General features: G+C 37.2%; 100 protein-coding genes (1 of these 100 running past the window's edge). 49 read left to right on the top strand and 51 right to left on the bottom strand.

The annotated features are described in order from the left end of the window. The 3 genes in view from WAE64_RS06260 to WAE64_RS06250 are tightly spaced (at most 39 nt apart) and all read left to right on the top strand, a layout consistent with a single transcriptional unit that may run on beyond the window. Positions 1 to 287, top strand: the 3' portion of a protein-coding gene (locus WAE64_RS06260; protein ID WP_340235390.1) for a MarR family winged helix-turn-helix transcriptional regulator. The gene continues 163 nt to the left of window position 1, outside the view; the window shows 287 of its 450 coding nt (coding positions 164-450); the start codon falls outside the window, past its left edge; it ends in the stop codon at positions 285 to 287. Between the two features lie 39 nt (positions 288 to 326). Continuing rightward, a complete protein-coding gene (locus WAE64_RS06255) occupies positions 327 to 818 on the top strand; it encodes a GNAT family N-acetyltransferase (protein WP_340235389.1) in 492 nt (163 codons plus the stop codon). A gap of 4 nt (positions 819 to 822) precedes the next feature. Beyond that, positions 823 to 1,371, top strand: a complete 549-nt coding sequence (locus WAE64_RS06250; RefSeq protein ID WP_340235388.1) for a pyridoxamine 5'-phosphate oxidase family protein — start codon at positions 823 to 825, stop codon at positions 1,369 to 1,371. A gap of 349 nt (positions 1,372 to 1,720) precedes the next feature. Here WAE64_RS06250 and WAE64_RS06245 read toward each other — a convergent pair whose 3' ends face one another. From WAE64_RS06245 to WAE64_RS06235, 3 genes are all read right to left on the bottom strand, one after another. Continuing rightward, entirely contained in the window at positions 1,721 to 2,488 is a 768-nt protein-coding gene (locus tag WAE64_RS06245; RefSeq protein WP_340235387.1) for a hypothetical protein, read from the bottom strand. Between the two features lie 12 nt (positions 2,489 to 2,500). After that, on the bottom strand, positions 2,501 to 3,466 hold the full coding sequence (locus tag WAE64_RS06240; protein WP_340235386.1) for a S41 family peptidase: 966 nt from the start codon (positions 3,464 to 3,466) through the stop codon (positions 2,501 to 2,503). Positions 3,467 to 3,591: 125 nt separating this feature from the next. Next, positions 3,592 to 4,500, bottom strand: coding sequence for an NAD(P)/FAD-dependent oxidoreductase (locus WAE64_RS06235; protein ID WP_340235385.1), 909 nt, complete (start codon positions 4,498 to 4,500; stop codon positions 3,592 to 3,594). 168 nt (positions 4,501 to 4,668) lie between these two features. Between WAE64_RS06235 and WAE64_RS06230 the strand changes: the two genes are divergently transcribed. Next, a complete protein-coding gene (locus WAE64_RS06230; RefSeq protein WP_340235384.1) occupies positions 4,669 to 5,112 on the top strand; it encodes a hypothetical protein in 444 nt (147 codons plus the stop codon). A 566-nt stretch (positions 5,113 to 5,678) separates the two neighbouring features. Here WAE64_RS06230 and WAE64_RS06225 read toward each other — a convergent pair. Beyond that, positions 5,679 to 9,164, bottom strand: a complete 3,486-nt coding sequence (locus WAE64_RS06225; protein ID WP_340235383.1) for an amidohydrolase family protein — start codon at positions 9,162 to 9,164, stop codon at positions 5,679 to 5,681. 214 nt (positions 9,165 to 9,378) lie between these two features. On the opposite strand from WAE64_RS06225, the gene WAE64_RS06220 reads away from it, so the two are divergent. Beyond that, the gene (locus WAE64_RS06220; protein WP_340235382.1) at positions 9,379 to 10,617 is read left to right on the top strand and encodes a hypothetical protein; all 1,239 of its coding nucleotides are present in this window, start codon (positions 9,379 to 9,381) and stop codon (positions 10,615 to 10,617) included. Positions 10,618 to 10,830: 213 nt separating this feature from the next. Here WAE64_RS06220 and WAE64_RS06215 read toward each other — a convergent pair whose 3' ends face one another. From WAE64_RS06215 to WAE64_RS06205, 3 genes are all read right to left on the bottom strand, one after another. Continuing rightward, complete coding sequence (locus WAE64_RS06215) at positions 10,831 to 11,481, bottom strand: hypothetical protein (RefSeq protein ID WP_340235381.1); 651 nt, start codon at positions 11,479 to 11,481, stop codon at positions 10,831 to 10,833. Continuing rightward, positions 11,481 to 11,759 (bottom strand): hypothetical protein, encoded by a 279-nt coding sequence (locus WAE64_RS06210; protein WP_340235380.1) that lies wholly within the window; start codon positions 11,757 to 11,759, stop codon positions 11,481 to 11,483. Before WAE64_RS06210 ends, WAE64_RS06215 begins: the two co-directional genes overlap by 1 nt. Before the next feature lie 258 nt (positions 11,760 to 12,017). After that, positions 12,018 to 12,860 (bottom strand): hypothetical protein, encoded by an 843-nt coding sequence (locus WAE64_RS06205; protein ID WP_340235379.1) that lies wholly within the window; start codon positions 12,858 to 12,860, stop codon positions 12,018 to 12,020. An 87-nt stretch (positions 12,861 to 12,947) separates the two neighbouring features. Here WAE64_RS06205 and WAE64_RS06200 point away from each other — a divergent pair, with 87 nt between their 5' ends. After that, positions 12,948 to 13,526: a uracil-DNA glycosylase family protein gene (locus tag WAE64_RS06200; RefSeq protein ID WP_340235378.1), complete on the top strand. Its 579-nt coding sequence runs from the start codon at positions 12,948 to 12,950 to the stop codon at positions 13,524 to 13,526. 109 nt (positions 13,527 to 13,635) lie between these two features. Here WAE64_RS06200 and WAE64_RS06195 read toward each other — a convergent pair whose 3' ends face one another. Together WAE64_RS06195 and WAE64_RS06190 are read right to left on the bottom strand one after the other, a co-directional pair. Beyond that, entirely contained in the window at positions 13,636 to 14,283 is a 648-nt protein-coding gene (locus WAE64_RS06195; RefSeq protein ID WP_340235377.1) for a response regulator, read from the bottom strand. A 65-nt stretch (positions 14,284 to 14,348) separates the two neighbouring features. After that, entirely contained in the window at positions 14,349 to 17,519 is a 3,171-nt protein-coding gene (locus WAE64_RS06190) for a ligand-binding sensor domain-containing protein (protein WP_340235376.1), read from the bottom strand. 179 nt (positions 17,520 to 17,698) lie between these two features. Between WAE64_RS06190 and WAE64_RS06185 the strand changes: the two genes are divergently transcribed. The 3 genes from WAE64_RS06185 (at position 17,699) to WAE64_RS06175 (ending at position 22,427) form a co-directional block, all read left to right on the top strand. Then, complete coding sequence (locus WAE64_RS06185; protein WP_340235375.1) at positions 17,699 to 18,031, top strand: LytR/AlgR family response regulator transcription factor; 333 nt, start codon at positions 17,699 to 17,701, stop codon at positions 18,029 to 18,031. Positions 18,032 to 18,083: 52 nt separating this feature from the next. After that, positions 18,084 to 20,588: an immunoglobulin domain-containing protein gene (locus tag WAE64_RS06180; RefSeq protein ID WP_340235374.1), complete on the top strand. Its 2,505-nt coding sequence runs from the start codon at positions 18,084 to 18,086 to the stop codon at positions 20,586 to 20,588. 639 nt (positions 20,589 to 21,227) lie between these two features. Continuing rightward, the gene (locus tag WAE64_RS06175) at positions 21,228 to 22,427 is read left to right on the top strand and encodes an FAD-dependent monooxygenase (protein WP_340235373.1); all 1,200 of its coding nucleotides are present in this window, start codon (positions 21,228 to 21,230) and stop codon (positions 22,425 to 22,427) included. Positions 22,428 to 22,682: 255 nt separating this feature from the next. Here WAE64_RS06175 and WAE64_RS06170 read toward each other — a convergent pair whose 3' ends face one another. Then, the gene (locus WAE64_RS06170; RefSeq protein ID WP_340235372.1) at positions 22,683 to 24,203 is read right to left on the bottom strand and encodes a SusD/RagB family nutrient-binding outer membrane lipoprotein; all 1,521 of its coding nucleotides are present in this window, start codon (positions 24,201 to 24,203) and stop codon (positions 22,683 to 22,685) included. 11 nt (positions 24,204 to 24,214) lie between these two features. Continuing rightward, positions 24,215 to 27,373: a SusC/RagA family TonB-linked outer membrane protein gene (locus WAE64_RS06165; RefSeq protein WP_340235371.1), complete on the bottom strand. Its 3,159-nt coding sequence runs from the start codon at positions 27,371 to 27,373 to the stop codon at positions 24,215 to 24,217. Positions 27,374 to 27,532: 159 nt separating this feature from the next. Between WAE64_RS06165 and WAE64_RS06160 the strand changes: the two genes are divergently transcribed. Both WAE64_RS06160 and WAE64_RS06155 read left to right on the top strand, forming a co-directional pair. Beyond that, a complete protein-coding gene (locus WAE64_RS06160; RefSeq protein WP_340235370.1) occupies positions 27,533 to 28,411 on the top strand; it encodes a helix-turn-helix domain-containing protein in 879 nt (292 codons plus the stop codon). Between the two features lies 1 nt (position 28,412). Continuing rightward, entirely contained in the window at positions 28,413 to 29,939 is a 1,527-nt protein-coding gene (locus tag WAE64_RS06155; RefSeq protein WP_340235369.1) for a gluconokinase, read from the top strand. A gap of 336 nt (positions 29,940 to 30,275) precedes the next feature. Here WAE64_RS06155 and WAE64_RS06150 read toward each other — a convergent pair whose 3' ends face one another. Together WAE64_RS06150 and WAE64_RS06145 are read right to left on the bottom strand one after the other, a co-directional pair. Continuing rightward, positions 30,276 to 30,590 carry a nuclear transport factor 2 family protein gene (locus tag WAE64_RS06150; RefSeq protein WP_340235368.1) on the bottom strand — a complete coding sequence of 105 codons (315 nt, stop codon included), beginning with the start codon at positions 30,588 to 30,590 and terminating at the stop codon, positions 30,276 to 30,278. 22 nt (positions 30,591 to 30,612) lie between these two features. Continuing rightward, positions 30,613 to 31,407, bottom strand: a complete 795-nt coding sequence (locus tag WAE64_RS06145) for an SDR family oxidoreductase (protein WP_340235367.1) — start codon at positions 31,405 to 31,407, stop codon at positions 30,613 to 30,615. A gap of 123 nt (positions 31,408 to 31,530) precedes the next feature. On the opposite strand from WAE64_RS06145, the gene WAE64_RS06140 reads away from it, so the two are divergent. Together WAE64_RS06140 and WAE64_RS06135 are read left to right on the top strand one after the other, a co-directional pair. Continuing rightward, positions 31,531 to 31,917, top strand: a complete 387-nt coding sequence (locus WAE64_RS06140; RefSeq protein ID WP_340235366.1) for a winged helix-turn-helix transcriptional regulator — start codon at positions 31,531 to 31,533, stop codon at positions 31,915 to 31,917. A gap of 186 nt (positions 31,918 to 32,103) precedes the next feature. Continuing rightward, entirely contained in the window at positions 32,104 to 32,484 is a 381-nt protein-coding gene (locus WAE64_RS06135) for a hypothetical protein (protein WP_340235365.1), read from the top strand. A gap of 247 nt (positions 32,485 to 32,731) precedes the next feature. Here the strand turns inward: WAE64_RS06135 and WAE64_RS06130 are convergent, their stop codons facing one another. The 6 genes from WAE64_RS06130 to WAE64_RS06105 all read right to left on the bottom strand — a co-directional run bounded on the left by WAE64_RS06130 (position 32,732) and on the right by WAE64_RS06105 (position 40,648). After that, positions 32,732 to 33,130 (bottom strand): hypothetical protein, encoded by a 399-nt coding sequence (locus WAE64_RS06130; RefSeq protein WP_340235364.1) that lies wholly within the window; start codon positions 33,128 to 33,130, stop codon positions 32,732 to 32,734. A gap of 168 nt (positions 33,131 to 33,298) precedes the next feature. After that, complete coding sequence (locus WAE64_RS06125) at positions 33,299 to 34,804, bottom strand: DUF4394 domain-containing protein (RefSeq protein WP_340235363.1); 1,506 nt, start codon at positions 34,802 to 34,804, stop codon at positions 33,299 to 33,301. A gap of 217 nt (positions 34,805 to 35,021) precedes the next feature. Then, on the bottom strand, positions 35,022 to 38,534 hold the full coding sequence (locus tag WAE64_RS06120) for an ABC transporter permease/M1 family aminopeptidase (RefSeq protein WP_340235362.1): 3,513 nt from the start codon (positions 38,532 to 38,534) through the stop codon (positions 35,022 to 35,024). Next, positions 38,531 to 39,415 carry an ABC transporter ATP-binding protein gene (locus tag WAE64_RS06115; RefSeq protein WP_340235361.1) on the bottom strand — a complete coding sequence of 295 codons (885 nt, stop codon included), beginning with the start codon at positions 39,413 to 39,415 and terminating at the stop codon, positions 38,531 to 38,533. Before WAE64_RS06115 ends, WAE64_RS06120 begins: the two co-directional genes overlap by 4 nt. A gap of 142 nt (positions 39,416 to 39,557) precedes the next feature. Next, positions 39,558 to 40,073, bottom strand: a complete 516-nt coding sequence (locus tag WAE64_RS06110) for a hypothetical protein (protein ID WP_340235360.1) — start codon at positions 40,071 to 40,073, stop codon at positions 39,558 to 39,560. A gap of 155 nt (positions 40,074 to 40,228) precedes the next feature. Then, the gene (locus WAE64_RS06105; protein WP_340235359.1) at positions 40,229 to 40,648 is read right to left on the bottom strand and encodes a hypothetical protein; all 420 of its coding nucleotides are present in this window, start codon (positions 40,646 to 40,648) and stop codon (positions 40,229 to 40,231) included. A 204-nt stretch (positions 40,649 to 40,852) separates the two neighbouring features. Between WAE64_RS06105 and WAE64_RS06100 the strand changes: the two genes are divergently transcribed. Together WAE64_RS06100 and WAE64_RS06095 are read left to right on the top strand one after the other, a co-directional pair. Continuing rightward, positions 40,853 to 41,278 carry a lipocalin family protein gene (locus WAE64_RS06100; RefSeq protein WP_340235358.1) on the top strand — a complete coding sequence of 142 codons (426 nt, stop codon included), beginning with the start codon at positions 40,853 to 40,855 and terminating at the stop codon, positions 41,276 to 41,278. Positions 41,279 to 41,312: 34 nt separating this feature from the next. After that, the gene (locus WAE64_RS06095; RefSeq protein ID WP_340235357.1) at positions 41,313 to 41,759 is read left to right on the top strand and encodes a hypothetical protein; all 447 of its coding nucleotides are present in this window, start codon (positions 41,313 to 41,315) and stop codon (positions 41,757 to 41,759) included. 56 nt (positions 41,760 to 41,815) lie between these two features. On the opposite strand, the gene WAE64_RS06090 is transcribed toward WAE64_RS06095, so the two are convergent. Both WAE64_RS06090 and WAE64_RS06085 read right to left on the bottom strand, forming a co-directional pair. Further along, on the bottom strand, positions 41,816 to 42,598 hold the full coding sequence (locus tag WAE64_RS06090) for a phytanoyl-CoA dioxygenase family protein (RefSeq protein WP_340235356.1): 783 nt from the start codon (positions 42,596 to 42,598) through the stop codon (positions 41,816 to 41,818). Between the two features lie 233 nt (positions 42,599 to 42,831). Beyond that, the gene (locus tag WAE64_RS06085) at positions 42,832 to 43,560 is read right to left on the bottom strand and encodes a DUF72 domain-containing protein (protein WP_340235355.1); all 729 of its coding nucleotides are present in this window, start codon (positions 43,558 to 43,560) and stop codon (positions 42,832 to 42,834) included. Between the two features lie 271 nt (positions 43,561 to 43,831). Here WAE64_RS06085 and WAE64_RS06080 point away from each other — a divergent pair, with 271 nt between their 5' ends. Next, positions 43,832 to 44,335 carry a hypothetical protein gene (locus WAE64_RS06080; protein WP_340235354.1) on the top strand — a complete coding sequence of 168 codons (504 nt, stop codon included), beginning with the start codon at positions 43,832 to 43,834 and terminating at the stop codon, positions 44,333 to 44,335. 254 nt (positions 44,336 to 44,589) lie between these two features. On the opposite strand, the gene WAE64_RS06075 is transcribed toward WAE64_RS06080, so the two are convergent. The 6 genes from WAE64_RS06075 to WAE64_RS06050 are packed head-to-tail and all read right to left on the bottom strand — an operon-like array spanning position 44,590 to position 49,783. Beyond that, a complete protein-coding gene (locus WAE64_RS06075; RefSeq protein WP_340235353.1) occupies positions 44,590 to 46,635 on the bottom strand; it encodes a PAS domain-containing sensor histidine kinase in 2,046 nt (681 codons plus the stop codon). Between the two features lie 7 nt (positions 46,636 to 46,642). After that, entirely contained in the window at positions 46,643 to 47,665 is a 1,023-nt protein-coding gene (locus WAE64_RS06070) for an ATP-binding protein (protein ID WP_340235352.1), read from the bottom strand. Further along, positions 47,658 to 48,071, bottom strand: a complete 414-nt coding sequence (locus WAE64_RS06065) for an anti-sigma regulatory factor (RefSeq protein WP_340235350.1) — start codon at positions 48,069 to 48,071, stop codon at positions 47,658 to 47,660. The genes WAE64_RS06070 and WAE64_RS06065 overlap by 8 nt, the downstream gene beginning before the upstream one ends. Then, positions 48,052 to 48,453: an STAS domain-containing protein gene (locus WAE64_RS06060; protein WP_340235348.1), complete on the bottom strand. Its 402-nt coding sequence runs from the start codon at positions 48,451 to 48,453 to the stop codon at positions 48,052 to 48,054. The genes WAE64_RS06065 and WAE64_RS06060 overlap by 20 nt, the downstream gene beginning before the upstream one ends. 30 nt (positions 48,454 to 48,483) lie before the next feature. Then, the gene (locus WAE64_RS06055; RefSeq protein WP_340235347.1) at positions 48,484 to 49,347 is read right to left on the bottom strand and encodes an STAS domain-containing protein; all 864 of its coding nucleotides are present in this window, start codon (positions 49,345 to 49,347) and stop codon (positions 48,484 to 48,486) included. Positions 49,348 to 49,366: 19 nt separating this feature from the next. Further along, positions 49,367 to 49,783, bottom strand: a complete 417-nt coding sequence (locus WAE64_RS06050; protein ID WP_340235346.1) for a response regulator — start codon at positions 49,781 to 49,783, stop codon at positions 49,367 to 49,369. A gap of 209 nt (positions 49,784 to 49,992) precedes the next feature. Here WAE64_RS06050 and WAE64_RS06045 point away from each other — a divergent pair, with 209 nt between their 5' ends. Beyond that, positions 49,993 to 51,156, top strand: coding sequence for an acyltransferase family protein (locus WAE64_RS06045; protein ID WP_340235345.1), 1,164 nt, complete (start codon positions 49,993 to 49,995; stop codon positions 51,154 to 51,156). On the opposite strand, the gene WAE64_RS06040 is transcribed toward WAE64_RS06045, so the two are convergent. The 5 genes from WAE64_RS06040 to WAE64_RS06020 form a co-directional block, all read right to left on the bottom strand. After that, positions 51,146 to 52,378, bottom strand: a complete 1,233-nt coding sequence (locus WAE64_RS06040; RefSeq protein ID WP_340235344.1) for an RNA polymerase sigma factor — start codon at positions 52,376 to 52,378, stop codon at positions 51,146 to 51,148. The genes WAE64_RS06045 and WAE64_RS06040 overlap by 11 nt on opposite strands. Positions 52,379 to 52,424: 46 nt before the next feature. Then, the gene (locus tag WAE64_RS06035) at positions 52,425 to 52,778 is read right to left on the bottom strand and encodes a YciI family protein (protein WP_340235343.1); all 354 of its coding nucleotides are present in this window, start codon (positions 52,776 to 52,778) and stop codon (positions 52,425 to 52,427) included. Between the two features lie 11 nt (positions 52,779 to 52,789). Continuing rightward, positions 52,790 to 53,251: a carboxymuconolactone decarboxylase family protein gene (locus WAE64_RS06030; RefSeq protein ID WP_340235342.1), complete on the bottom strand. Its 462-nt coding sequence runs from the start codon at positions 53,249 to 53,251 to the stop codon at positions 52,790 to 52,792. A gap of 122 nt (positions 53,252 to 53,373) precedes the next feature. Beyond that, positions 53,374 to 53,802: a darcynin family protein gene (locus WAE64_RS06025; RefSeq protein ID WP_340235341.1), complete on the bottom strand. Its 429-nt coding sequence runs from the start codon at positions 53,800 to 53,802 to the stop codon at positions 53,374 to 53,376. A 212-nt stretch (positions 53,803 to 54,014) separates the two neighbouring features. Then, the gene (locus WAE64_RS06020; RefSeq protein WP_340235340.1) at positions 54,015 to 55,133 is read right to left on the bottom strand and encodes a lipase family protein; all 1,119 of its coding nucleotides are present in this window, start codon (positions 55,131 to 55,133) and stop codon (positions 54,015 to 54,017) included. A gap of 111 nt (positions 55,134 to 55,244) precedes the next feature. On the opposite strand from WAE64_RS06020, the gene WAE64_RS06015 reads away from it, so the two are divergent. Next, complete coding sequence (locus tag WAE64_RS06015) at positions 55,245 to 56,156, top strand: alpha/beta fold hydrolase (RefSeq protein WP_340235339.1); 912 nt, start codon at positions 55,245 to 55,247, stop codon at positions 56,154 to 56,156. 169 nt (positions 56,157 to 56,325) lie between these two features. On the opposite strand, the gene WAE64_RS06010 is transcribed toward WAE64_RS06015, so the two are convergent. The 5 genes from WAE64_RS06010 to WAE64_RS05990 form a co-directional block, all read right to left on the bottom strand. Next, a complete protein-coding gene (locus WAE64_RS06010; RefSeq protein WP_340235338.1) occupies positions 56,326 to 56,640 on the bottom strand; it encodes a LytR/AlgR family response regulator transcription factor in 315 nt (104 codons plus the stop codon). 187 nt (positions 56,641 to 56,827) lie between these two features. Next, positions 56,828 to 56,989: a hypothetical protein gene (locus WAE64_RS06005; protein ID WP_340235337.1), complete on the bottom strand. Its 162-nt coding sequence runs from the start codon at positions 56,987 to 56,989 to the stop codon at positions 56,828 to 56,830. A gap of 330 nt (positions 56,990 to 57,319) precedes the next feature. Beyond that, a complete protein-coding gene (locus WAE64_RS06000) occupies positions 57,320 to 57,685 on the bottom strand; it encodes a T9SS type A sorting domain-containing protein (RefSeq protein WP_340235336.1) in 366 nt (121 codons plus the stop codon). A 285-nt stretch (positions 57,686 to 57,970) separates the two neighbouring features. Next, the gene (locus WAE64_RS05995) at positions 57,971 to 59,155 is read right to left on the bottom strand and encodes an acyltransferase family protein (RefSeq protein ID WP_340235335.1); all 1,185 of its coding nucleotides are present in this window, start codon (positions 59,153 to 59,155) and stop codon (positions 57,971 to 57,973) included. A gap of 290 nt (positions 59,156 to 59,445) precedes the next feature. After that, positions 59,446 to 60,510 carry an alkaline phosphatase gene (locus WAE64_RS05990; protein WP_340235334.1) on the bottom strand — a complete coding sequence of 355 codons (1,065 nt, stop codon included), beginning with the start codon at positions 60,508 to 60,510 and terminating at the stop codon, positions 59,446 to 59,448. A 532-nt stretch (positions 60,511 to 61,042) separates the two neighbouring features. Between WAE64_RS05990 and WAE64_RS05985 the strand changes: the two genes are divergently transcribed. Genes WAE64_RS05985 through WAE64_RS05975 form a run of 3 tightly spaced genes read left to right on the top strand, consistent with a single transcriptional unit; the run spans position 61,043 to position 64,362 of the window. Beyond that, on the top strand, positions 61,043 to 61,483 hold the full coding sequence (locus WAE64_RS05985) for a response regulator (RefSeq protein WP_340235333.1): 441 nt from the start codon (positions 61,043 to 61,045) through the stop codon (positions 61,481 to 61,483). 36 nt (positions 61,484 to 61,519) lie between these two features. Then, on the top strand, positions 61,520 to 62,101 hold the full coding sequence (locus tag WAE64_RS05980) for a biliverdin-producing heme oxygenase (protein ID WP_340235332.1): 582 nt from the start codon (positions 61,520 to 61,522) through the stop codon (positions 62,099 to 62,101). A gap of 2 nt (positions 62,102 to 62,103) precedes the next feature. Further along, the gene (locus tag WAE64_RS05975) at positions 62,104 to 64,362 is read left to right on the top strand and encodes an ATP-binding protein (RefSeq protein WP_340235331.1); all 2,259 of its coding nucleotides are present in this window, start codon (positions 62,104 to 62,106) and stop codon (positions 64,360 to 64,362) included. Between the two features lie 59 nt (positions 64,363 to 64,421). On the opposite strand, the gene WAE64_RS05970 is transcribed toward WAE64_RS05975, so the two are convergent. Both WAE64_RS05970 and WAE64_RS05965 read right to left on the bottom strand, forming a co-directional pair. Beyond that, positions 64,422 to 66,884: a TonB-dependent receptor gene (locus tag WAE64_RS05970; protein ID WP_340235330.1), complete on the bottom strand. Its 2,463-nt coding sequence runs from the start codon at positions 66,882 to 66,884 to the stop codon at positions 64,422 to 64,424. Between the two features lie 41 nt (positions 66,885 to 66,925). Further along, on the bottom strand, positions 66,926 to 67,780 hold the full coding sequence (locus WAE64_RS05965; protein ID WP_340235329.1) for an SMP-30/gluconolactonase/LRE family protein: 855 nt from the start codon (positions 67,778 to 67,780) through the stop codon (positions 66,926 to 66,928). 311 nt (positions 67,781 to 68,091) lie between these two features. On the opposite strand from WAE64_RS05965, the gene WAE64_RS05960 reads away from it, so the two are divergent. The 3 genes from WAE64_RS05960 to WAE64_RS05950 all read left to right on the top strand — a co-directional run bounded on the left by WAE64_RS05960 (position 68,092) and on the right by WAE64_RS05950 (position 72,109). Continuing rightward, complete coding sequence (locus WAE64_RS05960; RefSeq protein ID WP_340235328.1) at positions 68,092 to 70,545, top strand: right-handed parallel beta-helix repeat-containing protein; 2,454 nt, start codon at positions 68,092 to 68,094, stop codon at positions 70,543 to 70,545. Positions 70,546 to 70,718: 173 nt separating this feature from the next. Then, the gene (locus WAE64_RS05955) at positions 70,719 to 71,297 is read left to right on the top strand and encodes a hypothetical protein (RefSeq protein ID WP_340235327.1); all 579 of its coding nucleotides are present in this window, start codon (positions 70,719 to 70,721) and stop codon (positions 71,295 to 71,297) included. A gap of 107 nt (positions 71,298 to 71,404) precedes the next feature. Beyond that, positions 71,405 to 72,109, top strand: coding sequence for a hypothetical protein (locus WAE64_RS05950; protein WP_340235326.1), 705 nt, complete (start codon positions 71,405 to 71,407; stop codon positions 72,107 to 72,109). Positions 72,110 to 72,117: 8 nt separating this feature from the next. On the opposite strand, the gene WAE64_RS05945 is transcribed toward WAE64_RS05950, so the two are convergent. The 12 genes from WAE64_RS05945 to WAE64_RS05890 form a co-directional block, all read right to left on the bottom strand. Then, positions 72,118 to 73,779: a L,D-transpeptidase family protein gene (locus tag WAE64_RS05945; protein ID WP_340235325.1), complete on the bottom strand. Its 1,662-nt coding sequence runs from the start codon at positions 73,777 to 73,779 to the stop codon at positions 72,118 to 72,120. Next, positions 73,766 to 74,464 carry a murein L,D-transpeptidase catalytic domain family protein gene (locus WAE64_RS05940; protein ID WP_340235324.1) on the bottom strand — a complete coding sequence of 233 codons (699 nt, stop codon included), beginning with the start codon at positions 74,462 to 74,464 and terminating at the stop codon, positions 73,766 to 73,768. The genes WAE64_RS05945 and WAE64_RS05940 overlap by 14 nt, the downstream gene beginning before the upstream one ends. 380 nt (positions 74,465 to 74,844) lie before the next feature. Further along, on the bottom strand, positions 74,845 to 75,486 hold the full coding sequence (locus WAE64_RS05935; RefSeq protein WP_340235323.1) for a hypothetical protein: 642 nt from the start codon (positions 75,484 to 75,486) through the stop codon (positions 74,845 to 74,847). A gap of 118 nt (positions 75,487 to 75,604) precedes the next feature. Further along, positions 75,605 to 77,047 (bottom strand): RagB/SusD family nutrient uptake outer membrane protein, encoded by a 1,443-nt coding sequence (locus tag WAE64_RS05930; protein WP_340235322.1) that lies wholly within the window; start codon positions 77,045 to 77,047, stop codon positions 75,605 to 75,607. A gap of 20 nt (positions 77,048 to 77,067) precedes the next feature. Next, a complete protein-coding gene (locus WAE64_RS05925) occupies positions 77,068 to 80,223 on the bottom strand; it encodes a SusC/RagA family TonB-linked outer membrane protein (protein ID WP_340235321.1) in 3,156 nt (1,051 codons plus the stop codon). Between the two features lie 236 nt (positions 80,224 to 80,459). Continuing rightward, entirely contained in the window at positions 80,460 to 80,750 is a 291-nt protein-coding gene (locus tag WAE64_RS05920) for a YciI family protein (protein WP_340235320.1), read from the bottom strand. Positions 80,751 to 80,781: 31 nt separating this feature from the next. Then, the gene (locus WAE64_RS05915; protein WP_340235319.1) at positions 80,782 to 81,435 is read right to left on the bottom strand and encodes a carbohydrate-binding protein; all 654 of its coding nucleotides are present in this window, start codon (positions 81,433 to 81,435) and stop codon (positions 80,782 to 80,784) included. Between the two features lie 197 nt (positions 81,436 to 81,632). Then, positions 81,633 to 83,060, bottom strand: a complete 1,428-nt coding sequence (locus tag WAE64_RS05910; protein WP_340235318.1) for a serine hydrolase domain-containing protein — start codon at positions 83,058 to 83,060, stop codon at positions 81,633 to 81,635. A gap of 221 nt (positions 83,061 to 83,281) precedes the next feature. Beyond that, entirely contained in the window at positions 83,282 to 83,992 is a 711-nt protein-coding gene (locus tag WAE64_RS05905) for a DUF4097 family beta strand repeat-containing protein (protein WP_340235317.1), read from the bottom strand. A gap of 22 nt (positions 83,993 to 84,014) precedes the next feature. Continuing rightward, complete coding sequence (locus tag WAE64_RS05900; RefSeq protein ID WP_340235316.1) at positions 84,015 to 84,791, bottom strand: DUF4097 family beta strand repeat-containing protein; 777 nt, start codon at positions 84,789 to 84,791, stop codon at positions 84,015 to 84,017. 105 nt (positions 84,792 to 84,896) lie between these two features. Further along, entirely contained in the window at positions 84,897 to 85,646 is a 750-nt protein-coding gene (locus WAE64_RS05895; RefSeq protein WP_340235315.1) for a HEAT repeat domain-containing protein, read from the bottom strand. Beyond that, positions 85,630 to 86,148 carry an RNA polymerase sigma factor gene (locus WAE64_RS05890; RefSeq protein WP_340235314.1) on the bottom strand — a complete coding sequence of 173 codons (519 nt, stop codon included), beginning with the start codon at positions 86,146 to 86,148 and terminating at the stop codon, positions 85,630 to 85,632. Before WAE64_RS05890 ends, WAE64_RS05895 begins: the two co-directional genes overlap by 17 nt. Before the next feature lie 193 nt (positions 86,149 to 86,341). Here WAE64_RS05890 and WAE64_RS05885 point away from each other — a divergent pair, with 193 nt between their 5' ends. The 25 genes from WAE64_RS05885 (at position 86,342) to WAE64_RS05765 (ending at position 115,155) form a co-directional block, all read left to right on the top strand. After that, on the top strand, positions 86,342 to 86,857 hold the full coding sequence (locus WAE64_RS05885; protein WP_340235313.1) for a hypothetical protein: 516 nt from the start codon (positions 86,342 to 86,344) through the stop codon (positions 86,855 to 86,857). Between the two features lie 3 nt (positions 86,858 to 86,860). After that, complete coding sequence (locus WAE64_RS05880) at positions 86,861 to 87,073, top strand: helix-turn-helix domain-containing protein (RefSeq protein WP_340235312.1); 213 nt, start codon at positions 86,861 to 86,863, stop codon at positions 87,071 to 87,073. Between the two features lie 13 nt (positions 87,074 to 87,086). Then, positions 87,087 to 87,638, top strand: a complete 552-nt coding sequence (locus tag WAE64_RS05875) for a 3'-5' exonuclease (RefSeq protein WP_340235311.1) — start codon at positions 87,087 to 87,089, stop codon at positions 87,636 to 87,638. Between the two features lie 61 nt (positions 87,639 to 87,699). After that, positions 87,700 to 89,046, top strand: a complete 1,347-nt coding sequence (locus WAE64_RS05870) for a sigma-54-dependent transcriptional regulator (protein ID WP_340235310.1) — start codon at positions 87,700 to 87,702, stop codon at positions 89,044 to 89,046. Positions 89,047 to 89,402: 356 nt separating this feature from the next. Then, a complete protein-coding gene (kdpF, locus tag WAE64_RS05865; RefSeq protein ID WP_340235714.1) occupies positions 89,403 to 89,480 on the top strand; it encodes a K(+)-transporting ATPase subunit F in 78 nt (25 codons plus the stop codon). 80 nt (positions 89,481 to 89,560) lie between these two features. Next, complete coding sequence (gene kdpA / locus WAE64_RS05860; RefSeq protein WP_340235309.1) at positions 89,561 to 91,261, top strand: potassium-transporting ATPase subunit KdpA; 1,701 nt, start codon at positions 89,561 to 89,563, stop codon at positions 91,259 to 91,261. Between the two features lie 11 nt (positions 91,262 to 91,272). Continuing rightward, positions 91,273 to 93,315: a potassium-transporting ATPase subunit KdpB gene (kdpB, locus tag WAE64_RS05855; RefSeq protein ID WP_340235308.1), complete on the top strand. Its 2,043-nt coding sequence runs from the start codon at positions 91,273 to 91,275 to the stop codon at positions 93,313 to 93,315. An 11-nt stretch (positions 93,316 to 93,326) separates the two neighbouring features. Further along, positions 93,327 to 93,887 carry a K(+)-transporting ATPase subunit C gene (locus WAE64_RS05850; RefSeq protein WP_340235307.1) on the top strand — a complete coding sequence of 187 codons (561 nt, stop codon included), beginning with the start codon at positions 93,327 to 93,329 and terminating at the stop codon, positions 93,885 to 93,887. A 5-nt stretch (positions 93,888 to 93,892) separates the two neighbouring features. Further along, positions 93,893 to 94,969, top strand: a complete 1,077-nt coding sequence (locus WAE64_RS05845) for a porin (protein ID WP_340235306.1) — start codon at positions 93,893 to 93,895, stop codon at positions 94,967 to 94,969. Further along, positions 94,969 to 96,093 carry a sensor protein KdpD gene (locus WAE64_RS05840; protein WP_340235305.1) on the top strand — a complete coding sequence of 375 codons (1,125 nt, stop codon included), beginning with the start codon at positions 94,969 to 94,971 and terminating at the stop codon, positions 96,091 to 96,093. The genes WAE64_RS05845 and WAE64_RS05840 overlap by 1 nt, the downstream gene beginning before the upstream one ends. Positions 96,094 to 96,104: 11 nt before the next feature. After that, a complete protein-coding gene (locus WAE64_RS05835; RefSeq protein ID WP_340235304.1) occupies positions 96,105 to 97,862 on the top strand; it encodes an ATP-binding protein in 1,758 nt (585 codons plus the stop codon). Positions 97,863 to 98,301: 439 nt separating this feature from the next. Continuing rightward, on the top strand, positions 98,302 to 99,813 hold the full coding sequence (locus WAE64_RS05830) for a nucleoside hydrolase-like domain-containing protein (RefSeq protein ID WP_340235303.1): 1,512 nt from the start codon (positions 98,302 to 98,304) through the stop codon (positions 99,811 to 99,813). Positions 99,814 to 100,073: 260 nt separating this feature from the next. After that, positions 100,074 to 100,826 carry a LytR/AlgR family response regulator transcription factor gene (locus tag WAE64_RS05825; protein ID WP_340235302.1) on the top strand — a complete coding sequence of 251 codons (753 nt, stop codon included), beginning with the start codon at positions 100,074 to 100,076 and terminating at the stop codon, positions 100,824 to 100,826. A gap of 166 nt (positions 100,827 to 100,992) precedes the next feature. After that, positions 100,993 to 102,390, top strand: coding sequence for an OmpA family protein (locus WAE64_RS05820; protein WP_340235301.1), 1,398 nt, complete (start codon positions 100,993 to 100,995; stop codon positions 102,388 to 102,390). A 12-nt stretch (positions 102,391 to 102,402) separates the two neighbouring features. After that, positions 102,403 to 103,131, top strand: a complete 729-nt coding sequence (locus tag WAE64_RS05815) for a hypothetical protein (protein ID WP_340235300.1) — start codon at positions 102,403 to 102,405, stop codon at positions 103,129 to 103,131. Positions 103,132 to 103,138: 7 nt separating this feature from the next. Next, a complete protein-coding gene (locus WAE64_RS05810) occupies positions 103,139 to 104,584 on the top strand; it encodes a hypothetical protein (protein ID WP_340235299.1) in 1,446 nt (481 codons plus the stop codon). A gap of 2 nt (positions 104,585 to 104,586) precedes the next feature. Further along, the gene (locus tag WAE64_RS05805; protein ID WP_340235298.1) at positions 104,587 to 105,282 is read left to right on the top strand and encodes a hypothetical protein; all 696 of its coding nucleotides are present in this window, start codon (positions 104,587 to 104,589) and stop codon (positions 105,280 to 105,282) included. Between the two features lie 65 nt (positions 105,283 to 105,347). Beyond that, positions 105,348 to 106,040 carry a hypothetical protein gene (locus WAE64_RS05800; RefSeq protein ID WP_340235297.1) on the top strand — a complete coding sequence of 231 codons (693 nt, stop codon included), beginning with the start codon at positions 105,348 to 105,350 and terminating at the stop codon, positions 106,038 to 106,040. Positions 106,041 to 106,119: 79 nt separating this feature from the next. After that, positions 106,120 to 108,036, top strand: a complete 1,917-nt coding sequence (locus tag WAE64_RS05795) for a sensor histidine kinase (RefSeq protein ID WP_340235296.1) — start codon at positions 106,120 to 106,122, stop codon at positions 108,034 to 108,036. A gap of 36 nt (positions 108,037 to 108,072) precedes the next feature. Further along, complete coding sequence (locus WAE64_RS05790; protein WP_340235295.1) at positions 108,073 to 109,866, top strand: sensor histidine kinase; 1,794 nt, start codon at positions 108,073 to 108,075, stop codon at positions 109,864 to 109,866. 345 nt (positions 109,867 to 110,211) lie between these two features. Beyond that, on the top strand, positions 110,212 to 111,294 hold the full coding sequence (locus tag WAE64_RS05785) for a tyrosine-type recombinase/integrase (protein ID WP_340235294.1): 1,083 nt from the start codon (positions 110,212 to 110,214) through the stop codon (positions 111,292 to 111,294). 16 nt (positions 111,295 to 111,310) lie between these two features. Continuing rightward, on the top strand, positions 111,311 to 112,381 hold the full coding sequence (locus WAE64_RS05780) for a hypothetical protein (protein WP_340235293.1): 1,071 nt from the start codon (positions 111,311 to 111,313) through the stop codon (positions 112,379 to 112,381). Between the two features lie 101 nt (positions 112,382 to 112,482). Further along, entirely contained in the window at positions 112,483 to 112,788 is a 306-nt protein-coding gene (locus tag WAE64_RS05775) for a DNA-binding protein (protein ID WP_340235292.1), read from the top strand. A gap of 24 nt (positions 112,789 to 112,812) precedes the next feature. Further along, the gene (locus tag WAE64_RS05770) at positions 112,813 to 113,730 is read left to right on the top strand and encodes a phage/plasmid replication domain-containing protein (RefSeq protein ID WP_340235291.1); all 918 of its coding nucleotides are present in this window, start codon (positions 112,813 to 112,815) and stop codon (positions 113,728 to 113,730) included. Between the two features lie 276 nt (positions 113,731 to 114,006). Continuing rightward, positions 114,007 to 115,155, top strand: coding sequence for a cysteine desulfurase family protein (locus WAE64_RS05765; protein ID WP_340235290.1), 1,149 nt, complete (start codon positions 114,007 to 114,009; stop codon positions 115,153 to 115,155). Positions 115,156 to 115,343: the final 188 nt, after the last annotated feature.

The following is a 115,343-nucleotide window of genomic DNA, read 5'->3' as shown; positions in this document are numbered from 1 at the left end:
TGAAAGGCGTATATCCCGAAGCGCACCCACGTGCTGAAATCAGAAAACGAATGATTGACAAATCAGACGTAACCCGATTAATAGACCGCCTTGAAAACCGAGGATTAGTAAGAAGAATAAGTGCCGAAAAAGATAAGCGCCATTCGTTGACTGTTATTACCAACGAAGGGATTGAACTATTAGAAAGACTAAATGTAAAATTCCCGCAGGCACATGATGAAATACTAGAAAAATTTACTAAACCTCAGGTATTGAGTTTGATACATCTACTTAAAAAATTTGTTTAAGACTATCGGAAAAATGAAGCATGTATTGAATAATAAACAATGAACAACATGATTGTAAGAGCTGCAAAAGTAGAAGAGATACATACGCTTCTGGCATTTGAACGAGGTATTGTTGAAGCCGAACGCCCATTTGATGTAACGCTGAAAGAAGGAGAAATTCACTATTATGATTTAATTGCTTTAATTGAATCACCTATTGCAGAGGTAGTAGTTGCCGAAATAGACGGACAACTGGTGGGCTCAGGCTATGCTTTGATTAAAGAGTCGAAACCGTATCAGAAACATACGCACTATGCTTATCTGGGTTTTATGTATTTAAAACCTGAGTTTAGAGGAAAAGGAATAAACAAGGCTATTTTAGAAACACTGCAACAATGGGCTGCTAACAGAGGGATCAGAGAAATTCGGCTTGAAGTATATGACGAAAACATAATAGCTAAGAAGGCTTATGAAAAAGCGGGTTTTAAACCTAATCTGTTAGAAATGAGAATGGAAATAAGCTCCGAAGAAGAGACAAAACCGCAAGAATGAAGTAATGGAAGATTATTCGAAAAAAGTAAGGCGTAAAGACCGCCAAGAGACTGATGAAGCTTTTTTAATAGAAATGCTAGAAAAATCGCCCGCATGCTCTGTTGCCATAGAAAAAAAGGGCTTCCCGATGATGCACGTGGCTTTTTTTGTGTATGATGAAGCTAACAAGGAAATTATCTTTCATTTTTCAAAGCACGGCTATGCCGGGCAGCTGATTACTGATGGCAAAAAAGCCTGTGTGTCGGTTTACAAATATGGTAAACTTTATACGGCGGCCAAAGCAGTAGATTTTGGTTGCGAATACCAAAGCGTAATTATTTATGGCAAAATACGAATAGTAAGCCATGAAGCCGAGCACATGGCTGCAATGGAAATGTTTTTTAATAAGTTCTTCTCGCATATCCCCGAAAATACTTTCGAGGCCATGACCGCCGCTCAGGCCAAACCAATTTATGTAGCTAAAATTAAAATTGATGATTGGTTTGGTAAAGAGCACTTAGTGCCAGATGGTGCGCTTGATGCTTTCTACTATCCGGCTTCGCCTGTAATTTAAAAAGGTAAAGGCGCAAAAAATGCGCCTTTACGAAAACAAACTTTTAAAACAAAACTACGAGAATTATTTGTATAAGGTTTATATCGATTGAAAAAGATAGCCTAAGCCGTACGGGCGCAAAATATATGTAACAGCTGTGTATGTAGCAGGTAAATGCTAAAGCAATACTATCTTGAAATAGTATTACCCTGTTAAATATAAAATCAGGCTAATAAAAAGAGTATATTTTCAGATAAACAATCTCTTTTTGTAAATATAAAAAAGATAAAGCGGTTTAGTGAATTTAGGAGCGTTTTTTCTTTAAAAAAATTATTAGATGGTCTTATTAGCTTGCTAGAGTAGCATTGCTTTAAGGCATAATCGTATTTTCAGCGTTTATCAAAGCCTTAATCAGGCTTTTTTCATCTAGTATTGTTATTGTCTCTATTGCTTTAATTAGGCTATCGTTTTCTTTCAATGATTTGAAATCACTCCTTGCCAAAAGGCTTTTATTCTCTTTTTTCAGAATATTGATAATAGACTTTTTAGTAAGTTTGATTTCTTTCATGCTATTGCTGCGAAAAACCAGATAATAGCTTGCTTTATCAATAATTTCGCCATCATAAAACTGGCTACCCTCAAAGCCGCTTGCGATATTTCTATTATCTGCTGAAAGAGGAATCACATCACGAATATAACGTTTCAATAGTTTTACTCGGCCATTATAAAGTTGCTCATAGAAGCGCCCGTTGTGTGTTATAAAATTATGCCCACGAATAGTGAAATTAACTTTTTGTAGAATAGTTGTCTTTTCGCTTAGCTTCACCATAAGCTCGTCGGTTGTCAGGTTTACAAGCAGTGGCGCTCTTATGCTGCGGGTATTACTATCAATAGAGAAAGTACCCATCTGAAAGTTGTCAATAAAAAACGGGCTTCCCAGAAAAGTAAATAATCTTGGACTTTCGTTTCTGTTTGAACTTCCCGTTATCTTTTTACCCTCAACAGTTGTTACTTTCTTGCCGTCTATGCGTTCTACAGTAGGCAATTGTGCACGGGAGCGCAAGATGTAATTCAGGTTTTGAGCGGAGCTGCCTGCATGAATCAGAATTACGAAAAATAGAGTAATGTATTTTTTCATAATGTGCGAGGGTTATTGTTTTAACCAATCTATTGCCTGGCTAATGTATTGTTGCTGACTTACAATATTAACATCGGGCTCTACTTTTTTGCCATAAGCTTTCTGGGTTCTATCAGCCATTGTTGATACTGTTAGGTATAAGGTGGCGTTATCTGATAAAACAAAGCTTCGATTGGCTGTTGACACACCACACGTAGGTCTACCAAATAACTTTGCATCAGGCCGATTTTTAAATGCTATCGCAACGGCCTCACCCGAGCTAGCCGTTGCGCCATCAACGAGTACTGCTACTTTAGGATTATTTTTTTTCAGAATATAAGGATTTTCAATCTGAAAACCACCAGTAACGCCATTGATATAGCCCCAAGGTTGAATCTTCTCGTCAGCATCAATAAAATGTCCGGCTACTCCGTCACCTAATATTGGCCCGATGCCACAAAGCATAGGCCACATATTACCTCCGAAGTTGCCTCTTAAATCGACAATCCAGCCTTTTATGGCATCATTATCTGAATTTTTAATAGAAGTCTGAATAGCTTGTACATAAGCAAGTGCCTCTGTAGCATTGCCCGAAAAAGCACCTACTTTTACATAACCAATGCTATTATCTAACTCGGGCATATTGGGCAATTCATCAAGGCAGGCGGTAGCTCCTGCAGTTCGGCCTACTATATAGGTGTTTTTGCTGGTCATATAAAAGCTATGTGAATCATTTAGTAGGTCAATGGCCATCTGAATTGCCCCTATAGTTTTATCATCGTTGATATTCTGGGCGCCTTTGGCATAATCTAATACATTTTTTTTGAAAAAACTCCAGTTAATACTTCTGCGATTAATAGAATTCGTCTGCATAATGTAAAGCATTTCGTTCAGGTAGTTTTGCACTTCAGTATTGAGTGTTGGCTCAGCATCTTTCTGGCAAGAAGGGCTGAAAATAGCAATATAGATAAGGAAGAAGATACTTAATAGTCGTTTCATGCAAAAGGTCGTTTAAATTGTAGTTGGAAAAATTTCCGTTGGTGTTTTTAGACCTAATGCATGAAAAAACTATATGGTTGTATGGGCAGGAATAATATTTTAAGAATATACGTTATATACGTATTTTAGAACGATTCGCTTATCAGTTCATGGTTTACCATTGCGCCTGTAATTGAGCCGGTTGCCACCGCCATAGCTACCGAGCGCATAGGGCTTGAGTTATCGCCACAGGCAAAAATACCAGCTACATTGGTTTTCTGAAATCCATCCACTTTTATCAATCCTTGGTCTGTCAGTTCGCAACCAAGGCTCTCCGGAATAGCCGAGTGCTGCACAAATGCAGGTCTTGCATATAGCGCACCAAGTGGCTGGTCTGACCCATCGGTAAAGACTATTTTCTCAATTCGTCCATTGGTGTGTACTATAGTATCAATGGCCTTTTCTGCTAAGTTTATGCCGTGATTTTTCAGTTTATCGTGCTGCTCTTGTGTAAGTGTTGATTTTCCGTTTGTGAAAACTGTAAGGTCTTTTGTCCAATTGTTAATTAACTGGGCGTAGTGCGCTGCGGCTTCACCATTGGCTAGTATCCCTGTTTTTTGCCCTCGTACTTCATACCCGTGGCAGTAGGGGCAATGGATTACCGATATTCCCCAACATTCGGCAAAACCAGTAATTGCAGGCATGGTATCTTTTATACCTGTGGCAAATATTAGTTTTTTAGCATAAAAAGTATCTCCGGCTTGTGTGTCAACAATAAAAACATTTTCTGTTTTAGCTGCATGTATTGCTAAACCCTTATGTATTTGTACTGTATCATACTGAGCTAGTTGCGCTAAGGCGATATTGGCAATTTCGGCTGGTTTTTGCCCATCTTGTGTAAGAAAATTGTGCGAGTGAGGCGTTTGTCTGTTACATGGTTGGCCACTATCAATTATTAGCACTTTTCTTAATGCACGGCCTAAACTCATGGCGGCTGAAAGCCCGGCATAACTACCACCTATTATGATAACTTCAAAATTCTGACTAGTTGACATTTGATTATAATTTTTAGTAAAACCATGCAAAGATAAGAATAAAATATAAAATGCAACATTGTTGCATTTTATATTTTATTCTATAAATCTGAGAAATAGGGTGAATTAACCGAAGGCTGGCACACTTATTTTGAGAGAAAAACTAATACTATATAAACCATGAAAACTATGTACAGATTAATCATTTTTCTAGTCTTACTATTACCGGCTACAAGCTTTGGGCAACGTGTAGCCAATTTTGCTTATAAAACATTTAATGCCGAAGATTTTGAAGCTTATGGCTTTTGGGTAACGGGCAATGAGGTAGGCGACATTAATTATTCATATAAAACACCCGAAGGAGATATAAAAACTATGAAACTGCAATATGAGGGCACAGAGATGCTCAGTGGAGAAAAAGCATTTAAAGTGCTTTTTCCGAATAACCTTCGTTTGTATATAGTGCCTCGTATAAACAATACCTTGAAAGTTGCCAGCCTTGATGGCACATACTCTAAGGTTTTCAGGTGGTTGTATGAAGGGCCCGTAGAGGGTAGAGGTACATTTTGTGAAGTATGTGCCGGAAACGCACAGGAAGCTACAAAACTGCTAAGAACTTATTATTTAAAGTAGAATTATAGCATATTGCTAAATAGATTTTGATAGGTATTAATAGCCCCAATGGCCTATTATTGCCCATTTCCTGCCATTTAACAACCCACGTCCACCACCTAAGCATTTTAGTTGAGTGGGTTTGGGTTTTCTTGCAATTTTGTGCCGTTGAAAGAAAATATAAGCATAAAAATTACCATGAAAACTTTTATAAATACACCTGTAAAGAGATTTTTTAGTCTCCCTATTGCTTGTCTGCTATTTGTCCTGGCGGTGATAGATTTAAGGAAACTATTGAAAAACAAGTAAACTTACTGGCTTAGCTATTACTTATTATCCAAAACAACGAATGCTGTAGTTTAATTATTAATAGATATTTTGTATATTCAGAAATATTTGAAAATATTGATTGTTTTAATCAAAATGAAATAGTTTGATTGTTTTTCGTTGAAAATTACTGTATTTATTGGATAAAATATATTTTCAAAATATTCTGAATTTGCAATAATGTAGTAAACTTAAAAAGCCTTTCTTCGCAAGAAGAAAGGCTTTTTAAAAAACACCCCTTTAGGGGCCGGGGGCAACTGTTAATCTTGCAACCCAGTAGTATTAGCAGGTTTTTCGAATGTCCACTCAGTTCTGATGAGTTTTTTCTGATTCGGATAAACCTCATCTAGTGTATTCGCATCATACACACGGCCATTTTTAATAACCATTTTAAGCGTATTTGAATTACGAATATTTTCTAGCGGATTTTTATCCATAATCAACAAGTCGGCTAGTTTACCTTTTTCGATACTGCCTAAGTCCTGATCTAAACCTAAAGATTTTGCACCTAGAATAGTGGCAATTTTCAAGGCATCATGGTTTTTCATGCCGCCGCTTTGCATCGACCATAATTCCCAGTGATAACCTAGTCCCTGGAACTCACCATGACTACCGATACCAGCCAATGAACCACTTTCAACCATCGATTTCATCGATTTAGCATGTTTCTGGAACACGTGTTCTTCTGGCAAGAACCAAGTGCTTACTCTGCGGGTTTTTTCGGCTAGTTCGTCGTAAGGCATAAAGTTCTGCATCTTTTTGTCGTGGTACGGGTTCTCAGTTTCGAAATAATAGATTTCGGCAAATGGCCCACCATACGATACCAGAAGGGTAGGTGTAACAGCCATTTGAGAGAAAGAAATAGTTTTTACCACATCGTTATACAAGGGATACACCGGAATTGCGTGCTCATGACCCGGATAACCGTCTAACATGTTGGTCATGTTTAGTTTATAATTCAAACCACCTTCGGTAGTAGGCATTAATTGCTGGTCTTTAGCTGCCTTAATAATCCACTGGCGGCTCTGGCGGTTACCAGTCAGGTACATTTTAATGTACTTTGAGTTATAATACTTGCTGTATTGTTTCAGGGCATTGATAGCACCCGTTGAATCTTTGATGTTATAAGACCAGAAACCAACCCCCGGGCCTGTTGAGTAAATTCTCGGCCCTGCAATCTTGCCAGATTCCACCATGTCGCCATAGGTAAATACGTCGGTAGTAGCTGTTTGAGGGTCACGGGTGGTAGTTACACCATATGCAAGGTTAGCAGCATAAATCCAAACCTGATTCTTCTGGATTCCCCATTGCGGCCACATGTGGGCGTGGGTATCTACAAAACCCGGCATAATGGTTTTACCCTTGGCGTCAATCACCTTGGCTTTGCCCGTGTTTTTGAGCGTTCCGCTTTTGCCTATTTCTTTTATACGGTTGTTTTCAATCAAAATATCGCCGTTTTCTATTACCTCGTTGCCTTTCATCGTAATCAGGCGTGCGCCTCTTAACAATATTGCGCCACTTGGCATATCACGACTATAGTAAATCTTGATTTCGTTTTCCTGTGGTTTGTACTTAGGCTCTTCTTTTTTCGCTGTTGGTTTTTTGTCAGTTTTTACGCTATCGGTTTTGATTTTAATAGTGTCCGATTTTGCTTTATTCAACGAATCAGCCTTACGTTTTTCTTCTGCTTTTTTGGCAACTTTTACGCTATCATCAAAAGTTTTGGCTCTTTCTAAATCATATACAATATGGTAACGTCCAAGTGACCAATGTACTTTTTTAGAATCTTTCGACCACGACGGAAACTCTCCACCCAACTCGGTTAATTTCTTAGCCGGAAACTGTGCCGAACCAGGGTCAGAAACTGAGATGTTTACGGTTTTACCCGTTTTAGGTACATCAAGTGTATAAATCTCGTTGTTAATCTGCGCCAAAGCCTGCTCACCATCTGGTGCCATTATCAATTGCGACGCCGCCGTAGGCTTTTGTACTTCCATTGCCTGTGCCGCTTTTTCGGATAGCATACAGTTGTGGCCAAAGTGTTCGCCATCTATGCTCATGCCGTAGGTGGTGATACCCGTTACTTTTACGTGTGTTTTCTCGTCGGTTCCGTCCCACTTAAGCGATAAAAGCGTGCCGTCAGAGCCGCTTAGATAGATGCGGTCGGTAACGCTGCTTACAAAGTGAGGCGTAGAGCGGTCACGGGCTTTGTCGATAACCGTGATAGCTCCGCCATTGGCGTCTATCCAACAAAGGTCATCTTCCGAACTATTGGCCATTGGCCCGATAGATGATTTAAAAGCTTGCAGACGACTACGAACAAACACGATGCGGTCGTTTTTAGGGCTCCACACAGGTTGGGCATATAAAGCAGGGCTTTGCGTAAGCTTTTGTATGTTAGGCGTGCCTTCGGCATTTACTTTATACAGATTACCACCTTCGGGTGTCCAGGTTGTAAATACCAGATTCTTGCCATCGTTCGACCACGCAGGTTGTGCTTCGGTGAAATCGTTGGTAGTAATCAAACGAGGTGTACCGTTCGGATAATCGGCTATGTATAGGCGATTCAGCGCCGTGAAAGCTAGTTTTTTGCCATCTGGCGAGGCCACAGCATCACGAATCTGGTTGATAAGCGCATGGCTTGTATCTGAAATCGGATATTTGAACGATAATTGAGGGCCTAATTCCAATTCTAAATCTACATTGAACGGAATTTCGGCAGGTTTATCGCCGTTGATATTGATTTTGTAAATCTTACCGCCATACGAGGCTATCACTGCCTGATTATCTGGTGTAAAGGTCATACCCGGCAACACACCCATAGTAGCGATAGACTCCTGATCGTCGCGTTGGATAGGGTAGGCCAGCCATTTTTCGTCACCATTTTCCAGATTACGTAGTACTAAGCCCGTTTTGTCTTCGTAACGAGAGCCATATACTAACCATTTACCATCGCCTGAAAGCGTAGGCGTAAAGGCTGAGCCATATCTTGAGGTAATAGTGGTACGTTTGGCATTATCGCGGTCGTAGATACCAATCTGGTATTGTGGTAGCATGGCGTTGTAGTTCCAGGCACCATAACGTTGCGAGAAGTAAATATAGCGACCATCGTGACCCACAGCGGCATCAATGGTTTTCAGGTTTGCGGGTTGGTCAATCAATTGTACGCCTCCGCCACCATCGTGGTGCACCATCCATAGTTGCACGTTCATGCGGCCTTTTGAGTACACAATGTATTTGCCATCGGGTGTCCAATCGGCTGAGGTAAAGTTCTGGTCACGGTCTTTGGTTACCTGTATGGTATCTTTCTTTTCGAAATCTATGTACCAAACGTTGTCGGAACCTGTGCGGTCGGAGATAAACAATAGCTTTTTACCATCGGGGCTAAAGCGTGGGTGCGTATCAAACGCCAGACCTTTGGTAACATTGGTAGCCTTGCCACCACCAAATGGAATGGTGAACAAATCGCCCATCATATCAAACACAATTGTTTTGGCATCGGGACTAACATCGACCGACAACCATGTGCCCTCGGTAGTATTGGTTTTGAATTGACGGGTAGCTTTGAGCGGTAAATCTTTGTAACGTATATACTTGGTAGTGTCTTTGGTTTGTTTTGTGGTATCTTGTAGTGCATGTAAGAGGCGGGAGTATATCCGGCCTTTAGATGCAAATACTCCAGCCACCACGCAGCACCCGATACAAATACTCATCAGCGCCGCCTTAAGGGTAAAAGTAGATTTCATTTAATATGATGTTTTTTGGAAGTGTTTTTTGGTAAAAATAGGGATTTTTTGATAGATTAGAGTGTAAGTAAGAATAAAAGTTAAAATGTACGATTCATTTAACTTTATAACTGAATTGCATCCATAATGCAAAATTTCTCATTTTATATATACGTTAAAGATTAATACAAGTAATCGAGTATATTTATATGTTATTTAGAAAAAGAATTTATTTATGAATGGAGATTTATCAAAAAGTAATAAGGTGAAGTTAATTATTTTAACAGAGGATGAAGACTTGACTCTAATTCAGACATTAATAGAATCTTCAGAAATCCCTATAAATGAATTAGAGATTTATTCGTATAAAGGTTGTTCAGATATTAAAACAGCTAATATACTTGCAGATTTCATACTTAAGAATAATCCTTCTGTTAAAATTGTTATTCATAGAGATAGGGACTATCATGATGAAAAAGAAATTGAGTCCATAATAAATAAATATAGGAATATTACTTATTTTTTTCTTACAGAAGGTACAGATATAGAGACGTCATTTATTAATTCAAGGCATATTAACTTTTTGTATCCTGAAATAAGTATTGAGAATGCAGAAAATCTTATTCATTTTTCAATCGAAGATTCATTTATAAAGTCAAGAGAAAAATATCTAAATACATTATCTAATAAGTCTTTAGAAAAAAGAGAAGGACATAAGGCTGCAGAAAACTTGGCTATTGTCGAAAAAAATCTTAAAGAAAATCCTAATAGATACATTCATGGAAAAACTGTTTTAAGTAATCTTAAAACAAAAATTCAAAAAGAGATTCAACAAAATCCTAACCTTTATAGACCTTCTCCGTTTATTTCACCACCAATTTTCAATTTAATAAAAAATGAAGTTTGGGATAACAAGAGATTGAACAATAATAATCAAATTGAACCAATTGAAGAGGGTATTTTAGATATTGTTATATCAGCTGAAAAAGATTTTAAAAATGCTACAACTATTATAAATTCTATAAATCGAAGCATAGAAACTGTAGGAGCTAATTTTAGACTTGGGACTAAAAAAATTAATGCACTTAATTCGAATAAAATAACTCTTAATCCAAGTAAGACTAAATTAATTGTTGATGGAATAGCATCAGATTTATTTGTGTTCACAAATTCGATAAAAAAAGATAGTTCTTTATTAAATGATAATTTGAGTTACATCATATTGTATTACAGTAAATTAATTATAATTGCTAAACGAAATGGCGAGCATCAGGTTTATTTAAACGATTTACAAATTTTAAGAGATTCTATGATCGAAGCTAATAGTGGACTAAGTCAAATGTTAGAAGGATTAAAAACTGTTAGAGCCCTCACAACAAATTTTATTAAAGCTCAAAAAGACTCGATAAACGCTCTAGAATATTTAATTAATACTCTTTCTTCTTTTATTACTTTAATCGATCATATTGATTAAAAGTTTATTGTTGAGTATATGCAACTCCTCCTCTCCCAAATAAAAAACTGCAAAGCATGCGAACGTATTTGTTAAAAGAAGTGATAGTGTTGTAAATAAAATTAAGATAAATAGATTTTCTCTCGCGAGTTTATTTGAATTACAGAAGTAATGATTGTAAAATCGTAACCATGTTTGAAAAAATAGGCTATTTTTGTCAAGAAATGCAATATTTTAAATCTTAGTTCTTTCAGTTTTAGTTAGACCAAGTTGTAGAATTTCATTACATACTTCTCTATATTCAGCATAAAAGTCAATTTTATTAAAAGGTATATTGATAACGTCTGTTACTGAAGTTGTAAAATCTAATTCAGCAATAATTTCAGGAAATTCAGCAGCAATATTTTTTGTAATTAGAGCTACTAATTCACACAATAAGAGAATCTCATCGTGAGAGTTTGGTATGTTAAACTCCATTTGGGCAGCTGGTTGATTAAATATTGAATTTTTATCCTTTAATCTAAGATTATGAGCTAAGACTGTATTTCTGTAATCTTTTAAATGTTTCCACTTATTAATTCTTTTAATTACCGGTTTTATTTGAGTTCTAAACTTATGTATTCTTTCTTTAAGGATTTCACAATTGTTTGGAGTAAACTCATTATTATATTCATCTAAAAAAGAACAAACTAGTATTAAAATATATTCAAATAGATACGAGTTAGTAAGAACAAAATGAGGTGATTTATTAAAATGCCCGGTTCCCCAAACTTGAAAACCAAGATTTACATGTAATTCAGAGTTCTTATCAACTACACTAAATATGCCAAATATTTTTGTGAGTATATGCACCAAATTTTGGTAAGAAGTTAAGATACTTTTCATTAGTTGTTTACCTTAATATCTTCAAGTGCAGCTGTTATTTCAGATAATCTCTCATTGATATTCCCCGAAAAAGAATTATTAGAGTATCCTAGAGCAATACCAATTGCTTCTAAGCCATTTGGACTTGAAGAATTTACTACAAATCCCGCACTTAAAATTTGATTTCTTTGTATTTGAATTGCTAAAGATAACCTTTCAAAATCTGTTAACTTTGGATAATTAAGCTTCAAATCTTTTTCTATTGTACTCAAGCTTTTGTATTCGTCGAAAGTGGTCATTAAGTTTTAAATCGTTTTAGTGAATAAATTTGTCTAAGGTAACTTTATATGTATTAGCATATAAAATTAGTGTTTGCCTTGGTGCCAAGTAATAAATTCAAATAGAAGTTTATATTTTTCCATACATCACCTTTTCTCCCAAATAAAAAACAGCAAAGCCTGCAAACCGCATTTGGTAGGAGGGGTGAATCCAGTAGTAGCCGACATTAAACAAAGTAAGATAGCGATTGTCAAACTAAGTCAGCAGCATACAAACGTTTATTGACAAGAATATAGGTAATTGCCAGTTGTTGAATAAGAAACATAGCGACTCGATATCTTTGAAATTATTTTAGTAGGGTATTGATTTGAATTATATTCTATTGTACGCTCAACTTTATCTACTGGTGGTCCTGAACCTAAATATCTGTTATAACTTAAAACATTGTTTTGGCTCAAATAATCAAACATACCATCAAAAATAAATGTACTGGTGTATAATCTGAATGCTATATACTCTTTTGTGTAAAGGGTTTTCATGTTGTCATATTTTAGCCCCTCATAATCGACAACTGTAGTATTTCCAGCTAAAACTCTATATGCCTTCGAAACGTTATTGCCGACATATTCAAAACGAGTTTCACTGGTATGTTCCTGACTTTTTCGCAATAATGAAACAATGTTATCGCCTGAATAGGAGGGAGAAAAAGTAAGCCCATTAGAAGGATTTTTTTTCATTTCAATTATCTGACCAGTAGCGTTAAAATCAATAACTACGGGAAAGAAATCCTGGAAAATGTCCGGACAACCAGGTTGGTAGGTAATAACTAACTGATTTGGCTTAGGGTAAGTAAAAAACCACTTTATACCACAATTGTATCCGTAATTTATTAATTCGCTAAGTTTGTTATTTTCGTTGTATTTGTACACTATGGAATCGGCTGGAGAATCTTCAGCAGTAGCTTTTGTGAGTTTACAAACAGGAGTTTTTTCATTAATTTCATTTTTTTTGCAAGAAATAAAAGTAATGATTAGGATAAAAATAATGATATATTTCATTTGTATTTTCTTTCCTGCAATCCGAAAGGTAAGGTTTTGTAATCCGGTATCTTTTGTAGTCACAATATTTATAGCTAATTTTATATAATCACCAAAGGTATTTGATTCCGATTAAATAAAAATACATTGTAGTAATTTTTTGTAATCTCCATGCAAACCCTCCTCTCCCAAATAAAAAACTGCAAAGCATGCGAACAACATTTGGTAGGAGGGGTGAATCCGGTGGTAGCGGCTAGTGTGCAGAGTAAAATTGTGATTGTCGGGCAGGCACCGGGTAGAATTGTGCATAATACAGGTATCGCTTGGAACGATAAGAGTGGCGATAACCTGCGGGCTTGGTTGGGAGTAGATAAGGCTACTTTTTATAATACCGAGCTCATAGCTGTAATACCTATGGGCTTTTGTTATCCCGGCACAGGCAAAACCGGAGATTTACCACCACGTCCCGAATGTGCTCCTTTGTGGCATCAGCAACTACTCAGCCAGATGCCCAATGTTGAATTAATGCTTTTGGTAGGGCAATATGCCCAAAACTATTATCTGGGCGCATCTGCCAGAAACACCCTCACCGAAACCGTAAGGCATTATCAGGATTACCTACCCCGATACTTCCCTTTGCCGCACCCCTCACCAAGAAACAACATCTGGCAAGCAAAAAATGAATGGTTTAGCCGAGAGGTATTGCCGGAGTTGAAGCTTGTTATTCAAGATGTTTTAGGTAAGAAATAGGCAGTCAAATTAAGATAAAGGGAAAGCCTATTCAAGTCTAGATTCATTGCTGGGGATAGAGAAAAGAAAAATAGCCTGTATTTTTTCAGATTGATACAGTATAAGGAAATTAATCTATTTTTATCAATCCTTTATTGATTGCAATAGATACTGCCCCACCCACTGATTCAACTTTGAGTTTTGTATAGATATTAGAGATATGAGTATTTACGGTGGCATACGAAATAAAACAAGCCTCGGCTATCATTTTATAACTGTACCCCATTGCTAAGTATTTTAAAATTTCAAGCTCTCTTTTGGTCAATTCAAAATCTGATTTACTGAAAATTCTGTCTTGTATTTTTACAAGCGATAAAACTTTTTTTGCAATTACCGGACTCATCGGAGCTCCACCTTCCATTACTTCACGCATGCCATCTAATAATTTATTCGGGGCTGTTTGTTTGAGTATATAACCGTCTGCTCCTGCACAAATGGCACTAAATACCTTATCGTTGTCTTCAAAAACAGTTTGCATGATGATTTTAAGCGTAGGATATTTTGTTCTTATTAGCGTCACGCCTTCAATTCCATTTACAAAAGGCATATCAATATCCATCAGCACTAAATCGGGCTGGCTAAGGTCTATTTTATCTAAAACCTGTCGGCAATCTTCAAACTCACCCACACATTCCATGTCATCAATCATTGAGATTAATGTTCGTAAGCTATCTCTACGATTTTTATTATCATCAAAAATTACTATTCTGTATTTCATAAAACAAAAGTAAAGTAATTAGCTCGTTTCAGGAATCATTGATTCTAATGATTTTTTACTCCTATTTACGATACATTTACACTAAACCGGACACTTGTACCTGTTTGTGGTTGTGAAATAATTTCGATAGTACCATCAGATTCTCTCGACCGTGAGTGCATATTTGCTATGCCATTTCCACCCATTTTTGACTCCAGATTATTTTTGTCTTCAATGCCTTTCCCGTTGTCAATTACTAAAAGTGATAATTTTTTGTCTGTCATAAACAACTTTATGCTCAAATTGGAACATTCAGAATGTTTCAACGAATTGTTTACAGCTTCTTTAAAAATCAGGTATAAGTTTTTTCTCTGTAACATCGTGATACGAACTTTGTCATTATTCAAATTATTTTCAAAATTCAGTTTTATTTCGGTCGCTTCTGTTACCGACGAAGCATAAGCTCTCATTCTGTTTATCATATTTTCAAACGAATCATTGGCCGGGTTTATACTCCAAACAATATCGTTCATCGTTGCCATCATATCTATGGTGCTATCTGATATTTTATCAATAATTTCTGCTTGTTTTTGGGGTAGACTTGTGAAAGACCTTGCTAGTGCCGTGCTATAAATACTTAAGCTACTGAGAGTAGAACCGATTTCATCATGTAAATCCTGGGCAATACGATTACGGAGTTTTTCCATTTCAACCGCTTTTGAAACCCTGTATTGAAGAAACACATAAAGTAAATATATAGAAAGAATAAAAAGAATGGCTTTGAACCACCATGTTTGCCACCACGCTGGTTGTATTACTAACTCCATCTGTGCCGGATTGCTCCATACGCCATCGCCGTTGTGCCCTGATACCATAAATGTATAGGTTCCAGGGTCAATATTCGTAAAGGTAGCTTCTTTCTTTTTGCTATTATCTACCCAATCGTTGTATAAACCTACCAACTTATACCTATAATAATTAGAAGCAGGATTTTTTAGGTCTAACAAAGCAAAATTGAAACTTACCATACTTTGATAATGATGTAAAGTGATTTTTTTGGTGTACTCTATTGCTTTGGTGATAATTGGTTCTTTTTGTGCATCCTGATTATCTATATCAATTTCCTGGTTCAAAACTTTAAGACCATTGATGACAATTTTTGCAGGATTTGATAATTTATAAAAATCTTCCGGGTTGAAATAGACACTAAATCCAACCCCGCCAAGATACATTTCTCCTGTTTTTGATTGACTAAATTGGTATCGGTTGAATTCATTTGCTTCCAAACCATGCGATTTATCGAAGTTTCGACACTTCAATGTAGTTGTATTAAAAAGACAAAGTCCGTTGTTGGTGCTCAGCCATAAATTATTATGTTTGTCGCTTTGAATAGAATAGATTACATTGTTTGGCAAGCCATTTTTAATGGTATAAGTATTAATGTTGCCTGTTGATTTATCGAGACGGTTAAGCCCTCCGCCCTCTGTACCTATCCAGATATACTTTTGAGGTTGATTTGAGTCTATTCTAATACTCAGTAATTTATTCAATGATAGAGATTTGTTTTTTTTTCCATCTGCAGTATATACTTTCCATTGCCCTGTTTCGGGCGAAAGTGCAAATAAGCCAATGGTGGTTGCCAGCCACATGGTACCATCCTGGTCTTCGGCCCAATCGCTAATCAACCTTTCGCTATAAAGCAATTTTTGGGTTGTTGGAAGGACGAACTCTCTACTTTTGCCTGTATTTTTCTCAAATAAATATAATTTTACTAAATCTTCATTAGTGAATACGGCGGTCCAGATTCTACCTTCTCTGTCTGAAAAAATAGGTTGAAACCCTTCAAATCTATTAACTACCGAAGGTATTTTCTTTTCTTTCAATATTGTGTATTCGCCAAGTGCATTCATTTTAATGACTACTACCCTTTTTTTGGTCAAGTCTACCAAACCAAACCAATAATTACCATCACCATCTACTGCAAAAAATTCATCAAAGTCAGCATTCTTAAATCCTCTCTGGAAAAGGTCAGAACGGTCGAGTTTATTTATCCAATCTGAAATAATACCGGGGTCGTAAAAGGCATTTATCCCATTTTTTGAAATTCGTAGCGGCCATCCGTAAGAAATTTTATTTTGTGGATAAATGTTAATTTTCTTAAAAAAAATATTTGTAGGTGATATTTTAAAAAGCCCCCAGCCATTAGATCCCAACCAAATGTTTCCTTGTTTATCTACTTTATTATTCAACATGATTGTTTGGTCATTTGAGTCAATGGCTACTGGTTGTATTAATTCAAATGAGTGAGTTTTGTAATCAATTCTGAGGTAAAATTTATTTTTATAGCTTGTCCAGATATTCCCTTCCTGGTCGGCAAATATTAAGTCTGAAAAAGTATAAGGTTTGGGCAGTTCTAACCATGATAAAAATTTATTTGCAGTGCTATCGTATTGAAATATGCTGTTAGCTACAACCAAACACATTTGTTTTGTGTATGGATTTTCCCACATTTTTTTTCTTAAAGAATTACTCTTTATTAAAGTATTATCGAATGAGATTTGCTCCAAACCCTTAGCTGAATAGCGAAAAATTTGTTCTTTGTCATTTATCCACACCGAGCCATTAGCCTGACAAATTAAAGTTTTATTGAAAAAAAAGTTTTGACTTATCTGATTAATTCCTGGATATACTGCTTCAATATTTCTAATGCGAAATGCTTTTTCAGTTTTATTTGTTTCAATTATCCTCAAATCTCCTCCAATTCTTACCATAATTCGTCCGTTACCTGCATCTTGTATGGATGAGACATCATGCAAGCCCGTACCTTTTATATTCAGGTCATTCAGGGTAATATGAGTAAAAGTTTCTGTGCCTGGGTCGAAGTAATCTAAGCCGTTTGTAAAAGTCCCTACCCAAATTTTGTTTTTATCATCAACAAGTAAAGACGTAATATAATTATCAGAAATAGACTTGGGGTCGGTTGGCAAATGCCGGTATACTTTAAATGAATTGCCATCAAAACGGTTCAGTCCTTCTTTAGTCGAAATCCAGACATACCCCCATTTATCTATTGCCACATCGTTAATCAGCCCTTGCGAAAGCCCTTCGGCTGCCGACCAATGTTGCATGGCAATTTTCCTGATTTCGTTAGAGGATAGATGCAAATCTTTTTGCCGGGCCATAAGATGTACAGTACCAATCAAAATCAAAAAAGAAGCAATCGTAATTCTTGAAGAAAGAAAAATAAATGGTTTCATTAATTACAATGATAATTTATGTTGATCAAAACTCATTGAAATCAAAAATCTTTTACACCAATATTAATCATAAATCATTGAAATCAATGATTTTTTACAACACTATTAATCAAAAATCATTAGAATCAACGATTGTTGACAGTATGGCTTAAGGATAATTTTGTGATAAAAAAAGATTAATGGAAACTAACGAACTCATTCATCTTGGCAGTAGAAAAAATATTGCACCCGATAGTATTTTGATGATGAAATCAGATGTCAATTATACTACTATTTATCTTGTTGATGGTAGCCAGATTTTGTCTTCTACCACAATGGGTATTTTAGAAAAACGCTTGAAGGAATTCAAATTTTTTCGCCCAAATCGCTCTTTTATTATCAATCTTCAATTTGTAGCAGATTTTGAAAATAAAGTGCAAACAGGTGCTTTTTCAAGGATTTTATTAAAAAACAATGAATCTGTGCCTCTTTCTCGTCGGAGAACTACTGCTTTTCTAAAAATCATGGAGTAATATTTCAGGTATTTTCTAAATCAAAACGCTAAACTCACAATCCGATATTCCAATGAAAACAGCATTTACAAAAAATACGCTCAGCATCATTGCAATTTTATGCCTTATGCTCGGCTCTGAAATGAGTTATGCCCAATGGACAACTAATGTTTTTAGTAATGTATGGAATACCAATTTTGGTACTTTAAAGGTAACCAGTTCGGGCGGTAGTGTAGCTGGCAATAATAATTATGCAGGTGCATTATATTATGGAGCAGATCTTAATGACAATATTGATATTGCTGCCACTAATGGATGGATATCTCAAACTATTAATAATACCAGTGCAGGTAATCGCTTCAAAGCCACAGCAGGCCAACCCATTACTATTTCTTTCGAATTTGATTTCCGCAATGATATCTATAATACATGGGTAATGGATAGACCAGTCAATATCAACGGAGGCGGTTCTTACCAAAATCCATTACCAGGCGGAATAGGGAAAAGTGAGCAAACTAATACTTACGATTCCAATATTGGTATTCCATTTGTTGAAAAGGTATTAAATGAGAATTTATACAGATATCAGGGTACTTTTACTTTCTCTGGTGCCCGGTCGCAGGCATGGATAGTATTTCAATTTATAACTTTCAGAGGTGAAGTTCAAGAACGAGTAACGATGGTGTTACCATTCATCGTCGATGGAGTGAAAGTACCCAGTGTACCATTGCTTACGAACACTTCAGGGCAACCGCGCATCATTACTCAACCCTCGCTACCCATTACGGTACTTCATGCCCCTCCGGGTGACCAAAGTTATAGCAAATTTGAAGTAAACCGAACATCCTGCCAATCGGTAGAAACTAATATTACAACTGGTTTGTCTGAGTCGGGTTATGGTGCAGTAAAATTGGGTACCAAAGGGAGTGTAGGCTTTATAGCTGAAGTTGATGTGGAAGCGTTTGTTCAGTTTTCGGTTTCGAACGAAGTGGGTAGTTCAAATGTGAAAATACAAGAAAAGCAAACTTGTATATCCTCCACAACTGGTTTTGGGACAACCCCAGGCTCACGTGAAGATATATTTGTGTGTGAAGGGCTTGATTATTATTATGGAATCTATGATATGCTGTTCATTAACTCTTCCAATTACAGCACTTATGAAAAAAAAGGATTTATAATGGTTCCCGTTGATGGCTCCCAAAGGCTCAATTTCATTACACGGAGTGGTATATTAAATGAAATCAATGCCCTTGCATTAGATACCCTTAATACTGCCCTCAGTTTAAAACAACGTGTAGTGGCAAAGAATCAATTGAATATCTGGAAACAACTTATAGCCCTCAATACTGCCAATATTGCCAATGCAACAACACCAACAAATCCTAACTACGGCTTAATATCTTTATCAGGTGGAGGAGTTGCATTTGAAAACTCAACCAGTATTAATACTACTCTAACAAGTACAATAAAAGTAGATAATTATATTGAGGAGGCCGTTGGAATAGACGCCGTTGTGAATATTGGTGGCTCGGGTATATCGGCTGGCTTAAATTTTAGCTCCAACAGAAGTTATGGAGCAACCAATAGTGCAACCAATAGTAGTACCCAAACCATGAGTGTGCACTTAGAAGATAACGATGTGGGAGATTTATTAAAAATAAATATTTACCAAGACCCCATGTTTGGCACACCTGTTTTTAAGCTTCAAAATGATAGCCGCACAAGTTGTCCGTACGAAGGTGGTTATCAGAGAGACCAGCCATCTTTGAAAATTGTTGGTTCAGCTCAAAATACCATAACGATTCCGGATATTACGCTTGGCTCGCCTGCCAATTTTCAAATAAAAGTTTGTAATAATAACATCACTGAAGCACGAACTTATAATATGCAATTTGTTTCGCAATCAAATTCAAGCGATTTGTTAATCACGGCTGCCGGAAGCACGGGTTCGCAGTTTGGCTCTTTCACTGTTCCAGCCAATTCTTGCATCGTTCAAAATTATGATGTAAATATTTCTCGCAGATACCCAACCAGTAATGTAAACTTTTCAAATCTTGAATTTCAATTATTTTCTTCTTGTGAACCAATCATAAAGTCAAGTATTTTTGCCAATGTCAGCTTTTCAGCACCACCATCTCCCTCAAATGTTGCTGCAAGCACAAATACAGCTTGTGCAGGTACGCCCGTAACCTTAACCGCAAGCTGTGCTGTTACTACAACGCCAACCTGGTATACACAAGCCGTAGGTGGTTTTCCAATAGCAGTAGGCTCGAGTGTTACGGTAAATCCAAGCGTTAATACAACTTATTATGTAGGTTGTGAAACTGCTAATTACGTAAGAGATAGGGTCGCCACAAAATTAGTTTTGGTTGGCACTCCCTCAACGGTTTTGAATTTAACGACAAATTATACAACAGGAAGTACGTTACAAATTGCAAGCAATACAATTACGGCGACCAATAAAGTCATTTCGCCAGCGTATGCAGTTTATAAAGCAGGGAAATCCATTACATTTAGCCCGGGTTTTGAGGCAAAAAGCGGCAGTTTGTTTGTTGCAGAAATTGGCGGGTGTAATTGAAGCTTTCTGTATATGTATTTTAACTTAATACGAATAGATAAGTTTCGACTAAGCCAGTAACCCAAATGGACAGTAATGACTATTGGAGGTAGCCTAGTGGTTGGTATTACAAACTATACCATTTCATAGGGAGGAAGTGTGCAAGTGGTTGTAAAAACAAAAAGAGGAGCATTAACATTTTTTTCTTATACTAGACTTAAATTCATACTCTCTGATATTTGTAGTGGCGCAAGAATTAAAACAATTTCATTGGGAGTGTAAACTGAACTGTGTCAAGGATTTTTACACTCCCATACCTGCTAAGTTTATTTTCTAAATCAATTCCGATATTTACACTAAGCATTAGCTATTGAATTCGCTCAACAAAGATTGTAATACTTTCATATTATGAGGTATAGAACTATAGGTGTTAGCTTCCCAATTTCTAAGAGTCCATTCATCAACTCCAAGCCATTGACTGAACTTATTTCTACTCAACCCTTTAGTATACCGATAGGCTATAATCTTACCGCAGTAAAATATTACAGAAAAATCGGGCCGAATTTCTGTAAAAATAGTTATAGATACTAAGTGTTTGTCAACTCGTTTAAATTGTTGAATGGTACTAGCTATTGATGGCGATTATTTTTCTTTTCATTGATGACAAAATCTAAGAACGTACTTATCTCAGGAGCCAGTATTGCAGGCCCTACATTGGCATTCTGGTTGGTTAAATATGGGTATCAGGTTACTATTGTCGAACGAGCACCATCGCTTCGTTTGGGTGGGCAGAATATCGATATTAGTGGGCCTGCCGAAGAAGTGATTAATAAAATGAGGATCAAGACCGCTGTCAGGGATTCAAATACGGGGGAGATTGGTTTGCAGTTTATCGGTCAGGATGATCAACCAAAAGCTTCTTTCCCGAAAGAGGCGGCCCTCACAGGAACCCGCGAACTGGAGATTATTCGGGGCGACTTGGTCAGCATTTTGTATGATAGCACAAAGAAAGACGTTACCTATCAGTTCGACGATTCTATAATGTCAATACAGCAACAACCTGATCAGGTGAAGGTAACCTTTTCTAGCGGTAAAATAGAAACATTTCAGCTCGTTATTGCAGCTGATGGTATTCGCTCCAGCACCCGTGAATTGGTATTTGGCAAAGAGCCTGTATTTAAATATTTAGGGCTTTATATAGCTTACATGACTATTCCGCGTCACAAAAATGATACGCAATGGTGGCGCTGGTATATTGCTGTTGACAAACGGGTTTTAATGCTTCGCCCAGACAATCATGGAACTATGCGTGCTTCTGTGGCATTTCTGGAAGCCGACAAAGGCTACGAAAAGTTATCAGCAGATAAGCAGAAAGATTTGCTCAAAAAGAAATTGGTTGGAGCGGGATGGGAAGCCGAGCGAATAAGCAATGCCTTGGATAAATCGGATGATGTTTACCTAGATAAAATTGGTCAGATCAAAGCACCCAGATGGTCTATCGGACGAGTGGCGATGGTTGGCGATGCCGCGTATTGTCCTTCACCCTTATCTGGTAAGGGGGCGTCTCTGGCTATAGTGGGAGCTTATGTATTGGCAGGAGAATTAGCCAGACATGAAAACCATGAAGATGCCTTTGTTGCTTATGAACAATGTCTGCGTCCATATGTAGAAAAAGTACAGAATCTGCCGCCAGGGGTACCCTGGATTGTGTATCCAAAGACAAGATTTGGCGTGGCATTGCTGAACACATTTGCGGGTATTTTTGCCAGTAAGCCGGTTCAAAAGCTGGTTAATCTTTTTAGTTCTAAATCTAAAGATAAAACTAAAGAAGAAGGTTTTATACTTCCGGATTTTAATTAGGAAGTGTTTAGTATTATTTCTTTCGTTTAAAAATGTGTTGTTTTGGCCGTAATTGAAAGGGGTAGTAGATGGCATCTTAAATAATCATAAATCCGTAAAAACATTAAAATCCTCTATGATTAGAGATTCAATTGTTAGGTAAAAAACGTAAATTGAACTGTATTTAAAGCGAAATTAACATCTTTGCTAACTTTACTTTAACACAGTTCAATTTACAGTTTTATTAAAACTTACTTTCGTCTACAGCGTATTAATTTATTTATCCCACCATACTTTAGAGTCCAGATCGTCGTTTCCTTGTCTGCTTATGGCTTCTTTTACATTAGTAGAATTAACAGAAATCTCAGAATTCGGATAAGTTAATCTTCTGATAAACTCTCCTTTTATGCTTTTTCCAGGGAAAGGATTGGGCGTTAATTTAGGAAAACCGCTTCTTCTGAAATTAGCAAATGCTTCTGGTCCATTTAAAAAAGAGGCAACCCAATACTGCGTATTAATTTGCTCCAAAGCATTGGCTGGTACAAAAGGATTATCTTTTAGATAAGTATCTATGGCTTCTGGCGCAACAGCAGAATTAGCATCATAAGAAACCAATTGTTCCATGTGGGCTCTAACACCATTTTTATAAAAATCTTCTATCGAACCAGTTATCCAGCCTCGTTGTGCTGCTTCGGCCAGTAGTAGTTGGGTTTGCGCATAAGTAATAAAATACATTGGGCTTGCTACTTTGGTCATACGGGTTCTATCAACCTGGCTATACTCATAAAAACTCGCCAGCCCTGCTGCTGCCGCAGGCGCTTTAACGGTATTGTTATCATAACCCAAAGGCATACCTATCTGAATTGCAGGGTCTGTAGAGGCTCTGGAAGCTACATGGTCAGAACCTGAACCAGCCCCGACATACCTTACAGCTATTGACTTTAATCGTGGGTCATTGGTTTTCTTAAGATAATCTACAAAAGGTGCGGCTAAGAAGAAGTTGGCAGCTTCGGTAGAATTAAGCATCTGACCAACACCATTCACATAATTGGCATCGTGTTTAATAAAACAATTATCAGCATTTGACGTGAACACGCCTCCCTGAACGGCCTTTTGTACTGTTTCTTTTGCCAGTGCCTCATTCACTTTGCTTAATCTCATACCCACACGCAGCAACAAAGAATAACCAAATTTTTTCCATTTAGTAATATCTCCACCATACAAAACATCTGCTGTTTCACGGGTTTTAGCCGCATCAAGTGCTGCTGACGCCTCAGTTAGCTCTTTAATTATATCTGTATAAATGGCTTGTTGCGTATCATATTTTGGTAGCACTATCTGGTCTGTAAAACCTTTACCGGCTTGTTCGTAAGGTACATCACCATAAGTATCAGACAAGATAACAAAAGCATAAGCCTTCCAGATACGAGCCATGTTGTACAAATTACTTCTTGCAGGAACATCTTTTACTGTTCTTAGTACATCAGTTGTATACAATACTACTGTTCTGTAATACCGTTGCCATGTTTGTTGGGTTGCATCTCTGTTGTCCTGATTAAAGTTGGCTCCGGCAACTACTCCGGAATTAGGTGTTACCATTTGTTGTACAATCCCCATTTCATACTGCACAATCCCTGCTGGGAAGGAGGCATTAATCAAAGCATTATTGAATGTAAAAACCGGGTTAATGGCTGTGGCTGCTGTTTTGTTTATATTAAGCTCATCGAAACCTTTGTCACAAGAAGAGGCCAATACAATAAAAGCGCTTATCAATAAATAACTATATATTTTTTTCATGTTTGATAGCATTAAAATTTAACATTTAAATTGAACCCTACACTGCGGGTTGTTGGAAGACCCGTAGACTCTAGCCCAACTAGGTTATCAGAAGAGTAGCCAAACGACTCGGGATCAATATTAGGTACCCATTTCTTAAGCATCAATACGTTATTAGCTACGAAGCTTAGTTTTACGCCTTTTATTGGCGAATTCTGAGGTAAAAATTTAGATAAATCGTATCCGGCCGTAATCTGGCGAAGTTTCCAGTAACCCCCGTTATAAATAACCGGCTCAACCAAAGCAGATGTTCTTACGATTTCCCAATAAGGTTGTATATTGGCTTTTACTGTATTTGGTTCTCCTTTTTCGTTGACACCCTCACCTACAATTCCGTCTCTGCCTTCCAGTGTAATTTTATGCAAGCCCTCTCTGATAAGGTTGAAATTAGTACCGGATAACATCTTATTACCCAATTTGAAATCAATCAAAAACGAAAGACTGGCTCCTTTGTAATTAAATGAATTAGTGATACCACCTACCCACTTTGGCAGTGCACTTCCAAATGAAATAAGGTCTGGTGTACGAATAGGAAGGCCCCCTGTGCCGAATATTTTTCTGCCTTGTTCGTCTCTCTTATAACCAAAGCCATATATCTGAGCCATTTCTTGCCCAACTATTTGTCTTAATTCGCCATTGAATACGTGTGTACCTACTGTAATTCTTTCACCTGGCTTATCGGTTAGTAAACTTAGAACTTTAGTGATATTATAAGAACCATTAAAGGTTACATCCCATTGAAAACTTCTTGTGCGTACAGGCACTAAATTAAGTAAGAACTCAACGCCTTTATTTTCACTTTTACCACTATTAATTAATGTATTGATAAAACCGGAGGCATCTGAAATCTGAGCAGACACAATTTGATCATTGGTTACTTTTCTGTAAGCGGCAAAATCAAGACCTACCCGATTTTTAAATAATTTTAGCTCTAGCCCAATTTCAGCTTCGGCCGTTTGCATCGGTCTTAAGCTCGCATTTGGTACAGTAGTACCCTGTGAGCCACCCACAGGCTGAGATGCTCCCGAAGGATTTGGGAACAAGTTAGCGTTTATGCCATAAAACAGGTTATTCGAATAAGGAGCCACATCTGTATCACTACCCACTTCAGCATAGGCCATTCGCAACTTTCCAAAATTCAGCCAGTTAGGTGATGATTTGAATGCCTGAGAGAATACAAAACTACCAGATACTGATGGATATAAAATGCTTCTGTTTTCGGGAGAAAGTGTCGAAAACCAGTCATTTCTGGCAGTAACATTTAAGAAGAGGAAGTCTTTATAAGATAACTCGCCCGAGCCATAGATTGAGTTAACAGCTCTCTCAGTTAAACCATAAAGTGGGTCTTTTACCCGCCCATTCATAACAGTATATAATCCTCTTACTACAAAATCCTGAACCAATACACTGTTCAAATCAGAACGACGATACATTTGATTACCACCGGCGTTTATATCAACACCAAAGTTGCCAAACTTTTTACTTGCCGAAATCAACACATCGGCATTTGTTTCCCTGAATCTTCTCGATTCCTGAGTAAATGTACCATTAACAAACCCGGCAGGCGCAGGGCTTAATGAAGCATGGCCTGTTGGGAAGTTATTGAATTCCTGGTCACGAGACCAAAAATCTTGTCCAATACGTCCTTGTATAAATAACCAAGGTAAAATGTTGTATTTTGCTGAAATATTTCCAAAAATCCTGTCACGACGAATGTTTTGAAACTGTTCGGCCAATACCCAATAAGGATTGGTGCGATTCTTGAATCTTGAATAAACAAACTCGTTTCCGTCGGCATCGTATTTCTTTTGGTCTAACAAATCTAAAGGCATAGAGTTGGCCATATTATAAAGCGCTGTCGGAATAGAGTTATCCTGATTGGCTATATTCGGAGGGTTTTTGTTGAATTCATTTGAATAATTGATATTTCCCGAAAAGCTAAGTTTTTTAGTTAAATCATAAGCAAAACCAAGATTAACTGTTTTACGGCTGAATGTATTATTTGGTACAATACCTTTACTATCCATATTGGCAAACGAAAGATTAAAACCTCCTTTGTCACCACCTGCTGATAAACTGATTGTATTGGTGAAATTCGAGCCATTTCTGAAGAATTTCCTGATTCTGTTATATACAGGTTCATAAGGAACCGTAACACCATCAAACAATACCTGTGTCATGCCAGGCTGAAATTTCTCACCAAAAGACCATTGCCCGGAAGTAGGATTAGGCGTAGTAGGTCGAACCCCATTTTCTCCCTGGCCATATTCATATTGATAATCCGTAAAGTCAAGCGGTGTTTCGTTAGTGTAGTTTGAGTTGAAACTTACGCCTATACCTCTGCCACTTCCTTTGGTTTTAGTAGTAATCATAATTACGCCATCTTTCGCACGCGAGCCATATAAAGCTGCTGCTGTAGCGCCTTTAAGCACAGTCATACTTTCAATATCATCAGGATTCACACTTGACAGACCATCACCGCCATCAGAAGTATTTCCTCCACCTCTTACGCCAATAGAGTTATCAGAAGCAGCATTTCCGGGGTTTGTACCAAAGTTAGTATTATCAATAGGCACACCATTGATAACAATCAGTGGGTTGTTTTGTCCTGAAAAAGAAGATTGACCTCTTATCCTGATTTTTGAGGTACCATTGGGGCCAGTACCCAAACCAGAGATATTTACCCCGGCTATTTTGCCCTGCAAGGTATTCATAAAATTAGGAGAGCGATTTTCTGTAATGGCATCTGCAGTAATCGTTGAAGTGGCATATCCTAGTTTTTTGGCATCTTTTTTAATACCTAAAGCTGTTACTACAACCTCTTCAAGGTCGGTAGCATCTTCGGCCAACGAAACATTTACGATACTTTGATTACCCGCATTTATTTCCTGGTTTGTATAACCAATGAAGCTAAAAACCAAAGTCGCACCTGATGGGGCATTGACACTATAGCTACCGTTTGCATCAGTGGTAGTACCGGTAGTTGTGCCTTTTACTTGTACTGATACTCCCGGAAGAGAAGTGCCATCTTTGGAGGAAGTTACTTTGCCGGAAATTCTCTGAGCATAGCTAGTTGCTGTGAACAGCACAGAGAAGATTAGAAACATCAATAAGCGTAGTTGTTTTTTCATACAATGAGTAATGGGTTAATACTGATGCAAATTTTTAGAAATATTTCAAGAAAATCTTTCATTAAACTACAGCGGTGATTTTTATAATAATTTCTTGAAAAGTTTGTGATATTTTTACAGCTAATAATTCTTACTTATTTCTGAAGAAAACATCTTCTAATGAATCAATTTTCCTTTTATAAAGGTAAATCACCCGAATTACAGGCTTTCCCGCACATTATGGAGTTCTTTTGCAAGAAAATCCAGCATGTGCAGCCAGATTCTTTTGTTCTGAAAGAAAGTTTGTGTTTAAGATTTTATTTTGTTCTGGATGGTAAATTCGAATGGCAGATTGATAATCATATAGCTACGCTTTATCCTAATGACGCAATATTGGTATTTCCAAAACAATTATTTGGTAGTCCGAAAGGAGTTTGGGATGTAGGTATGGTTGTTTCAATAGTGCTTAATATTCATTTGTTTTCAGAAGACGGAGAGTTAGTGTTAGGTGAGTGGAGTAATATTCCTGTTTCAGAACAGCGGCTGATTGGTAAAATGTTTTCCTTAAATAAGAAACCTATCATGCAAAACTTCAAACTAATTGGTGAAGTACTGCAAAAAATAGAAAGTGAGCTTACTACGGGAGAATTAGGGAGTAAAACACGTATTAATCACTTATTAGATGAATTGCTGATTATCACTGCCAGACAAATGAGCCGGCAAGATAACCAACGCCGGGATTTTCCCCAGACTTTCCAGAAATTAGATCAAATTTTGCGTGAGAATCTTGCTCACCCCTGGACTGTCGAAGAAATGGCAGTAATTATGGGTTTAGGTACAACAGCTTTTACCGAGAAAGTAAAATCATATTCAGGTTTTTCACCACTCAATTATCTCATCAATTTAAGAATTTCAGAAGCAATCCGGCTTTTGAAAGGTTCTGATACTAACCTGACTGACATTGCCTTAGATACCGGATTTTATTCGTCACAACATTTTTCAACCACCTTTAAAAAATTAACAGGCTATACCCCTGGACATTTTAGAAAAAACCTATGAGATGGAAGCTATTATAACTATTGATATTGGCACTACAGCAGTAAAAATTATTGCCTTTGATTTAAAGGGAGTAGAAATTACCCGCCGCAAGGGTACTTATCCTATTTTTCACTCTCAGCCCGACTACAGCGAGCAAGACCCTGAACAGGTATTTATCACAGTACTTTTTGTGTTAAAAGGCCTGTTGAATGACCCTGCCTTTTTTAAGAAACATAAAGTTATTGCTATTGTTTTCAGTTCTTCTATGCATAGCGTATTGCCCATAGATAAAAATGGTGTACCGCTGGGAAATGCTATCATCTGGGCTGATAACCGAGCCAGTAAAGAAGCAGAAGAGCTAAAAAAATCTTCTTTCGGGGCTGAGATTTATAAAGCAACGGGTACGCCGATACATCCTATGTCTCCATTAGCAAAAATTACCTGGATCAAGAACCATGAACCAGAGCGTTTTGCTAAAACAAGCAAATTTATTTCACTCAAGGAGTATATTTTATGCCAGTTTACAGGCGAATATGTAATAGACTATAGTCTGGCTTCTGCTACCGGGCTCTTTAATATACATACCCTAACCTGGGAGGCAAAATCTTTAGATTTTGCAGGTATTAACAGCAATTATCTTTCAACACCTATGTCGGTGCTGACCTCGGAGCTAAAAATTCGTCCGGAATTAGCAAAGTCTTTAAGACTTGCCGACAAAACAAAGCTAATTATAGGTAGTAGTGATGGCTGCTCGGCTACGCTTAGTTCGGGTGTTGTCGGGCAAGGACAAGCCATCATTTCAATTACATCTAGTGGGGCGGTTCGGGTAGCAGGCGAAAAAGTATTGCAGGATGAGAAACAACGTTTTTTTAATTATATACTGGATAAGGGCCATTATATATCAGGAGGGCCAACAAATAATGGAGGAGTGGCAATGGAATGGTTTGCACGCCAGTTTGGAAACTTTAACAATGGTCTTGATTTTGAAGATGCTCTTAAAGATTTATTCAAAGATGCCGCTCAGGTTCAGGCTGGTGCAAATGGCTTGCTTTTTTTACCATATATACTCGGAGAAAGAGCGCCAATCTGGAATGCCAATGCCAGAGGTATGTATTTTGGAATAAATATTACACATGAACCACAGCATTTTGTAAGGGCCACAATAGAGGGAATCATATTTGAGATATATAGCATTGGTAAACTATTACAGCAATATAGAAACATTGACAACCTATATGTAAACGGAACTTTTGCAACAGTTCCGCTCTGGTCACAGATAATTTCAGATATTTTTGGTAAAGCAGTCAATGTTAATGACAATAAAAATAGTGCAAATGCCGGTGCAGCACTTCTGGCTTTGACAGAAATAGGCGTTTTCAAAAATTTGAAAGAAGCCGCAAAAAGCGTTCATTCTTCGAAAGTCTATCAACCGAATCTTAACAACCATCAGAAGTATCAGAAATTTTATAAGATTTTCGAACAGCTAAGTTATAAACTGGAAGCAGAGTTTGATTTAATAGCTCAATTACAGCAAAATCAAGTCGTTTGATTATAAAACTTCAATGCACAGTATCTTTGAGTATTTTAGTTATTTACCTCTTAATACTAAATCAGTTTTTTTAAGCGGCAGCCAATTCGGTGCTTCTGACCTGGCTTTAAAAAAGACACTATTTTCGGCGGGAGTGTAACTTCTGGTTCTGTTAAACCCGACATTTATCATTGTTGTTTGGTGTCATGGCATTTATATGAATTATTCAGGAAATGATTGATTGGGGAAAAGGTCATAAGGAAATTGTTGTAAAGGGAAAACCGTGAACTTTAAAAGGCTGAAGTGTATACTTCAGCCCTGTTCTTGCAAATACCTCGTAGTAGGGGCTATATTGGTTTACACGATTTTCAGCGATTGAATTAATCCATCTTTGAATTCATAATGATAAGTCATTATAATCGGACTTCCAGGAAACGTTCCTGAAACTTCGGTTTTCAATGTATGTTCAGTTTCTGAATATTCTAAGGGTTTCATTACTGCCTGATATTTTTTATTGGCCTTATCTATCCAATTTTGTATTTCTTTTCTTCCCTTGTGTGTTTTTCCTTCGTCAAATACTATGGCTGTTTCGGTAAAACAATTGGCATAAGCTGTGCTGTCGAAATTGTTTTGTGTTTTTATTAATTCGGTAACTACTTCTGGTAAGTTCATTGTCTTTTAATTTTTAAGATTATTAAATAGTCGGGATTGTCCCACCGTCGATTACGAATTCTGTTCCTGTTAAATAAGTAGCTCTTGGCGATACTAAAAAGCCTACCAATTCAGCAACTTCTTCGGGTTCGGCAGGTCTGCCAAAAGGGATTCCTCCAAGTGCATTCATCACACTTTGTTGAGCTTCTTCAATAGAAATATTTGAATTCTGGGCAATTCTTGCCAAAAAATGTTTGACATTTTCTGTCCTAATCCATCCCGGAGAAACAGTTAGCACACGAACACCTTTTGGCGTAACTTCATTTGCTAAACTTTTACTATAATTTATCAATCCTGCTTTTGCAGCTGCATAAGGCAAAGTAGCATCAAATAGAGGTAGTTTGCCTTGAATAGAAGCAATGTGAATGATTACACCACTTCTATTTTCAATCATTTGTGGCAAAAAACCTCTATCCAGCCGAACAGGAGCAAGTAAATTAGCTTGTAGAGTTGATTCCCAGTCTTCATCAGTTAATACCTTAAACCCACCAGCGGGTGTTTCTGAAGAACCCAAGTTATTTACAAGAATGTCTAGCCTCCCATAAGTAGATAGTATTTCGCTTATTACTTTTTGTGTTCCTGCTGCTTTACTTAAATCGGAAGCGATGAAATGCAACTTGTTGTTTTCTTTTTCGGGTGTATTTCTGGCAGTAATTATAACAGTTGCTCCTGCTTTTACCAGCCGTTCTGCAATAGCTTTTCCTGCACCTTTTGTGCCACCTGTTACCAAGGCAATTTTGCCCGATAACTCATTGTTGAAATTAAAATCTTGTTCCATTGATTATTTTTTTATGCAAATTTCAGCTATACATTCACATGAAACAATTACGGAAATACGATTCATATAGGGATAAATTTTTCCCCTATTGCATATTTTGGAACATAAGTTTAAGTTTGTCTTATGTATGAAAGAAAGATTTTACCAAACCTCAATTGCGGCCTTGATTTAATTGGCGAAGTACTCTATGGCAAATGGAAAATCCGTTTGTTATGGTTTATCAATGAAGGCTATAAACGCCCCAGCGAACTGCAACGCAAAATACCCGATGCTACCAGGCGTGTTTTAAATATTCAGTTGAAAGAATTGGAAGAGCATGAATTGGTTACAAGAAAAATTTACCCTGTCGTTCCTCCGAAAGTAGAATACAGTCTTACTGAATTTGGCAAAACGTTAATTCCTGTGATTGCCACTTTAGGGCAATGGGCCGATGAAAATGAAGAACATTTACGGACAGTCATTTTAGAGCGTTTAAAGCAAGAAACTAGACAGGATATTGTAAGTGTATAGTCGCTATGATTAGCATGGATGCTGATTAAAATACTATTTTGACGTAGGATAGGCTATAATTTGGCAGACCAAAAACGAGTGGTTTAGTGGAGAGTTGTTGCTAGAATTGAAAAATTTAGTGCAGGGTATAATAAGTATTACTTAAAAACGCTTTATAAGTATACGAACACTTATGCTACTGACTATATGAAAAGAATTTACCTGTTGCTTGCTGTGGTTCTTTATTCTACAATTTTAGCTTCCGCACAACAACAAAATATAAGATTCAAAAAAAATGCCATCACCCTGAATGCTCCAGCTTTTACCCGCCTTTATAGTTTGAATTATGAGAGAGTACTATGGCAAAGAAAATGGGTAGCTATAGCGAACATTGGTGTGTATCATCTTCCGATAGATAAAAAATTAAATGCGGCTTTTATTGGGGTAGATTTTCTGAGAGGAAAAAATACACATTATTTAAACTTGGGTATGAGTTTAATGTTTGATAGTGCGGTAAATTTTGAAGGTTCTCCAGAAAACCCAAGAGTTTTAGGTTTAGATTTTATTCCAAAAATAGGTTATCGTTAACAGCGAAAACCTAAAGGCATATTTTTTAGGGGTATATTAATGCCATTTTTGATTGAGATTATGCCAAGAGAGCCAATTGACCAATATGAGAGAAATCACTTTATCTTCGTAGCTCCTTCTGTTGATTTAGTTTCATTTAGTATTGGTTATTCGTTTTGAGTACTTCAACCAGCAATAACATCTGGCAGGTTAAAGAAGTATTGTTGTGTTTGAAAAGTGTAGTGCAGGTACTAATAAATAACTAGCTTTAATGATTCCGCCTCCTCCGCACAACCACCCAAAGCAAAAAGGCCGCTAGTAAAGTCATAGGCGTGAAAACGAATCTTTCGAAAGCTGTTTCGGCCATTAAATTACCAATGGTATTGAACACAAAAAGCACCAGAAACATCCATAAGATAAGGTTCAATAGTCGCTCAGGAATGGTGTGTTTGATGTAATGGGCTCTTAATAGAAGAATAACCACAAAAAATACATTGATTATAATTGAGGTAATTTCAAAGGCGTACATTTCTTTAGCACTATTGAGTTTGCCTGCCCATACAACGGTATATGGTATTATTTGCGTAATGACCGATACATGGAAAAGAATAACGAGTGTAAAGATGCCCAACAGGGTTTTTAGTGCCAGAGGCTTGCTTAATTGCATAAATATAGGCTATTATAACGCTCTGCAATTTAGGTTTTATGGCTGAATTATCAGAGACGAATATGTTATTTATTGTTTAATTGATGTTGGTCGGTTATTTTATAAAGATAGCCTTGAAGAACTTCTCCAAGGCTATCATAATAAATATGAAGACAATTAATCAATTTATTAGAATCCTAAACCAACAGTAAAGGCTCTTGCCGTATTTGGCAAGTCCATTGCTTTTGTGGCTGCACCAGATGTAAGATTAATGCTATAAAGCCCCGATTTGTCGCCTACTTTCAATATTGCCCAGGCCATTCCGCTTCGGCTCCCAATATCAAAACCATTGGCCGCTTCGGTGTTTACGCCTAGGTTTCCGACTTCAACCTGTGTTCCGGCATTAGGCGGATCTTGTTTGTTTAGCTTATCGGTCATGCTATCAATATTATATAACACAGTGGTAGTAGCACCAGCATAGTTGTTAGTGTATGCCGAAGCCGTTACGCTCGGAGTGCCGGGGTTAAGGGCACCATCAACGGCAGCAATAGCACCCGTTTCTGGGTGTAAGCGCAGGTTCTGGCCTGTATTGCTTACACATCTGATTCTATCTACGGTCGGATTAAAATCAAAACCAAAACTTGTTCCTGACAAAAGTGTGGCGAACGGTACTGTGCCTACTGCCGCTGCGGCACCCGAAGACGTGTTTAAAACATATAAGCGGCTTGTACTACCCAAGGCATAAAGCTGCCCTGTTGCCGGACGCATATCGATTCCGAGAATGGTTTCGCCACTTTGCAAACCCGTAATAGCTTTGCTGATTGGCGCAGTGGTTTTTGTGATATTAAAAATCAAAAGATTGTTCATCTCGTCAATTGCATAACCCACAGGAGCCGTTGGAATAGCCAAACCATTGATATTCCCCGAAGGTAAATTACCCAGTTTGGTAAGCATACCTGTTGTTAAGTTAACCTGATGTAATTCCCATTTGCCACCAACCATTACTGCTGCCAGGGCCATATCACCTTCAGGTCCAATATCAAAACCTCCGGCCATAGTTATATCTACGCCCAGCGCGCCTATTTCTACCAATTTACCATCGTTTGGTGGGTCTTGTTTGTATAATTTATCCGATTTTGGATCAATATCATATAGTATAGTAGTAGTAGCACCTGCAAAATTGTTAGTATATGCTACTGCTTCAATACCTGGGCTTGTACCGCCGTTAATAGTGCCATCGGTAGCAGCTACTGCTCCGGTTTCCGGATGCAGGCGCAAGTTTTGTCCGCTGCTTGTTACCAATCTGATTCTATCAACCGTCGGGTTGAAATCAAGAGCTACGGCTGTTCCGTTGATAGCAGGGCTAAGGGCTGCAGCACCTATCAAGCGGGCAGCGCCACTTTCCTGATTAATTACATAAAGCCGGCTTTGTGAACTTACGCCATATAATTCGCCAGTGGCAGGGCGAAAATCAATTGCCGTAAGCATATCATTGGCTTGTAAACCTGTAATGTTGATTGTGCTCGTTGCGGTTTCGGCTTTCATGGCATTAATTTTCACTAATTGTTTGCCATCAACCAATGCAAAGAAATTAATATCTGGTTTTACGATGTCGATAGTTTCGCTATCGTCTTTACAAGATGAAACAATTAGGCCTAAAAGAAGCGCCAGTGTGGAGAATCTGATAATTTTCATAAATGTGTGCTTATTGTAAATACTATGTTTTGTTGGTACTTACGGAAAAAAATCAGCTTTGGTTTTAATTTAGTTTTAATTAGTTTTTAATTCCGAGCTATATTTTTGTAGACTTCTAAAGGTTGTGGGTCGTTTTTACCTAAAAACTCAAAAAAGCCTTTAGAAAAGTCTCCAAAGGCTTAAAAAAACTGTTTCATTTTATTTTAAAGTAGAAGGCTTACTTTAGCTTATAAGTCGTCCCATCAGCGGCTTTCATCATTTTCTCATTAGGGTCGAGTGTCAGGCTAATGAGCTTCTCTGAATGTTTGACTTTGATGCTTGCCTTGTTATGATTTACAGGGAAACTTACGATTTCTTCCCGACCATCTTGCCAATAAAAACCTACTTCGATATTACCATTGAAGTCAACAGGCGTTTGCTTTCCTTTGCCATCTTCCTGATATTTATTCACAATTGCATCAAAACTGGTTTCATATTGATTACCAACTCGGTTACTGCGGATATACTGGGCAGTAGGTTGATAAATAATTATTTTTTTGAATAAATCATCAATACTTGCATGCACACTGGCGTCGGTAATAGCATACAATTCATTCAAAAAATCATTTGTGATAGGGAGCGTATCGCTACCTGCATATTTCTGATAAAGGTTTCTTAGTGCCGTATTGACCTTTTCTTCCCCAATCATTTCAGTTAACTGATACATACTTACCAAGCCTTTATAATACATCAGGTGTATGTTTCCGTCTCTGGTTTTGTATAGTGCTTGTTCGTCGCTAAACCCTCTGTCGCTGAGATACATATTGCGGTTCATTCGCACGTGGTTTAGCATTTGTTCACGCCCATACATTTGCTTAAGAAGCATCAGTTCGGTATATACAGCAAATGTTTCGCTGAGCATTCCTGCCCCCTCCCTTGGGTCGGCAAAAAACTGATTTGTTCCCCACCACTCATGTGCTAGTTCGTGACCCGCCAATTCGTTAATCACATCTTTTTGTTTCTCTTCTCTTACATTTGCATGAAAAACCATGTTTTCAGACATAAAAATAGTAGCCGGATACGCCGTAGCTGCAAAACCTTTTGTAAAGCCCGAAATCTCGGCAAATCGAATAGTTTTGAAGGGATATTTGCCAAAATTACTTTCACAATAATCAAGTGTGTTTTTGGCATTGGCTATCAGCCGACCAACGTTTTCGGCGTGTGTGGGATGGTAATAAACTTCTATACTTATGCCACGATGCTCCACTTTCTGAACTGCGTATCGGGCAGATGATATTCCGAATCTGAACCGAAGAGGTACATCGCTTTTATACTTAAAATAGTTACGATTGTTCGCTTGCCATTGTTTTACAAGTTCACCAACACCAATAGCAACCTGATTGGCAGAAGTAGAAACCTGCATAGCTAAACTAAGCAATTCTGCCTTTGGTTTTATTGGTGCTTCAAGTGTAACTAATGGCGTAGCATTGCCCAAATTACGGTTTTTACGCTCTGTTTCGTCCGATATTTCATTGTCTGATTGATACCCCAATTGCGGATAATATCTGCTGATACGCATAAAAGCCCCATTTTCAACAATGGAATTAAACGATTGGTGTTTGCTGAAAGGATTCCAGCTATAGCTAAAGTCAAAAGACGCACTTATGCTATCCTGAGCTTGTAAAGGCTTAGCCAAGTTAACCCAATAATGCCCGTATACTGTATCTACTGTAATAGAATGTTGCGTAGCTACTTTCAGGTTCTTTAATGAAATATCGGTATCGCTATATAACAAAAGTTTGCTGATGGGTTGGGCTGTTTTATTTTTTAGTATATAAGTAGCCGATACCTCATAGGCATTTTTCTCAGGAAACAGATCAATATTTGTTCGCACGGCTGTGATAACAGGTTGTGGCAAATCCTGAAACTGACGGTATTTTTTTTCATAAGCTGCCTGCCATTGCAATGCAGCTTCATCATTTTTTATAAAAAGATGATTATTGATGTAAAAACCAGAAATTATTGCACCTGCTACTAATACAAGTAGGCTTAGTAGGATTTTTGGTTTTAGTAGTTTTTTGTTCTTCTGTTGAAATTGCAGTGTCATAATCATGATGATAAGCACTACGCAAATGCCAAATAATATTCGCCAACCAAAGGGATAAATGTAAGCACTAAAGCCGCTCATATCGCTGTACTCGGTACTAAAAGCACTGCCTATGCGCAACAAAGGGTGCCTGATATGAAAGGCGCTACCAATGCTTGTTGTAGTAAGTAATACAAAAAGTGTAGCAGCAACCAAACCCACATATCGGTTTCGTATAAGCGTCTGAATGGCTATAATAATACCTGAACTTAGCAATAATGGCATACCAATAAAGTAACTCATACTTATATACGTTAGCCATTTGATATGCGGATATTGATATGCTATCTGAAAAAATATGCCTGCCAAACAGACTCCGCCCAATAGCAATATAATAATAATGCCCATTGAAAACCATCGGGCAAAAAACTGTGCAGCTAGGCTTACGGGTGTAGTGTTTTCTATCAGATGGAAGTTTGATGCCTGGCTACGCCAGAGTAATTCATTACTATAAAATATAATAACCAAGCTGCAAAAAACAGGGAAGGTCTCTAAAATGGTATTCACCATCATGGCAGTGGTTACATATTTTTCAGGGATACGGATACCTTGTTTTACTTCGCCATACATTTCCATCGAAACAAGAAATATGATGCCCGCAAGAATCAGTACAAAAGGGATACTTTTTACGACAAAAGTTAGGTCGATTTTTATCAGACTAATAAGCGATTTCAATTGATGACTGATACTGAAGGGCTGAGGGGTTACGACTTCATAGCTTGTATTCAGTGCATAACTCTGCTTTTTCTCCTTTACTTTTCTGCTTTTACCATCCATTGTGAATCTGAAAATGCGATAGGAAACTATAAGTAGAACAAGAGAAAAAGTAGCATAAAATATTCTGTTGAATAGCATATTACCCGTGAGGATAGTTACTTGTGTGTTACGTTGTATAGCCGACCATTGTAGGGTTTGATGCAAAAAGCTTGATAGCCCGAAAGGGTCGAAGCATGCCGCCATTTGCATACTTTCTTCGGTAGGAGGTAAGCCACCTGCTATAAGCGGCGAACCTGAAAAAATAAGCGAAACCTGATAGCCTATGAAAACAAACAAGCCCGAAATATATACCAATAGTTTGTTTTTACTCAATAAACCAATGCTACATACCACAGCAGTGCAAAAAAAACTATTGGGAACAATCAGTAAAAAGAAAGGCTGAAAGTAATACCAGGCATGGAAAGGTCCAAATTCGCTTGCATCGAAGCGAGACATGGTTTGCCCTACCATAAAGCCTATTACAAGCAAGCCCAGAGCCAGAACCGTAATGCCGAAAACAATCAGAAAACGGCTCAGGAAAAAGTTGATTTTTTTTAGAGGCGTAGCGTATAAAACCGCCGAAAAATGATGCTCCTGCTCACGAAACAATATTTGCGCAGCCAGAATTGTTGTCAGAAAAATACAGAAAAGTGATAAATAGCCTAAAATATAAGTAATAGCAAACGGTGAGTTTCGATAAACGTTGTCGGTAGAAAAAGCCGAGAATGTTGAACCTCCCACAAAACCCATACCCAGAAAAGCTATTAGAACCAGATAAATCCAGAATTTACGAAAGAAAAACAATAGCTCAAAAGCCAGAAGATGTTTAAACTGTGTTGTGGTTTTCATGCTACTTGTTTTTGTTGATTCATAATATAGAAATAGTAATCTTCAAGTGTAGGGGCAAGTACCTCAAAATGGCTGTCGGGTCTTTCTTCGGCATATACATGAATACTCAGCTTGCCTTCTACCAACGTTGTGGAAATAATGTTGAAGTGTTGCTCATATTCTGTCTTTGCTTTTTTATCAATAGTCTTTTTCCAGACTGTACCTGCCAGCGAGCTCACAAAATGAGAAGGTTTACCTTGCGCTATTACTTTGCCCTTATGCATAACAGCCATATTAGGGCATAGATTTTTTACATCTTCTACCAGATGTGTCGATAGAATGATAACAATGTCTTCACCAATTTCACTCAGCAGATTATTGAAACGGTTACGTTCTTCTGGGTCGAGTCCGGCCGTAGGTTCGTCAACAATAATCAGCTGTGGATTACCCAATAGCGCCTGTGCAATGCCAAATCTTTGGCGCATACCCCCCGAAAACGTGTAAACATCTTTGTTGCGTTGCTGATACAGATTTACTTTATCGAGCAAGGCCAAGACCTGTTCTTTTCGGGCTGAAGAATCTAACAAGCCCTTAAGTGTTGCCAGATGATTGAGTAAACTATAGGCCGATATTTTAGGATATACGCCAAAGTCCTGCGGCAGAAAACCCAATTGTTTTTTTACAAAATCGTTGTCAGCAACAATATCAACCTCATTTAATAGAATACTACCACTATCGGGCCTTTGTAAACCTGCAATGGTTTTCATTAAAGATGATTTTCCTGCGCCATTTGGGCCTAATAAACCAAACATACCATTGCTTATATCAAGGTTTACTTTTTCAATGGCTTTCACGCCATTACTGTAGGTTTTGCTGATGTTTTTGAGAGATAGCTTGTTCATAATTTTATATATAATTTTTAGACAATACAATTCCAGGCTTCTTTCCGGAAGCTATTTTTATAAGACCTATTTTCAGATTCGTTTTAGTGCATATTGTGGTGCTGATTATAGCGATTTTTGAGTAATAGTTTTTAGGACAGGCTTATATAAACAAATCTTGCTCATGCTGGAGTTTTAGCCCTTGTTGAAAAATTGCTGCTATGAAATACGCAAACACTCCCAGAAGTATATGCAATGCCACCAATGCTTCGGCGGCACCTTCTACTTCTGAAATGATACTTGCTATCAATAAGGCCAATAACGGCAAAGTAAAATTGCTTATATAAAACTGCTTGAGATGTCGGAGTCCTTTTTGGGTAAATAATTTGGCTTGGCTGAAAGTCAAAAACACATTACTTAATAAGTAAAAGAAAAGCGCATACAAGCCAAAGACCATCAACATGGTGTTGATGTAGCCCATATTGTTGTAACCCAATAAAAATGGCGTATCTGTAAAAGGATAACTTATTTCGAAACGAGAGCCGTTTTCGACTAAACGGAATGCTTGTGTATTGATACTAGAAGAAATAAAAGCATAAACAAAAACAAGCATGTAAGAGATAGCCAACGTTCTTGTCAGATAAAATAAGACTTTTGAAACAATACGGACAGATTTCATTGTACAATGATTAAGTAAATATCATTGCAAATATATAATTAATTAATGTAAAACAATAATTAATTAATAAAATTTGGTATTGAGTAACAGCAATACCAAATTTTGAGGATTGTTAGATAAATAGTGCAAGCTCTAATAAAGCAACTCTAAATGGCTTATTTCTTTTCCTGAACACTGTCAAGTGTAACCCTTATTTTCCTATTAGGCATTTCGGCTATTACTACTGTAAAAGTGGCTTTATTATCTTTCGCTTCAAGTGTTATAGTTGTGTGCATAGTAGAGCCAGATTCGTCTTCAAAATCTGCCTTAATTATACTTTTTCCTTCTTTAAAAGGGGTGGTCCAATTGCAAGTACTTGAAGTAATAGTTCCCTCCATAGTGTTGCCATTGCCAGGTGTAATCAATACTTGTTTTTGAGTAATTTCAATGACACTGTTTTCGTCAACTGTGCGCTGAACAACTTCGGTGCTATCTAGGTATTCAGTCTTTGATGATTTCAGCGATAAATCAAGGTTGCATTGGGCAAAACCCGAAAAACCGGCGAACAATAGAGGAAGTAAAAAGAGATTTTTCATAATTTGTAATTGTTAAGTTTAAAATGTACAAATATAAATGCTTGTATGTAATAAAAGGTAGCTTGTATTACAAGAGGCTGTATTAATTTATAAGCGGAAACATCTTGATAAATAATTGAGCATTAAAAGATTAGATAGATAAATCAGAAATTTGTTACAACGTTTTGACTCAAAAAAGTATCATAGTAGAAAACCCAACTGTATATGAAAAAAAACATCGTCATTCTCCTCCTTCTGGCTTCCTTCGGACTTATTTCTGGTTGTGCAAAAAAATATGACCCCGAAAACCCGATTGTAGGTTTATGGGTTTTAGATACGCAAGAATCGGTTGCAAATCAGAATATAGTTACTTTTCATCGCGCCACTAAGTTTGATAAAGACAAACCCGGGTATCAGATTATAGCAGATGGTAGCCTTGTTTCTCATCAAAACTCAAGCGATTGCGGTACGCCGCCTATTGCTTACGAAAAAGCACAGGGTGATTGGGCCAGAAACAATAATGCTTTTACCATAAATGGCAACTTCTGGGGAGGTACTTATACTATTCAATACGAAATAAACCAGCTTAATGCCAATAAGCTGCAATTGAAACAAGTATCGAGTAAGTACAATTACAGCATTGAATTGTAAATGGTGTTACTTACAATCTAAAAACTGATAGATTATGGAAAAAGCCCTGTTTCTGTTGTTAATGATAGCGTTTGTAAGTGCCTGCAATAAGGGTGATGAACCAGACTTAAGTAAAATGTTTTTATACGAAAACAGGGCTTTTTCCTTACATTTTCCTACACAAGACTGGAAATTGGTGCCTTTGCAAGGCACAGATAGCTATGTTGGTTATTACGGAAAAGATAATGAAAAAATCTATTTTGATTATGGCTTTTATAATGGTATTATCGATAAAAATGCCAACCCTAAACCAATGTATTACGAAGAAACGAGCATAAATGGAAACAAGGCTATAATAACCAAACAACAAGAAAGCACAGGCGTTTTGCTGAGGGTTATTATCTACAATAAGGATAAGATAAATTCAACGGCATTGTCGATACTAAATCCGACTGATGAGAAGGAAATCATCAGAATATTCAGAACACATAAGTTTAAATAAGCATAAAAGTGTCATAGTTAAGTTATTTATAGCTTAACCATGACACTAAAATTTTATTAGGTATTCAGTCCTAAGCGAATAGCTTCTTCAAGGGGTGTATAATCTTTATCTGTATTTTCAATTACCAAATTATTGCGAAGTAAAAGCGGCGGTTGCGCTAAAAAGCGAGGCTCAGTACCATGATGCGGCTGTGCAGCATGCGCTATAAAAGGATGGCACAAATAAACCGTTCCTGCTTTGCCTGTGGCAAGGGCTTGTTCTCTTACAGGCATTTCGGGTAATTTCATAGCCAGTTCCATAAACGAAAGCCCTTCTTCGCCTTCTGCTTGTAGCACTTTCGCTACATCGAGATGCGAACCTACACGAATACGAGTAGGTGCATCTTTTTCGCTTACATCAGAAAACAAAAACAGCATCAACAATGCCCGGCCTTTTGAGTGTACATTTACCCGCCATTCGAAATAATTGTTTGGGTCAGCACCTGGAAAACCAGCATCAACATGCCAGCCACCATCGCCGGGGTCTTCATCAGACGGAAAACGTACCGGAAACGTCCCCATACTCATGCAGGGTATCCAGTTGTTTTGGCCTACCAACTGGTTAAAAGCTGCATGAAGTACTTGTGTATTGGCCGCTTTTACAAAAGGCTCTTGTGTGTACATACCCAGGCGTATTACAGGTTTTGTCCATGTAGTGCTGTCTGCTGGGTCGCAGCCAGTATCTGCCCATAATATTGCCCGGGCTTCTTGTGCTATTTCTGCCGAAAAAGCATTATCAATTCTTATAAATCCTTGCTGAATGAATTGTTGTATCTGGTTTATATCTAATATTTCTTGCATGACAATCGAAGAGTTAAGATGAATAATCTGATTTTGTCTCTTTCATTTTCTTACGCAAATGCATACACAAACGCTACATAAAACTTTGTTTTACGTCAATAAAAATAAAGTATCTGATAGAAAGTAGAGACAATAAAAAGCCTTACCTTACGAAAAAGGTAGACTATGCCTGAAAGACATACGAAGAAATATTAGATCATTGGTGCCATTCTCATGATGCTAAATTAAGCAAATTAATGCGACTCTGCCAATAGTTTTTTCAGATACATGGCATTTGTTATGGCTGCAGTACCCCATGTATTGTTAAAAAATACATAGCTGTTTTTGTTGCTTGCCTTTATTTTTTCAGCCAAAGCATGTAATTCGGCTTCGCTGTATTCTGATTTAAAAAGTACAGGCTTGCCGTGAAGCCTATAATAAAGCGAGTGATTATGATTAACGATTACATCGTCGGGAATATCTTTCGGAATACTAGCACCACAGAAAATAATACCATGCTCTCTCAGAATCTCATATACTGTATCGTTCCACCATGTTTTATGCCTGAACTCCACCACATTCAGAAAACGTGGATTAAGCCCATTAAGCACATTGTTGATATTGATTTTATCGCAAAGAAAAGACGGGGGAAACTGAAATAAGAATCCCGCAAGTTTCTCTTTTAAACTATGGCTGATATGTTTACAGAATTCGCTTATTTCCTGACGAACATTTTTCAATTGATTGATATGTGTGATGGTTTGCGGAATCTTAATAAAAAACAGAAAATGTGCCGGGGTTTGTGCATACCAGTTACTTAAGGTTTTAGAAGTGGGTTTACGATAGAAAGTAGAATTGATTTCTATCGAATTGAAGTGCTCTGCATAAAAAGGAAGATAATCTTTTGACGATAGATTATCGGGATAAAAAAAGCCTTTCCAATCTTTATTGGAAAAACCCGAACAGCCAATAAAATGATTCATGTAATTGTCTCCTATAGAAAAACTTGTGTGTATTTAATAAAATAGCTTTAAAAATATAAGCCAGTTAATAAAGAAACGTGATTAAAACCAGAGAATTGTTAAATGCATAATAATTTACTCAGTCTAAATAAAAATTGAGGATTCTTTGCCACGCCGAATAACAAGATAGCCCTCAGAACATAATTTGAGTGCTGGCATAGAATTTTTCGCAGATTAAATATGAGAAAATCAATTTTCTCTCATTATCTAATAACCTCAAAAAATTAATACTATGGCAACGCAAGAAAACAAGCCGAGGCAAGACGAAAAAAATACGTCAACTCAACAGCAAGGAAATAGAAACACGAGCCAACAAGGCCAGCAATCAAGTTCAGACAAAGGCCAGCAAGGACAACAAAACTGGAATCAGGGCCAATCTGGTAGCCAACAACAAGGCGATAGAAACAGCACTCAACAAGGTCAGCAATCGAATATGAATAAAGGCCAGCAAGGACAAGAAAACTGGAACCAAGGGCAACAAGGCCAGCAATCAGGAAGCCAACAAGCCGGTAACAGAAATATGGGGCAACAAGGCCAACAAAGCAATTCGAATACAGGCCAACAAGGTCAGTCAGATAACTGGAGCTCAAGCCAAGAAGGCAGAGACCGTGACCGTGACAGAAATGACGAAGGTATGAACAGAAATGCAGATGCTGATTATTCAGAAACGAGAGAAATAGACGAAGATAATGAAGGCAGACGCCGTGAACGTGATAGAGACCCAAATAGCTTATAATACAGGTCTGTAAATTTGCAATAAAAGCCGTTAGGCTTTAGTATACATAAAAGGTGATGAAACACAAATCAAGAGGGTCATTAATGCTCTAAACTACTATTGTGTTTCACCACCTTTGTATTTTTAGGGCTTTTGAAGCATAGCTTTGCTTATCAAATCGTGTTCTGAAAGCTATGCAATAGTATAAAATCAGGCACAGTTTGAGAATAGCTGTGGCTTGACAGTATTTCAGATTTTAAGTGATACCAAACTACTTAGAGTGAAGCAGGTAAATATACATGGAAAACCGCTCCTTGGCCAGGCTCGCTGGTTGCTGTAAGATGCCCGTTGTGATTTTCAACAATTTTTTTGCATAAAGCCAGACCTATTCCTGTACCGGCATAAGAATGTTTATCGTTGAGTCGCTGGAAAATCGTAAATATCTGGCGTGAAAACTGCTGCTCAAAACCAATACCATTATCCTGAAAATCTATCAGATAATAACTTTTGTTAGCGTTTAGCTCTATTATATTATTTACCTCCTCTGTGTTTAGTTTCCTACAAGTTATGTTAATAACAGGTCTCTCTTTTGAGAATTTAAGCGAATTACTTAATAGATTGAAAAATAGTTGGGTAAGTTGAAGATAAATGCCTGGTATTTTAGGCAATATATCGCTGTTGATAACAGCATCTTTTTCTTCAATCAATAATTCGAAATCAACTTTTACTGTGTTTAATATTTCGTTCAAATCAACCTCAACAAACTGTTCTTCTGACCTTGCTAATCGTGAATAATCTAATACGTCTCGTATGAGATTCGACATCCTGTTCGACGACTTGATAATTCTATTGAAGTAGTCTCTTTGTTTTTCGTTTAATACAAGAGACTCATTCAATAACTTCGAAAAAGTAGTGATTTTGCGTAGTGGTTCCTGTAAATCGTGGCTTGCTATATAGGCAAACTGCTCAAGTTCATTGTTGCGCAGTAGTAATTCTTCATTGATTGCTTTCAGTTTCAACTCATGTTGTAGCTGGTCGGTAATATCTCGGCCAAGTACTACAGCACCGTGAGTTGTTTCGGTATCGTCAGATAAGGGAATATAAAACACTTCGTAGAAACGCTGTGAAATAGGCGATTGATGCACTGGCTTGTGGCTAGGTGTTCCGTTTAGTGCATCTTTTAGTGATTTATAAGTGCCGTTTTCTTTAATAACAGGAAAAACATCTGTTATATCTTTACCTAAAACTTCTTCTCTTTTTTTGCCGCTTAATACTTCGTAAGAATGGTTGAAGGTGATAATCCTGAACTCCTGGTCTATCGTCAGAATATAGTCAACCGACGAGTCGAGTACGGTTTCTATAAAATCGTTTTGTCTTGAAAGACGTGTGTTTTTGATTTCAAGCTCTTGTTGATGTGCTATCAGTTCTTCCTGAATCAGTTTAAGTGCTTGGTTATCACGAAGTGTTTCTTCAACTACTTTCTGGGCATGAATATCTACAAAGAAACCAATCCAGTTAGTTACTAGGTCATTGTCGTTCTTGATAGGCATTATCGAAATCAGGTGCCATATCAGGTTTTCTTTTTGCTTCAACCTACCTTGTGCCTTAAATATTGTCTTATTCTGAATTGCCCGTTCCCAATCTCCATAAAAACCTCTATAGTCAGGCTGGTTCAGCAGAGAAAACCATGTAATATTGTTTGGTATTAAACCCTGTGATTCAATAAACTCTTTAAGCCATTTATTGGCATAAGTTATTTTACCGTCGTTGTTAATAACAAACATCATCAGCGGCAGGTTATCGCTTACCATCCGATAGCGGTTTTCGCTTTCACCAAGTTTATCAATAAGCTCAAGTAGTTGTATATTCTTTTTTCGTATTTCATCATAGGCCGAAATAGATGGCTCGTTTTTGAAATACTCTTTAAACGATTCAATTTTAGCTTTTGAAATAATACCCCCAAACTGAATACGGAATTTGAGGATAGTTTCATGAAAATAATTATTATAGGAAGTCTGAATATCACCTAATAGGCGGCGTGCATAAGAATAAGGCTCTGTATTAATGGCTTTCAGATCTACCTTATCATAAATTGTGGCAACAATTTCTTTCTGATTTAATCGAAGAATGTTAATGCTCAATACTATGAAAGATTTATCACCGTAACTGATGGCGAGCCGAGCCACTTCAGATACGGCTGTTGCAAAGGTGGTCTGAGAAGCAACCGAAAGCCCGCATAGTTCTGCTAGCCTCATTGTTCTTTTATGAACAATGATGAGGTCCATTTCGTTGTCTAAATTTATTCTTATAATTTCTTCCATCTATTAGCTAATTTACTCTCCCCATCAATAGCGTCATATCATCGTTTCTTCGGGCATTATCTTTAAATATAGCGGCAGCAATAATAGGAGAGGCGTATTTGAGTATTCCGGGATACTGATGTAAATCCCAATGATTACGGATACCATCAGAAAACATAACTATGTGCTGGTAATCGGTATCTGATAACACATGTGAATTTAGGAAAGAAGGGATATTGAGACCAATAATGCCATTATGTGACATTATTTTTTTGCTGGTTAAGCCCTCGTAGAAACGAGTTGTAATATTACCTACACCGCAAACTTTCCACTCTTTTTTGGTGTGATTATAGCTAGCTATGGTTCCTACCAGACCTCTGGTTTTTTTTACTTTCTGGTGCATAAAACGCAGAATATCTGTGGGGTCAGTTTCTTGGCATTCATTAAAAGCCTCAATTGCTTTTTGAACAGCTTCGTGCGCATTGGGGCCATGCCCTAAACCATCTCCCAGAAAAATCTGCGTTTCATTATTAATTTTCCGTATTTGATAACCGTCTCCGCAAACATTTTCGCCAGGCATACATACCTGAAGTGTGTCAACATGAATATCTTTTCTAGGTAAAACTATTTTTTTTTGTGCTTCGTCCATCAATATTTTTGCATAGGCAACTGTTCCCCATTTGGCTATCGAATAAATCTGAAAGAAATTACTCAGTCGCTCAATAGCACCCAAACCATGCCCTAGTGTATTTGATGAAGAAACACCGTCTTTCATCATTTTACCAATATTATTATTACCAGGGCCGTTATCTATACAATAAATCTCAAAAGCCTTAGAATTGTTTTCGGTATCGCTTAATTTAAAAAATATTTCTCCACTTCCGGCATGTTTAATTAGGTTTGATAGCAGTTCTGATACTACAATATCCAGCTCTCCGGCTCGCATTGACGAAAAAGCTGTTTTAGCAATTAAGTTATGTATTTCTCTTTTAATGAAAGAGAGGTAGCTTCGGTCCTCAATCTTGTGGCCGAAAAAAAAGTTATTATCCATTCTTCCATTTAATTATACTGATGGTTGTTCCCTCATTGATTACAGACTGAATATCAAACTCACTTACCAGCCTTTTGGCACCGGGTAGGCCAAGGCCTAAACTTTTACCTGTGGTAAATCCGTCTTTCATGGCCTGATTAATATCATGTATTCCTGGGCCTTTGTCCACAAAAATCAGTCTGACTCCGTTTTCTCTTCCTTTGGTCACGATTTCAATATTAACAGTACCGCCACCACCGTATTTAAGCATATTACGTACAAGCTCGCTAGCGGCTGTTATAAGCTTGGTCTGGTTTACTAGGCCCATACCAATCTTGGTAGCCCATTCTTTTATGCGATTACGTAAAAAAATAGTATCTTGTTCTCTTTGTACATTTATGGTATCTTTACTCAAGGTCACTATCATCGTCGTCTGTCTCTTCTTGATTGTCGAATCCTATTTTAGAACGCAATAATTCCATTCCTCTTTCGACATTCAGTGCGCAATGTATTCCTTTCAGAGGTAAGCCCAATTCTACCAGCGTAATAGCTACTGCAGGTTGCATACCTACTACTACGGTTTCGGCATCCATTATTTTCGACATGGTAGAGATATTTCCTAAAATGCGCCCCATAAACGAGTCGATGATAGAAACTGCAGATATATCTATCAAAACTCCTCTTGAGTTATATTTTTTTACCATGTTTACTAAGTCTGACTCTAGCGTTTCGGCTAGCTGGTCATATAAATCAACTTGAATTGTGACTAACAGAAAGTCACCCATTTTAAGAATAGGTATTCTATCCATACTGATTTACCAATACTTATTTTGTATATGTTATTGAAAAATTTTAGGGGTAACTTTTTTTCTTACTTCTAGCTCTATCATACTAAACGCCAATTTTAAAGCACTGGCCAAAGTAGCTTTTGTAACGATTTCAGACAGGTCGATGCCTAAATGTACAACCGTCTGAGCTATTTCAGGGCGAATTCCACTAATGATACACTCAGCTCCCATCAGGCGGGTAGCACTTACGGTTTTAATTAAGTGTTGCGCAACCAGTGTGTCGATGGCAGGCACACCCGAAATATCAAGAATAGCAATAGAGCTTCCGGTTTCTACAATCTCTTGCAAAAGGTTTTCCATCACAATCTGTGTGCGTGAGCTATCTAAGGTGCCAATGATCGGCAAGGCCAGAATACCATCCCAGATTTTAATTACAGGCGTTGAAATTTCGGTGATTTCATCAGTTTGGCGCAGAATTACATCTTCACGGCCTTTAATAAAGGTCTCGAATGTAATCATACTGAAGTTATCAAAAAGACTGTTGATTCGCATACTCTCGGTATATAATACCGTAGCATCGCTAATTTCTTCTGATAATGTTTTTAAAATAGCCGCTTTTAAACTGAAAATATAGACTCCTGTCTCACGTGGAGAAAAGCCTCTTCTGGCTCTGGCAATAGCAATACCTGATAATATCTCTTCGATTTTCTCAAAATCTCTTGACTGAAAATTGTCAAAATTATCATCACTAATGCTGGCAGCAAACAAATTGATGAGCTCTTCTGACTGTATCCGTTGGTCATCGTTGGTGATTAAATCTTCACGTAAACCTTCGTTGTCAAGTTGGTTCTGAAACCATTGCTCAAGTATGTATTTTTTCTTTGCTTTAATAATTTTTACGGCTTCGTTTTTCATAATTATAACGACCTTATTTTTAGTGCTTATGATAAGCAGGTTGTAAATGTGTTTGAAAAAAAACTTTTAATAGCCCAGAGAGTTCTTTAATCCCTGAGGGTTTAGTGATAAAAGCCGCAGCACCCAACTTCTGGGTGGCTTCTTTATCTTTAGGGTGTGAGGAAGTAGAATATATAACGACAGGAATGTGTTGTAGACGTGAAATTTTCTTTATTTCGGTTAAAAACTGTATGCCATTAATGCGTGGCATATTCAAATCAAGAAAAATATAGTCAGGTAAAAGGGTGTCGGTTTTTAAAAGTTCTTGCAATGCTTCGCTGGTATTATTATAAGTTTTACATTGCATATTCAGACCAGATTCTTCTAATGCTAACGTGAAGATTTCCTGGTCGTCCTGGTCATCATCTATCAATAAACAACGTAAAGCTGCGGACATAAAGAGAAAGTTTGGAAACAAATATAACATTTGTTTTGGCAATAAAATATTTAAGCGATGATTAGTACTTAAATTTTGACTAAAAACCTGAAAATATGGGGCAAGTATTAAACTTAAGCTATTTTTAATAGCTTTTTGCGCCTTATTTTTTGTAAATTGTAGCAAAAAATAGCTTTCCTTATACTCACCTTTTTACACTCCAGAATTGTATGACAGTAACGAACGGAGCACAGAGCCTCCACCGTGCTGGCAAGCTTTTAGGGCTTGACCATCTGCGTGCTTTTGCCATTTTTTATGTTTTCCTTTTTCATTACAGTGCATTGTTTCCCAGCCCCGAATGGCTCTATACTATCGGTAAATTTGGCTGGACAGGCGTTGACCTTTTCTTTGTATTGAGTGGGTATCTGATTTCAGTGCAACTCTTTGCCCAGATTGACCGACAGGAGCCTATCTCGTTCCAAGAGTTTTTTCTGAAACGCTTTTTCAGAATTATTCCGGCCTATGTACTTGTAGTAGCTTTGTACTTTTTGTTTCCGTATCTGCGAGAGCGAGAATCCCCCGCGCCACTCTGGAAATACCTGAGTTTTACTCAAAATCTAGGGCTTGACCTCCGAACACAAGGTACATTCTCTCACGCATGGTCGCTTTGTATCGAAGAACAGTTTTATTTGTTTCTGCCGCTTATACTCATCACACTGGTGTATTTTAAAGCAATAAAAAAAGGACTCATTTTATTGCTATTGTTGTTTGTAGCCGGGTTTGGTGCAAGACTTTACGCATGGCATACTTTTGTAGAACCACTTTTAAACAGCGACGGTTTGTGGATAACCTGGTATAAATGGATTTACTACCCAACTTATAGCCGACTAGATGGCCTATTGGTTGGGGTTTGGATAGCTGCTATTTTTCAGTTCAGACCAAGACTAAGACAGTGGATACAGCAATATGGCAATTACTGGCTATTGACAGGTATTGCGGTACTTGTAGTTGCCTATTTCGTGGCCGAAAAACAAGTTTCGTTTGGGGCTTCTATTTTTGGTTTTCCATTGATAAGTCTGGGGTATGGCTTGGTAGTGATGGCCGCCATAAGCCCTACATGTTTTCTGTATCGGGTTAAGTCAAGTATTACAGCTCAGATTGCGGCTTTGTCATACGCCATTTATCTGACCCATAAGATTGTAGTTCATGTTTCGCAGGAGCAATTAGTAAAGCTCAACATTGCCGAAGATAGCTCGCTGATGTTTGTATTGTGTGTGTTTACATCAATACTAGCGGCATTGATAGTGAACAAACTGGTTGAGAAACCATTTTTGAAACTAAGAGATAAAATTCTGAAACCAACAAAGCACGAAGTATTAGTGCCTAAGCCATGATTTTATCAAGCGTTCGTTTAATAATTGCTTTATCAGCTTCTGAAAGGGCGAGTTTCAAAGCTGTTTGTAGATGTTGAATCGCCTTAGTGTTATCAATATCTGTATAAAGATTCCCAAGTAGCGAGTAATAGAAGTGGTTATCGGTTAAGGCTAGTTTTTCGGCTTCTACGATAGCCTCTTCTTTGCCATTCGCTTTGGCTAGGGCATAAGTTCGGTTTAAGGCAGCAATGGGGGAGTATTCTAACTGTAACAGTTTATTATACAATTGTAAGATGCTTTCCCATTTCTGATTCGTATCTTCTTTTTGTGTATGCCAGTAAGCAATGCCTGCTTCTAAATGATATTTTGATAGATACCTGCTTCGGGAAGCCTGCTCCAAAAAGTATTCGCCTTTGCCGATTAATTCCTGATTCCAGAGATTGGTGTCTTGGTCTTCGTACAAAATAATTTCCCCTTTCTCGTTCATTCTTGCTTCGAACCTTGAGGCATGAAAACACATCAGCGAAAGTAAGGCGTTTACATCAGCTTTGTTGGTGCTGGCGTTTTCAACAAGAAAATACGCAAGGCGCATGGCTTCGGCACATAAATCTTTGCGGAGAACCGTATTTTGCGAAGTAGAATAATAACCCTCGCTGAATAACAGATAAAGGGTTGTGAGTACAGTATCTAGGCGGGCATCTATTTCGGCAGGGGTGGGTTGTTCAATCTTTATTTTTTCGGCTTTTAGTTTTTCTTTAGCCCGGTTAAGGCGTTTATAGATAACTTCTTTATTGGTCAGAAACGCATCGGCTATCTCCTGAATACCAAAACCGCAAAGCAGGTTTAAAGCCAGTGCAATTTGTGATTCGGTAGAAATAGACGGATTACAAACCGTGAAAATCATAGCCAACTGGCTATCGTTGATATGCTTGGTCGATAAATCAATATTGATTTCCTCAACTTCCGATGTTCCGTATTTGAGTTCGACAGCCAACTTCTCTGTAAAAATACTATTGTGTTTTAAATGGTTTTTGGTTTTGTTTTTGGCTACTGTATAAAGCCAGCCAGTAGGATTATCGGGCACACCTTTCTGGCTCCATAATTCGGTGGCTGACAAGAAAGTGTCGCTCACAATATCTTCGGCGGTTTCAATATGTTCTATGCCAAACAAATAGCAAAGCACCGATACTATTTTTCTATACTCGGTTCTGAATAAGTGTGGAATTAACTCTTGCTCTTTCATAATAGGTATAAGTGCCTTTACCAATCTATAAAGGCACTTTTGTATTTTAGCTATTGCTCATTATTCTGCGTACTTCTACATTGGCATTCCAAGGCGCTACCAATGCCGGGCAGCCTTTGGCTATTGCTACGGCTTCGTCAAAATCGGCGGCTCTTACAATAATAAACCCGCCAATTGTTTCTTTTATTTCGGCATAAGGGCCATTGATAACCACATTGTTGGGTTTTACTACTTTGCCTTCAGGGTGCAATCTGTTTCCTGAACTCACGAGCTTATTTTGGGCAGCAATTCCACCGAGCCAATCTTGCCAGGGCTTAATAGATGCTTGCATATCGGCAGGCGAAGGCTGATTTTCTTTTGTTTCAGACTCTCGTCTGAATATTAATAAGAATTCTTCCATTTGCTTAGCTATTATTTGTATTGACCAACCTGATAAGTGCCAACTGCCGCACCGAATGCAATATTAACACGATTATAACTATTAATTGCTATTACGCCTATGGTTAAATCCATCAACTCGGTTTCTGAAAACTGTGCAATTGCTTGTTGGTAAATTTCATCTGGTACCAAGCTACTTTTAATGCTGGTTAATGTCTCGGCCCATGCCAGTGCAGCACGTTCTTTGTCGGTGTAGAATGGGGCTTCTCTCCAGGCATCAAGCACAAGTAAGCGTTGTATGTTTTCGCCGATGGCCAGTAAATCTTTCGAGTGCATATCAAGGCAAAAGGCACAGCCATTGATTTGAGATACACGATAGTAAACCAGATGTAATAATTTTTTTTCGAGTTCTGATTTTGAGAGATATTTACCAAAGCCATATAAAGCACTCATGGCTTGTTGGCCTTTCTCCTGAATGTTGATTCTTGGTTCCATTGTTCTTTAAGTTTTATGTTTTAAAGACTAATGACAACCCAATTTTCAGATTTGGACAAATAGAACGAGAAACTTTTTAAATTTTCTTTTGTTGCCAGATATGAGTACCACAAAACAGAATTTTACTCCTTTTTCTGCTTGAATTGCTCATTAAAATCTTTAAACAGGTTCTCTTGCCCTACAATTATATCAATAACTTCAAAATAAGGTACAGCATAGATTTTGGTATCTCGTAGTAATTCTATCAACATTTTGTATTGATTCAGGTCGTGGGTGGTAATAATCATGAAATCGGATACTTTGGCATGAAAATATTCGCTATCAAAAAGTCTGACTTCAACCGATTTGCCGACTTTCTGAAATACAGGCATTAATTGAGCCTCAAAAAACTGGCTTCTTTGGTCTCTTGTAAGTGATAGCCATTGGGGTGTAGCATTCATTAATACAAGAATGGTATAGGGTTTTGGGGTTTCCATAGTATTTAAACGAGATTGTGCCTTGCCTACAGTAAGCAGCAAAACGGTGAGAAATGTGAAGAGGATTTTTGCCATTATGTATGATGTTTATTAGGGCACAAAGTTGAGTATAGGTATAGCCGATTGCATTAACATAGGTTAAGAAATGACGACATCAAGAGAGAAAAACCGAAATACTTTAAGGAAAAGAGAAGAAAATGTAAGATAATAGCGGTAGACTTAATTAAAAATGGAGCCAGTATTCTGCTGCTACTAGCCCCACTAAATATAGATAACAAGTATAAAATTTATAGCTTTAGTTTATCTACCAGATATAAGTATTGTTTGGGTAAATGGTGTTGCCAGATATTGGGGTTTTCGGGGGCATTGCTATATAGCTTAAAATATTCATCGTCGGGTACCAATACAATTGTATTGCCTGTTCTTACATAATAGTTACTCTCATAATATTGAGGCGTTACGAAGTCAGGAATTTGTTTCCGTACAGCCATCGAAACCATTTTGCCTAGATACCTCTGATAGTTTTTCTGTGCTTTAAGGCTTGGTTTACTCATTTGCTTGTATATATGTTTCAAAGCCAGATTTTTCGGAAACTTCTGTTTCTTTATCATAGCCTTAGCGCCATAAAAAGGGTTAACAGCCGTAAAGTCGTTAACGGTCTGGACACTAAATGGCACATCAGGCACCCAATCGGCCGCGTTTACTACATTATACGCCCAACCGCCTTGGGTCATGTTTTCGTAGTCATAGGCATAAAACAAATTGCCGGGTTTAGGGCCTGCGCTGCAATACGTTTTAAACCGTATATCGGCTGGTAGTTTGTTTTCCGCTTTCAGGTTTTCAAGATAAGAGTTAAGCAAAAAAGTAATACCTCCGCCTTGGCTATGCCCTGTCAGAATAAAGTCTTTAATGCCGGTTTTATAACAAGAGTCAATCTTTGGTTTAATAGTTTTAGACAAATAAGCCATTGCCACAAACCAACCCACATGCACGGCTGCTTTGGGGTTATTAGAAAGCGTATAGTTAAACTTAAAATTTTTATCGAGTTGTAGCTCACCTTTTGCCGGAATCATGGCTGCATACAGGTTGGCTAAAAAACTGGCTTCGGTTTGAATACTGCCTTGTACTGATATAACTGCTACGGGTTTGGTCTTATTTATCCATAAGTCCCAGATGTTGTCGAAAGCTACTACCGGAGAGCGATACACAAAGCGATGGTCTTGTGGGTCGGGTACATCGCTAGGGTTGGTCCATTTACTTAGAGCAATGTGTACTTTCTGATTAATTTTAAGGGTTTCAATGTATTCGGCTTTATCGAAGCCAGGCTTGAGTATTTGCCCAAAAGCGTTTGCAGAAATAATAAAAACAAGTAGAAAAATCGATAAGATATTTTTTTTCGATGGCATGATTATGTTATTTTAAGGTGCAAGGCTATTAATGACTTAAATATACTTACAAATTGAGCTAATATTTAGTATATTGGTACTGATATATTCACATTATTTGTTCAACCTACAATGAAAAAGACTATTAACTTATTAGCAAGCCTGCTATTATTAGTATTTGGTGCAAATGCCCAAGAGAAACTGGTAAAAGTAAATGGGAAAAACTTCGCTGTTTATACCAAAGGACTAGAAAGCCGAAAAGCCAATTCACCAGTACTTGTTTTTGAAAATGGCATGGGTGAAAGCCTAGGTAGCTGGGATACCGTACTAGACCAACTAGCAAACACTGCACCTGTTTTTGCTTATGATAGGGTAGGGCTTGGGAAATCGGATAAGGCTTATGAGATGCATACCCCTGAACAAACTGCCGAAAACCTGAAAAATATACTTACTACACTGAATATCCCACCTCCTTATGTACTGGTAGGGCATTCGTTGGGCGGGGTTTATATAAGAGGCTTTGCTGGCTTGTATCCTGATGATGTTGCAGGCTTGGTATTTGTTGACCCGGCGGATTTTACAGAAACCAAAGACGATTGGAACCAGATTTTCAGAGAAATTGGTGTGCCCGAAAAACGAATAGATGAAATGATGTATCAACGTTTGTATCAATCTAAACCAGCTACTGCCAGAGATTCTCTTCGGTTTGCGTTCTGGAGCGAAGCAAAGGTGTTGGGTGATTTAAGACGAACAGATTTTGCAGAGCTCAAAGCCTTGCCTATGCCTAAAGTATCTACTTACTTTTTTGTCGGAGGCAAATTTGAAGTGCCTCTTGAAAGGCGAAGCAAAGAGTACGACCACGAAAGGTTTTTTCATGTAAAAAACGATAAAAATATGGAGCGTTGGCGAGCACTGATTCATGCTTCAGGCAAAAGTGGTGCGCTTATTTATCTGACAAATAGCGGGCATTATATTCAGCGAGACGATCCTAATGCTGTAATTGCCAATATTAGGTTGCTAGTAGAGAGCCTCAATACAAAATAAACAAGAGGTGCCTGATGCCAGACACCTCCGATTAGATACACTCACGCCCGAAAAATTTAGTGATTAGATGATTGTGTAGGAAGAGAGGAGTCCATAAAATACTTATGAACTCCTTATGTACTTCCATTCTTTCTACCACGAAAGGTCTCTTATGATTTATAAAATCAGGTTAAATTCGCTTTAGAAATTGTTTGGCTCTTCTTCTTGATAAATTAATAAGCTCGTTGTTGCCCATCTCAATGATATGTAGGTCTTTCTGAAAACCAACCATATAGTTGAGATTAATAATCACAGAGCGGTTGGGTCTGAAAAACGGCTGGTTAAATAAGCGTCTTTCAAATATACCCAATGTGCGTGAAGAAAGCACCTTGCTACCGTCTTCGAGTAAAATATGTGTGTAATTAATATCTGCCTTCAGCATCAGTATATCACTCGAACGCAAGGTGAGATTTTTGTCAATAGTGATAAATAAGTCGTTTTTCATTTCGTGGTATAATTGGCTATGTGATGATGATACAAAACTATACGCTGAAGCGAAGCGACTGTTAGCCCATTTTCGACATTCTTTATCTCATTTTGAACTTTAGCGACTTTTTTAAGTAGATTTTAAAGGAAATGGCTTATTTAATTAAGTTTTATGGCGCTTTGCTTGTGGCAGCAATTGTCTACGTCTACCGTAATTGCATACCTAAGCTACTGTAATGAAGTCTTTCGGCAGTGAAAGCACCAATAGCTTTGTAGCTTACCGTCGTTATCTGGTTGTCTTGGCTACACGAAAATGCCAGTACAGAAATTAGCATAGTTACGAGTAACAGGCGGAATTTAATTCTCATCGTTTTCATTGTTTTAAGTATTTAATTGGTTTTTGATGAGAAGCCGTAGCCAACTTTTAAAATGCTAAAAAAGCCCGAAAAAAAATAATGTTTTTTAGAAGATACCGTAAATCGGTGAATGGTTGGAGCGGGGCGGAAAATTTCTGAGAGCCTTGTAAAAAGAAAAATATAGGCTATTTTGTGACTTTTGAGTAGATTTTTAGTCTAAATATATTTTTTGATAAATAGGGTAACGAACTGCATAAAGCTTAAAGAGATTAATAAACAAAAAAGGCAAAGGTAAAAATACCCTTGCCCTTACTCTTGCGCACAATCCTATCTACTAATTCCTTATTTTATTATTGCACTGCGAGTTATTTCACTTTGGATAGTGAAATCGTGCGAAAGTTTCTCGTCTCCTGATACAACAGATAATGTGTAGGCGCCATCTTCTAGGTGTGAAAGATTCAATACCAATGGTTTGCTGGTTTCGCTAAGGTCTTGGTAGAAAACATCACCTTTCGAGTTGTAAATCTGAACACTTGCAGTACTTTTAGCTACCTTGTCAAAAAGTACTTTCAAACGTAAATTGCTAATATCCTGAACTGTAATTTTCGGGTCTGTTTTTTCGGTAGAATTTACCGGAGTTTTATCAAATGCAAAACTGAAAGTTGCTAATGATAAAATAAGTGCTAAAGCTAAGAATGACTTTTTCATTTTGTTGATAATTTAGATTTTATAAAGATAATTTTCTTTGGTGAATCAAAGGTATATAGTATTTTTTTAAGAATACTCGAGAGTAGATTAAAACCCTGACCTTATATGATGAAAACCGAGAATGAATTGATTTTGTTCCAAAAGCTTGGGAAAAACTTGATTATTTCTCTTTTATCGTGATTATCGACCGAAATTATAAATTTATCGACAAAATACAGGAACTTGTCAAGAAGATAGAATGCTAGTGATAAACTAATATTTTGAAAAAATATGAATTTGTATTATTTAAAGATATTGCTTGATTATTTTGTTTCTTCTCAATAAAATACTTGTTGCCCAACTCAGGCTTAACGAAGAGATAAACGCCAACAAGAATTTCTCAAAAGCTGATATATCGTAGGGCTGCAGTAAGAACTGAATCCAGGTAAGAAAAACATAATGTATGAGATAGATAAGGTAGGCGTTTGCCACAAGTGAGTTCCACCATTCAGATGATTCTCGTACTAATTTACGGAATGCTGTTATAAAAGCAATGCTACTTAAAGTGCATGAAGCCGTATAAATGCTAAAGTAAATCAGCCATCCGCTCAAGAGCCCTAATTGATTAGTTTTTACCATATTGGCCAGTATTTCTTTTTGCTCAACAAGGCTTAATAGGGTATAAACCGATAGCGCAAGCAATACCCAAAGCCACCAGTTTTTTACAATACCTGATGTTGGAGAGAGTAATTGCTGATTGAAGTCGGTAGTACCAATCAGAATGCCTATTATGAAATAGCCAAAATAGAGTGCTACCCTGCTAAGCTGGAAATCAAAAGGCCCGATGCCCGTCCAGGTTCCCGGGCCTACAGCACTCGCTAAGGGTACATACAAAACCCAGGTGATAAACCATAAAAGAATAAAAAATAAGATTGGTTTGTGCTGAAGCGAATCAATAAAATTATTGGCTTTTTGGCTGATGTTTTTGATAAATGGATTTAGTAAGGCAAAAAGTAAATTAAAAACAAACAACACCCATATAAACCAAGGCGGGCCAACGGGCCATTTTTCAACTACAAAGAAATCCTGGATGTAGGCTGTAATATCAGTATTGCCTTTAGCAACATAATAAGACGGAAAATAGGCTATCAGCATAAATAATGTGCCTAAAATAATAAAAGGCAAAAACAAGCGATAGAATCGATCTTTTATGAATACAAATACTCCTTTTTTATCAATACTTTTAGATAGAAACAAGCCTCCAATAAGAAACATTAAGGCCATAAAAAACACATCGTTGAAATTCTCGAAAATATCGAGTCCTACCCATCTTTTATTATCTACAATGGCATGTGTTGACCTGATATAAGCCTCTTTATCAAACTTAGCGAAGGTAGTATAGGCCAAACTGGCATGGTGCGCCACTACTAATACAGTAAGTGCCGAGCGCAGATAATCAACCCATAGGTTTCGGTTGAGGGGTTTTTCCATGTAATGCTTTATTGATATAATTTTCTCCTAATAATCAATGACAAATTTTTAAGGCTTAAGTTGCATCCCTGATAAATTAAGTATTGTGTATTGAGAGCAAATTACATGATAAGAGCCGCTATTAAGCAGCTCTTATAAAACAGAATTACATTATTTTGTTTTGTGTTTTTTGCAAAAAGGCGATTTGATAGATATAAAAAGAGACCATCTCAAAATAAGCGTAGACCCAATACTAATTGATCTTGCAAAATGTGAGATGGCCTTTTAAGTTAAGGTTTCAATAATCAAGCTTAGAAACCAAATGCTTTTTTCATTTTATGAAAAATATCATTGTTGAAGTAGATACCTGAAAACTGTTCTGCACCTTTGCCATAGGCATAAACTGGAATCATAACACCAGTATGGCTTTTGGTAGTAAATTTCCCTTCTACTTGTCCGTCTTTCAGGCCATTGATAGAGAAACCACCTGTTTCATGGTCGGCAGTAATAATTACAAGTGTATTGCCATCTTTATCGGCAAAATCAAATGCTTCGCCAATGGCCTTATCAAAATCAAGCATTTCGTTTACGATATACTGTGTATCATTTGCATGGCCACCCCAGTCAATCTGAGAACCTTCAACCATCAGAAAGAAACCTTTTTTGTTTTGTTTCAATATATTCAAGGCTGTTTTAGTAGAAATAAGCAATTGGTCGCCTCTACCTTCTGACATTTTTGGCTGCTCTACATCAGCAAGAAAACCAGCTAATTTACCGCTTTTGATTTTCTCTACTTCTTCAATCGACTGGGCAATCTGATAGTTTTTAGCTTTCAAATCATCAATCAGGTTTCTGCCGTCTTTACGTTCAGTAAAGTGTTTGCGGCCACCGCCTATAAAAACATCTACATCTGTATTAAGAAAATCGGCAGCAATTTCTTCTACCATGCCTCTTGATGGTTGGTGGGCAATAAACGAACCAGGTGTTGCATGAGTAATTGAGCACGTAGCAACTAGGCCGGTTGCAAGCCCTTTTTGCTCGGCAATTTCCAGAATAGTAGGTATGCTTTTTTTGTCTTTGTCTACACCAATAGCACCATTAAAGGTTTTTTCTCCGGCCGAAAACGCTGTTGCACCAGCTGCCGAATCGGTAATAAAACTATCAGAAGCCTGGTTTTTATGAAAACCTATAAACTGGCTTCTTTCGATATTAAGTGTTGATTTACTGCTGGCGATTCCGGCATAAACCTGAGATGCACCCATACCATCACCAATTAATAGAATAATGTTTTTGGGTTGTGCGTTTTTTTTCTGTGCAAAACAAACTATAGAGGTAACGAATAAAAGAGAAATAATTAACTGAACTGATTTTTTCATTGATTAGCTTTTTAGATGATGATTCAGATACGGAGCCCCGGGTAATTCGCCTAAACAAGCCGAAAATACACGCCGTATCTCATACAGAGATTAATTCAAGCAGCAAAGCACGGAAAACTAAAGCTAAAATGAGGATAAATAGCTATTATGTTTTTATTAAGAAATGGCCTACTAAATGCCAGACGCAAAAGAGCAAATGGGATGAAAAGCACATTAGCAAGTCATATAATGAAACCATTGGAAAGTAAAATACTTTCATTTTTTGCTTTTCGGAGTTTATCTGTCGGCTTCTCTCAGATATTTTCTATATATAGTGGCATTTGGTATTAAAATTTCAGTATAATCTCGCTATTTTTCTACTTGATATAAGAAAAAATTATGTTTTTTCTTAATTTTTCAAGACCTTTGACTAACCACACAATTTAAAATAAAGTAGGGTATTATCCTTTTCTTTAGCAAACATTCAGATAAGACATTATAATATTTCGCCCATTAAAGAGTTTTTAGTTATAGTGTCTAGCGTTGTAAAAACATGAAAATTAAAAAATATAATATTTTCTACACTGATGATGATTTGGATGATAAAGAAATCTTCAAAGAAATCATTAACGAACTCCATCCTGATTTTTCAATTGAGTTTCAAAGTGACGGTGTAGAGTTGCTGAATCGTTTGAATGAAATAGATTCTAAACCCGATATATTGTTTCTTGACCTGAATATGCCTTATTCAGATGGTTTTCAGGTTTTAGTACAAATCAGGCAACAGGCAGATAAGAAAAACTTACCTGTTGTGATTCTTTCAACCTCTAACGATACCGATGCTATTTCAAAAGCAAGAGAGTCTGGAGCAACCTTGTATATATGCAAACCCAACTCTTATGCAAAACTTAAAAATATACTTGCCGAATTATTGAGTCATAACTGGTCGAATGGGTTAGATTCTCAGCATTTCGAAGATTTTGTTTATTGTTAAGCAATGTCTTTTAGCTCAAAAAGTAAAATATAATGTATGAACTCAATAGTGAATATTCTTACTCAACTACGAACTCACACCAGCACGCTTCATTCAGAGTTAGAACAAACGCCCTTATCTCTGGCACTCCTAGATGCAGATGTATCTTCACATAATTATGTAGCTTATCTGCAAAAAATGCGAGGAATTATAGATTTTTATGAGGGTACTGTTTTCCCGGTTTTAAAAAACACCTTAACTGATTTATCGGAAAGGGAAAAACTGGCTGCTATTGACAAAGATTTAGAATATATGTCAGCCGAAAGTAATAATTTACCTGTTTTTGCTAATCCGGTAGCAATCAATCCAACAATTGCTTATGCTTTTGGTTGTATGTATGTTATAGAAGGTTCAACCTTAGGAGGCAAAGTTATTCTGAAACATATTTCTAAAATGCTCGGTATTTTGCCTGACGAAGGAGGTACTTATTTTGCAAGCTACGGCGAACAAACAGGGCATTATTGGAAAACATTTCTGAATAATTTGCAGGAGTATTCGGCCAATAATAATTGCGATGCAGAAATCATAACAGGCGCAAAAGATACTTTTACCGCTATAAAGCACTATTTTGAGCAGTAAGAATGAAACTGAAAGATATAGTAAACAGAGAAATTGTAAACCTCACCAATTGTGAGCAAGAGCCTATTCATGTTCCGGGAAGTATTCAACCGCATGGATTTTTAGTTGCTATAGATAAGGATTTTGTAATAAGGTATACCAGTGCCAATATTAATAATTATACTTCTCTGGAAGTAGAAGAAGTATTACAGAACCCGATTGAATTATTGATAGGAAATGACCAGCTGGCTGAATTTAAGTACTATATCAATCATTTACAAGAAAAACTAACAAGCCCGCATATTGTTAATATTGACAATACACAGTTTCAGTGTGTGATTCATAAAAGTAACGATTTACTTATTTGTGAGTTTGAGCCTGTTTCTGAACAAATTCCAAGAGTATCAACGGTATACGACCAGGCCATTAATTTTGCAAAATACATGGGTCAGGCCATGACACTGCAACAGTTGTGTGATAATGTAGCTACAGAAATTAGAGCACTAACAGGCTACGACCGTGTAATGGTATATCGTTTTGATAAAGAGTATAACGGAGAAATATTTGCCGAAAGTAAAAGCGATGACCACGAGCCTTTTCTTGGCTTGCATTATCCGCATACTGATATTCCGATACAAGCAAGGCAACTTTATATCAAAAATCTTTTAAGGTTGATTGTTGATATTAACTATACGCCTGTACCGATTTTTACTAAAGAGCATGCAACAAATGAGAGCCTTGACCTTAGCCACTCTACTTTAAGAAGTGTTTCTCCGATTCATGTCGAATATCTGAAAAACATGGGCGTAGGCGCTACGCTTACAATCTCGCTTATTCATGAGGGTAAACTTTGGGGCTTAATAGCTTGCCACCATTATTCATATAAATATCTTGACCATTATACCCGTATTGCTGCTCAATTGCAGGGGCATTTTCTTACCTCACAAATACAAGTAAGAGAAATGGCCGAAGAATATATAGTGGCCGCAACAATCAATAAGTCTTTGGAAACACTGCTGAATCAGACTTTCTTGCCTGACAGGGTTTCTTTAAATGATTTAGTACATCAGCCGCAAATATTAGAGATATGCCATGCAGCAGGGGTAGCTGTTATTTTAAACGAGGTAGTTTATAAAGCAGGTAAAACTCCTGAAGATGATAGTATTCTTAAGATTGCGACCTGGGCCAAAGAAAGAGCATCGAAGGGTGTTTATAGTACTTCTAGCTTACCTAAACATTTTCCGGAAGCCGAAGAGTGGTGTAGTACGGCATCGGGTATTTTGTATTATCAGTTAGGCGTTGTTCATAACGAAACCATTATTTGGTTCAGACCTGAAAGCCTTCAAACAATTAACTGGAGCGGAGACCCCGAAAAAGCTATTGTAAAAGATATAAATGGTTTATCGCCTCGGAAATCTTTTGAAAAATACCAGCAGATAGTGAAATGTCAATCGTATGATTGGACGAAAACTGAACTAACGGCAGCATCAACATTCTCTTATTCGCTACAGAAATTTATTACTTTAATATTACTTACCGAAGAAGAGACTCGTCAAAGAGAGTTAACTAAGCAATTGAAGGAATCGAACCTTGAACTGGAAAATATCAGTTGGATAAGTACGCATGACCTTAAAGAACCTTTGAGAAAAATTCAGTTGTTTTCTTCAAGGTTACTCGACTTAGAGAAGAATATATCGCCCGATGTAAGCATTACTTTACAAAAGATGAATGCTTCGGCTAATAGAATGCAAAAGCTTATTTCGGATATAACCAATTATTCGAAAATCAGGCATTCTGAAAACTCTTTTGAGTCAATAGATTTACAGAAACTGATTGATAAAATAACGCAGGAACTAAACGACGAAATAGAAGAAAAAAACGCTGAAGTTACTACCAAAGGTTTATCATCGCTAGAAGGTATCCCGGTTATTGTACATCAACTTTTTAGCAATCTGATAGGCAACTCGCTTAAATTCAGTAAAGCCGATGTGCCGGCTCGCATACATATTGCACAAGAAGCAGAACCACATCGTTCGCCAGAGCCGCATGATACCAAGTTATATACTAAAATAACTATTATTGATAATGGCATAGGCTTCGAAAACGAATTCAACGAAAAGATATTTAAGATATTTACCCGCTTACACGCCTCTGATAAATACCCGGGCACTGGTATAGGGCTAGCCCTAAGCAAGAAAATTATGCAACTGCACAACGGCTACATTTTTGCCGAAGGTAAGAAAAACGAAGGTGCTGTTTTTAGTTTGTATTTTCCGGCGTGATATAAAAGAGCCACACTTCAAAAGCGTGGCTCAAAAACTATTCTTCTTATAAGTTTCTATCAAAAATCTCCATCAACAGGCTCTTTGTTTTTCTTCTTGGCCTGATGCAAACGATAGTTAAATGTTAAGTTTACTTGTCTTAAGCGACCTTGCCCACGGCCTTCGGTAAAGAAGTTTGGCCCTTCGGTAATAGAGCGGTAAATTCTTGAATTGAAAACATCACTTACATTAAGGGTAAGTGTTGCGTTGTTTTTCAGAATATCTCTGCTCACTGCCAAATCCATTACGGCAATGGCCTTACGGCGCCCTTGTGGGGTTTGTTGTGGTGCTTCATAATTGCCCCTAACCTGAAAATCGGTATTTTTCCAGAGTGTAAAGCGTGAGGTTAAGCGTGTAAACCAGCTATAAGTATCACTTTTCAGGCTTGCATCAAAGTTAGAACCATTGATAATAGCACGGAAAAAGTTAAAACTGGCATCTAATTTCCACCATTTATAAGGCGATAAAGCCGTAGTAAGTTCATAACCAAACGAGTTTTCGGTTGCCAGATTTTCTGGGCGGGTGAAAGAGTTACCGTCTGTGTCTACTGTTCTGATACGAACAATTTTACCATCTGTGAATCGATAATACAAACTAGAGCTGATAGAGCCGTTTTCAAAATATTTGATATGACCAGCCTCATATACATCAGTAAATTCGGGGTTCAAATCAGGGTTTCCACTCCAGAAGTTACGGCTATCGCTGAACGTTGAAAAAGGGCTCAAATCATTATAAGTCGGGCGGCGGATACGACGGCTATAGCTGATTTGAATTGAGTTCTGTTTTGGCAATTCATACGTTATATGTGCACTTGGAAACAAGTTGTTATACTTACGAGGGTTCACATCGTTAGTTTTTCTAAGCGTAGTGCTTACGTCAGTCCACTCGGCACGTACACCTAGCTGATATGAAAATTTACTTACTTTATTGCCTAAAATCCCATAGGCTGCATGAATATTTTCTTCGTATAAGAAATCATTAGTAAAGCCTGCAATCGGAAACCATACTCCGTCCTCACCTCTTTGTGTCAACGAGAAATCGTTGGTCATGTCTCTTGAGCTACTTCTGGCACCTAGTTCAAACTTGCCATCTTTACCAAATGGTTGGGTGTAATCTACTTGAAACAACAATTGCTTTTCGGTTTCGTAGTTTACAGAGCGTTGTAGCTGAGGCGGAATATCAGAAGCACTACCATCAGGTCGGAAAGTTGCCTGATTGTAATACTGGTCTGAATCTTCCCAGTTGTCCAGATAACGTACGTCAGCCGAAAGTTCATGGCCTTTTCTTTCAAACTTACGTTTGTATGTAATGGCGTACTCTGAGTTTGGCTCGGTCTCGGTTTCGTCTTGCGTACGGTTAGTGATACCTGTCGGGTTGTTCAGATTATTCAGAAAATCTCGGTATCTGATGTCCGAAAAACGTTTCCCTTTACTGATTCTCCATAAGTAAGAGCCTGTTAATACATTATTTTCGTTAAAAAAATAATCTATCCCTGCTCTTGCGCTATTATTCTGCCCTTTTAAGCTACTGGTTGAGTTTTGTTGTGTAATAATGGTAGAATCGCCTTTATAGACCTCCTGATACTGAGAGTTTCTGCCCGGAGTATTACGATACGAAGCTGTATAATTTACAAAGAAATTAAGGTTTTTACGACGATAGTTAACATTGGCAGCCAAACCAAGGTTAGTTGGGTAGCCTGTGATTACATCAAACGAACCATTAAAGCCTTCTTTACGCTCTTTTTTGAGAATGATGTTGATAACACCGCTCATTCCCTCAGCCTCATAGCGTGCCGATGGATTGGTGATAATTTCGATGCGCTCAATACTGCTTCCTTGCAATTGTTGTAGACCGCTACCGCCTTTGATACTCACAAGCCCAGAGGGTTTGCCATCAACTAAAATCCTCACGTTACTGCTACCTCTTAGGCTCACGTTTCCATCAATATCAACCGATACTGATGGCACATTGGTAAGAATATCAACGGCCGTACCGCCAGCATTAGCCAGGTCTTTGCCTACATTAAACACCCGTTTGTCGAGGCTCATTTCCATTGAGCTTTTTTCGGCTCTCACTTCTACCTCTTCCAATATCTTGCTTGATGCAGCCACTTTTAAGGTGCCTAAATCATAGGGAGCGGTATCTGGCGTTAGCGAGAATGTAAGGCTTTTAGTAGTTTTATAGCCAATAGATTCTAGCAAGGCATAATAGGTGCCGGCAGGAGCATCAATCAAAAAATCTCCGGTTTCGTTTGTTATGTTACCTATAACAAACGAGCTATCGGGTAATTTAAACAGTTTAACACTCGCAAAAGCTAGCGGAGCGCTTGACTGGGCATCTATTATTTTGCCTTTAAGTTTTAATTTTCCGGTATTCTGAGCAACTGCAATGTTGGTAAATACTAAACTAATACTTAAATAAATAATAAATGATAGAACGCTATTTGTTGAAAATAGAGAGGTACTTTTTGTAAAAATTTTCATTTCAAAGGTTAAAATAGAGTATAGGCTGAATATGGGATGGATTAGTTTACTTTATAAGCTACTACTTTGTTTCTCAAAAAAGTAGGCACAATCAATAGTTTTTTGCTTGAAACATACTCAAAATCGGCAGTATTCATCGGTTTATCGATAGTGTCTAGCAATAAGCTAGGTTTGCCTTGAGGGCTTACATGCCATATTCTCCCTCTCCATTCGCTTGTAAAATATCCTTTTTTACCGTCTGACTCAATACCGTCAATACCGCTTTTCTCGTTACCCATTCCTTCTGCAAATTTGCTAAGGTCTTTTGTTTTGGTATCGTAGGCATACAAAATACCTTCGCCGTTGCCAATGAGTAATTTGCCGTTTTCGTAGAATAAACCATTAGGGTTTTTAAGTGGGCTACCTTCAAGTATTTTTTCTAATTTGCCATCTTGCAATTTCCAGACACTATTGGCACGCATATCTGTTACGTACAATGTTTTGTTTTTGTCGTCAATAGTTATGTCATTCAACATTTTGGCATCAGGTACATTATATTTATTTACTACTCTGCCCGTAGCTAAATCAATTTCAACTATTGCAAAGAAACCTGCAGCATAAAGCTTGTTACCAATAATACCCATACCTTTTATGGCATTAAGGCCATTTACAAAGATTCTTTGTTGAATCTTGCCATCTAAGCTTATTTTGGCTATAAAACTTTCCTGATTTTCGGGTACAGATTTGCCATTGATACACGACACATACAACACGTTGTTTTTAGTATCAAACAATACAGACTCTGGCGTGGTAAGAGTGGTGTCAGTTTCCCATACTTGGGTTAATGTAGGCGTTTGAGCCATTGCTGTAATGCTTAGCGCACAACAAAGGCAGAAAGAGGTGAATAAAGTTTTCATAAATAGACAGAGGTTAAATAGACGTTTGAAATTGAGCTGATAAGAACTTGAATATTACGAATTTTTTAGCTGCCAGACAAACAACCTATTAATAAAATAGACTTCCTATTCTTTTAAATCGACCAATCTATCAAGCAGCCCGAAAAGAGAGGCTTATAAACCAAGTAAGTTTTAATTAGATTATTTGAGGGCATCGATAAGCGATAAAGAAACTGATTTTAAACAGTTTGTGCGTTAATTCAAAACTCGCCGATTAGTTTTCATTAAATAAAACAATACCTTTACACATCTATTCTATTGACTTAAGCGCTATGAAAAAACACCTATTCAGTACCTTTACAATTGGCAGTGCTTTTTTTCTGTACACTTTTACAGGTACTGCACAAACTATCTATGTTTCGCTTGTTGGCAACGATAAATATGCTGGAACAAAGCAGAACCCTGTAAAAACCTTTGCAAAAGCGCAAGAATTAGCCCGTAAAACGCCTTCAAGTCAATCGGTAGAAGTGATTTTTGCTGATGGTATTTATTACCTGCCTGAAACGATAAAGTTTACCACCGCCGATAGTAAAACAGCAGGCGCCAAAATTACTTATAAAGCCGAACACGAAGGCAAAGCCGTTATAAGTGGTGGGAGCCTTTTGAAATTAAACTGGCAACCTTGGCAAAGGGGTATTTACAAAGCACGGGTGCCCATACAAGTAGAGATAGATCAACTCTATATAAATGGGAAACGCCAACGGATGGCAAGGTTTCCTAATGCTATTGCTGGTAAGAATGTTTTCGATACCTGGGAGCTTAGTCATAATACAGTGCCTGACACGGCAAGTAATCCTTTAACTCAACAAAGAATTGCGACTTGGAAAGACCCAAAGGGCGGGTACATTCATGCTATGCACAATGCACTATGGGGCGATATGCATTGGCTGATTACAGGCAAAAATACTGATGGTAGTTTGCAATATGAAGGTGGCTGGCAGAATAACCGCCCATCGGCTATGCATCCGCTTTACCAAATGGTAGAGAATATTTTTGAAGAACTGGATACAGCGGGAGAATGGTTTTACAACGCAGACGAGCAAACTATTTATTATATGCCTGCACCCAACATTAACCTTAAAACTGCAAAGGTCGAAATAGTAAGGTTGAGGCACTTAATAGAGCTAAACGGCTCAAAACAAGCGCCAGTTCAGCACGTGAATCTGAGCGGATTTGTGTTTAGGCATACCACTCGCACATTTATGGATAACAAAGAGCCACTATTACGCTCTGACTGGACGGTATATCGGGGTGGGGCCGTTGTATATAATGGCGCAGAAGATTGCAGCATAAGTGATTGTGAATTTGACCAAGTAGGCGGAAATACCATCTTTGTGAATAACTATAATCGGAGAATAAGCATTCGGGGCTGTTATATCCATCATAGTGGAGCAAACGGAATCGCTTTTGTTGGTGATCCTGCTACGGTTCGGAATCCTTTATTCAGATATGGCAATCAGGATTTTAAAGGGCTTGATAGAACTCGAGGTCCGAAAGGCGATAATTTTCCGGAGGATTGTCTGGTAGAAGATTGCCTGATTACCATGACAGGACGTGATGAAAAACAAACGGCGCCTGTTCATATTTCAATGTCGCATAAAATCAGGGTTAATCATTGCTCTATTTATGATGTTCCAAGGGCAGGTATAAATATCAATGAAGGAACCTTCGGTGGGCATATCATCGAAAATAACGATGTATTTAACACTGTGCTTGAAACCGGCGATCATGGTAGCTTTAATTCATGGGGGCGTGACCGCTTCTGGACTCCAGAAATCAACGAGACAGTGCCCGAAGTAGCCAAAGACTCAACTATGCCTTTCTGGGATATGTTAGGGCCTAATATTCTGCGCAACAACCGCTGGCGTTGTGACCACGGGTGGGACATTGACCTTGACGACGGCTCAACACAATATAGAATCTATGATAATCTGTTGCTGAGAGGGGGGCTGAAAATGCGTGAGGGATACGATAGAATTGCTACTAACAATATTATTATCAATAATAGTTTACATCCGCATGTGTGGTATCAGAATAGTGGCGATGTATTCAAAAATAATATTGTATTTATGGCTTATCGCCCAGCTTTGATGAACAAATCTATTGCAGAAGATGGAAAGTGGGGTAAAGAATTAGACTATAATTTCTTCGTTTCTGACAGTGAAAACCGGAGCCGATATGCTATCAACGGTTCTGATATGCATTCGCTTAATGGCAACCCACTATTTGTTGATGCTCCAAAAGGAGATTTCAGCGTAGAACCCCATTCTCTGGTATTGAAGTTAGGATTTAAGAATTTCTCACTGACAAACTTTGGTGTTACTAAGGCAGCTTTAAAAGCTATTGCCAAAACTCCCGAGATTCCGGACATAAATATTCAAGACGAGTTTATCAGCCAAAAAGTAGGAAGCACTTACCAATGGCTGGGTGCTACCTTAAAAGAACCTAAAGGAGAAGAGTTGTCTGCCTATGGCGTGGGGTATGATGAAATTGGGGTGGCTTTAACCAATATTAGCAATAATCAACTAGCATTAAAAATTGGGTTTTTGAATGGTGATTTGATTCAAACTGTCGGTGAGCAGAAAATTAGTAATATTCAACACCTGAAAGAGTATCTTGCTAAGAATGTATCTACAAGAGCACATACTTTTTTTATAATACGTAATCAGGCTAAGGTTAAAATCAATGTTAATCAAGCATTACCCTTAGTTTCTATTAAGGAATAGTTTTTCTGATTTTTACTGTTGTAACAATTGCTAAATAAGTGCGAACCAGATTTTGCAATGCATTGTGTTGTTTTAGTACATTCCACAATCTGAGTATGTTCTTTCTCAATATTCTGTATTTACACTTTATGGCATGGTATTTTTAACTTATGCTACATAAAACATGACACACAATGAAAGAACAAGATACTAGCTTTTATAACCAAGGTGGTGAGAAAGCAACTGAAACAAACAAATCACAACCAGAGAAAACATGGGATGGCCCAATGTTAGAACCAGAACGTACAGCCGAGAAAGAACAAGAGGTAATAAATGAGCGTTTGGCTGATATAGATGATAGAGGAGAAGGCTCAGATAGCCCGCCATTAAGAAGCGAACTGAACCCGCCAACTGCGCCGGATATTGTTCCGGATCAATCACCTGATGAAGTCAATTATCCGGGTAAGAAAGAACATCCTCAGGTTGAGCAACCTAAATATTATGGTTCATCGATAAGCTCTTCATCATCAATTGGTAACGAAGATGATAGAGAAGAGAAGGGTGAAGAAGCACAAGAGATTCAGCAAAAGGAAGAGGAAGAGCGCCAAGAAAAAATAAAAGAGAAAGAAGCTGATTTGAGAGAAGCACGCGAAGGCCGTGAAGAAAGTATCCGAAAATCGGAGGAGGGAAATGTTACTGATAACAGAGGATACAACGAAATCCGTGAAAATTCTCCTGTCGGTAGCGATAGAGACAAAGAATTTCTGAATTAGATAAATAGTGTGAATTTAGATATGGAAGGAGTGGTTAAGCCCTGCGATTGAATTTTCAATTTCAGGGCTTTTCTGTTTTTAGTTGTATATTTGAGCAAAATCTTCATATGCAAAAACTTCTATTTTTACTTTCAGGCTTTATAATTACGAGTTGCAGCGTGATACGGCCAACTCCTAAAACAGCTTTGGTCGATGGCTTATATCTACAAAAAATAGATAATCTAGCCAGAAAAGTATATGTTGATATAGAAGAAGATGTTTTGCGTATTCATTCTACAAAGTTGTCGAGCGGTAAGCTAAATATTGATACTTTAAGAATAATAGATTTGTATCCCGAACAAATAAAGGATAAAAGTATGGAGAAGAGTTTTTTCTCTAAACATAGCTTCGACGTTGACTTCCTGACAATCCCGTTGAAATATCGTTTTGCCCGCCATGATGTGCCTCCACAGTTGAATACAACTTTAAATGGTGCCGTTTATGTGGGTTATAGAATAGACAAATATGTAGTAAGCTACAAGCCCGACTTCCTTAATCGCTCGGTGCGTAGCCTTACACATTATGGGTTTTCATGGGGTATATTCAATGGTTTGGGTAGTACCGATATGAACTCTACAAATACTTTCAATCGTGTTAGTCAAGAATACGATGGAGTGGTATGGAACAAAGGGATTGCCGGAATTCTGGCTATTAATAATTTTACTTTGGGTATATCTGTGGGGATAGATAACCTTTTGGATAAAAACAAAAAGGTTTGGATTTATGAGTCCAAACCTTGGTTAGGTATAGCTTTTGGTCTTAATCTGAATTAGCCTTTGCGCTACTGCCCGAATATCTCAGCCGAAAGTTTAGCATCAAGTCCATACAAATCATTTCTGAAGTTTATTTCACCTTTGCTGTCAACCCAAGCTGTAAAATACACAATATAAACAGCTAGGGGAGGGCTTATTTTTATGAATTTTTCATTATCGGTTTTTAACAATTCATCTACTTTGTCGGGTGTCCATTCTGCATTATTTCTGAGCAGGTAAAGTGCTAACTTTTTAGGGTCTGATAAACGAATACAGCCGTGACTAAAAGCCCTTTTTGAATCGGCAAAATGCCCTTTAGATGGGGTATCGTGCAGATAAATATTAAAACTATTAGGAAACAAAAACTTCATTTTGCCTAGCGAATTGTTTCTACCCGGCCTTTGTCTGATTGTATAAGGTACATTTTTACTATAAGCACCCCAATCTACACTTGATGGGTCGATAACTTTATTGCCCGATAATACTTCCATATTATTACGACTCAGATACCCCGTTCCACGTTTAAGTTGCGGTAATATCTCGTTACGTATAATACTTGGTGGTATGTTCCAGTATGGGTTCAGCACTAGCTGCGAGAGGTTACCTTTAAATATGGTTGTTTGTGAGGCTGTTTTACCCACCACTACATTCATAGCCCATACCTGCTTGCCGTTTTCAAAAACGTGTAATATGTATTCAGGAACGTTAATCAGCAAATGGTCTTTTTCCAGTTCTTCCGGTACCCATCTTAGGCGTTCCATATTCAACATAATCTGTTTTATACGGTATTCAACCGGCTGATTCATCTCTTTTAGCGTTGCTACATCAATGCTGCCATTATCTTTTAAGCCCATACGTCGCTGAAAACGCATTACAGCGCTTTTTAATGAGTCAGTAAAGGTCATGCTTGTATCTCGCAGCTTGAAATCGCCTGTTAAAAACAGGTTTTGCTTGGCTAATAAAATACTTGAATCTCTATCGCCAACAGCCAACTGTTTCTTAGCCGTAATAATTTTTGGCCAGCCTCCCTTTTTTTCAATATTTCTATAAATCCTAAGTTTATCTTTCAGGCGTATATAGTACTGATTTACGGGCTCTCGTACCTTTTCACCTTTATCCAGAGATACGAGTGAATCTAGTAATGATTGATAATTTTTCTTTTTACGAGGAATAAACCACTCTAAATCGAGCGGATTTTTAGTAATGCCGCCATAAGCCTTTATAGCATAATTAAAGAAAGTAGTAGTGAGTAAAAGTTCTAGGCGTTGAACCTCAACATTCCTTTTCATAAAGTCCTTCTCATCGTTTTCGGCGCTGGCGAGCAGGTTATCCATCTCAACATTTCTCAGGCTGCTGTCAGCAAAGTCATATTCGTAGTTTTTTAGCTGACTATAAAAATTTTGTGCTGCATGGTTCATGCCGTTTTTATTAAACCAGGCCGATTGATAAGCCCGCCGTGCATAAAACTCTTTCACTTCTTGTTTCACTGTATCTTCGGCACTAAAACTTCCGAAAAAATTATTGACAAGTGTACTATCTAGCATTATGTCAGTAAAATTCTCAGACGAATAAATACTCGAGTCAGGCAGGGTACTTCTACGTGATTTTTTCTTTTTATTGCAGCCGATTATACATACGGCTAGCGTTAAAATAATGCAGGCAACAGCGACAAACTTTTTACTTTTTAGCATAAGCTATGTGTGGATTTTCTCTATGTATATATAATAAACTGCCATCGGCAATTACAGGTACAACTTGCGGTATCAGTTCGTTTGGTAAAGCAGGACAACCAAAGCTGCGGCCTAATCTACCAAATTTTTTTATAAACTCGGTGCTTACATAATTTGCCCCATGAATAATAATTTCACGGCGGCGGGCATTATCATTAATGCCTTTTTGCAAACCTGCCAGTAACAAAGCCATGCCATGTTTAGGGCTTTGGATTATCTGGCCAACAGTGTAAAAACCCAGACTACTCTGATGCGATTCCATGGTGTTTGAAAAATAATTGGCCATGTTATCACCCGATTTCTGCCCATGCGCCACTAACGACGAGAACAAAAGTTTTTTCTGAAGTATATCTATCACAAAAAACCTTTCTTGGGTTGATGGTAAATTGAAATCAACTATTGTAAGAATCGATTTCTTGGGCTGATATTTTTCGTAGCCTTCCATCGATTTCCGGAAGGTTTCAAAATTTACTACACCACTCAGTTGGCAATCGTTATAGAGTGTCTGCACGGCACTATTCATAGAAACTATATTCTTGCCTGCGATGTTTTCGTGATTTGCTTTTTTTGAAATAATTGTACTTGTTGAGGGTAGTGCAAAGCTTAGGGCAATCAGGAAATAAATCTGCTGAAAGAAATTGAACATAATGTAATAATTAGGTTAATAATTAATTAATCCAGATTCTTTAACGCCTTGTTCGGTACAAACATTTTATCAAAAGTAATTTATTTGCTTTGGGTAATGTGTTAGTTTTGATAAAACCAGAAAAGTGTAATGAACCTAATGAGCATTATTGAACGGAGTAAGAAAAACAGCCACATTTTTAAAACAGTTCCACGCTCTATAGTGCTTTCTAAAACCAAATCTATATACGAATATAGTCTTTTTTGCCATTTTTCCTTTCTATTTCCTTGTCATTTTAGCTAATAAATGACTTTAGAGGGCAATTAACATGGATAAAACAAAATTGCCTCTATAACGCACGTATACAGGCAATTTTCTATTAAAAATATCTGAATCAAATATTACAAACCATTATAATAAACAAATATTCTAGCCAAATCGCTTTCTGTTTTCGGGTTTAGTTTTTCGGCTTTTATGTACTCTTCAATCTCAGAAGCTTTGTCAGATAATACCTGAATAACCGACTTTTTATCGTTCTTTATTTTAGTAAGTTTACTTAGCTCACCTACATAATAAGTGTTGTTGTTTAATACGTTTCTTTGTACAGTAGCAGAGCCATAAGGTTTTTCATCAATCAGGGTTTTATGATTTTTTTTCCACAGAGGAGTCTTGCCATTTACCAGGTTTTCGTAGAAAATTCCATCAGCACCTTTGGCAAACGTATGTTGTTTTGCTCCTTCACCAATAATAAAAGAAAGTATAGGCTGATTAAACGCTTTCACTTCACCTTTTGAATCTTTAAAGAGTATTTGATTAGCTACCTGATCGAACATCAGTTCAATGCCTTCAAATTTTTGCCCTGATGCCATCGTAACACTTCCTTTCTCCCAAGTTTCGAGCAAGTATGGCGAGCCTTTTATGTTTACATAGTTCTGGCTACCCATTGGTGGGCCTCCTATCTGGTCGCTTGGTAATGATAATTGGGCTTGCGCCGAAGCCCATGTCATACAACCGGCAATAAAGATTTTTGCAGAGAATTTCATAGTTTTTTTCATAAAGTTAATACTAGAATTAGGTTTAATAGTTAAACATACGCTAAACAAAATGGGTTGCCTTGTATAAAAAGACAACCCATTAAATAAATTAAAGAACTAAGCGTTATTAGTTACCAATACCAGGGTTGGTTTGGGTTTCTGATAACGGAATTCCAAAGATATATCTTGTTTCTGTTGGTTGAATCAACGCACCAGCACCAAAAGAGTTGATAGGTTCTGCTCTTCTAACGATGTCGTTTGTTCTGAAACCTTCAGCAAATAATTCAATACGTCTTTCAGTTAAGATAGCTTTTATTAAACCTGCTTTGTCAAGCGTACCGAAATCGTAACCAGCATCAGAACGGCGGTGAACAGCGTTCAGGATTGCTAGTGCACGGTCTTGGCTACCAGCCTCAGCCTCAGCCTCAGCAAGGTTCAACAATACCTCAGCATAACGAATGTTTGGTACGAAATCGATATAAGGAGATACCCCACTGAATTTAGTGCTTGATGGGAATGCAGCTACTGCAGTACTAGCAACCATCAATTTAGCCTTACGATCATCAGTAGCTCTGAATTGAGGGTTCGAGTAAATACCAGTAGGGCCAGTGTTAATGAAGTATTCTACGTTACCGGCGTTGAAATAATAACCTAACTGATTTTGAGTACCAGGGGCATTTGTTTCAGCCATTGGGAATGAAAGAATAGATTCAGAAGTTGTATAAGGAGCTCTGAATACAGAAACTACATCTGCTTGAAGCTCATGAGCTACTCTGTTTGGCGATTTGAATGGAGCACTAGCAGAAACAATTTTGTTTGCTTCTGAAATTACGCCAGCATAATCTTTTTTCGCTAACAATACACGGGTTTTTAAAGCAATTGCCGTGTTTTTGTGGGCTCTTGTAGTACGTAATAATGGAGTACCATAAGTATCAGGCAAACCAGCCTCAGCTTCGTTCAAGTCTTTTAATACTTGTTCGTATACCTGAGCTACTGTGCTTCTTGGCAAGCTATTGTTTGCCGAAGTAGTTTCTCCTTTTAATCTTAATGGTAAACCCGGAGACGCACCATTATCTAGTGCATAAGGTTTTGCAAAGAATTGTACAAGAGAGAAGTAGGTAAGTGCTCTCAAGAATTTAGCTTCACCAGCGTAGCTAGCAGCTTGAGTTGCGCTAACTGCATTTGGATTAGCGGCTAAGCCCTCAAGAAACAAGTTGATTCTGTTGATAGTTAAATAGCCTTGATTCCAGAAACCTGCAATGTATGTATCTGATGGGTCTTGGTTACCTTGGTATGTAGAATAACCTGTTACCGAGTTAGTGGTACGGTTAACAAACTCTTCTGCACGGATATCGTTGTAAATCAAATAACGACCACCGAAAAGTGAACCAGCTTTAGCAGATCCATATAAACCAATTACTTGCGACTCAACACGAGCCGGAGTTGAGAATACAGTAGCATCTGACAGGTCAAGTTCTGGAATAGCTTGCAAGAAATCTTCTTTGCAAGAAGAAAGACTCATCGTCAGGGCTAGTGATAGAATTCCTATTTTTTTAGTTAATATTTTCATAAATTCAATGTCTTTAAAAATTAGAAACTTAAGTTAAGACCAGCTGTGAATTGTCTACCTTGAGGAATTGAGTTACGCTCAATACCAGAAGCAAGGTTAGAGTCTCCGTTGGTTGAGATTTCAGGGTCAACACCAGTATATTTAGTTAATATGAAGGCGTTGTTAACCTGTACATAAACTCTCAAAGCAGTGATACCTGTTTTACCAAATGAACCTGGTACACGGTAACCTAAAGTAGCTGTTTGTAAACGTAAGAAGTCTCCTTTTTCAAGATTTTCAGAGATAAGGAATGATGAACCGTTTGAGATGTTATCACCGTATACTGCTTTAGGAACATCAGTAATGTCGCCTGGTTGTTTCCAAGAGTTCAATACATCTACTGAGTTATTCCAAACACGTTGGTCTCTTAAACCGGCTTTGCTACCGTTATAAATGTAGTTACCACCAGAGAAAGTAAAGTTAATTCCTAAATCAAATCCTTTATATTTCAAAGTATTGTTGAAACCACCGTACCATGTAGGAAGTGTATTCCCTAAGATTTGTTGTTGGTTAGATGGTGAAACAGTTGGTGTTCCATCCAAGAATGTCCATGCGTTAGGGCCGCCAAAGTGCATATATTGTACTTGTCTGCCATCACGAGTCAAGAAGATACGACGACCATTCTCAGGGTTAACACCTTGTGTGATTACACCATAAACTTGTGCCGCAGAGTAACCAACTTTAGTGATACTTGTAGCCTCTAGGCCTGAAGTGTTAGTCAAGATAGGTGTGTTGTCATCAACAAGTGCTGTAACCATGTTTTTGTTGGTAGAGAAGTTGATATTGGTTGACCAAGTGAAACCTCCTTTATTAACAGGAACAGCGTTTACTGAGAACTCCCAACCTCTGTTATACATTGAACCAACGTTAGCAAGAATTGAGTTATTTGGGATACCTTTTGATGGTGCTTGTGGTACTTCCAAAATCAAATTGTTGATGTTTTTGTTATACCAGTTTGCTTCAAAAGTAACACGGTCGTTAAGGAAGCTTACATCTAAACCAACGTTTGTTTGCTCACTTGTTTCCCATTTCAAATCTTTGTTACCTGCTTGGTTAAATGCCAAAGTGGCAGATGTACCATATAGGCTAGAACCGAATGTTGAGTATGAACCATAAGCGTTGTTTACGTTACCATTACCTACTTTACCCCAGCTAGCTTTTAAACGTAAAGATGAGATTTTGTTGCCAATACCTGAGTTTTTAAAGAATTCTTCTTCTGAAACTGTCCAACCAGCAGATACCCCACCGAAGTCACCCCAACGGTTCTCAGCAGCAAGAGCAGAGTTACCATCACGACGATAGTTACCGCTGATGAAGTATTTGTTAGCGTAGTTATAGCTGATACTACCTAAGTAAGCTTCATAAGCTACTTGAGAGATACCGTTACCACCAGCTAGGTTAGTGCCGAAGTTTCCTTGGAAATCTTTAAAGAAAAAGTCAGCCAAACCTTGACGTACTGCACCCCAAGAAGTAGTTCTTCTTTTCTGAACATCAGAACCAGCTACCAATGACAAGTTATGTTTTTCGCCGAAAGTTTTCAAATACTGTAAAGTATTGATCCAGTTCCAGTTGTCAGCACGTACACTTTGGTTATAAGCATCACCAAGAGCAGCCCAACCATCACCATTGTATGGGTTCCAGAAACGAATGTTTTCTGTATTTCTTCTATCCCAAGAGTAAGTAGTTTTGAAAGTCAGACCTTCATATAATTTGATTTCAGCACCTAAGTTAGCAATCAAACGAGCTGTTTCTGATGTATTTTTATCTAAGTCTCTCAAAACAGCAGCATTAGGGAACTGTGCAGGTAATAAGTTGTTTTTACGACCTACTGTGTTGTTTTCGATATTATATGAACCATCTTCGTTGTATGCAGGCAAGTTAGGAACCTGCGCTACTGCAATACGTCCTAAACCTGAAGTAGCAAACGCACCACCACTATACGAACCACTGTTAGGTGATTTGTTCATACTGTTTGTATAGTTGAAGTTAGCATTCAATTTCAACCAGTTTGTTGCCTGGTGATCGATATTCAAACGACCAGAACGACGTTGGAAGCTGTTAGCTTGTAAGAAACCATTTTGGTCAGATAAACCAGCTGAGAAATAGTAGTTGGTTTTTTCTGTACCACCTAGTAAAGTGATATTATGGTTTTGTGAGAAGCCTGTACGATATACTTCTTTGTACCAATCTGTGTCAATCAAATTACCATTTGAATCATAATTTGGTAAGAAAGACTTGTTTTGGTCATTTCTTTGAGATGGAGCAACCGCATTTGGGTTAATCGCCAATGCGTTAGCAATTGCACCATTTTTGTGGTCCATGTATTGTTGTGCGTTTAACACATCTGGTAAACGAACAGCGTTGCTGATACCAGCCCAGCTATCAACAGTTACCTTTGTTTTGCCTGATTTACCACGTTTAGTAGTGATCAATAATACCCCGGCAGCAGCACGAGAACCGTAGATAGCCGCAGAAGCAGCATCTTTCAAGATGTCGATTGACTCGATGTCGGCAGGGTTAATATCACCAAGTGGGTTGTTGGTAGTTGCGTTAGAAGAAACGTCACCTGTTGTAATAGGTATACCATCAACTACTACTAATGGGAAAGAGCTCAATGAAAGTGAGCTAAGACCACGCACACGAATAACAGGAGGGTTATTTAATAGACCGTTAGGTTGTGTAATGTTCACACCTGAGGCCTGACCTGTTAAACCTTGTGAGAAACTTTGTACAGGGCGCTCAGCAATAGCAGTTGCTTTTACTGTTGATGCCGCACCTGTAAACTCTGTTCTTTTTTGTGTACCGTAACCTACAACAACAACTTCGCTCAATTGTTTGCTATCAGAAGCCAACTGAACATCAACGATTGTACGAGTTCCTATCGCTACTTCTTGTGTGATTGTACCGATGAAACTGAAAATTAAAGTTGCATTACCCGAAGCACTGATTTTGTAAACGCCGGAAGCATCTGTTTGTGTTCCTTGTTTAGTTCCTTTTACCGTAACACTCACCCCTGGAAGCGGTGAACCATCCTCTGAAGCCGTTACCTTTCCAGAAATTGTCCTTTCTTGCGCAGACGCCTGCCACCCAGTAAAGATAATCCCCAGCATGAAGAGAAGTAATAATTGTTTTCTCATGTGTTTGTAGGTTTGTTTAGTTTGTTTATTAAAAAGTAAGACACAAAAAAAATTGGACTGTAAAATTATTAAAAACTGATTAAAAAAAAAATTAACAATAAAATCATGTAAACAAAGGGTTATTAATATTAGAGTATTTTGCCTTATTTGTGGATAAGGCGTCTATAATTGTCGACATTTTGGGTTTTTTTATAGACTTAATATTTTATTAAAATTTATATAACAAATTAGAATAATTATACATTGGCAACTCTAAAAGATTTAATCTCAATGGTTTGCCATACATTTTGCGTAATATAAGAATCACTGTTATACCATGCCTGCATTTCTTGGTCGGTCTCAAATTGAAGTATCATAACAGAGCCAATCATTTTTCCGCTATCGTCAAGTATAGCGCCTCCTGATATGTATTGATTATTGTCTTTCAAGTTTTTTACACCTTCCAGATGAGTAGGGCGGGCAGCCATTCGTCTGTCAATGGCTTGTTCATCTGTGCCATCTCTGGCAATAATTACGTACTGATTCATCAGTTATACGTTTAGTTCAGGGTTAGTTTGTTTATTTTTTTCTGAATTCAAGGTAATCATAATTCATGTTGCCATGTGCCACTGTATGCAAAGTGAGCGTATGAATCCCTTTTTTTAGTTTTACTTCTGCCAGGTTCTCGGCCTTATTCCAGTGATGCCATTGTCGCCAGGCAACAGGTTCGTTAGGATCGTTGGTTGAAACAACTTTTAAGTTTTCGGCTATCGGTTTGCCATCAATATCAAGTGAGATAGCCCCATCGCCGTTAGCTGTGTACATCAACCCGACAGTATAAATACCCGTTTCATTTACATTGACGTAATATTTTATCCATTCGCTGTTTTCTGTCCAGCCAACATATAATTTATTTAGCTCAGGCATAACTTTATTGTACTTTGTATTGTCAATATCGTTGGCCTTTGTGTAAGAAATGTCTACCCCTTCGTTCATTCTAAATTCGTTCAGATAGCTTCCATTTGCAGGGTTTAGCTTACCGCTGCCGTTATTTAAACTATCTGTATCATGGTAGGCAATACCCTCGCCACCTTGGTTATAAAATTCACATTCAATTTTTCCCGGAATCTGCTGAATTTTATTCTGCCATGCTTGTCCTGCACTATGCGGAACCTGTTTTTGTGTACAAGCCAAAAGCACTATTGAGATAACAAGAGATAGATAGAGTTTCATTTTTTATCGAATGCGAAAATTTGTTGCAATTGCAAATTACCGCAATTTTCTACTTACATCTATCGTGGCTGCCCAATAATTATTTTACCAATACAACTAAAGGCAATAGCCTTACAAATGCAAGGCTATTGGCGTTTCTTGATGATTTATTAATGGTCAGGCTCTTATTAAATATATAGTATTATCGATATAATTATTTAGAAGAGCCGTTTGTTTAATTGTATAATTCTGGCAGCTACAATTAACAGATTACAGATACCTACTACCCCCAGCCATATCATGCCACTTGGTACCATCAGAAAAATTCGTTCCCAACTTAAAGCTCTTTGTGAGATTAAGGCCAATATGCTTGGAGCTGATACAAACAGTGCTATTGGGATTAGCCTGACGATGCTTTTGCTAATAACAACCCAACTTGGCTTTGCTTTGTGTTTAATTGCCCACATACGCAGGTTGCGGAATCGCATAACTGTAAGGCCCAAAGTAATGATTATAAAGGCAAACAGTAGCATTTCGTAAAAAGAATTGGGCAAAAAGGGAAAAGTAGGCTCTTGGTTAGTAAGAATCTCGGCTACGCCCTGAAGAAAAGAATGATAATCCTGAAAGGCATTGATACCACTATTAAAAAGAATTACTATGCCATAGCCTTCCTTGGTCAGAATCATTTGTTCGGCTTGGTATGTCCATAATACGCCGCTGTGAGAAATGTTCTTTTGTTCATCAACAAACCATCCTAAGCCATAAGAGCTATTGGCAGGCTTTGTAAGCATTGTTTCTATACCTTGTTCGCTCAATAGTTTTTGGCCATTATATGTGCCCTTGTTCATATACATCATCAGCCATTTGGCTAAATCAGAAGTAGTAGAAACCATACCAGCTGAGCCTTCAATAAACCAGTTTGGTTCGTCGATTGCTAAGGGTTGGCCAAACAAAAATATATTGCCTTGTGGTAAATTCTTGCGGAATTCAAGTGTGCTATGATGATTACTACTGTGTGTCATTTGAAGCGGAGTAAAAATGTGCTTCTTTAAATAACCTGAAAACCTCTCATGACTTGCTACTTCAACCAAACGAGCGGCCACGTGGTAATTAGGGTTATGGTAATGAAATTTTTCGCCCGGGTTTCCGGCTAGCTCAACATCTTTCAGGTTTTCAATCGTGTTTTCTGTAGAAGCAGGTTGCTGCTTGAATGTGAGCTCAGGATAAACCATGTCTGACAAACCGCTGGTTTGATTCAAAAACTGCCTGACCGTAATCTGGTCGGCACGGCTATCAGCCACTTTAAATGAAGGTATGTATTCTTTAACCGGAGAATCAAGATTCAGTTTTCCGGCTTCTACCAATTGCATCACAGCCATTGCCGTAAACGCCTTGCTCAGTGAAGCAATGGCAAAAGGCGAATTGCTACTAATGGCTCTGTTGTTGCCGTCTTTTCCGTAGCCTTTCGAGAAAAGAACCTTGTTTTTATCAACAATGGCGATAGACAAGCCGGGAATATGGCTTTTTTCGATATTCTGTTCAATAAACTGATTTATTCTTGAGAATGTATCAGGTGTTTGCGCATAAGCATTGCCAAAGGCAAAAGTGAAGTAAGCCAAAAAGATGAATGTCAATTTCTTTATCATAGGAAGCACGAATGTTTTTTGCAAAATAACGCACAAACGACCCTATAATTCATTTACATAAGTAAAGAAAATTTAAGCCTCCAAATTTTTTCTTCTGATGCGGCTCAATTGTGTAGGGCTAACGCTCGAAGTAGGATACTATAAAAGTTTGACAACCTTGCAAGCCATCTGACTGTACAAAGTTGCCAATACTGAAACTTCAATTAAAATTAAATTTTTACTTAGTTTTTATTTCTTACATAAACATTGTTGCTGATTGATTCAAGATGTACTTCCGGGCCACCGCCGTAAACTTTGCCTTCAAGCAGATAGCCAACTATCGGGTTTTTCTGTCTTTTGGTTGTAAAGGCAATGTCAAGGTCTGAGTACACTTCGCCTGTGATGGTTTTCATGCCTATGTTACCGCCTTTGCCTTTTGGCCAGTTGAGTTCTACAAAGCCACTGATGGTTTTAGCATTGAGGTTTCCGGCTACACTGTTTATCCAGATATTGCCATTTATAGTTTCCAAGCTTACTTCGGCTTGTTTTGGTAAAAACACCTCGTAGTTGATAGTGCTGCAAACGTAGTATTCTTGTCCGTTGTTGCTCCATGATGAGCGACGTGCTTCTTTGCTATCAGGACAGTCTTCCGGGCGGCCTTTTTTTAGCATTTCGTTGTCGAAATCAATTTTTAAACTGAGATCTTGTGCTGTGTTATTCGTTGTTACCACTAAAGCATCGTTAAGTTTACCAGAATTGATTTCGGCGCTGATTTTTACATAAACCTCGGCTTTGTCCCAGTATTGTACTTTAATATCGTTGGCGAATCTGAGATTAAGACTTACCGTCTGTTTGTTTGAGAAGGGCAGGCGCTTCTCGATTATTTTTTGATTTTGGGCATAGGCAATGCAGTGGCCTAAAGCCAGTAAGAGTAATAATGTTAGCTTTTTCATAATTTTATATAAGAGAAGGTTGTTATTTTGACTTGCGAACGTAGAGGTTACCGCTCACGGTGTTTAGCTGAACCGTTATGCCGCCACCGTTAAGATTACCCGTGATATTGTGCCCACCACCTACTTTTGGCAGACCATCTTTACCACCTTTAAGGTTTAAGTCCAGGTCAGAGTATATTTCACCTGTAACCGATTTCATCGACAAGGTAGCTTTAGCATTAGTAGGAAGTGTTACGTCTATTTCACCACTTACTAAAGAAACAGCACATGGTTTTGACTGGCTCAGTGAAGAAAAAACAGCCGAGAAGTTACCACTGATACTATTTGCTACAATTGGCCCTGTTACGTTGTTTAGTTTCATGTCGGCATTGTTGGTTTTTATTTCCATGTCGCCTTCGATATTACTGAAACTGATAGGAGAACCTTGCCAGTTTGACTGCACGAATGATATGCTCGCCTTGTTAGGTACAAGAATAGTGTATCTGAAATTCTTTCTTGAAGCCTTTTCTATTTTCACTGCACCACCTTCTGACACTACTGATAGCCCAAGCCCTGTGTTGTCTACATTAGTATTATAGAGTGGCTTTAGCCCTTTGGCTTGCTCAGGTGCGGGCTCTGTGTTGCCGCCTTTTATGATTATCTCGTCTCCGGCGTGGCCTTCTATCTTAATACTTTCGGCCTCTAGCTCTATGGCTATTTTGCTATCTTTGTTGTTGGCTACTTTGTATTTAAACTCTTGTGCCTGTGTATAGATAGCACTTAGAAACAAGCAGGCGAATACGAACATATTTTTTTTCATTGTAATTTGCTTTTAAATAATTCTGAATTGATTGTTTAATAAGATTACCAAAGAATAAGGCCTTACATTTCTTCAGAAACCTGTTTTTTGTTAATTGTTTACTGTTTATAAGGTAATTAGCGTTGCCGCTCCCTCTTGCGCTTTCATGCGCACAACATCCATCACTTCTTTGTCTTGCGAAAGCTGCTTCATTGTATCCGAAGCTCGTTTTTCTTTCATCAATACCAGTAGTTCGATAAGTGTTATCTGGATATTCGGGTCTGTCTGAATTTTGAGCGATTGAATTAATCCTTCTCTTACCGAAGGCTCATTTTCGAAACGAGCCAATGCCTGGCAAGCAGCTAGGCGGACATTCACGTTATCGTCGAAATTCAGCGTATTAATTAAAAGTTGTATCAGCTCTTTGTCTAGCTCTTGCAGTTTTAAACTCTGGTTAACCGCATCAATTCTTTCGCTAGCCGATGTGTAGTTTACCTGCTCAAATTGCAAAGTTTGCTTCATGGTTGAGGCTGGCGTACTTTCAGTTATTGCTAAATTTGCTTCATTATTATTGTAATAATAACCTGCCGCAAAACTTCCTATTACTAATGCTACACCCGCTGCTATTCTTAAACCCAAAGCCTTGAACTGAATAATTCTGCCTCTTTTTTCTATTTTACTAAGCACAGCTTCGTTCAGATTTCTTGAAGGCGTTTCTTGTGCTGCCTGTATATAATGACCAAACTCGGCTACGTGGTGCTGTAAATGTTGTGGTACATCACCCTTACTAAAAAACTCTTTGATATACTTTTCTTCCTGGAGTGTGGTTTCACCTTCGTAATATTTCTCCAGTAATTTTTCAATTTCCTGAAACATAATTGTTTGTTTTTAAATAACTATCTCTCACACTTTTTCTGGCTCTCGACAATATGACTCTTATATTATTAATGGTCTGTCCGGTTACCTGTTCAATTTCTTCAAACGAATACTCTTCTACATCTCTTAAGTGCAAAATCGTTTTCTGAAGCTCGGGCAAATTATCGATGATTTTTTTCAATAATTCGTTACTATCTGTTAACTCTGCCTGCTCATGTGGGGTGTAAGTTGTTGTACTTACTTCTACCGTCTCTAAGCCCGTACTTGTATGGTTGTATGCATGAGACTTTAGTTTATCAAGACAAAGGTTTTTGGTCATTTGTACTGCCAGTGCTTCTACGCTCTGGTATGCCTCGAGTTGTTGTCTTTTATCCCATAGTCTTAAAAATATTTCCTGAACGGTGTCTTCGGCTTCTTCGGTATTTCGAAGAAACAGCTTTGCTACCCGAAACAAACGGGCTTGGTGCTGAAGAACCGATTGTGTAAATATCTTTAAATCCATTTCAATTACATAGACGACTGAGACCGAAAGTCATTACAAAAGTTTGTAAAGTTTTTTTGAAGAATAGCAAAATTAGCAGATTTAAACACCAAAATAATACAATAATTAACTCTGAAATAATTGTAAAAGATAAATTAATTATTGTTTTGTGATAATTATAGTTTATTTTTACATGATATTAAAAAACTTTCAGATGAATAAGGTAAAAATTATTTCTAAAATTCTTTTTTACATAACCCGGCTTCTGGCCTTCCTTTATTTAGGTACTACTTTTTATTCGCTTTTCTGTTTACTAACGGGCTGGTCCTTGGTTTTTAGGGAGAATCAGAAATACTTTCAGGTATTATATCCTTTTACACAAACGGCATTTCTGAACGGCGACTATAATATGCCTTATATCATATTCGAATTTCTGTTGGTATTGGGGCTCTATGGTTTGTTCTTTTTGTTGGCGAGCAATATTTTTAAGGTGTTTTTTCAGCCCCGATTGTTTTCGCAGTATGGTATTAAGCAGTTAAGGTTATTCTATTTATCTAATCTTTTTCTACCTGGTTTGGCGGTGGTATTGGCCAGTATTTTTGCCGAAGTAGATGACATAGCTGTTATTTTAATTATCTTGCATTTTATATTGGGTATCTTTGCCTACTTTTTTGCAGCCATTTTTAAACAGGGTTTACAGCTTCAGAACGAACAAGATTTATTTATTTGAGATATGCCAATTATTATAAATGTAGATGTGATGCTTGCCAAACGCAAGATGCAAAGTAAAGAGTTGGCAGAAAAAATCGGAATTACGACTGTTAATTTATCTATCTTAAAAACAGGTAAAGCCAAGGGTATTCGTTTCGATACCCTCGAAGCTATCTGCAAAGTACTCAATTGCCAACCAGGTGATGTGTTGGAGTATGTGGAGGAGGAAGAGTAAAATTTATATTTGTATGAAATACATAATAGTTGACTTAGAAGCTACCTGTTGGGAAAGAAGAGATAAAATGCCCAACGAAATTATAGAAATAGGGGCTGTTTGTATAAATGAAGAAAAACAACTAATCGGTGAGTTTAGCAAGTTCGTTAAGCCTAGTGTTCACGCTATTCTATCAGACTTTTGCACAGAACTAACATCTATTACGCAAGAACAGGTAGATAGTGCGCAGCTATTCCCTGTTGTATTAGAAGAATTTCAAAACTGGATATTAAGCTTTGGCGACGAATACCTGCTTTGTTCGTGGGGTTTTTATGATAGAGTACAATTTAAAAACGATTGTGAGCTTCATGGCTTAGATACCGCTTGGCTTGAAGCACATATCAGCCTTAAGCATCAATATGCCAAAATCAGGCAGACTCGCTCGATGGGTATGAAAAATGCCCTCAAAAAAGAGAAAATTGTATTAGAAGGCACGCATCACAGAGGTATCGATGATGCCAAGAACATAGCCAAAATATTTCTCAAACTTTTCGATAAGTGGAATTTTAAAGCGAGAAGAGAATAAAGATTACCACTTCAATCAGCCAAAAATCATTAAACCAATTTTATAATCAGAAGCTTGTAAAGTGAGTAAAGTATTAATTATAGACGACGAAGAGAAAATCAGAACCTTGCTTTCTAAGATTATCAGCTTGGAAGGTTTTGAGGTATGGCAGGCAGGCGATATACGCAGTGGTTTGAAAAAACTAGAAACAATTGATATTGACGTTGTGATATGTGATGTAAAGCTGCCTGATGGCAGTGGTGTTGAAACCGCCAGAATTATAAAAGAGAAATATCCGGCTACCGAAATTATTTTGCTTACGGCTTATGGTAATATTCCTGACGGAGTACAGGCCATAAAAAACGGAGCCTTTGATTATATAACTAAAGGAGACGATAACAACAAGATAATTCCGCTGCTCAATAAAGCCTCTGAAAAGGTACTGCTCGCAAAACGTGTAGCGCAATTGGAAAAGCAATTGGGCAAAAAGCACTCCTTTGAGAGTATTATAGGCAAGTCGAAAATTATTAACACTTCTATTGAAGCCGCAAAAAAAGTGGCAGCCAGCGAGGCAAGCGTTTTGCTCACAGGCGAAACCGGCACAGGTAAAGAAGTATTTGCGCAGGCTATTCATAACGCAAGCCCAAGAAACAAGCATAGTTTTGTGGCTGTAAACTGCTCGGCATTTAGCAAAGAATTGCTCGAAAACGAATTGTTTGGGCACAAAGCAGGTGCTTTTACAGGAGCAATAAAAGATACCAAAGGCATTTTTGAAGAAGCCAATAACGGCACAGTTTTTCTGGACGAAATCGGCGAAATGCCCCTTGACCTACAAGCCAAATTATTAAGGGTGCTTGAAACAGGCGAGTTCTTGAAAGTGGGCGACAGCAAAGCAACCAAAGTAAATGTGCGCATTGTGGCGGCCACAAACAGAAATCTGCAAAGAGAGGTAGAAGCGGGTAATTTCAGAGAAGATTTGTTTTACCGCATTGCTGTTTTTCAGATTTCATTGCCGCCATTACGTGAGCGGATTGTAGACATAGAAGAACTGGCAACGTATTTTCTGTATACGTTTGCCCACAAAACCAACAAAAAAATTACGGCTATTTCAAAGCCTTATCTGGAAGCCCTGAAACAACATTCGTGGAAAGGGAATATCAGAGAGCTAAAAAACATTATTGAAAGAAGCGTTATTCTTACTGACGACACCGAGCTCACAGTTGATAGCTTACCAGTAGAATTACAGCATATTAATACAAGTGCTACCAAAGAAAAAATCTTATCAGCCTTTGATTTGGCTAGTGCTGAGAAAATTCATATTCAGAAGGTACTCAACTACACCAATGGCAATAAAACAGAAACCGCAAAGCTGCTGAATATTGCACTTACTACTCTCTACCGCAAATTAGACGAATACCAGATAAAATAAACCCTTTCAAAACGATAGTCTAGACCCTTTCAAAATGAAAGGGTTTTTTATTGCCCTGATTTTGCTGAAAACTTTAACTATCTGTCTATCAGTACTTCTCGCCGTGTTTCAATTCCTTGGTTCATCAATTGTATATCTATTGGCATATCAATATTTTTTCAAATGGAAAACTGGAAATACAAGCTCATCAGACATACTAAGCCCTGGCAATTGCTAGCAGTGTTTTATGGCACAATTGCCGTAGTCGGAATTATTTACAGAACATTAAACGGATAAGCAATGGCAATTTTACTCACAATCTCAGGCGCAGTGCTTTTTGCGCTATTTTTTTTATCAATCAAATTTTTTGACAAAGTATGACAGCATTATTCATTATCGCAATCGGAGTATTTGGCTATATGTGCTACGTACTTATCAAGCCTGAGAAATTCTGACAGACACAACAGAAAGAAGTAAAAAGCTAAGGGCATTTACTTCTAAACGAATCGGCTTAAAATTCAAATAAAAACAAATTATGAACACAGAAATTTTTGGAATTGTATTAATGTATGCCCTGCTGGTGTTGTTCGCAATACCACTAGGCCGATACATTGGCAAAATCTTTACTAACGAAAGAACGTGGTTAGATAAAATCTTTAACCCACTTGATACCCTTTTTTATAAACTTGGCGGTGTAAATCCCACAGTTGAAATGAATTGGAAACAGCACCTTGTTGCACTGCTTTCAATAAACTTTTTCTGGTTTCTGGTAGCAATGTTTGTACTTACAAACATGAGCTGGTTGCCATTAAATCCTGACCAAAACCCATCAATGAGTGGTGATTTGGCATTTAATACTGCTGTAAGCTTTATTACAAACACAAACCTGCAACACTACTCAGGCGAATCGGCATTATCTTATCTTGGCCAGTTGAGCTTAATGCTCTGGCAGTTTATTAGTGCAGGTTGTGGTATAGCCATAGCTGCTGTTGTTTTTATAGCCATGAAAGAAAAAACAAGCCAAAAACTTGGCAATTTTTACTTTCTTTTTGTGCGCTCATGCACAAGGGTATTGTTCCCATTGGCATTGATAGTTTCGCTATTATTGGTTTTCAATGGCACACCTATGACCTTTGAGGGTAAAGATACCATTACCAATCTGCAAGGAGATACCGTACAGGTAAGCCGTGGGCCTGTGGCTGCCTTTGTAGCCATTAAGCAATTAGGTACTAATGGTGGAGGGTTCTATGGCCCTAACTCTACACACCCGCTAGAAAATCCGAATTACTTTACCAACATGGTTGAGACTATTTCAATTGTCTTAATTCCGATGGCATTGGTATTTGCGCTAGGTTATGTATTGAAAAGAAGAAAACTGGCCTTGACAATATTTGGGGTAATGACCTTCGGTTTTTTCTTATTGTTGATACCAACCGTAATAAACGAAATGAATGGAAACCCAGCCATTGCAAAATTTGCTATTACCCAGCAAATGGGCAGCATGGAGGGTAAAGAAGTTAGGTTTGGCTCGGCGGCATCGGCCTATTGGGCAATTAATACTACCAGTACCAGCAATGGCTCGGTAAATGCCATGCACGATAGCCTTACGCCCCTTTCGGGAATGACCACTCTGCTGGGTATGATGATAAACTGCTTTTACGGTGGGGTAGGGGTTGGTTTTCTTAACTTTTACATTTTCATTATTCTGGCAGTGTTTATCAGTGGCCTGATGGTGGGCCGTACCCCTGAGTTTCTGGGTAAAAAAATAGAAGCAAAAGAAATGAAAATAGCCATGATTATTGCCTTGCTACACCCTTTACTGATTCTTGCCGGAACCGCCATAGCGAGTTATTTATATGCACATAATCCCGAAGCCTATGCTTCTTGGCTCAATAATCCGGGGCATCATGGTTTTAGCGAAATGCTCTATGAGTTTACTTCTTCAAGTGCTAATAACGGCAGTGGTTTTGAAGGGCTGGGCGACAATACGCCATTCTGGAACATTGCCTGTGGTATTGTAATGCTGTTGGCTAGATACCTGCCTATCATTGGTCCTGTTGCTATTGCAGGTAGCCTTGCTGCTAAAAAATACATTCCCGAAAGCGCAGGTACACTTAAAACAGATACTGCAACCTTTGGCCTTATGATATTTGCAGTAATTGCCATTGTAGCGGCATTATCTTTCTTCCCTGCTTTGGCATTAGGGCCTATTTCTGAATATTTCTTATTGTATTAATCAGTAAAATCATGAAAGTCGATATAAATAACAAACTGTTTCAACCGGCATTAATAAAAGAGGCCCTGAAACAATCGTTTATCAAACTAAACCCTGTAAAAATGTTCCGTAACCCTGTTATGTTTACAGTATGGGTCGGTACGTTGGTAATGGTAGCCGTATGTATCTGGATTATGACAGGTGAACAAAATCAGGGAAGCCTGACCTACAACCTCATTGTAACTTCGGTTTTGTTCATCACTCTGGTATTTGCAAACTTTGCTGAAGCCATTGCCGAAGCAAGGGGTAAAGCACAAGCCGACAGCCTACGTAAAACCAGAGAAGAAACCCCTGCCAAATGGATACAAACTGTTGGCGAGATGTATCTGAACGAGATAAAGGTTGTGCCCTCATCTCAACTCAAAAAAGGTGATGTTTTTTTGTGTGAAGCAGGCGACATAATTCCGTCGGATGGTGAAATAATAGAAGGCTTGGCTACTATTGACGAAAGCGCAATTACAGGCGAAAGTGCTCCTGTGATTCGTGAAGCAGGTGGAGATAAAAGTAGCGTAACAGGTGGTACAAAAGTATTGTCAGACAAAATAAAAGTACGTGTAACTACCGAAGCTGGCGAAAGCTTTTTAGATAAAATGATAGCCCTGGTAGAAGGTGCAAGCCGCCAGAAAACACCAAACGAGATAGCACTTACTATTCTACTTGCTGGCTTTACATTGGTATTTATTATTGTAAGTGTTACGCTGAAACCCTTTGGCGATTACGCACAAACGCCTATTACCATTGCGGCCTTTATCTCGTTATTTGTTTGTCTTATTCCTACAACTATTGGTGGTTTGTTATCGGCCATTGGTATTGCCGGAATGGACAGAGCTTTGCGAGCCAATGTGATTACCAAAAGTGGTAAAGCAGTTGAGACGGCAGGTGATATTGATGTGCTGCTTTTAGATAAAACCGGAACAATTACGATTGGGAACAGAAAAGCAACGAATTTTTATCCGGTAAAAGGCGTTGATGAAAAGCACTTTTTGAAAGCCGTAGTACTAAGCTCAATGGCTGACGAAACCCCAGAAGGGAAATCGATTATTGAGTTGGCAGGTGTTAGTCCATCAAATTATAAGGTAGAAAACGCACGGTTCATAAAATTTACAGCCGAAACCAGAAGCTCAGGTATTGATTACGAGACAACTAAAATCAGAAAAGGCGCTTCTGATGCTATCAGAAATCTGGTTGAGAAAGCAGGAAACGTGTTTCCGAACGAAACGGCTGATAGAGTAAAGGCCATTTCGAGCAATGGCGGTACACCGCTTGTAGTAGCCGAAAATGAAAATGTGCTAGGCGTAGTAGAGTTGCAAGACATTATAAAACCGGGTATACAAGAGCGTTTTGAACGTTTACGCAAGATGGGTATCAAAACCGTGATGGTAACAGGCGATAACCCTCTTACAGCAAAATACATTGCCGAAAAAGCAGGTGTAGACGATTTTATTGCCGAGGCAAAACCGGAAGATAAGATGAACTATATCCGTAAAGAGCAAGGCGAAGGCCGATTGGTAGCCATGATGGGCGACGGTACAAACGATGCCCCCGCACTAGCACAGGCCGATGTGGGTGTAGCTATGAATAGCGGTACACAGGCTGCCAAAGAAGCAGGCAACATGGTAGACCTTGACAACGACCCTACCAAATTGATTGAGGTTGTTGAGATTGGCAAACAATTACTAATGACCCGTGGTACGCTTACAACATTCAGTATTGCTAACGACGTTGCCAAATATTTTGCCATTGTTCCGGCGCTGTTTATTGCATCTATTCCGGCTTTGCAGGGCTTAAATATCATGAATCTGCATTCGCCTGAAAGTGCAATACTTTCAGCAGTGATATTCAATGCTATTATTATTCCGATGCTTATACCATTGGCTTTAAAAGGAGTGGCTTATAAGCCAATTGGTGCAAGTGCATTATTGCGCAGAAACTTACTGGTGTATGGTTTGGGTGGTGTGCTTATTCCGTTTGTCGGAATCAAGCTGATTGACATTCTGGTTTCACTATTTATTTAAAATTAAAAAAAATGAAAGAACATATTTTTTCCGCAATAAGGCTTACAATCGTTTGCTTATTGTTTTTCGCAGGTGTTTATACAGTTATTGTATTAGGCGCAGCACAGGTATCTGACAATAACGGTAGAGGCGAAGTGCTTGTGCATAATGGTAAAACCTACTATGCTAATGTAGGCCAAAAATTTACCGACGATAAATATTTTTATTCTCGCCCATCGGCAGTTGAGTACAATGCTGCCGGTGCAGGTGGTAGTAATAAAGGGCCATCAAACCCCGATTACTTAAATACAGTACAGGCACGTATTGATACATTTCTGGTTCATAACCCCGATGTTGCTAAAACAGAGATTCCTTCTGACATTGTAACGGCAAGTGGTAGTGGGCTCGACCCACATATTTCGGTACAGGCAGCTAAAGTACAGGTAAAGCGTATAGCTAAAATCAGAGGTATTGCTGAGGCAAACCTACAACAATTAATTATTTCTAATACCGAACAACCACTGCTTGGCTTGTTCGGAACCGAAAGAGTAAATGTACTCAAACTAAATATTGCATTAGATAATTTAAAATAAGTGAAATGAGAAAATTGATGGTTGCAGTACTATTGTTATTTGCAACAAAAAGCTTCGCACAAACCGACAGTTCAAAATCCACATTGACTTTTAGTGCTTACCTGGAACCATATTATGCCTACGACTTCGGGAAGCCACAAGACCACAGCCGTCCTGCATTTGCTTATTCACACAACAGGCATAATGAAGTAAATCTGAATCTGGGCTTTGTAAAAGTGGCTTATCAGGCGCAAAACGTAAGGGCTAATCTTGCTTTGGCTGCAGGTACTTACATGAATGCCAATCTTGCAGCCGAACCAGGTGTATTGAAAAATATCTATGAGGCAAACGTAGGAGTAAAAATCTCAAAGACAAAAGACCTGTGGATTGATGCCGGAATATTTGCCTCACACATTGGCTTTGAGAGTGCAATAGGCAAAGATAACTGGACACTCACCAGAAGTATATTAGCCGATAACTCACCTTATTATGAAAGCGGGGCGAAAATTACCTATATAACAGATAATGGCAAATGGCTTGTTAGTGGTTTGGTGCTTAATGGCTGGCAGCGAATCCAGCGAGTAATGGGCAACAACACGCCAGCATTTGGGCATCAATTGGTATTTAAACCCAATTCAAAAATCACTTTAAATAGTAGTTCTTTCGTTGGTAACGATAAACCCGATAGCACAAGGCAAATGCGTTATTTTCATAACTTGTATGGTGTTTTTCAACTAACAGATAAGTATGCACTAACCTTGGGTTTTGATATTGGCGCAGAGCAAAAAAGCAAAGGCAGTAGTAGCTATAACACATGGTGTACACCCATAGCAATTCTCCGATTCAGTCCAAGTCCGAAACATAATTTTGCATTAAGAGGCGAATATTACAGCGATAAAAAGGGTGTGATTATTGGCACAAATACGCCTAACGGATTTAAAACTTTTGGGTATTCGTTAAACTATGATTACAGCATTCGGGATAATATTATGTGGCGGATTGAAGGCCGAGGCTTTGCCAGCAAAGACAAAATCTTTATGCTCAACAACGAGCCAAGCAATAGTAATTTTTTCGTAACCACAGCATTTGCCATTTCATTCTGATGTCTGAGAAAGATCAAACAGTGCAGCATTTTCTTGATTTGATAAAGAAATCAAGAAGAGGTAAGTTTAAAGTCTACATTGGCATGAGTGCCGGTGTAGGCAAAACTTACCGTATGTTACAAGAAGCCCATGCTTTGTTAAGAAACGGCATTGATGTAAAAATCGGCTATATTGAAACCCACAACAGGGCCGAAACCCACGCATTGTTGGAGGGTTTGCCTGTTGTGCCTCGCCGGAAACTCTTCTACAAAGGTAAAGAGCTTGAAGAGCTTGATGTGCAGGCAATCATAAACCTACGCCCCGAAGTAGTGATTGTTGATGAGCTGGCGCATAGCAATATCGAGGGTAGTAAGAACGACAAACGCTGGCAAGATGTGGTAGAAGTACTAGACGCAGGCATTAATGTGATAAGCGCCGTGAATATACAGCACATCGAAAGTTTGAATGAAGAGGTAAAAGCAATTACAGGCATAGAAGTAAAAGAACGCATTCCAGATAGTGTACTTGCCCAAGCTGATGAAGTAGTAAACATTGACCTAACAGCCGATGAATTGATTACAAGATTGAAACAGGGAAAGATATACGAACGTGCAAAGATTGAAACGGCACTGAATAATTTTTTCAAGAGCGAGCATATTTTGCAATTGCGTGAACTGGCTTTGAAAGAGGTGGCTTCGCAGGTTGTGCGTAAAGTAGAAACCGAAGTTACATTAACCAACGCCGTAAAACGGGAAAAATTTCTGGCTTGTATTAGTTCTAACGAAAAAACGGCAAAGAACGTAATCCGTAAAACTGCAAGGCTTGCCAACTATTACAACAGCAAATGGTATGTGCTGTATGTACAAACGGCTAAAGAAAGTGCTGATAAAATAGCACTCGACAAACAGCGACATCTGATTAATAATTTTAAATTAGCAACCGAATTAGGTGCCGAGATTATCAAGGTAGAAAACAATAATGTTTCAAAAGCTATTGTTGAGCAATGCGAAAAAAGGAAAATTACAACTATTTGCATTGGCAAGCCACATTTGAGCCTCATGCACATTATTTTAGCAACAAATGTTTTTAACGAACTATTGAAAAAACTATCGACTAATGATGTTGACCTGGTGATATTAAGTTAAAGATTTGAACAATGAAGATAAAAACAAAACTAGTGCTTGGCGTAGGGCTTTTGTTTGCAATGATTGTGGGCCTCACAGCCATAAGTACTACTTATATAAACAAATTGTCGGACGACTCGAAGAATATATTGACCGACAACTATAATACCCTTGCCTATTGCCGACAAATGCTCAATGCATTGAATGATGATATTGCAAACCCCGAAGCCCAAAAAAATTTTCAAGAGAATCTTGCGAAACAAACTGCTACTATTACTGAAGTGGGCGAAAAAGAATTAACCGATAAGGTAACAGTAGATTTTGCCCGCATAATGCAAACACCTAATGACAGGCTTTTGATAAAAACGATTCAGAGAGATATTACTGATATTATGCTCTTGAATATGCAGGCCATACAGCGCAAAAGCGAGGTAGCCACAAAAACTGCCGACAGAGCCATTGTCTGGATTGCCTTTACCGGCACACTCTGCTTTCTGATTGCTTTTACGTTGCTGGTGAATCTGCCCTCTAATGTGGCCAATCCAATCAGAGAACTTACCGATAGTATAAGGCAAATTGCTGATAAAAACTATTCGGAACGGGTACATTTTGAGAGCCATAGCGAGTTTGGCGAACTGGCGAGGTCTTTTAATACAATGGCTCAGAAACTGGAAGAATATAGCAACAGCAGTTTGGCAAAACTCATGATGGAAAAGCAAAGGATTGAAACACTTATCAACAACATGAGTGAACCTGTAATAGGTCTCGACGAGGCAAATATACTCTTATTTATGAATGACATTGCCCTGAAAATTGCTGGTTTACAAAAAGATAATGTGATAGGGAAGAGTATTTTAGATATTGCCAAACAGAATGATTTAGTAAAAACTTTGGCACAGGATTTAGTAACAAACGATACTAACACCAAAATACTGCCCATTAAAATATATGCCAATAACAAAGAAAGTTATTTTGAAAAAGAAATTATACCGATTAAGATTACGCCAACGGGCGAAAAAGAAGAAAAATATATTGGTAATGTGATTCTTCTGCAAAATATTACCCCATATAAAGAACTTGACTTTGCCAAAACAAATTTCATTGCTACTGTTTCTCATGAACTGAAAACGCCTATTTCATCAATAAAAATGAGTTTACAGTTATTAGAGAATAAAAGGGTGGGAGAGTTGAATACAGAGCAGCAAAGCCTTGTAGAAAGTATAAAAGAAGATGCAGGCCGATTGTTGAAAATCACAGGCGAATTACTGAATATGACCCAAGTAGAAAGCGGTACTATTCAGATAAACGTTGTGCCCTCAGAAGCTAGAGAGATTGTGGAGTATGCCGTAAATGCCATTAAAGCCACAGCCGAACAAAAGCAGATTAAATTTGAAGTAAAGATAGCTGATGATTTACCTAAAATACTTGCCGATAATGATAAAACGGCTTGGGTGCTTACAAATCTGCTTTCTAATGCAATCAGGTATTCTTATGATAACTCGATAATAACTATCGAAGTAGCTAAAGAAAATAACAAAGTACGTTTTTCGGTTACAGATACAGGGCAGGGTATTTCGCCCCAATACATCAACAGAATATTTGACCGTTATTTCAGGATACCCGGTACAAAAAAAGAAGGCACAGGGCTAGGCTTGAGTATAAGTAAGGAGTTCATTGAAGTGCAAGGAGGTGAGATTTCAGTAAAAAGCGATTTTGGTGCCGGAAGCACCTTTTCGTTTGTGCTGAATAGCTTACAAAATCCCCCTGAAGCTTATAAACTGATGTTATGAAAAATAGCTAAATTAGGTTTATGACAACCGATTTTGATTTGTTTACCAATTATTTAGTGATTTTCTTTGTAAAAACCACCTCAACAGGTTTATCATCAATATTAGATAATAGCATTGGGCATCAATTTGGTGTAAGTTAACTATCAATTGAAAAACAGTAAGGGGTTTTGGTGCTCTAAACAAAAAAAACGATTTTTTCGAGATTTAGTTAGCAAATCCTTCAATAATCAAGTACTTTTTAGGCATGTATTATGTGAGCGTTTGTAAATTGATTCAGATAACCTTACTCATGTTTTTTCTTATAAAAGCATCTAACTGGGGCTGTTAAATCTAATTTAAAAGGGGCTTTATTATGCGCTAAGTAAATGAGCCTGTTTTGCAAAGGCATTTTACAAACGAAACGTAACATCAGTTACTATGTTGAAACAAAACACTTAAAATGAAAAGAAAAATCAGTTTACTGCTCCTCTTGTTTTTAGGGGGAGTATTTATGGTGAATACTGCCATGGGCCAATCGAAGCCCCGAACAATAGTAACTACCGATGGCGAGATAGACGATGTTGATTCGTTTATCAGAATGTTGTTATATGCCAATGAGTTCAGAATCGAAGGTTTGGTGTATAGTAGCTCTATGTGGCATTACAAAGGCGATGGCAAAGGCACCAAGTTTGTGTCGGAAATGGAAATGACTAAGAAGATGTATAACGAAAAAACTGACCTTCGCTGGCCCGGTGTTACCTGGATGCAGGATTTGATTGGGGCTTACGAAAAAGTATATCCAAACCTTATTTTGCACGATAAAACTTTTCCGACTCCGAACGCACTTCGTAAATTGATAAAAGTGGGTAATATTGATTTTGAAGGCGAAATGGAAAAAGTAACCGAAGGCTCTGAGCTTATTAAAAACAAATTGCTTGATGCCACCACAGAGCCTATCTATTTGCAGGTATGGGGCGGTACAAACACCATTGCAAGAGCTTTAAAATCAATAGAAGAAGCGTATAAAAATACACCTCAATGGCCGAAAATATATAAGAAAATATGCGATAAGGCTATTATTTATGCTATTCTGGACCAAGATGCTACTTATAAAAAATATATTGCTCCAAACTGGAAAGACCTTAAGGTTTTTTACAATGCAAGTCAGTTCTGGTGTTTTGCTTATCCTTGGAAAAAAGCCGTTCCGCAGTCGCAACATTATTTGTTAGAGGGTAAATTTATGGGCGACGAAATCATTAATAATCATGGGCCGCTTACAAAAATGTATTATAGCTACGGCGACGGACAAAAACAGGAGGGCGACGATGAGCATATACACGGCGATTTAAGCAAAGTAAAAACAGGGCAATGGGGTGAATTCGGTAAATATGATTTCATATCAGAGGGCGACTCACCAGCGTATCTGCATCTGGTTGATGTAGGCTTGGGTAATATTCAGAACCCATCGTATGGTGGTTGGGGTGGTAGATTAAACCAATCTGCCGAAAACCCGAATCGTTGGGAAGACGGAAAAAATGTGGCTGACTATAATCCGTATACACAAAAAATGGATTTAACGTATCCGCAGACCCGTTGGATAGAGCCTATTCAATTAGATTTTGCAGCCCGTGCCGACTGGTGTATAAAAGATTTTAAAAACGCTAATCATCCACCAAAAATTTTTGTAAAAACCGGAAACGCTATAAAAGCCAAAGCCGGTAGCAAGCTGAAAATTGTAGCAAGTGCCAAAGACCCCGATAACAATAGGGTTAATTTTAACTATTGGCAATACAAAGAAGCAGGAACTGCCAAAGAGGCTGTTGGAATAAACAAAAATACTAACGAAATGGCCGAAATAACATTGCCTGCTAGTTTAAATAGTGGAGATACGATACACATTATTGTTGAAGGAAAAGATGATGGCTCGCCTGCATTAACACGCTACCAAAGAGTGATTATTACAGTTCTATGAGATTGAATATACTAGAGTAGAAGCATAATCTGCTTGTTAATCGGTATCGAATTTTTCGATACCGATTATTTGTTTTTTAATTACTATTTTTAAAGAGTTGCAAGTTTTGAGAACCCGGCGTCAGATACAAAACCTAGCTTTAAAACTTGTAGTTTAGATAAAAAGCTAACATTTAAGCAGGTTTTTATACTTTCTTTAGTTTAAATTTGTACAGCATTCTCTTAATTTAATACTATATTACTTTCTCAATAAAAAGAAATATGATAGATGTCGTATTAGTAGATGACGAAAAAGATAGTACAGAAATCTTAGATATTTTACTTAAAGCTAATTTCCCGGATTTAAGGGTAATAGGTAAATTTAATGATCCTTTGTGTGCGCTCGATTTTCTACAAAAAAATCATTTCGATTTACTTTTTCTTGATATAGAGATGCCCTCAATGAACGGTTTTGACCTGGTGCGTGAAATACAAAAAGATGATTTTGAAGTAGTTTTTATAACCGCTTACGGCCAATTTGCCATAAAGGCATTCAGATACAGTGCTTTCGACTATCTGTTAAAACCAGTTGAGGTTGAAGACTTAGTAGCTTGTTTAACTAAGTATGCCGAAAAAAAAGTACAAGTAAAAGCCCGACTCGAGTATCTGCAAAAAATGGTAAAGCAAACAGGAATAGCCATTGAAAAAATAGCCGTTCCGACATCGCAGGGCTTTGAGTTTATAGAAATAAAAGATATTATACGCTGTGAGTCAGATGGTAATTATACACGCCTTTTTTTTACTACTCAGCCCTCAATGCTGGTGTCAAGAACTTTGAAAGATTTTGACGACCTACTTGAAGAAATGAATTTTATACGTGTACATCAATCACACCTGATTAATCTTAAATACATAAAAAAATATGTACGTAGCGAGGGTGGCTACATCGAAATGAAGGACGGTACCCAGATTACAGTTTCAAGAAGCCGTAAAGACGAATTGATGAATAAATTGAATTTTCTGACCTTTGGCTGAAAACAATTATTTCAGACTTTTAATTGCTACTTTACTATCCTGCCTTTCCGGATACTAGCTCAAAATGACTGATTAATAAGTCATATATTGAGCATAATAAATTATAAGCTTTTCTTCTGAAGCATCTCTCTACTTTTGAGTTACTATCAAAACAGTATCTCAAACCATGAAAAAAATCATTTCCCTTTTGTTTGCCTTGTTCATTATGGTAAACATTGCTTTTGCACAAATCATCAATCCAAAAGAAACTGCCAAACGAAAAGCCAATGACCGTGTTAACAACGGTATAGACCGAAACATAGATAAAGGACTGGATAAAATCGAAGAGGGTATTGGCAATATTTTCAAGAAAAAAGATAAAAAAGCCAAAAAGTCAAAAGATGACGAGGAAATAGAAGAAGAAGAGACAAGCACTGCCAAGTCAAAATCTAAAAAGAAATCGGCTGCTGATGATGATGAAACGGATGCCGAAGAGGATTCTGAGGTTACTCAAACCAAGAAAAAAACTTCTGGTGGTAATGATGAATCTATAACGCAGACACCGAAAAAAACTTCAATGAAAGCCTACTCAAAATTTGATTTTATACCCGGCGAAAAAGTAGTAGCTGTTGAAGATTTTTCTCAAGATGCCGTGGGCGACTTTCCGGCAAAATGGAATACTAATGCAAGTGGTGAAATCGTAAATGTTGACGGTAGTACATTTAAATGGTTGCAATTATCTGCTAATGGTATTTTCTATCCTGAATTTGTGAGTGAATTACCCGATAATTTCACTTTAGAATTTGATATGATGATTTCGGAGGATTTTGATAACAATGGTTCAGGACTAAAAGTAATTTTTCCGGAGTTGAGCCAGCGTAATGCAGCTTATGACCAACACTTTAATGGAGAAGCAAGAACTAATTTTGATCTTCATCCTTTACCCGCTGGCGATGGAGTATCACTTGCCTGGGTAATAGACAATAAAAACACCAAAATACTTGATAATAGCGTTTCGATTAGCTGGAAGCCGCAAGAATCTAATCATATTTCTATCTGGCGACAAAAAAATCGTGTAAGGCTGTACATTAATGAAACTAAAGTTTGGGACTTGCCTAGAGCTTTTATCACAGATGTTAAGTACTCTTTGTTATTTGCTACGTATACAAATGGCGGCTTGCCATACCTTACAAATCTACGAGTTGCGGTTGGAGCACCAGATACAAGAAGCAAACTAATTACCGAGGGAAAACTTGTAACAAGAGGAATTTTGTTTGATGTAAATTCAGATAAGTTAAAGCCTGAATCTTATGGGGTTCTGAAAGAAATTGGCACCGTATTGAAAGAAAACCCGACTGTAAAAGTAAAAATAATAGGCCATACAGATAGCGATGGCGACGATAGCAAAAATCTTGACCTATCGAAACGCCGTGCAGCAGCAGTAAAAAATGCACTTACAACAGACTTTGGTATTCCTAATACACAGATGGAAACTGACGGCAAGGGTGAAAGCGAACCCTCAGAGCCTAATACAACACCTCAAGGTAAAGCAAATAATCGTAGGGTAGAGTTTATAAAGCTATAATCAGGAATCGATATGAAAAAACTCAAACTACTTTTCTTTTGGCTTATTGCCATCAATAGCTATGCCCAGTTTGGTGTAATCACTGCCGATTCAAGTACGTTTCATGGCAATATCAGGTTCAAATCATATAGTCTCAACATCGATAGTAAGTATAATGGAGCTGATTTTTCATTCTATATTAATGATCTGCCGTCTATACTTGCTCATAACAATTATCTCAGAAAAAAAGTCGGCGGCATTAGTATGAATTATTCAAATGGTATCGGAATGTATGGAATGGATAAAAACATAAGCCTTTCTAGCACCGTAACTACAAACAATAATACAATTGGTAAAAGTTACTATTTGGTACTTAATCAAGTAGGAGTCCTGACGCTTTATGAACAAAGTTTTAATTCTACTGTGAAATTTGTTAATCATGGATATACAAAACTCGGACAAGATGCCCCTGCTATTAAAATGAAGAAAATCACAGCAACAACCTCAAATATTCAGGGAGGGTCTGTGAGTGTTAATACTGATATACCACTCGAAAAAATACTAAGTGTACAGATACTGGCCGAATATGGCACTTTTGGGCATATGGTTCCACCAAATTATGATGCTAACTCCGGTTATAAATATAATTATTTTGTGGGTGGCAGTACCAACAATGCCACAATTACTGTCTTAAATGCTGCGGGCAGTAGTAATCAGATACTATCAAAACCTATTAAGATACTTCTTACTTATGAAGAGTAATATACCCATGAAAAAACAACTATTGTCTATCTGTTTCTTGTTGCTGTGCATACAGGCAATGGGGCAGTCAGTAAGTATTGAGCCGGGTGTTAGCTTATTTAATAATAGCAGTACCGGTACTGAAATAAGAGCAGAGCACACAAGACCTCTCAAAATATCGGCAGAGGGGCACCTTGCGCCTATTGACTTTTATAATTATACCCAATTGCATGGGCGAATAAGGTCTTCGTATAGCACTATGCAGATACATGCTAAAAATGGGGTATTATTGTTTCCAACCATTGACTCAACCCTTGGGCCTAAATTTAACCTGAATGCCACAGGAAAACTTGTGCTGGCCGATAACGCCAATAACGGCCTCTACAGGCTCAATGTGCTTGAAAACGACGAGAATGTTGCATTTTTTGGCAATACTAATATTGATGGCAATACAACTGTTAGCCTTAACAATAAAGCTTTTTTAACATCAGGTTTAAGTGGTTTAAAAATAAAATCAGATGTTGGTATTGATTTCGAATCCAACACAACTGGTTCTTTTCTTTTTAAATCCGATAATAAAAACCGTTTGTTTATTAATGGTAGTACTGGGTATGTAGGCATTGGCACAAACAATCCGCAAAGGATGCTCAGTGTAACAGGGCCAAGTGATACACTTGCAAGTTTTAAAAGTTCGTCAACCAGTTTTTCAACAATACTGATTCACGACCAGTTTAGTCTGAAAGGTGGGCGTATTTTTTCAGGTAATATCTTTGAAGAATATGGATCTATTAAATCCTCCGGGTTGCTTTTTGTAACATCAGAATTGCAACAAAATTACAATGTAAATGGTAACTATGCCATGCGTATAGATAATGACGGCAGAGTAACCATCAGGCCCTCGTATAATGGTACTTCTTACAATGATGCCAAAGCAATGCTTGATGTTGGCGGTACTATACGCTCAAATACCCTTGATTTTACTGAAAATAATGCCACCGAACGTAGACCTGTATTTGCGGATAAAGACGGTGTACTTCGTACCACCAACAGTTCCAATGAATTTATCAGCTATAATTTTAGCCATGTCCAAGCCCAAAACTGGACTGATGAAATACGGCGGGGCAGTGGTTTTGCGTGGTTTAATACAACTACTAGCGGTGGTACTATGTATCTACCCGTTAACTTGCCCGATGGCGTAAAAGTAACAAATATAAGAATGTATGTACTAGACAACTCAGCCTCTGATATTTCGTTTACTTTTAGCCGCAATGCACATACCACCAATAGTTTTAATACAATAGCCAATGCTACCAGTAGCGGATCCATTGCCAGCATTCGTAGTATCAATAGCACTGCAAATGAGGTAATCAGCAATTCAGACTATTCTTATTATATCAATATCTCATCTGTAGGTAACTGGACTGGCAATACTTTACAGTTTCATAGCCTGGTTATCACTTATCAATACCAATAGCCATGAATAAGAAACAAATATTACTATCGGGTCTTTTTCTTTTTTTATTTGGTGTTCCATTACTAAGAGCCAACAATGCTTTAAGGCGGCTGCCTGCTACTGTTATTGACGACTGCCTACTTTCTTATCAGGGCAAACTAAACCAGCTTTTACCGATTGATATAATCAAGAAATATTACACAAGCAGTTTAGCAACCGCCAAGCTTACTTACAGACCATCAGCAATAGGAAAATTCGACTATGATTCTTATACCTATTCATGGCCAAGCGATAGAAAAGTAAAAGGTACATCTTACCCACAATCGAACGAGATAGGGCTGAAATGGCTAAAAGTAATTGATTTTTATTCAAAAAAAGAAACACCATTAGCTACTTTTAACCACCTGTATCGTAACCCAACAGAAGCCGAAAAAGAAAAGGCTTTTCAGGAGGCAGAAAAAGGATTAAATAAGAAAGGTGTTGCAGAAAAAGATGTAAAAAATACTGTTGATATAGCCAAAAGTCTTGCAGCTACTACTAAATATTTGCGTATACAAGGTGTAGGCGACGCCGCAGCTTGGGAATATAGCAGTAACTATTTAATAGTGTTGGCAGGAAAAGTTACTTTTAGAGTGATTGTGAATGTAAGCGAAAACCCAGAGGAAAACATTGCCTTAGCCCAGAAACTGGCTTTGGAAGTACTAAAAAAATGCACCTAGCTTAGGTAATATATAAGGCGAATTCAGTCATTTTAAATAAATCCTATTGATAGAAATTTTATAATATGAAAACTAACACACTATTATTAATCCTGCTACTAAATCCAGCTTCTCAGATGTTTGCTCAGGTAAACGAAAAACCCAAAGTGGCTTTCTGTGAATTTGGTAAAGGATGTGTTTTTTATGACCATCCTTTTACTTACAAACAACTCGATGCCATGTTTAATTACTTAGGCAATTATGAAGCCAAAAAGGGAATACTGACTTTCTCATTAGAGAGTGATGGCACAAGAACAAATTATCCGGACAGAAAACGAGACCCTAAAGAATTACATAAGCTTTTTGGTGGCAAAGGAGACCCCCTTTTTGTGCCGTGGTCGATGTTTATACACCAGAATATACAACCTGAAGACGGTAGATGGACAGTACAAAACGAAAAACCACAGATTGGAAATTGTCCTAAAGGAATAGAAACTCAGCTAGATAAAATAAAAATAATAGAAAGTGGCAATAAGGTATTCGATAAACCCTTTTCGCCAGTTCCTCTCCTTGATGCAAAAGAAGCAAAATGGTTTCCGGTTGAGTCTAATGTATATAAATGTATTTTGCAACTCACCGAAAGCGATGTTATCACAACAGTATACGATGTAAGAGTTGTGAGCCCTAAAAATATAGAAGGCACTATGAATTATACGTTTAAGATAACTAATTTGCCTGTCTGTCGGATAAAAGTAAATTTTAAATACACAAAAAATTGAGGTAAAACGGGCAAAAAATGTCAATTTTAGGTATTGAATTGATAATACATCTTAGGCAGATGTATAGGTGTTTATACACATGAGTCGGAATTACTTAAAAATTATTTTATGGCTACTGGTGGTTAATCCTGTACTGGGAAAGCCCGATACACTGACTATCACCGATACTTCAGCGTATTCGCCGATATTTGGCCTCAGTCAGATTCTTATCACAACAAGCAAAATCGAAATTGAGGCCATAAAACAACAAAAAAACTGGCAACCCTTGAATAGTGTGTATTTGATACCAGGAGAAAAAAATGTTTGGATACGATTTTTTCTGAAAAACCAATTCAACTATCCTCAAAAGTTTTATCTAAGAAACCCAGATAATGAAACTTGTGATTATTATATCTTCAAAGGAAAAGAGAAGTTATATTATCTGAATAATGGTGAGTTTGTTTCAACATATAAGCGAAACTCAACCGAGTTAATAGGAGTGAATACTTTTGAAGTGCCTGCAAGTGCAACTGTTGAGATTTATATAAATATATATAATTATAAGGGGCTGATTCCGGCATTAAGAATATTCCCTCAGCGGTCTATAAAAACTACTTATGCTTTACTAAACGAGAAAAGATATCAGAATTGGCTCAATAACTACTATGCCCATAACCTTGAAGAGCTTCAGATAAGAACGTTTTATCAGGGTGGCTTGGGTATAATTTTAGTAGTTGCATTTCTGATTTTTTATCGGAACCGTCATGAGAAAATCTATTTTTACTACCTTCTTTATGTACTGGCGGCATTTACCTTTACACTGTTTAAGAGCCGTAGTTTTACGTATATTGGCCAGTTGCTAGGTCTTTTGCCTATAATTAAGTTTTACTCGCCTGAAACCACAATATGGCTAGGGTTTGCAGTGTATTTGTTATTCATAATAGAGTTACTTGACCTAAAAAAAAACCATTCAGATTTTTCAAATTTTCTTAATAAGCTGGCAAAGGGGTTTATAGCTTACAGCCTAGTAGTTTTTGTATGGTTGATTCTTACTAACGATTCGGGTTTACAGTTATGGTTGTTTAATAATAATCGCATTCCGCTTCTGTTGCTTTATACAGGTATACTCATTTTTGTGGCCGTAAAAGTAGGCTCTTCAATGGTAAGATATTTAATTATTGGCAATAGTCTTCTGATTATATTTGGTATGCTGGCCTGGCTAAAAGGCGGAGTTTTAAATCAGCAGCATTGGTATGGAGTTCTGAATCATTTGTTTACACTTCCGTTGGCAATTCTGCTAGAAATTATCGTCTTCGCACTTGCTATAGCAAAAAAAATTGAGGCAGAACGCAAAATAAAAAATGAACTCGAACAAAAAACCATGCAAGTTGAAATGATGGCTCTACGGAGCCAGATGAACCCCCATTTTTTATTCAATAGCCTAAATTCAATAAGATATTTGGTAATGGTAAATGAAAACGACACTGCAAGCGATTACCTGACAAAGTTTTCGAAACTACTGCGGATGATATTAAATCATACCGAAAAAAATGTAATTAGGTTGTCGGAAGAATTAGTTGCGCTAAAATTATATCTTGATATTGAGAAAAGGCGTTTTGGCGAAACCCTTAGCTACGCTATCATGGTAGATGAACAAATTGAAGCCGAGGCACTACAAATACCACCAATGCTTTTGCAACCATTTGTTGAAAATTCGATTTGGCATGGGCTAATGCCAAGCCAGAGAAAAGATAAGTGTATTGAGATATTTATCAAGAAAATTAACGATTCGCTAGTTGAATTTATGATAAAAGATAATGGTATAGGTAGAATAATGGCTGGCGAATTGAAAGAAAAGTCGATGAAGCAACATCAATCAAAAGGTACCGAAATTACAAGTCAACGTATCGAATTATTTAACCGGAACTATGCTAATAAAATAACAATTTCTATTAACGATTTATATGAAGACGGTGAGCCAGTTGGCACAATGGTAAGGGTTTTGTATACTTTATAAGTAAAATCTTAAATTTCATGATTATTTTTCTGTTAGATGCGTAGATTCTTTTTTATATTTTTTGTGTGGCTAGGTTTACTCAATTCTGTATGTGCAGGGGATGGGCCTTATGTAATCAGTAAACTTAAAGATAGCATAAGGGTGCATACAGAAAAAATACTTATTGAAAACGATACCTCTGAGCCCGCTGTTGTCTATTTTTATTCAGCAACTAATGAAGAGATATGGTTATTTGATCAACAAAAACAAGAGCTAAAATCATCAAGCTCACTTGTTCGGTCAGACTGGGAAACTGATGGCATTCATAGTTATCAGAAAATCGTTTTACCTGCCAGAGCAACAAATACATTTATTATCAGTCCAATTGCCTATTGTTCGGCGTATCAACAGTTACTTAGTATTCCGTGTTCGGTTTCAACTCATAAGTATTATGTTTTTTCTCAACCCTTTTTTGATAATTACTATAAGCAAATACAAGAAAAAAATAATGAAGAGCTTCTTTCCGGCTATATAATGTTGGGAGCACTAGGCTTTGTGAGCCTGTTTTCAATTATTATGTTTATGCGTTACCGCAGGCCACTTTTTCTATATTATTTTCTATATGGCCTGGGTAATCTGGTCTTACTATTGCTTAAAGTAATTTTACATCATCAAATAAATGGTTCAACCCCGCATAAGTTTGCTAATCTTTCTTACTTACACTTACCAGAATGTGCACAAATGCTCAGTATGTGGGCATATATCTTTTTTTTGATAGAGTTGCTCGACCTTAAGCCTAATTACCCTAAGCTTACCCGTTTTTTGTATTACTTATCATATTTAATCATTTTCTATGGTATAACAGACCCATTGCTTTTGCTCTTTACTAAAAGCATAAATGCCCATGAACTCTATTTTGTTTTTTCGGGTGTGTGGTTATACCCCATGCTTTTGATAGCATTGATATGGATTAGCTTTAAAGTAAAACACCAACTCATAAGTTATGTCATTTTTTGTAACCTTTTCCTGGTAGGGCTTTTATTCGTTGCTTATTTACGATACGGGCTTCTGTCATACCTTGTAATTCCGGGTATTTTAGATACCATATTTACAATGCCCTTTGCAGTGCTGGTAGAGATGTTGGTATTTGCTTTTGCTATTGCTTATAAGGTTGATGACGAACGCAAACAAAAAGATAATATTGAAAAACGAGTAATGCAGGTTGAGATGATGGCTTTAAGGAGCCAGATGAATCCACACTTTCTGTTTAACAGCCTTAATTCAATAAGGTATATGGTAATGGTAAACGAAAATGAAAATGCAAGTGATTACCTATCGAAGTTTTCAAAATTGCTGCGTATGATACTTAATCATTCTGAAAAAAATGTCATTCGTTTATCAGAAGAACTGATAGCACTCCGGTTATATCTGGATATTGAAAAGAGGCGCCTTGGCGATAATTTTAGCTATTCTATTATGATAGATGAGCATATAGAAGTAGAAGCCTTACAAATACCCCCAATGCTTTTGCAACCATTTGTAGAGAATGCTATCTGGCATGGTCTGATGCCCAGTTCCAAATCTGATAAGCGCATAGAAATTTTTATAAAGAAAATTGATGATTTTATGGTAGAATTTCTAATAAAAGATAATGGTGTTGGGCGGATTAAAGCTGGCAAGCTTAAAGAAAAATCAATGAAACAGCACCAATCAAAAGGTACAGAAATAACCAACCAAAGAGTTGAGTTGTTTAACCGAAACTATTCGAATAAAATAACTATTTCAATTAATGATTTATATGAACATAATGAACCCGTGGGAACGTTAGTCAGAGTTTTACATTTGGTGTAGGTGTAACTGAATGAGATGCAGATCTCGAAATTATTTTACCACCCCACAACTTTTAAGCATGATCCATGATCCCTTTGAATTGCAAAACAAAGGAAAATAAGGGCAAATAAAAAACCCTTGAAAATTAGCTGATTTGCTTATTATCAAGGGTTTATTTTGCTCGTTTTTGAGCTGTTTTGTACCGGGGACGGGAATTTACTACGAATACGTAAAGTTATTATAATCAGTATTTTATGTGTATTCTATATAATTTAAATGGGAAGTTTCTACAATTTTTCTACAGTTTATGAATATTCTACAATTTGTTTATAAATTTACTAATAAGAACTAAACAAGGACAAATTGATGGAATTTAAAACAACTAAACGAAGAGTTTCTATCAAAGAAAAAAGTACTTCAGAAAATAAGTTAAGACTTTACCTAGTTTGGTATCAAAATCACAAACGTATTTGGGAAGCAACAAATGAATTTTATTTTATTACTCCTAAAGGTGTACTTGAAAGACAGCATAATAAGGATGTAAAGATAAAAGTTGAAGCATTAAGGAATATAAGAGAAACCCAATTGTTTACCGGTGAAATAGATGAAGCTTTAGAACAAAAGAGAAATAGAAATGTTGAGTTTCATTCTGCATTTGAGAGTTATCTCGATTCTTACCAGCAAAAGGATAAAAGAGTAATGCAGGCAGTTTATAAATTATTTAAAGAGTTTGCCCCACCACCATTATCTACAAAGCAAATTGATGAAACACTTTGCATAAAATTTAAAGATTTTCTTGAAAGTCGTTTAAATGGAGAAACACCGCAGGGCTACTTTGCCCGATTTAAAAAATTCTTATCCTTTTGTAGTAAAGGTAAAGATAAAATTTTTAAACAAAATCCAGCTAGCGATGTCAGAAATAATAAAATAGAAAATAAGTTAGAAAAGGATACATTAACTATAGCAGAAATGAAGTCCTTAATAGCTGCAAATTGTGGCAATAAAGAAGTTAAGAGAGCTTTTTTGTTTGCTTGTAATACTGGATTACGTTTTGTAGATATTAAAGCTCTTAAATGGCAAAATATTAAAGATGATAGTGTACAAATAAGACAAGCTAAAACAGATATAAATGTAAAAGTATTTTTAAATACTAACGCCAAACAATTTTTAGGAGAACGAGGAAAGGAAGAAGAATACGTTTTTTCTTTACCCAGCCATAATGCTACTATTAAGAACCTAGAATATTGGGCTAAAAGAGCTGGAATTGAGAAGCATATAACTTTCCATTGTGCAAGACATACTTTTGGGACTTTATTAGCTTTTTATGAAAATGATATTTTAACAATTAGTAAGCTAATGGGGCATACTTCTCTAAAGCATACAACAAAATATATAAGAGTAGCTGATGAAATGAAAAAGAAAGCAGTTGAATCTATACCCACATTTTAACTTATTTCATTTTTGTATGAATAAACAAGAGAAAAGATTATATAGGGAAGAGCTTAGGGCGAAATTCATAAAGATAATAAAGTTTGAAGAGAAATTTATATTTTGGCAAAATCATTATACTGATTTAAGGTATTTAGATGATAGCTTATATATACAAGAATATATTAAAGCAGAAAAAGGTATTAATGACGTTTATAGGTTAGCGGAAATTAGAGATACTATTTATAAAGAATATGAACAAATGGGAATTTATGAACCAGTTCCAATTACTAATCAAGAGAAAGCATTTGTTAGTAAATATTGGTTTCAAGACAGTTTAATTTTTAGGAAAAAAGAAAATCCTCCTATTTATGATTATGAAACCTATAAAGTGATTTTTCTACAGGACGTGGATAAAAAAGCTGATAAATTAGAATATGCTAATAAAGAATTAATCAGAATAACCTATCATCTTGAAAATTTAACCTTTAATAATGAGAAAATATCTACACCGAATGAAGGGAAGAAAAACGTTAGGGATTTCTTTGAGGACCTCACAAATAATAAAGATAATTTTAATCCAGATTTTACTCAATTGTATGAGTGTTCAACGTTAACTGCTAATGTATTCTTAGATTTATATTTTTTGGCCTCATATCATATCCCTTTAAATCAATATAAAAGGTTTTTAAAAATTTATCTTGAAAAAAATGGGCATATAGAAACTGATGAAAATAAGTTACTTGGATACGATTTGGGATTTTCAGAAGAACAATTAAATAACTTGTATTTTAGGCTAATAGAAGCCGGATTCTTAAGCACAACTACTAAACTACTGTATTTTATCAATGCATTTAATGGAAAAGTATTATGTGAAGATTTTGAAGTAATTAAGTGGAAAAGTAAAACGAAAGGGGCAATTTTTATTAAACATTATTTAGTAGATGAAGAGGCGTTTTGGCAAAGATATGATTATCTATTTGAAAAGGGGAGCTATAAACAACTTTTGAATCAAAGTATGAATGTAAATAATACATATAATAAATTTTCAATGGAACTTTTAAATATTGATAAGATGATTTCTAATAATTTACTCTATATACAGTAAATTATGGTCTATTCTTTTGCTTTACTATCTTATCTTTCTTTGCCTTTGATATCGAAAAAGGCTTTGCAAAGCCATATTTTTTAACATAAAAAATTAAGAAAATGGCAGAAAATCAAAACTCACTTGTTCAATTTTTTGAGCAAACCAACAACAAACTAGACCGTATAGAGCAAGGACTTATTGCGCAAAAAACCGTGCTTAATTTTGAGGATTTTTGTAGATATGTAGGTATTTCTAAATCTTATGGATATAAATTAACCTCTTTACGTGCTGTTCCGCATTTTTGTCCTCACGGCAAGACACTTTTCTTTGAAAAGGCTGAGGTCGATAAATGGCTTCTACAAAACCCTATTAGAACTCATACTCAACTTCAAAAAGAAGTCTCATCTAATAATTCAAGAAAATAATCATACAAATTCCTTAAGAAACACATGTATGATACTTTAGGATTATGGTATAATGGAGCAGGTTTGAAACTTGCTCCATTACTTAGCAATACTATTGAATGTCGAAACGATTACAATTCTTTTGTATTAGGAAAATTGGGGAATTTAAAAGTAACACTTACAGAACAAGGTATAAAAATTCAGGGGAGTTTGAGCAAATGGTACTTGAAAAATAATATTCAAACCTTTACAAGGATTGATGTGAAGAATGCCATAGAGGCATTGTCTGATACTTTAAAAATTCCGCTAGAGAAAGCTAGAATCACTAGAATGGATATAGGACATAATTTTATTATGAAATACTCTCCTAGTGCTTATTTCTATTATCTAGGCCCTAGTTCACGCTATAGACGCTCTTTAACATCGTCATCACTTTATTATAGTAATAGTTTGAGGACAAAACTTTTTTACGATAAAATTGCGGAGTGTAAAAAGAGTAGGAGTATAGTGCCTAATATGTTAAAAAATAAAAACCTATTAAGATTTGAGTTAAGGTTTATGGATAAAATTAATAAAGCCTTTAACTCTAGGGAACTGCTAGTACAAATACTTTATGATAAATTGTTCTTTGTTAATATCGTAGACAAATATGTTAGTGAATACATATCAATTAATAAACTTGAGAGAATAGCTTTTAATAAAAATGTTAAGTTAGAGCCTAAGGATATTTTAAACCATTTAATTCTTCAAGGTATTAGTAGCCTAGGAGGACAAAATGAGGTATTTGAATTAATAGAAGAAGCTAGGAAAAAGAATCAATTTAAACGTGCTGAATATGCAAGTAGAACAAAACGTATGTTGACAGAACTTTATAATAATGGAATATTAATAGAGCCAAATGAATTAATAAAAGAACTAAATGATAAAGTAATAGCATTACAATCAAATTATGATTTGGAGTAATATAATAAGGGGTATCTTTGACATTATTTGTCAAATTTTACACCTTAATTTGTTAGTATTTTCCGAATTTTCCGGTCTTGTATATAATTAAGAGAATTGGGGAAATTTCTATAGGAAAGAAGCTATATTTAAGATTTAAATATTCTTGAAATCATATAGATTATTTATGTGAGCTATTTTTCTATTATTATTTGCTTTAAATAAAATCATCTAATAGTAATTTTGTAATAAGCTGTGAACTTGTTCATTTTATGATAATGTTTAACATTCTTTTTTATGTCCTTAATTTATCTTGATAATAACGCCACTACAAAAATAGACTCGCAAGTTTTAGAGGTAATGTTACCATACCTCACTGACAATTTTGCAAATGCTTCCAGTACACACTCATTTGGAGTTGGTGCTAATGAAGCTGTCAAAGTAGCACGTCAACAAATAGCAAGCTTAATAGGTTGTGAAATAAACGAAATAGTTTTTACTTCTGGCGCAACAGAGAGCATTAATCTTGCTATAAAGGGGGTAGCAGAAATATATCAAAATAAGGGTAAGCATATTATTACAGTTCAAACAGAACATACCGCAGTACTAGATGTTTGTAAATATCTAGAAAAGAAGGGATTCGAAATAACTTATTTACCTGTAAAAGACGATGGCTTAATAGATTTAAATCTCTTAAAGGCTAAGCTAAGACCTGATACAATTCTAATTTCTATTATGGCCGTAAATAATGAAATAGGAGTTATCCAGCCTATAAAGGAAATTGCAGAATTAGCACATAATAACAGTATCTTATTTATGACTGATGCAACCCAAGCGGTAGGCAAAATTCCAATTAAAGTTGACGATTTAGGAATAGATTTAATGACTTTTTCAGCACATAAAATATATGGGCCAAAGGGTATAGGAGCTTTATTTATAAGGCAACGGCGACCCTTTAGAGTAAAATTGGAAACTCTTATACATGGAGGAGGGCATGAAGGAGGATATAGGAGCGGTACATTGAATGTAGCTAGTATTGCCGGATTTGGCAAAGCATGTGAAATCGCTAATAAAACAATGAGCATAACAGCAAAGTATGTAGAAGATTTAAGAAATAATCTAGAAAAAGAACTTTTAAAAATTGAAGATAGCAAGATAAACGGGAATATAGAAAAAAGACTTTATAATGTTTGTAATATACGTTTTAAAGGATGTGATGCTGATGCTATGATTTCAAGTATTGATAATATTGCTTTTTCTAATGGCTCTGCTTGTACATCTATATCAATTGAGCCTTCTCATGTTTTGATAGCACTTGGTTTAACGGACATTGAAGCTTACTCGAGTATCAGGCTTAGTTTAAGTAAGTTTAACACTATCGAAGAGATACCATTAGTAGTAGAAATAATAAAGAATAAAGTCATGGAATTAAGAGCCATGCTCTAAGACAAGAAGTTTCTATTATTGTTTCAATAAGATAGTTAAGATATAATTTTAACTATCTTATTGAAGAACTAAAATCAGATTGTTGAAAACTATTAAAATTGCTTTTTATATTATTAGACATTCTGGAGACTGTAAATTAAACTGTGTCAAGGTAAAATTTAGCTAAAATGTTAATTTTACTTTAAACA

Origin of the sequence: Emticicia soli, assembly GCF_037860775.1 — a bacterium.
Classification (GTDB): domain Bacteria; phylum Bacteroidota; class Bacteroidia; order Cytophagales; family Spirosomataceae; genus Emticicia; species Emticicia soli.
The sequence above is the reverse complement of the archived record's forward strand: the minus strand, read 5'-3'. Positions and strand labels throughout refer to the sequence as shown.

What these genes read in the sequence shown, in the direction of transcription:
- WAE64_RS06255 (WP_340235389.1), top strand. Translation starts at nt 327, where the DNA reads ATGAACAACATGATTGTAAGAGCTGCAAAAGTAGAAGAGATACATACG.
- WAE64_RS06250 (WP_340235388.1), top strand. Translation starts at nt 823, where the DNA reads ATGGAAGATTATTCGAAAAAAGTAAGGCGTAAAGACCGCCAAGAGACT.
- WAE64_RS06245 (WP_340235387.1), bottom strand. Translation starts at nt 2,488, where the DNA reads ATGAAAAAATACATTACTCTATTTTTCGTAATTCTGATTCATGCAGGC.
- WAE64_RS06240 (WP_340235386.1), bottom strand. Translation starts at nt 3,466, where the DNA reads ATGAAACGACTATTAAGTATCTTCTTCCTTATCTATATTGCTATTTTC.
- WAE64_RS06235 (WP_340235385.1), bottom strand. Translation starts at nt 4,500, where the DNA reads ATGTCAACTAGTCAGAATTTTGAAGTTATCATAATAGGTGGTAGTTAT.
- WAE64_RS06230 (WP_340235384.1), top strand. Translation starts at nt 4,669, where the DNA reads ATGTACAGATTAATCATTTTTCTAGTCTTACTATTACCGGCTACAAGC.
- WAE64_RS06225 (WP_340235383.1), bottom strand. Translation starts at nt 9,164, where the DNA reads ATGAAATCTACTTTTACCCTTAAGGCGGCGCTGATGAGTATTTGTATC.
- WAE64_RS06220 (WP_340235382.1), top strand. Translation starts at nt 9,379, where the DNA reads ATGAATGGAGATTTATCAAAAAGTAATAAGGTGAAGTTAATTATTTTA.
- WAE64_RS06215 (WP_340235381.1), bottom strand. Translation starts at nt 11,481, where the DNA reads ATGAAAAGTATCTTAACTTCTTACCAAAATTTGGTGCATATACTCACA.
- WAE64_RS06210 (WP_340235380.1), bottom strand. Translation starts at nt 11,759, where the DNA reads ATGACCACTTTCGACGAATACAAAAGCTTGAGTACAATAGAAAAAGAT.
- WAE64_RS06200 (WP_340235378.1), top strand. Translation starts at nt 12,948, where the DNA reads ATGCAAACCCTCCTCTCCCAAATAAAAAACTGCAAAGCATGCGAACAA.
- WAE64_RS06195 (WP_340235377.1), bottom strand. Translation starts at nt 14,283, where the DNA reads ATGAAATACAGAATAGTAATTTTTGATGATAATAAAAATCGTAGAGAT.
- WAE64_RS06190 (WP_340235376.1), bottom strand. Translation starts at nt 17,519, where the DNA reads ATGAAACCATTTATTTTTCTTTCTTCAAGAATTACGATTGCTTCTTTT.
- WAE64_RS06185 (WP_340235375.1), top strand. Translation starts at nt 17,699, where the DNA reads ATGGAAACTAACGAACTCATTCATCTTGGCAGTAGAAAAAATATTGCA.
- WAE64_RS06180 (WP_340235374.1), top strand. Translation starts at nt 18,084, where the DNA reads ATGAAAACAGCATTTACAAAAAATACGCTCAGCATCATTGCAATTTTA.
- WAE64_RS06175 (WP_340235373.1), top strand. Translation starts at nt 21,228, where the DNA reads ATGACAAAATCTAAGAACGTACTTATCTCAGGAGCCAGTATTGCAGGC.
- WAE64_RS06170 (WP_340235372.1), bottom strand. Translation starts at nt 24,203, where the DNA reads ATGAAAAAAATATATAGTTATTTATTGATAAGCGCTTTTATTGTATTG.
- WAE64_RS06165 (WP_340235371.1), bottom strand. Translation starts at nt 27,373, where the DNA reads ATGAAAAAACAACTACGCTTATTGATGTTTCTAATCTTCTCTGTGCTG.
- WAE64_RS06160 (WP_340235370.1), top strand. Translation starts at nt 27,533, where the DNA reads ATGAATCAATTTTCCTTTTATAAAGGTAAATCACCCGAATTACAGGCT.
- WAE64_RS06155 (WP_340235369.1), top strand. Translation starts at nt 28,413, where the DNA reads ATGGAAGCTATTATAACTATTGATATTGGCACTACAGCAGTAAAAATT.
- WAE64_RS06150 (WP_340235368.1), bottom strand. Translation starts at nt 30,590, where the DNA reads ATGAACTTACCAGAAGTAGTTACCGAATTAATAAAAACACAAAACAAT.
- WAE64_RS06145 (WP_340235367.1), bottom strand. Translation starts at nt 31,407, where the DNA reads ATGGAACAAGATTTTAATTTCAACAATGAGTTATCGGGCAAAATTGCC.
- WAE64_RS06140 (WP_340235366.1), top strand. Translation starts at nt 31,531, where the DNA reads ATGTATGAAAGAAAGATTTTACCAAACCTCAATTGCGGCCTTGATTTA.
- WAE64_RS06135 (WP_340235365.1), top strand. Translation starts at nt 32,104, where the DNA reads ATGAAAAGAATTTACCTGTTGCTTGCTGTGGTTCTTTATTCTACAATT.
- WAE64_RS06130 (WP_340235364.1), bottom strand. Translation starts at nt 33,130, where the DNA reads ATGCAATTAAGCAAGCCTCTGGCACTAAAAACCCTGTTGGGCATCTTT.
- WAE64_RS06125 (WP_340235363.1), bottom strand. Translation starts at nt 34,804, where the DNA reads ATGAAAATTATCAGATTCTCCACACTGGCGCTTCTTTTAGGCCTAATT.
- WAE64_RS06120 (WP_340235362.1), bottom strand. Translation starts at nt 38,534, where the DNA reads ATGAAAACCACAACACAGTTTAAACATCTTCTGGCTTTTGAGCTATTG.
- WAE64_RS06115 (WP_340235361.1), bottom strand. Translation starts at nt 39,415, where the DNA reads ATGAACAAGCTATCTCTCAAAAACATCAGCAAAACCTACAGTAATGGC.
- WAE64_RS06110 (WP_340235360.1), bottom strand. Translation starts at nt 40,073, where the DNA reads ATGAAATCTGTCCGTATTGTTTCAAAAGTCTTATTTTATCTGACAAGA.
- WAE64_RS06105 (WP_340235359.1), bottom strand. Translation starts at nt 40,648, where the DNA reads ATGAAAAATCTCTTTTTACTTCCTCTATTGTTCGCCGGTTTTTCGGGT.
- WAE64_RS06100 (WP_340235358.1), top strand. Translation starts at nt 40,853, where the DNA reads ATGAAAAAAAACATCGTCATTCTCCTCCTTCTGGCTTCCTTCGGACTT.
- WAE64_RS06095 (WP_340235357.1), top strand. Translation starts at nt 41,313, where the DNA reads ATGGAAAAAGCCCTGTTTCTGTTGTTAATGATAGCGTTTGTAAGTGCC.
- WAE64_RS06090 (WP_340235356.1), bottom strand. Translation starts at nt 42,598, where the DNA reads ATGCAAGAAATATTAGATATAAACCAGATACAACAATTCATTCAGCAA.
- WAE64_RS06085 (WP_340235355.1), bottom strand. Translation starts at nt 43,560, where the DNA reads ATGAATCATTTTATTGGCTGTTCGGGTTTTTCCAATAAAGATTGGAAA.
- WAE64_RS06080 (WP_340235354.1), top strand. Translation starts at nt 43,832, where the DNA reads ATGGCAACGCAAGAAAACAAGCCGAGGCAAGACGAAAAAAATACGTCA.
- WAE64_RS06075 (WP_340235353.1), bottom strand. Translation starts at nt 46,635, where the DNA reads ATGGAAGAAATTATAAGAATAAATTTAGACAACGAAATGGACCTCATC.
- WAE64_RS06070 (WP_340235352.1), bottom strand. Translation starts at nt 47,665, where the DNA reads ATGGATAATAACTTTTTTTTCGGCCACAAGATTGAGGACCGAAGCTAC.
- WAE64_RS06065 (WP_340235350.1), bottom strand. Translation starts at nt 48,071, where the DNA reads ATGATAGTGACCTTGAGTAAAGATACCATAAATGTACAAAGAGAACAA.
- WAE64_RS06060 (WP_340235348.1), bottom strand. Translation starts at nt 48,453, where the DNA reads ATGGATAGAATACCTATTCTTAAAATGGGTGACTTTCTGTTAGTCACA.
- WAE64_RS06055 (WP_340235347.1), bottom strand. Translation starts at nt 49,347, where the DNA reads ATGAAAAACGAAGCCGTAAAAATTATTAAAGCAAAGAAAAAATACATA.
- WAE64_RS06050 (WP_340235346.1), bottom strand. Translation starts at nt 49,783, where the DNA reads ATGTCCGCAGCTTTACGTTGTTTATTGATAGATGATGACCAGGACGAC.
- WAE64_RS06045 (WP_340235345.1), top strand. Translation starts at nt 49,993, where the DNA reads ATGACAGTAACGAACGGAGCACAGAGCCTCCACCGTGCTGGCAAGCTT.
- WAE64_RS06040 (WP_340235344.1), bottom strand. Translation starts at nt 52,378, where the DNA reads ATGAAAGAGCAAGAGTTAATTCCACACTTATTCAGAACCGAGTATAGA.
- WAE64_RS06035 (WP_340235343.1), bottom strand. Translation starts at nt 52,778, where the DNA reads ATGGAAGAATTCTTATTAATATTCAGACGAGAGTCTGAAACAAAAGAA.
- WAE64_RS06030 (WP_340235342.1), bottom strand. Translation starts at nt 53,251, where the DNA reads ATGGAACCAAGAATCAACATTCAGGAGAAAGGCCAACAAGCCATGAGT.
- WAE64_RS06025 (WP_340235341.1), bottom strand. Translation starts at nt 53,802, where the DNA reads ATGGCAAAAATCCTCTTCACATTTCTCACCGTTTTGCTGCTTACTGTA.
- WAE64_RS06020 (WP_340235340.1), bottom strand. Translation starts at nt 55,133, where the DNA reads ATGCCATCGAAAAAAAATATCTTATCGATTTTTCTACTTGTTTTTATT.
- WAE64_RS06015 (WP_340235339.1), top strand. Translation starts at nt 55,245, where the DNA reads ATGAAAAAGACTATTAACTTATTAGCAAGCCTGCTATTATTAGTATTT.
- WAE64_RS06010 (WP_340235338.1), bottom strand. Translation starts at nt 56,640, where the DNA reads ATGAAAAACGACTTATTTATCACTATTGACAAAAATCTCACCTTGCGT.
- WAE64_RS06005 (WP_340235337.1), bottom strand. Translation starts at nt 56,989, where the DNA reads ATGAGAATTAAATTCCGCCTGTTACTCGTAACTATGCTAATTTCTGTA.
- WAE64_RS06000 (WP_340235336.1), bottom strand. Translation starts at nt 57,685, where the DNA reads ATGAAAAAGTCATTCTTAGCTTTAGCACTTATTTTATCATTAGCAACT.
- WAE64_RS05995 (WP_340235335.1), bottom strand. Translation starts at nt 59,155, where the DNA reads ATGGAAAAACCCCTCAACCGAAACCTATGGGTTGATTATCTGCGCTCG.
- WAE64_RS05990 (WP_340235334.1), bottom strand. Translation starts at nt 60,510, where the DNA reads ATGAAAAAATCAGTTCAGTTAATTATTTCTCTTTTATTCGTTACCTCT.
- WAE64_RS05985 (WP_340235333.1), top strand. Translation starts at nt 61,043, where the DNA reads ATGAAAATTAAAAAATATAATATTTTCTACACTGATGATGATTTGGAT.
- WAE64_RS05980 (WP_340235332.1), top strand. Translation starts at nt 61,520, where the DNA reads ATGAACTCAATAGTGAATATTCTTACTCAACTACGAACTCACACCAGC.
- WAE64_RS05975 (WP_340235331.1), top strand. Translation starts at nt 62,104, where the DNA reads ATGAAACTGAAAGATATAGTAAACAGAGAAATTGTAAACCTCACCAAT.
- WAE64_RS05970 (WP_340235330.1), bottom strand. Translation starts at nt 66,884, where the DNA reads ATGAAAATTTTTACAAAAAGTACCTCTCTATTTTCAACAAATAGCGTT.
- WAE64_RS05965 (WP_340235329.1), bottom strand. Translation starts at nt 67,780, where the DNA reads ATGAAAACTTTATTCACCTCTTTCTGCCTTTGTTGTGCGCTAAGCATT.
- WAE64_RS05960 (WP_340235328.1), top strand. Translation starts at nt 68,092, where the DNA reads ATGAAAAAACACCTATTCAGTACCTTTACAATTGGCAGTGCTTTTTTT.
- WAE64_RS05955 (WP_340235327.1), top strand. Translation starts at nt 70,719, where the DNA reads ATGAAAGAACAAGATACTAGCTTTTATAACCAAGGTGGTGAGAAAGCA.
- WAE64_RS05950 (WP_340235326.1), top strand. Translation starts at nt 71,405, where the DNA reads ATGCAAAAACTTCTATTTTTACTTTCAGGCTTTATAATTACGAGTTGC.
- WAE64_RS05945 (WP_340235325.1), bottom strand. Translation starts at nt 73,779, where the DNA reads ATGCTAAAAAGTAAAAAGTTTGTCGCTGTTGCCTGCATTATTTTAACG.
- WAE64_RS05940 (WP_340235324.1), bottom strand. Translation starts at nt 74,464, where the DNA reads ATGTTCAATTTCTTTCAGCAGATTTATTTCCTGATTGCCCTAAGCTTT.
- WAE64_RS05935 (WP_340235323.1), bottom strand. Translation starts at nt 75,486, where the DNA reads ATGAAATTCTCTGCAAAAATCTTTATTGCCGGTTGTATGACATGGGCT.
- WAE64_RS05930 (WP_340235322.1), bottom strand. Translation starts at nt 77,047, where the DNA reads ATGAAAATATTAACTAAAAAAATAGGAATTCTATCACTAGCCCTGACG.
- WAE64_RS05925 (WP_340235321.1), bottom strand. Translation starts at nt 80,223, where the DNA reads ATGAGAAAACAATTATTACTTCTCTTCATGCTGGGGATTATCTTTACT.
- WAE64_RS05920 (WP_340235320.1), bottom strand. Translation starts at nt 80,750, where the DNA reads ATGAATCAGTACGTAATTATTGCCAGAGATGGCACAGATGAACAAGCC.
- WAE64_RS05915 (WP_340235319.1), bottom strand. Translation starts at nt 81,435, where the DNA reads ATGAAACTCTATCTATCTCTTGTTATCTCAATAGTGCTTTTGGCTTGT.
- WAE64_RS05910 (WP_340235318.1), bottom strand. Translation starts at nt 83,060, where the DNA reads ATGATAAAGAAATTGACATTCATCTTTTTGGCTTACTTCACTTTTGCC.
- WAE64_RS05905 (WP_340235317.1), bottom strand. Translation starts at nt 83,992, where the DNA reads ATGAAAAAGCTAACATTATTACTCTTACTGGCTTTAGGCCACTGCATT.
- WAE64_RS05900 (WP_340235316.1), bottom strand. Translation starts at nt 84,791, where the DNA reads ATGAAAAAAAATATGTTCGTATTCGCCTGCTTGTTTCTAAGTGCTATC.
- WAE64_RS05895 (WP_340235315.1), bottom strand. Translation starts at nt 85,646, where the DNA reads ATGTTTCAGGAAATTGAAAAATTACTGGAGAAATATTACGAAGGTGAA.
- WAE64_RS05890 (WP_340235314.1), bottom strand. Translation starts at nt 86,148, where the DNA reads ATGGATTTAAAGATATTTACACAATCGGTTCTTCAGCACCAAGCCCGT.
- WAE64_RS05885 (WP_340235313.1), top strand. Translation starts at nt 86,342, where the DNA reads ATGAATAAGGTAAAAATTATTTCTAAAATTCTTTTTTACATAACCCGG.
- WAE64_RS05880 (WP_340235312.1), top strand. Translation starts at nt 86,861, where the DNA reads ATGCCAATTATTATAAATGTAGATGTGATGCTTGCCAAACGCAAGATG.
- WAE64_RS05875 (WP_340235311.1), top strand. Translation starts at nt 87,087, where the DNA reads ATGAAATACATAATAGTTGACTTAGAAGCTACCTGTTGGGAAAGAAGA.
- kdpF (WP_340235714.1), top strand. Translation starts at nt 89,403, where the DNA reads ATGACAGCATTATTCATTATCGCAATCGGAGTATTTGGCTATATGTGC.
- kdpA (WP_340235309.1), top strand. Translation starts at nt 89,561, where the DNA reads ATGAACACAGAAATTTTTGGAATTGTATTAATGTATGCCCTGCTGGTG.
- kdpB (WP_340235308.1), top strand. Translation starts at nt 91,273, where the DNA reads ATGAAAGTCGATATAAATAACAAACTGTTTCAACCGGCATTAATAAAA.
- WAE64_RS05850 (WP_340235307.1), top strand. Translation starts at nt 93,327, where the DNA reads ATGAAAGAACATATTTTTTCCGCAATAAGGCTTACAATCGTTTGCTTA.
- WAE64_RS05845 (WP_340235306.1), top strand. Translation starts at nt 93,893, where the DNA reads ATGAGAAAATTGATGGTTGCAGTACTATTGTTATTTGCAACAAAAAGC.
- WAE64_RS05840 (WP_340235305.1), top strand. Translation starts at nt 94,969, where the DNA reads ATGTCTGAGAAAGATCAAACAGTGCAGCATTTTCTTGATTTGATAAAG.
- WAE64_RS05835 (WP_340235304.1), top strand. Translation starts at nt 96,105, where the DNA reads ATGAAGATAAAAACAAAACTAGTGCTTGGCGTAGGGCTTTTGTTTGCA.
- WAE64_RS05830 (WP_340235303.1), top strand. Translation starts at nt 98,302, where the DNA reads ATGAAAAGAAAAATCAGTTTACTGCTCCTCTTGTTTTTAGGGGGAGTA.
- WAE64_RS05825 (WP_340235302.1), top strand. Translation starts at nt 100,074, where the DNA reads ATGATAGATGTCGTATTAGTAGATGACGAAAAAGATAGTACAGAAATC.
- WAE64_RS05820 (WP_340235301.1), top strand. Translation starts at nt 100,993, where the DNA reads ATGAAAAAAATCATTTCCCTTTTGTTTGCCTTGTTCATTATGGTAAAC.
- WAE64_RS05815 (WP_340235300.1), top strand. Translation starts at nt 102,403, where the DNA reads ATGAAAAAACTCAAACTACTTTTCTTTTGGCTTATTGCCATCAATAGC.
- WAE64_RS05810 (WP_340235299.1), top strand. Translation starts at nt 103,139, where the DNA reads ATGAAAAAACAACTATTGTCTATCTGTTTCTTGTTGCTGTGCATACAG.
- WAE64_RS05805 (WP_340235298.1), top strand. Translation starts at nt 104,587, where the DNA reads ATGAATAAGAAACAAATATTACTATCGGGTCTTTTTCTTTTTTTATTT.
- WAE64_RS05800 (WP_340235297.1), top strand. Translation starts at nt 105,348, where the DNA reads ATGAAAACTAACACACTATTATTAATCCTGCTACTAAATCCAGCTTCT.
- WAE64_RS05795 (WP_340235296.1), top strand. Translation starts at nt 106,120, where the DNA reads ATGAGTCGGAATTACTTAAAAATTATTTTATGGCTACTGGTGGTTAAT.
- WAE64_RS05790 (WP_340235295.1), top strand. Translation starts at nt 108,073, where the DNA reads ATGCGTAGATTCTTTTTTATATTTTTTGTGTGGCTAGGTTTACTCAAT.
- WAE64_RS05785 (WP_340235294.1), top strand. Translation starts at nt 110,212, where the DNA reads ATGGAATTTAAAACAACTAAACGAAGAGTTTCTATCAAAGAAAAAAGT.
- WAE64_RS05780 (WP_340235293.1), top strand. Translation starts at nt 111,311, where the DNA reads ATGAATAAACAAGAGAAAAGATTATATAGGGAAGAGCTTAGGGCGAAA.
- WAE64_RS05775 (WP_340235292.1), top strand. Translation starts at nt 112,483, where the DNA reads ATGGCAGAAAATCAAAACTCACTTGTTCAATTTTTTGAGCAAACCAAC.
- WAE64_RS05770 (WP_340235291.1), top strand. Translation starts at nt 112,813, where the DNA reads ATGTATGATACTTTAGGATTATGGTATAATGGAGCAGGTTTGAAACTT.
- WAE64_RS05765 (WP_340235290.1), top strand. Translation starts at nt 114,007, where the DNA reads ATGTCCTTAATTTATCTTGATAATAACGCCACTACAAAAATAGACTCG.